Below are 113344 nucleotides of genomic sequence, written 5' to 3'. Positions count from 1 at the left end.
CTCGACGTCGTTCACGGGTCGGCCGTCGACGAGGAGGAGGACGTACTCGGCCTCGCCGCCGCCGTAGAAGCCGCGGACCGTCGCGGCCGGCGGGGTCCCGGCCCCGTCGCCGTTCAGGAAGGCGAAGCCGGGCGTGAGGCGGAGGGCGTCGGCGAGGTTCAGGAGCGGCTGTCGCTCGACCTCCTCGGCGGTGATGACGCTGACGGCGGCCGCAGCGCGGGCGGCCTCGACGGGCACACGCTCGGCCGTGACCGTGACGTCGCCGAGCGTGCGCACGAGCGTGTCGGCCGGTGTGGGCTGAGCCGAAGCCGAGACAGGGAGGAGCAGGGCGAGGAGGAGCGGGACGTAGCGGAAGGGCATGGGGCGGTGGAGAGGCGGTGAGGGTGGGAGGAGAGCCGTCAGCCGGAGTCGTCCTTTCGGTCGAGGCGGCGGAGCCAGACGAGGTAGGCGACGAGGTTGTCGAGCTCCTGGTCGGAGATTGTTTCTTCGCTGAAGGCCGGCATGGCGCCCAGCCCCCAGCGGACCTGCCGGCGGATGACGAAGCCCGGCAGGGGCTTGTTGTTCAGCGCGAGGCCGACGCCGGCGGCCCCGCCGGGGTGGCACCCGTTGCAGAACCGGTCGAACGTCCGCTGCCCCTCGGCGACCTCCGCGTTCGGCGGCTCGTGCGGCCCCGTCAGCGGAGCACCGCGGCGGGCCGAGCCGCACGCGGCCAGCGCCACGACGGCGGCGATGAGCAGGATTGCGAGCGGGTATCTCATGGGTCCGTGCGGGTGATCTTCCAGAGGACGCCCGTGCCGGGGCGCGGGCCGTAGGCCCCGCTTTCGCTCATCGTCATCACGCCGAAGTCCACCACCCAGAGGGCTGCGCCGTCGGGGCTGAACCGGACGGCGATGGGGCGTTCGAGCCCGCCGGTGCCGAGCCACGACGCCGGCCCGTTCGTGCCGCCGCGGTTGACGGCGAAGTCGTGGACCGTGCCTGCCTCGGCGTCCACCCGCACGACCTTGTAGCCGACGGGCGCGAGGGCCTTCCCGACGGCGGGCACGTTGTCGCCGAACTCGGCCACGAACACGTCGCCCTCGAACCCGAACGCCGCGCTCCGGCCCACGTCGAGGCCGCCCGCGGCGGCGTGGACGCCGAACTGAGCGACCGGGCGCGGCGGGGCGCCGGGGTGCTGGAGCAGGACGAAGCCGGGCTCCCTTTCGCCCGGCGCCTCGAACCCGTCTTCGAGCGGGACGCCGGCCCAGTAGTCGGGCCAGCCGAACCACGGCGCGGGCGTGCCCTCGGCCCGCTCCGGCTCGACGCGCCAGAGGAGGTCGCCGGTGCCGAAGACGGGGCGGCTCCCGCGCACGTCGTACTGGTTCTCGGCGACGAAGAGCGCCCCCGTCCCGTCAGGGGTGGCCGCGGCGGCGAGGCCGAAGGGGTTGCGGAAGCCCCACGCCACCACCTCGAGGTCCGACCCGTCGGGGCGGACGCGGAGGACGGCGCCACTGCACTTCGTCCGGCCCTCGACGACTTCACCCCGCTCGGCGGGCTGGCCGAACGGCTTGTACGGGCCGGTGAGCACCTCGTCGTGGTCGTCGGGCGTGAGGGGGTTCTCCGTGCGGAAGTTCGTGCCCTTGAGCACGACGTCGGCGCAGGGGACATCGTGGAAGTCGGGGTAGCGCTCGGGCCAGCCGAGCTTGAAGTTGTCGAGGCCGACGACGGCGGAGTTCGTGGCCGTCCCCTGCCCGAAGTAGACCCACCCGTCCATCACCACGGGCGCGTTCGTGTGGTGGTCGCCGAGGCTCGGGAGCCCATCCACGAGCACGTCCACCTGCCCGTCCGGCTCGATCCGCAGGAGCCTCCCGCCCTCGAAGTGGCCGCCCGTGACGAAGAAGGCGCCGCCGTCCAGGCCGTCGCTGTAGCTCACCCCCGTCCACGGCGGGTCCGTGCCGCGGGCGACCTCCGTAGCGGTCCCGTCGGCTTCGACCCGCAGGAGCCGCGGCGTGCCGCGGTAGTCGCCGTAGGAGTAGCCGGCCTCCGTCACGTAGACGGCGCCGGCCGCGTCGAAGGCGACGCCCGTGGGGAACGTGAGGCCCGTCGCCACGGGCTCGATCCGGTAGCCGTCCGGGAGGGCGACGTCCCCAGCGTCCACCTCGCGCGGCCCCTCGAACTCGGTCAGCCCGCCGCCCTTCGTGGGGAGGAGGCGGAAGCAGCCCCCGAGCAGGAGGGTGAGGAGCAGGAGCACGGGTGGGAACGCGAGCGTATGCGGCACCCGCTGCGGCGCCCCGCGTTCACGGCGTTCCCCTTCCTTCTTCTTTCCGGTCGCCTCCTCATGCCCCACACCCAAACTGATGCTGGCCGAGACGGCCTCGACGCCGAGGAACGGCAGGAGGCCGAGGAGCGCTCGGCGCCCCACGTCGCCGTCGTCCACGAGGCGATCCGGCTGGAGGGGGAGGAGGAGATCAAGCGCTCGCCGCAGGCGCTGGCGTGGTCGGGCCTGGCCGCCGGCCTCGCTATGGGGTTCTCCCTCCTCACGCAGGGGTACCTCCACGCCGCGCTCCCGGACACCGACTGGCGCGTGCTCGTCGTCAAGCTCGGCTACAGCGTCGGCTTCCTCGTGGTCATCCTCGGTCGGCAGCAGCTCTTCACCGAGAACACCCTGACGCCCGTTCTCCCGCTCCTCCACGACGTCCGCGGCAAGATCGGGAAGGTGGCGAAGCTGTGGGGCGTCGTCCTCGTGACGAACCTCCTCGGGGCCGGGCTCTTCGCGTGGGCGCTCTCGGCCGCGCCCAACGTCGACCCCGGCACGGAGGCGGCCTTCCTCGAGATCGCCCGCGACGTCTACCGGGGCGACTTCCTCGCCACGCTCGTCGCGGCGGTCTACGCCGGCTGGCTCATCGCGCTGATGGTGTGGATGCTCCCGTTCGCCGAGAGCGGGCGCGTGACGGTCATCGTGATCGTGACGTACGTGCTCGGGCTCGGCCACCTCGACCACTCGATCGCCGGCTCCGTCGAGGTGCTCTACCTCGTGGCGAAGGGGGAGGTCGGCTTCCTCGCCTACCTCGGCCACTTCCTCGCGCCGGCCGTGCTCGGCAACGTCGTCGGAGGCGTCGTGTTCGTGGCGCTCCTGAACCACGCGCAGGTCGTCCACAACGAGAGCGAGGGGTAGCCTTAGGGGTAGTCGTTTCACACGTCGCTTCATGGCGTGACCTCCTCGACGGACGCCGTCTCCATCGCGCCGTCCCCCGCCTCGCGCCGGACGCGGAGCCGGATGCCGGCCTCGCGCTCGCTCGCGCGGACGGCCTCCACGACCTGCGGCGTGGCCGACGGGTCGAGGAGGGCCACGCGGCCGTCGTCGGCGACGAGGCCGAACCCGCTCTCGATGCAGTGGCCGTCGAGGGCGCAGGCGCGGGTGTGCTCGCGGGCCCGCTCGGCGTACTCCGCGGCCGGGTACTTCCGGAGGCAGATGAGGTCGACGACGTAGCCGTCGAGGGTCTCGGTGTCAGGCATCGTCGGCGTCGAGAGGGGTGGTACGGGAGCGGGTGATGGCGGGGACGACGTCGCCCTCGCGGAGGTGCTCGAACGTGTGCTGGAGGCCGTGGCGGAGGTCGTGCCCGATCCGGCGGAGGAGGGCGCCGGCGCTCGCGTCCTCGACCGGCGGGGCGTGGTCGGGCTCCAGCCCCCCGGCCGGCTCGACGCCGACGCCGTGGGCGTAGACCATCCGCCCGCCGAGGTAGGCCGAGTACATCGTCACGCCGACGGCGGCGAGGCCGAGGGCGAGGTAGCCGGGTCCCGGCCGCTCGCGCCCGGCGCGGTGGAGGGCCATCGCCACGGTCGCCCCGAGCACGCCGATGTTCAGCGTCCGGTGCGTGGCGAGGAGGTCGTGCGAGACCTCGTCGGTCTCGACCTCCTCCTGCGCGATGAGGCCGCTCGCAGCAGCGAGGGCGGCGCTCCCGGCCGTGAGGGCGATGCCGGCGCGGCCGGCGTCGTGCATCCCTGCGGCGTCGGCGGCGAGCGATGCCGGGAGGAGCGCGATGGGAAGGTGGACGAGGGCGGGGTGGAGCTCGTGGAGTTGCATGGCAGCAGAGTTCGGTGGCGGTCAGGCGGCGTTGGAACAGGAGGGCGTTGCGTGTTCCGTCTGAGATTCATCACGGGGGCCGGGGACGTCGAGGCCGAGGGCTTCGGTGATCTCACGGTCGGTGGCACCGCCCCAGAAGGCAGCGTAGACGTCGGGATCATCGGCCCGCCGCTCGGGCACGAGGCCGAGGTGATCGAGCGCGCAGCGGAGCACGTCGTAGGGGCGATAGCCCACGAGGAGGAGCGTCCTGCCCTGTCCGTCGTCAGCGCCGTCGGCGCGGCGGAGTGTGAGGGCGGGCGTCCGGGTGAGGCCGAGGTAGCGGGCCTCGCGGAGGTCGTCGCGGAAGGCCGCCTCGGCCTCCGGCCCGCCGAGGTCGGTCGAGAAGCGGCTGAAGTCGAGGAGGTCGGGGCGGGCGTCGGCTACGCTGCGGGCGAGGGCGCGGAGGACGGCGGGGTCGGAGACGTCCCGCCGCTCCAGAAAAAGCGCCTCGCGGAGGCGCCGGAGTACGGCCTCGGCGGCGGCGTCCGACTGGAGCCCGGCCGCTTTGACGGCGAGGCACGCCGGGTACGACGAGGCCGGCGGTTTCTCCACCCACACCCGGTCGTCGAGCGGCTGCCCCGTCCGGTGGCGGACCTCGACGCAGACCGGCCCCATCTGGAGCGGGCGGCTGACGGCGTTGACGGGGTCGCTGAACCGGTCCCAGCTCGGGATCAGGCCGGTCATCCGCGTCCGCCAGCCGAGCGTGCGGCCGAACTCGTACCGGAGCCGGCGCAGCGGCGGCTCGAAGCCCCAGCTCCACGAGCAGAGCGGATCGGTGTAGTAGACGGCCTCGACGGCGGGGGCGGCCTCGGTTGCGAGGGCCACCCCCACCGGCGGCCGAGTGGAAGGCGCGGGCATGGGCTACTTCTCCTCGGTCTCGATGCCCATCGGGCTGTCCACGTCCTTCTGCGGGTACGAGGACCACTGGTTCGCCCCCTTAGGCGTCTTCGCCTTCGCCTCCTCCTTCCGCTGCTTGCCCAACTCCTTGTTCTTCTGCTGGACCTCCTCCTCAGTCCGGCTCGTCCCGCGCGGCTCGTGGTCCACGACCATCCCCTGCGTCCGGCGGACGTGCTCGATGGGATCCTCGACGTAGACCCAGTCCTCGCCGAGGTCCGGGCTCTGCCCCTCATTCCAGGGGCCGCGCGCGCTGGCGCCGTTCGAGAGGTTGAAGTAGGAGTTCGAGTAGCGGGGGTCGCTCTGGCGGGTGCCCATCGGGAAGTTGGGCTGGATCGTCTCGAGCGCCGCGTGGAACATCTGGTAGTGCGCCACCTCCCGCGTCATGAGGAAGCGGAGGGTGTCGTGGACGTAGGGGTCGTCGGTGAACTGCATGAGGTACTCGTAGACGATCTTCGCGCGCGTCTCGGCGGCCATGTCCGAGCGGAGGTCCACCGTCAGGTCGCCGTTGGCGTTGACGTAGGCGGCCGTCCACGGAACGCCGTTGCTGTTGGTGAGCGTCGGCCCGCCGCCGGAGAGCACCATGAACTGCGGGTTCGTCATCGCCTCGTGGATGAACGCCTCCTTCTTGTCGGTGCCGTCGAGGAGCTGCATGATCTCCGACTCGTTGGCGGCGTCCTTGAGCTCGCCGCCGATGCCGTCGAGGAGCATCTGGATCGTGGCCCCGACGATCTCGAGGTGGCTGAACTCCTCGGTGGCGATGTCCATCAAGAGGTCGTACTTGTCGGGGTGCGGCTGGCGCGCGGCGAAGGCCTGGACGAAGTACTGCATGGCCGCGGCCAGCTCGCCGTTCGCTCCGCCGAACTGCTCCAGGAGTAGGCGGGCGAAGCGGGGGTCGGGCTCGGAGACGCGGGCGTTGAATTGGAGCTCCTTGACGTGATAGAACATGAGATACCTCCAAGAAGAGAAGAGAGGGGAGAGGGGCGAGCCTAGGATAGGGGGCGCCCCGCCGGCTCGCGAACGGGGCGCCCCCTATCCTAGGCTGGGGTCAGCCCTCGCGGGAGACCTTCCAGACGACGCCGGTGCGGGGGTAGGCCGTCATCCCCTGCTCTGTGAACTCGATGGTGCCGAAGTCCACGACGTAGAGGGCGCCGTCGGGGCCGTAGACGACCTGGATCGGCCGCTCGAGCCCGCCCCCGCTTGTAGCCGAGGCCGGCTTCCGGGAGCGGTTGACGAGCCAGTCCGTGACCTCCCCGGTCGAGAGGTCCACCTTCTGGACGCGGAAGCCAGGCCAGCCACCGGGGTCCTTGTAGTACGGAATGATGGAGCCGAACTCGGCCACGAGCGCCTCGTCCGGGTCAAGCCCAAAAGCGCGGCGGCCCATCGCCATGCCCTGCGCGGCGCTGTGGACGGGAAGCTGCGCCACGGGGGACGGCGGTCGGTCGCGGCCCTGGAGCAGGCGCCGGCGCGTGGCCTCGGTGAGCGAGAACTGGTGGTCGAACGGTTTGCCCTTGAAGTCGGGGTCGTTGGGGCGGCGGAACCGGGCGTCGGTGATGGGGACGCTGCTGTAGAAATCGGGCCACCCGTACCACGCGCCCTCCTCGATGCGGTAGACCGTCTCCCAGTCGTCGTAGATCGGGCGCGGCGGCATGATGTTGCCCGAGTTCTGGGTGACGTAGAGCGCGCCGTCCTCGGCGAAGCCGTACCCGTAGTTCGAGCGGAGGCCCCACGCGACGACCTCGGGGTTCGCGCCGTCGGCGTCGGCGCGGTAGAGCGCACCGTGGCACCACGGCTCGCCCTCGATGGTCTGCCCCATCTCCGTGTCCACGCCGTAGGGGACGTAGACCTCGGCGCGGAGGGAGTCGTTCTCGTCGTCCTTCGTGAGCTTGTTCGGGACGAAGAGGTCGAGGCCCGTCACCTCCACGTCCTCGCACGGGGCCTCGTGCGCGTCGTGCTTGTCGAACGCCTCGATCACCTCCAGCCAGTGCGTGTCGATGGGGCCGGCGTTCCCCTGCGTCGAGACGACGAAGTACATCTTCCCGTCCGGCCCGAAGACGGCCTTGTTGTTGTGGAAGAAGCCCCACGAAGGGATCCCGTCGATGACGGTCTCGAAGGTGCCCGTCGCGGGGTCGAACGTGGAGTAGCGGCCCCGGTGGGCGACGTAGATCAGCCCGCTCGGCTCGTGGAACGTGATGCCGAGGATGGGAGGGATGAGCCCCTCGGGCATCTCGGCCGTGCTCGCGTGCCGGCGGATCTCCGCCATCGGGACGACGGCGTCGTAGACGACCTCGGTAGAGCCGTCGGGGCGGACGCGGAGGATGCGGGCGGGCGGGGCGTCCTCGGGGCCGGTGCCGTAGGTGTGGCCGCCCGTCTCGGAGACGTACATCGCGCCATCGGCGTCCCACGTGACGTCGGTGGCGTAGCTGAGGCCGCGGGCGACGGCCTCGATCCGGTACCCTTCGGGGACGACGATGTCGGCAGGCCGGACGGGGCGCTCGGCGGCGGTACCCTGCGAGCCGCGCTGAGGCCACTCGTACCGGAGGTCGGCGCCCGCGTCGGGGCTGGCGGCCTCCTCAGTCGTTCCACATCCAACGGTTAGGAACAGGGCGAGGACAACAGCAGCACTACGCATGGGAGAGAGAGGCTGGAAGGGAGAAGGGAGAGGGGTGGCCCCAGCCCCGCGTGGGGACCGGAGCCGGAGGGCTCACTCGACCACGAACGACTGGACGACGGGGCTGCCGCCCTGCATCAGGGGCTGATCGGGCGTGCCCGCACCGCCGAACTCGAACCGGCCGAGCTCGCCGGTGTCGTCGTGGAGCATGAGGAAAAGGGTGGCGCCGCTCGCCACGCGGGCGTCGAGGGCGACGGGCACGCGCTCCGTCTCGCCGTGCAGCAGGAACGAGCGCCCCAGGATCCGCGAGGCGTCCGGCCCGCCGCCCGGCGCGGCGGGGTGCGCGACGACCCACGCGTCTGACGGGACGGCCACCTTCTCGAGCATCACCACGTCGCCCTGCAGCGGCTCGGCCGCAAGCTCGAAGTGGGGTTGGACGTCTTCGGAGCCGCCCTCCATCGGAGGCACCGACGGCGGGATCTCCTCCCGCCCTTCGTAGTCGGCGTCCTCGAGGTCGGCGATGAGCGCCTCCATCTCGGCGATCTCCTCGCGCTGCGCCAGGATGATGTCGTCGGCGAGGCGGCGGACGCGGGGGTCCGTGATGTTGGCCCGCTCGCTCGTAAGAATCGCGAGGGAGTGGTGCGGGATCATCTGCCGCATGTACGTCACGTCGCCCACGTTCGCCTGCGACCGGAACACCCAGAACACGACGACGAAGAGCAGAGCGCTGCCCACGAAGATGGCGACGTTGGCCTTCTTGTTGTCGTACATCTTCAGCATGAAGGCCAGCATGATGACGGCCATCGTGGCGCCCATGTAGAGCGCCATGTACGTCTTCGTGCTGCTCCAGAAGACGTGGTCCAGCGAGTAGACCGTGGAGTACATGAGGATGAACATCGCCACCGTCGAGGTGACGATCATGGCGAAGAATCGTGTGTAGGACATGGATGGGAGAGCGGCAGGTGATGGAAGAGCGGGTGAGAGAGGGGCCCTCCATTCTACCCCACAGCACCGGACAGGAGCCACCGCCCAACCTTAAATCCCGCTAAGGTTGCTGCCACGTAGGGTTGCCACTATGCGTGGTTCGTGAGGAAGGGGAGCCGGACCTCGAACGTCGCCCCCTGCCCCGGCCCGGCGCTCTCGGCGCGGACGCTCCCGCCGTAGGCCTCGGCGATGGCGCGGGCGACGGCGAGGCCGAGCCCGCTGCCCGTCTCGGCCTGCACGGCCGCGTCGTCGGAGCGGTAGAACCGGTCGAAGAGGTGGTCCGCCTCCTCCGGGGCGAAGCCGATCCCGGTGTCGCGGACGCGCAGCACGGCTTCCCCCGCCGGTGCCGCATCGCCTCGGCTCCCGTCGGCCACCCCATCGGCCGCTCCGTGTGCGAGCTCGACCGTCACGCGCCCACCGGCGGGCGTGTACTTCACGGCGTTCCGGAGGAGGTTGTCGACGATCTCGGCGAGGGGGGCCGCCTCGGCCGTGACGGTGATGCCCGGCGCGACGACGGCGTCGAGCGTGAGCCCTTTGGCCTCGGCCTCCGGGCGGAGGCGGGCGGCGCGCTCCGCCACGAGTGCCCCGAGGTCGATGCGGTCTTCGGGCCGTTTTTCGAGGCGCTCGGCACGGGCGAGCTCGAGGAGGCCGCGGACCGTCGCCGTCATCCGCTCGACGTCGAGGAGGAGGTTCCCCAACGCCTCGCGGTAAGCCCCAGCGTCGCGCTCGCGCCGGAGGGCGACCTCGGCCTCGCTGCGGAGCGTGGCGAGCGGGGTGAGGAGCTCGTGCGCGGCGTTCGCCGTGAACCGCCGCTCGCGCGCGACCGAGGCTTCGAGGCGCGCGAGGAGGCCGTTGAACGTCTCGGCCAGCTCGGTCAGCTCGTCCGGCGGGCCGAAGTCGGCCGGGAGGCGGTCCGCGAACGCCCCGCGCCCCTCGGCCTCGCTCATCCGCCGGGCCGCCTCCGTCATCGCCGCCACGGGGCGGAGCGTCCGCCGGGCCAGCCACCACCCGCCGAGGAGGGCGAAGAGCGTGCTGAAGACGACGCCGATGGTGAGCGTGCGCCGGAGCCGGTGGAGCTCCTGGTGGAGGCTCCACTCGAAGCCGGTCACTTCGAGCCACCCCACGAGCACCTCGCTGCCGGCACGGCCTTCGCCGTCAGCACCCGCTGTGCGGAGGGGGACGTAGCGCGTCCGGGCGGGCAGGCCCTCCCACGCACGGCTGATCGACGTTTCGTCCACGGCGTCCGGCAGGGCGACGGGGAGGGGGGCGTGCTCGTCGAAGTTGGGGCTCCGGTAGCGCACCTCGCCCTCGGGCGTGAGGAGGCGGACGTAGGTGCCGTAGATGCCGTCGGTCCGGTAGGCGACCGAGGTCAGTTCCTCCAGCCCCTCGAACCTCACCTCGCCGTCGACGACCACGAACGGGAGGAGCTCGCGCTGCTCGTGCGTGAGGTGGCGGTCGAAGTCGCGGTGGAGCGCGAGGTGGAAGCCGGTGTAGCAGAAGACGGCGAACGCGCTCAAGAGCAACAGCAGCGTCAGCCCGTAGAAGAGGGCCAGACGGACGGAGATGGGGAGGGGGAAGCGGCGCATCGGGTCCTACTCCTCGTCGATAGATGTCTCACCGGTGGACGCAGCATCGGAGGACGCGCCGTCCGCAGAGGCCCCCTCAGAGAGGCGGTAGCCCACGCCGCGCACGGTCTCGACCTCGGGAGCGCGGGTGCCGGCCTCGCGGCTCGCATCGGCCAGCTTCTGCCGGAGCCCCGAGACGGTCACGTCGAGGGCGTTGTCGGTGACGTAGAGCGCGTCGCCCCACACGCGCTCGGCGATGACCGTGCGGGAGCGGACGGCGCCGGCGCCGCGGAGGAGGAACTCGAGGAGGGCGTGCTCCTTCGGGCGGAGGTTGAAGAGCGCCTCGGCGCGAGGCCCCGCGAGGGTGACGCGGCGGCTCGCCGTGTCCATCGTGAGCGCGCCTGCGCGCAGGGTCCGCTCCTGCTGCTGGAGCGGGGGGCGGCGCAGGAGGGCGCGGAGCCTCGCGACGAGCTCCTCGAAGGCGAACGGCTTGGGGAGGTAGTCGTCGGCCCCGGCTTCGAGCCCGGCCACGCGGTGCGAGACGTCGCCGAGGGCCGTGAGCATGAGGACGGGCTCGCGCCGCCCCTCGGCGCGGAGCGCCTCGACGATGGCCTTGCCGTCGCCGTGCGGGAGCCGCCAGTCCACGACGAAGGCGTCGTAGCCGTTGGCGAGGGCCTTCGCCTCGCCCTCGCGGGCGTCGCGGGCGAGGTCCACGGTGAACCCCTCTTCTTCGAGCCCGCGCTTCACGCTGTCGGCGAGGCGCGCTTCGTCTTCGATGAGGAGGACCCACGTCATAGATCGGACTCGGCTAGGATATAGATCGGACTCGGCTAGGATAGAACGTTGACCGCTATGGATACCCGCTCGGGCACGCAGGGGTCACCACCTTAACGCTTTTTAAGGGCCGCGCAAGGTTCTCCACAGGTAGTACCGCGTAGGATAGCCCCGTACGCCCGCTTCGGGCTCCGTCTTTACCACCCTCGGATCCACCATGTTGACCGCCCTCGTCGCCGCCTGGTTCGGCCTCCTCGTCGGCTCGCTCGTCCTCGTCGGGCGGAGCCTCTCGCCCTACCGCTCCAACGACCCCACACCACGCCGATGAACCTCGTCCCCGAGTGGGCCCCAAACGTCCACCCCCTCGTCGTCCACTTCCCGATCGCGCTCCTCTTCGCCGCCGTCCTCGTCGATACCGCGGCGCTCGTCGTGCGGCGGCGCTTTCCTGGCGTTCGCTACGCGGCCGTGGGGCTCTACGCGCTCGGGGCCGTCGCCGCCGTCGTCACCTTCTTCACGGGCCGCGCAGCCGCCGACGGCCTCGATCTCCCGACGACGGCGATCGCTGCCGTCGGGGAGCACGCCGACTGGGCGCTGTGGACGGTGTGGGCCTTCGGCATCTACGGGCTCGTGCGGCTCGCCGCGGCCTTCTGGGAGAAGGACGGACGGCTCGCCGTCCACCTCCCACTCGTCCTCCTCGGCGCGGCCGGACTCGTGCTCGTCTTCGAGACGGCTGAACACGGCGCGCGGCTCGTCTACGACCTCGGCGTGGGCGTCCGCGCCGTCGAGGCGGCCGAAGCAGACCCCTTCGCCGAGGCCCAGCCGGATGACCCCGGCGGCGACCACGCAGGCATGACGGCGGAGGAGATGGCTGCGATGGACGCCCCCGTGCTCCAGACGACGGGCGAAGGCGCGTGGCGCTGGGAAGCCACGGCGGGCACGCTCCCCGGCGGCCTCCGTTTCCTCGAAGGCGAGCGGGCCGACCTTGCTGCCGAAGCGGCTTCCGCTGAAGCGGGGGACGGCGGCGTCGTACTCCGCCCGCGCCGCACGGTCTTCTTCACCGCCGGCGAGCCGGTCGAGGGCGTCGAGGTGCAGGCCGAGCTCGACCTCTCGGGCTTCACCGGCCGCGCTGCCCTCGTCCACCACGTCCAGGACGCCCGGAACTACGACTTCCTCGCCGTTGAGAAGCGCGCGAGCGGGGGCACCGTCCGGCAGGGCCGCGTCCGCGGCGGCACGGTGGAGACGTTCGACGAGAAGGCCTACGATGCCGGCGCGTTCGAGGGTGGCCCCGTCACCCTGCGCGCCGTCGCCTACGGCACCCACTTCCGGGGCTACCTCGGCGGCGAGCTCGCCGCCCACGGCCACGGCGACGCGGCGACGGCGGGGCGCTCCGGCCTCCTCCTCGACGGCTCCGGCCCGCTCCGGCTCCTCCGCCTCGAAGCCGTCCCCGTCACGGAATGACCCTTCCCAGTGAACGACCCGGAACGAGCCCCCGAGCCTGAAAAAGCCGCTCGAATCGCGTTTGAACCCCAACCTTTGGGGCTTTTAAGGTGCTCTCCGCGCACTCCGCGCGCTCCCACCTGTAGAACACTCTAGCCGACACCTCTGCCCCTACTGCCGCTCTCTGCCCCTGCTGCCACTCTCCGCCATGAACCGCCGCCTCTTCCTCCGCAACGCCTCCGCCTTCGGCCTCCTCGCCGGGGTCAGCGCCGTCACGCCCGCGTGGGCGCGCTCCGCCCTCCCCAGCGACCCGCTTCGCCCCCCCGGCCTCGCCCCGACCCGCCGCGCCGGCAGCCTCGTCGAGTACGACCTCTACATCGACCGGACGAAGCTGTTCTTCGGCGGCGACGAGGGCGAGGCCGTCACGATCAACGGCGGGGTCCCCGGCCCGCTGCTGCGCTTCACCGAGGGCGACGAGGCCATCATCCGCGTCCACAACCGGCTGGACGAGGACACCTCGGTCCACTGGCACGGCCTCATCCTCCCCAACAGCCAGGACGGCGTGCCGAACGTGAACTTCCCCGGCATCCCCGCGCGCTCGACCTTCGAGTACCGCTACCCGATCCGGCAGTTCGGGACGTACTGGTACCACAGCCACTCGGCCTTCCAGGAGCAGCTCGGCCACTACGGCCCGCTCGTGATCGACCCGGCCGGCAGTGAGCCCTACCGGTTCGACCGCGAGCTCGTCGTCGTCCTCTCGGACTGGACGTTCGAGGACCCCCACGCCGTGCTCGACAACCTCAAGGCGCGGCCGAACTACTACAACTTCCAGCGGCAGACGCTCGCCGGCCTGCTCTCGGGCGAGGGGATGCCGCTTGGGGACCGGCTGAGTTGGGACGGGATGCGGATGGACCCCACCGACATCGCCGACATCACGGGGGCGACGTACACCTTCCTCATGAACGGGCAGGCGCCGGAGCCCGGCTGGAGCGCGCTCTTCCGCCCCGGCGAGCGCGTCCGCCTCCGCTTCGTCAACGCGAGTGCGGGGACGTTCTACGACGTCCGCATCCCCGGCCTCCCGCTCACCGTCATGCAGGCGAGCGGGCAGCACGTCGAGCCCGTCACCGTGGACGAGTTCCGCATCGGCATCGCCGAGACCTACGATGTCGTCGTCGAGCCCGGTGACCGCGCCTACACCGTCTTCGCCGAGTCGATGGACCGCTCGGGCTACGCGCGTGGCACGCTCGCCCCGCGTCCCGGCATGACAGCCCCGGTCCCCGAGCAGCGCGAGCGCCCGAGCCTCACGATGATGGACATGGGGATGGCCCACGGCGGCGCCGGGATGGACCACGCCGGGATGGACATGGGCGACGGCGGCATGGATCATGGCGCGATGGAGGGGATGGCCGAGCCTCCTGCGCTCGACCACCCCGAGGCCGCTGCTCCGGTGATGGGTCACGGGGGGATGGACCACGGCATGAACACGGACGAAGTGGCGATGCCGGGCGTCGACCACGCCGGCCTCCGCCCGCCCGGCACGCTCCCCGAGCCGACGCCCCACGGCGCAGACGGCCACGGCCCGGCCAATGCGATGGCCCCGGACGTCACGCGGAGCCGCCTCCACGAGCCCGGCGTCGGGCTGGAAGACGCCCCCCACCGCGTCCTCGTCTACACCGACCTCAAGGCGCTCCACGCGGAGCCGCGCCGCGCGCCCGACCGCGAGATCGAGCTCCACCTCACCGGCAACATGGAGCGCTACATGTGGTCGATCAACGGGAAGACCTACGCCGAGGAGCCGCTCATCCCGCTCGTCTACGGCGAGCGCGTGCGGCTCACGATGGTGAACGACACGATGATGAACCACCCGATGCACCTCCACGGGATGTGGATGGAGCTCGAGAACGGCCACGGCGAGCGCATCCCCCGCGTCCACACCGTCATCGTGAAGCCGGCCGAGCGGCTCTCGCTCCTCGTCGAGGTCGACGCGCTCGGGCCGTGGGCCTTCCACTGCCACGTGCTCTACCACATGGAGCTCGGCATGTTCAGGGTGGCGATGGTCCAGCGCGCCGAGGAGTGGGGTCCCGACCAGATCGCCGCACTCTACCCGTCGCGGGGGTGACCCCGTAGGGTTGGCCCCCGACCGCACTCTCGCTCATCTCCTCGCCTGCTGCTATGCCTCGCTTCCTTCTTCTGTCCCTCATGCTCCTTCTCGCCGCCGCGCCCGCCGTGGCCCAGGACGAGCCGCCCTTCCCCGAGTACCCCGCCTTCCGCCCGGACGAGGGCGTCGCCGGCGACCAGCACCTCTACAGCCTCGCCCTCCTCGACCTCTTCGAGGTGGCCCCTGCGGCCGACGGCGTCCCCGCCGCCCTCGAAGGGTTCTACCGGATCGGCAACGACTACACCCGGTTCTGGCTCAAGGCCGAGGGCGAGGGGCTCGTCGCCGAGGGCGAAGGCGAGGCCGAGGCCCAAGCGCTCTACAGCCGCCTCATCAGCCCCTACTTCGAGGCCCAGGCCGGGCTGAGGCTCGACACCGAGTTCGGCGGGGGCGACGTGCGCGCCCGGCCCCTCCTCGCCGTCGGGCTCGAAGGACTCGCGCCGTACTGGTTCGAGGTCGAGCCCGCGCTCTTCCTCTCGGCCGAGGGCGACCTCTCGGCGCGGTTCGAGGGATCCTACGACCTCCTCCTCACGCAGCGCCTCGTCGTCCAGCCCGAGGCCGAGGTCAACGTCGCGCTCCAGGAGGTCGAGGAGTGGGGCGTCGGGGCCGGGCTGAACGACGTCGAGCTCGGGCTACGGCTCCGCTACGAGATCCGGCGCGAGATCGCTCCGTACGTCGGCGTGAGCTGGCTGAACCGGTTCGGCGGCGCGGCCGACTTCGCCGAGGCCGAGGGCGAGGAGACCAGCGAGGTGCTCTTCGTCGTCGGCGTCCGTCTCTGGCGATAGCGCCTCGTGACCTCGGACGCCTTCCGTACCCCTGATCACACCAAACAATTCCTGCGATGTACGACTTCCCGCACTACATGATCGGCATGCACTGGTTCTGGTGGCTCTTCTGGATCGCCGCGATTGTGGCCGTCTGGTGGACGTTCACCCGCCGCCCGCCCGCCCCTTCGGAACCGACGGCGACGAACCCGCACGAACTCCCGCTCGACCGCCTCCAGCGCCGCTACGCCGACGGCGAGATCGCGACGGAGGAATACGAGGAGCGGAAGGCCGTCCTCCTCCGCGACCGCTGAAGCCACACGCTACCGCCATGACTGCCGCACCCAACCCTACCATCCCGGACAAGATTCCGGACGACGCGCAGACCGCTCACACCCGGCGCGCCTACGACCGCCACGCCCGCTTCTACGATGCCCTGGAGTGGCCCGTCGAGCAGCTCCTCTACCGCCGCTGGCGGAAGGCGCTGTGGCAACGCATCGAAGGGCCGGAGGTGATCGAGGTCGGTGTCGGGACAGGGAAGAACGTGCCGTACTACCCGGAAGGCGTCCAAGTCACCGCCGTGGACCTCTCCGAGGGGATGCTGGAGCGGGCCCGCCGCGTGCTAGCCCGCCACCCGGCGAAGGCCGCCGCCCTCTACCGGATGGACGCCGAGCACCTCGACTTCGCCGACGACACCTTCGACGAGGCCGTCGCCACGTTCGTCTTCTGCTCCGTACCGGACCCGGTAGCAGGACTCCGCGAAGCCCTCCGCGTCACGAAGCCCGGCGGGCGCCTGCACCTCATCGAGCACCAGCGTGCCGACGCCGAGGCGCTAGGCCGCGTGTTGGACCGGCTCGACGGCCCCATCCACCGCCGCACCGGCGTCCACATCGCCCGGCGCACCGTCGGGAACGTCCGCGCCGCCGGCTGGCACCTCGACCACGCCCGGCCCCTCACACCCCTCGGGCTTTTCCGCCGCATCGACGCCCACAAACCCCTCTGACCCGCTGAGACCTCCCATGAACACGAAAACCGGCACCTACTACTACACCCGTACCGTCGACGTCTCCCTCGAAGAAGCCGAGGCCCGCGTCCGCGATGCCCTCGCCGAGGAAGGCTTCGGCGTCCTCACCGAGATCGATGTGCAGGCGACGCTCAAGGAGAAGCTCGACGTCGACTTCCGCCCCTACAAGATCCTCGGGGCCTGCAACCCGCCCGCCGCGCACCGCGCGCTCCAGGCCGAGCCGCTCATCGGGACGATGCTCCCGTGCAACGTGATCCTCCACGACGCCGGCGACGGGCAGACAGAGATCGCTGCCGTGGACCCCGTCGCCTCGGTGTCGGCCGTCGAGAACGACGCGCTCGGCGAGATCGCGACCGAGATCCGCGATCGCCTGCGCCGCGCTGTAGACGCCGCGTAGCTGCGCATGCTGACCTGTCGCTCCTGAATCTACCGAGGCCCTCTCATGGACCGTCGCCACTTCCTCCAACAGACCGCCCTCGCCGGGGCCGCCGTCCTCGTCGGCTGCCGGACAGACACCTCTACCCCCTCCCCGAAGGCGCGCACTGCGCCGGTATCGGTGCCTGGCGCGCCGAGCTACGAGGTCGCCCGAGAGGCCGCTGCCTCGGCGGGCCCGGCCCGTCGGGTCCGCCTCGTGGCAGAGGAGATCGAGGTCGAGGTCGGCCCCGGCGAGGTGTGGCGCACGTGGGGCTACAACGGCGAGTACCCCGGGCCGGAGATCCGATTGCAGGAGGGCCAACGGCTGGAGGCGACGGTCGTGAACCGGCTTCCGGCGGACACCACGATCCACTGGCATGGCATCCCCGTGCCCAACCCGATGGACGGCGTGCCGGGGCTGACGCAGGAGCCGATCCCGCCGGGCGGGGAGTTCGTCTACGCTTTCGCCGCCGAGCCGGCCGGGAGCTACCTCTACCACAGCCACGTCGGCCTCCAGCTCGACCGCGGGCTCATCGCCCCCCTCATCGTCGAGGAGCGCGAGCCGCACGTGGCCTACGATCGCGAGGTCACGCTCGTCCTCGACGACTACCTGCCGGGCACGCCCGAGCCCCTCGCTGACAGTCCTACCGGTGGAGGGCGCGGCGGCATGATGGGCGGGCGTGGCATGATGGGCCAGGGGAGGAGAGGCGGGATGATGGGCGGCCAGGTGCCCCCGTACGCCGGCCTCCTCATCAACGGCAGGCTCCCCAGCGACCCCGTCGCCGTCGAGGTCCGGCGCGGCGAGCGGCTCCGGATGCGGGTCATGAACCCCTCCGGCGCGACGACCTTCCGCTTCGCCGTCGGCGGCCACCGCCTCACCGTCACCCACGCCGACGGCTACCCCGTCCGCCCCGTCACCGTCGACGCCCTCCTCGTCAGCATGGGCGAACGCTACGACGTCGTCCTCGAGGCCGACAACCCCGGCGCGTGGCCGATCGCGGCGGCTACGGTCGAGGGCGACAGCGCCCCGGCCCAGGCCGTCCTGCGCTACCGCGATGCCGCAGCGGCGCGTCCGCCCGCCGGGGCGCTCCCAGACGGTCTGGGCAACGGCCGGCTCCTCCGCCTCGACGACCTCCGCGGCGTCGAGGACGCCCCGCCCCCCGCACGGCCGGACCGCACGTTCGACCTCACGCTCTCGGGCGGGATGATGTCGTCGGCGTGGACCATCGACGGGCAGGCCTACCCCGACGCCGAGCCGCTGGAGATCCGCGAGGGTGAGCGCGTCCGGGTGACCATGTTCAACCGCAGCCCGATGATCCACCCGATGCACCTCCACGGCCACTTCTTCCGCACCGGCGACCTCCGCTCGGGCGGCGTGCGGAAGGACACCGTCCTCGTCCCGGCGCACATGGGCCGCGCGGCCTTCGAGTTCGTCGCCGACAACCCCGGCCGGTGGTTCTTCCACTGCCACAACGTCTACCATCTGGAGGCGGGGATGGCCCGCGAAGTCCGATACGTCTAGCCCTTCGAGCCTCCCGGCTCCTCACGAGAACCCAACTCAACCCCGTACCGCCATGAAACGCACCCTGTGTACCCTCGCCCTCCTGCTCGCGCTCACGCCCGCCGCCTCCGCGCAGGAGCACCAACACCAGCACCCCGACACCATGAAGGCCATGCCGATGGAGCACGGCGGCATGATGGACCACGACGGCATGATGAGCATGGAGGACATGCAAGCCATGATGCCGCAGATGATGCGGATGCACGAGCGCATGATGGCCGACTCCGCCATGCACCGGATGATGATGGCCGCCCCCGAGATGCGTCAGATGATGCACGAGATGATGGAGGGCGACCCCATGATGGGCGGCGACCACGACATGGCCGCGATGCGCGAGCGGATGGCCGCCCTCTCGCCCGACGAGCGCCGGCAGCAGATGCAGCAGATGCACGAGCGGATGATGGAGCGGATGCAGGCGATGTCGCCGGACGAGCGCCAGGCCATGATGCAGCGGATGATGCGGATGCACCAGAAGATGATGGCCGACCCCGCCATGCGCGAGCGGATGATGGCGGACCCGGAGATGCGCCAGATGATGGAAGGCATGAAGGAGCGAATGAAGGAGGGCGGCATGATGCCGGGCGGCATGGACCACGACCAGATGGAAGGCATGGACCACAGCCGGATGGACGGCATGCAGCGCGGGCCGATGTCGGCCGACGACGCCCGTGCCGCGGAGGCCGCCAGCCGCACGGCCGACCGCTTCCACACCGCGCTCGCCGCCGGAGACCGCGCCGTCGTCGCGGCGCTCCTCCGCCGCGACGCCGCGGCCCCGGACGGCTGGCGCATCGCCGCCGTCCACTGGTCCTCCGCCTCGCGCGAGTGAGGGCACCTAGCCCTCCGCATCACCGGCCAGGCCTCTCACCTTAACAGACTTTCAGGTTACGCTAAGGCTTTACAAAGGTGCGCGGAGCGAGGTTTAGAGCAGCGAGCAGGCCGCACCCTCGGGTGCCTCTCACGTGGGGCCAGCCGTGCTCGCCCACGCAGAACTGCCCTCGCCTACCCGCCGAGCCATGCGTACTCCCTTCGCCCGCCGCACCCTCCTCTTCGGCCTCGCCGCCGCGGTCGCCCTCATCTTCATCGGTGTCCTCGCGAGCCGCTCCGACGTACCCCTGCCGGAGGTGGGAAGCGGGGTGTCGCACTTCCAACCTGCCGGGGCCGACGCCCGCGCCGTCCTCATCACCCCCGATGCGGAGCGGCTCCCGCATAAGCCCGGCGTGGTGCCGGTCGAGCTCGTCGGGGGCACCGTCGCCCCGCACGCCGTGCAGGCGCGCGTCCTCACCGACGAGGACTGCGCCCCGGATGCCGCCGGCGTCTCCCACTGCCTCAACCGCCTCGACGTAGCCGGCGTGGAGGTGGCCGTCCGCCACAGCCACCGGATGCACGAGGTGTCGTGCCTGAGCCCCGGCGAGCTCGTGCGGCTGATCGACCGGGACGACTACGACGCGCTGTGACGCCCGCAGCGAGGGCCGTGCAGCGGCAGGAGGGACGGGCCTTGGCCCAACCACCACCCCCTCTCCCGCAGCCGGCCCCGCTGCGGCGCGTCCTCTTCTTCAACCCCTGGCCTTCTTCAACCCCTGACCCCTCCGACGATGACCTACAAGAAGATCAACGCGATCATCCGCGAGTGCTGCCTCGACAAGGTGCGCGAAGCGCTCGTAGCGGCCGGGGCCGCCGGCCTCACCGTCACCCACGTCCGCGGCGCGGGCGAGTACGCCAACACGTTCGGCCGGGACAACCTTTCCCGCCACGCACGCCTCGAGGTGTTCGCCGACGAAGGCAACGTGAAGCCGCTCGTCCAGGCCATCCACGGTGCCGCCCATACGGGGCAGCGGGGCGACGGCGTCATCGCCGTCCTCCCAGTGGAGGCCTTCATCCACATCCGCACCCAGGAGCCCGCCCTCGCTCCCGCACCGGCGTCCGATACCGGGGGCGCGTCGTGCTGTGGGGGCTAACCCCTCGCGGCGGCTCCTGCCCGCACGGCTCCCGCTGAAATCGCCCGCCTCTCCGAGGCCCTCTGTCCCCTGACCCCACCCTCCGATGAACGGACCTTACGAATACGGATACTGGCTGATGGCCGTCGTCATGTCGGCCATCTTCGTCGTCTTCGCCCTCAGCTTCACGCGCCCGAAGAACTGGCGCGACTGGCGGCAGTTCGGCGCCTTCAGCGCCTTCGTCGTGGCACTCTTCGCGGAGATGTACGGGTTCCCACTGACGATCTACCTCCTGTCGGGGTGGCTCGGGAGCCGGTACCCCGGCCTCGACCTCTTCTCGCACGACGCCGGCCACCTCTGGCAGACCCTCCTCGGCATCGGGGAGGGGAGCCCGTGGGCGGCCCACTTCAACGTGCTCCACGTGCTGAGCAACGTGCTCATCGGCGGCGGCGTCCTCGTGATCATGAGCGCCTGGCGCGTGCTCTACGAGGCGCAGCGCGAGGGCCGTCTGGCGACGACGGGGCTCTACGCCCGCGTTCGCCACCCGCAGTACGTCGGCTTCGTGGCCGTCCTGCTCGGCTTCCTCGTGCAGTGGCCGACGATCCTGACGCTGGCGATGTTTCCCGTCCTGGTCTGGATGTACGCCCGACTCGCTCGCATCGAGGAGCGGGAGGTCCGTGCGCGCTTCGGCGCGGCCTACGACGCCTACGCCGCGCAGGTCCCCCGCTTCATCCCGCGCCCCGGCGTCCGCTACGAGGAACCCTCGGAGGAGCCCTCAGACGAGGGTCAGAGACGCGAGCCGATCCCGCACGACCCGGAGGTCACGACGGCCTGACTGTAAGCGCACGCCCGCTCCGGCGTCTGTATCCCGATGAACACCATGACCCTTCACCCACCCCAACCGGCCGAGTCCGAGCCCACGGCCGCGCGCCTCGACGCCCTCCTCGCCGAGAGCCGCCACCTCCTCCTCGCGTTCATCGAGGGGCAGGGGGTCGCGCCCGCCCGCGCCGAGGACGTCCTCCAGCACAGCCTGCTCAAGGCGCTCCGGGCCGCGCCCGACCTCCGCGACGACGAGCGGCTGATCCCGTGGTTCTACCGCATCGTCCGCAACGCCGTCCACGACACCCACCGCCGCCGCGCCCGCGAGCGCCGTGCCATGACGGACTACGCCGCCGAGCACGACCCGGCCGTCTCCCCCCGGGAGGCCGCGCTGTTGTGCTTCTGCTTCCGCGCCCTGCTCCCGACGCTCAAGCCGGAGTACCGCGTGCTCATCGAGGAGATCGAGCTCGAGGGGCGGGACCCCGAGGACGTGGCCCGCCGCCTCGGCATCACCCGGAACAACCTCAACGTCCGCCGCCACCGCGCCCGGCAGCAGCTCCGCGAGCGGCTCGAAGCCCTCTGCACGGCCTGCCCCGACGACGACCACACCGACTGCGCCTGCCCATCCAACCCGGCTCCCTGATGGACCACGCCGTCGCCCTCGTCCGCACGTACCTCCAACTCAACGGCTACCTCACCGTCACCGAGTACCCGGTGCTGGAAGCCGCCCGCCACGGCGGTCACCGCACGCTAACGGACCTCGACGTGCTGGCCTTCCGGTTCCCCGGGGCCGGACGCCTCACCACGGGGACCGTGGGCCACGCCGGAGCACGAGGCGAGACGCCCCCCCGCTTCGAGCCGGACCCCGTGCTGGGCGTGGCGAGCACGGAGGCCGATATGATCGTGGGGGAGGTGAAGGAGGGGCGCGCCCGCCTCAACGAAGGGCTCCTCCGCCCGGACGTCCTCGAGGTGGTCCTGGCCCGGTTCGGCTGCTGCGCGCCCGAGCAGGCCCACGCCCTCGCGCAGGCCTTGATCGACCGTGGGACGACCACGATGCCTGCCGGGCACCGCGTTCGGCTCGTGGTCTTCGCCTCCGTCGTCGAGCCGGTGGCGCAGCCGGGACTCCTCGTCGTTCCCCTCGGCCACGTGGTCGCGTTCCTCCAGCGCACCGTCAGCGACTACTGGGACGTGCTCCACCATGCCCAGCTCAAAGACCCCGTCCTCGGCTTCCTGATGACCCTGCGCAAAGCGCGGCGCCGGGCCTCGAGCCCTACCGAAATCCCTCGCTGATGGCTCGTACTGCCTCCATAAAGTGCATCGCGAAGTGCGTCGCCTGCATGGCCCTTGTGGCCGTGAGCGTCGGGTGGGCCGCTCCCATCCACGCCCAGGATCCGGCGATGCCGCTGCTCTTGATCGAGGGGAACCGGTACGAGCGCCGCACCCTCGACGAGCAAGGCCGGCTCCAGAAGACCCAGGAGCTAGAGGTCGGTAGCATCCGCCAGGCCGACGGCGAGATCGAGGTGGCCGTGACGGTGATCGGTTCCGACGAGGCCGGGGGCTCCACCGACACCGTCCGCACGACGATCCGGTGCCGGGTGGAGAACGCCGACATGGTGATGAGCGTGCTGGCCCTCGTCGGGGCGGAGGGGCGGCGCGTGCGGGTGCGCGTCACCGGCGGCGAGGTCCTCTACCCCTCGTCTCCGGTCGCAGGCTCCCTGCCCCCGGTCAGCCTGGAGGCCACCGTCGAGCAGGGCGTGGTGGGGTTCCTCGGCGGCCGGAGCCGGATCGCCCTGCGCGACCGGACCGTGCAGCCCACGCAGGGGCCGCCGGCCGCCTACACGCTCGCGTCACGGCTCGACCTCAAGTTCTACGTGCTCGGCGTCCGCGTCCGCTCGCAGAGTTACCGCATGGAGGAGATCGTCACCCCGAATCGCGGCCTCGCCCGCCAGGTGCTCACCGCCTCGGACGGAAGCTCCGTCGTGCTAGCCCTCACCGACTGAACCTGCCAGTCCCTCATGAAGCCTGTCTCTCACGTCCACACCTCTAACGGGTCCGCTCGACCTGCGGTCGGCGATGCAGGGGGCACCCGCGTACAGCCTGCAGGGCCGTCCCGGCACTCGTCCTCGGAGGGAGCGTCCCCGGCGAAACGGCCCCCGGAACGCCCTCGTCCACTTCACCACCCCGGTACCTCGCCCGCCCACTGCGTCGTCCTCGAGCTGGCGGACCACGCGGGGCTCGCCATCGACGGCCCGAACCCGTGGGACATCCAGGTCCACGACGAGCGCTTCTACAAGCGGGTCGTTCGCGGCGGCCCGCTCGGCCTCGGCGAGAGCTACGTGGACGGGTGGTGGGACGGCGAGCGCCTCGACGAGACGTTCCACCGCCTCCTCCGTCCAGACGTCCGGGCCGCCGTTCGGCGTGCGATCCGCAGCCCACGGACGCTCCTCCAGGCGCTCACTGCGCGCCTCGGCGACCGGACGCGCCTGTCGAGGGCTTTCGAGGTCGGGCAGCGCCACTACGACCTCGGCAACGACCTCTTCGAGGCCATGCTCGACCGGCGCATGGTCTACACCTGCGCGTACTGGGCCGAGGCCGACACCCTCGACGCGGCGCAGGAGGCCAAGCTCGACCTCGTCTGCCGCAAGCTCGGGCTGAAGCCGGGCGACCGCGTGCTCGACGTCGGCTGCGGGTGGGGGAGCTTCCTCGCCTATGCCGCGGAGCGCTATGGGGCGCAGGGCGTCGGCATCACCGTGTCGGAGGAGCAGGTGGCTTTTGCTCGTGCGAGGCTACAGGGCCTCCCGATCGAGGTCCGCCTCCAGGACTACCGCGCCTTCGAGGAGCCGGAGCCGTTCGACCACGTCGTCTCGCTCGGGATGTTCGAGCACGTCGGCGTGAAACGGTACCGGACGTTCATGGACGTCGTGCGTCGGCACCTCAAGGACGACGGCCTCTTCCTGCTCCACACCATCGGGGGCAACCATTCCACGCGGTCGACCGACCCCTGGATCGAGCGCTACATCTTCCCCAACTCGGTGCTCCCCTCGATCCGGCAGATCGGGCGGGCCACCGAAGGGCGGTTCGTGATGGAGGACTGGCACAACCTCGGTGCCCACTACGACCGGACGCTGATGGCGTGGCACGAGAACGTCGAACGCGCCTGGCCGTCCCTCCGGGGACGCTACGACGAGCGGTTCCGGCGGATGTGGCGCTACTACCTCCTCCAGAGCGCCGGGCTGTTCCGCGCGCGCGGCGCGCAGCTCTGGCAGCTCGTCCTCTCGAAGAACGGCGTCCCCGGGGGCTACACCTCCGTCCGCTGATCACGCCCCGAGCGCCCCCCTGACTCCCGTTCCACCTCGCCCCTCACCCCCTACGATCATGGCTCACGAGCACGACCACAACCGTCCGGCCCCGGCCGGCCACGAACACGACCTCCAGGACCCGGTACCGCCGGGCGAGAAACCCGGCCTCAAGCAGCAGGAGCTCCGCGACGCCGCCGAGGAAGGCCCGCACGGCTCCCACGACGACGCCCGGCGCGGCCCGGTCGAGCACGTCCACCGCGGCCACGGAGGTCACGACGGCCACAAGCCCGGCCACGGCGAGATGGGGCACGACCACCACGCCATGATGGTCGAGGACTTCAAGAAGCGGTTCTGGGTCTCGCTCGCCATCACCGTCCCGATCCTCGCGCTCTCGCCGATGATCCAGCGGTTCCTCGGGCTCGGCGACGCGCTCGCCTTCCCCGGCAGCCTCTTCGTGCTCTGGGCGCTCTCGTCGGTCGTCTTCTTCTATGGCGGCTGGCCGTTCCTCAAGGGGATCTACGAGGAGCTCCGCGGCGGCCGGCCGGGGATGATGACGCTCATCTCGATTGCCATCACGACGGCCTACGTCTACTCCAGCGCCGTCGTCTTTGGGCTGGAGGGGACCATCTTCTTCTGGGAGCTCGCCACGCTCATCGACGTGATGCTCGTCGGGCACTGGATCGAGATGCGCAGCGTGATGGGGGCCTCGAAGGCGCTCGAAGAGCTGGCCCGGCTGATGCCGAGCGAGGCGCACAAGGTGATGCCCGACGGGAGCGTCGTGGACGTACCCGTCGAAGACCTCCGCCACGGCGACCGCATCGTCGTCAAGCCCGGCGAGAAGGTGCCCGCCGACGGGGCCGTCGTCGAGGGGCAAACGTCGATTAACGAGTCGATGCTCACGGGCGAGTCCGTCCCCGTGACGAAGAAGGTCGGGGGCGAGGTCATCGGCGGCTCCATCAACGGCGAGGGGTCGGTCACGGTCGAGGTGCAGAAGACGGGCGAGGAGAGCTTCCTCAGCCAGGTGATCGACCTCGTGCGGCAGGCGCAGGAGTCGAAGTCGAAGACGCAGGACCTCGCCAACCGCGCCGCGCTCTGGCTCACCATCGTCGCCCTCGGCGGCGGCGCGCTCACCCTCTTCGTCTGGACCGCCGTGATGGGGATGGACTTCGCCTTCGCCATCGAGCGGATGGTGACGGTGATGGTCATCGCGTGCCCCCACGCGCTCGGCCTCGCCGTGCCCCTCGTCGTCGCCGTCTCGACGGCGCTCGCGGCCGGCAACGGGCTCCTCATCCGCGACCGGACGGCGTTCGAGGCGGCGCGGAACCTCCAGGCCATCATCTTCGACAAGACCGGGACGCTCACCGAGGGCCGCTTCGGCATCACCGACACGCTCGTCTTCGACGACCGCCTCAACGAGGCCGGGCTGCTCCGTCTCGCCGCCGCCGTCGAGGCGCGGAGCGAGCACCCGATCGCGCAGGGGATCGCCGCCGCCGTCGAGCGCCCGCCGGCCGTCGAGGGCTTCGCCGCGATCCCCGGCAAGGGGGCCGAGGGCACCGTCGAGGGCCGCGACGTCAAGGTCGTCAGCCCCGGCTACGTCCGCGCGCAGGGGATCGCCATCGAGGACCCCCGCTTCGAGCAGCTCTCCGAGCAGGGGAAGACCGTCGTCTTCGTCCTCATCGACGGCCGGCTCGCCGGCGCCTTCGCGCTGGCCGACGTGATCCGGCCCGAGTCGAAGGAGGCCATCGCGGCGCTCAAAGAGATGGGCGTCCGGACCATGATGCTCACGGGCGACAACAAGCGGGTGGCCGACTGGGTGGCGCAGGAGATCGGGCTCGACGAGGTCTTCGCCGAGGTGCTCCCGCAGCAGAAGGCCGACAAAGTCAAGGAGGTTCAGGCCCGTGGCCTCTCCGTCGCCATGACCGGCGACGGCGTCAACGACGCCCCGGCGCTGGCCCAGGCCGACGTCGGCATCGCTGTCGGTGCCGGCACCGACGTCGCCATCGAGACGGCCGACGTCATCCTCGTGCGGAGCAACCCGCTCGACGTGACGGCCGTCGTCAAGCTCTCGCGGGCGACCTATCGGAAGATGATCCAGAATCTGTGGTGGGCCGCCGGCTACAACATCATCGCCATTCCCCTCGCGGCGGGCGTGCTCTTCAGTGCGGGGATTCTTCTTGGCCCGGCCGTCGCCGCCGTGTTTATGTCGGCGAGCACCGTCATCGTCTCGATCAACGCCCGCTTCCTCAAGCTGGAGCGGGGAGGGGAGGCGGCGTGAGCGCACCCGACGTCCACGTCATCGGAGCCGGGCCGGCAGGGCTCGCCGCGGCGCTCACCCTCGCCCGGGCGGGCCTGCGAACCGTCGTCATCGAGCAGGCGGCGGACGTGGGCACGCGGTTCGACGGCGACTTTCAAGGGCTGGAAAACTGGTCCACGGACGAGGACGCGACCGAGGCCGTCGCTGCGCTCGGCATCGAGCCCGACTTCTGCTGCGCGGCCTTCCGCGATGGGGCGGCCATCGGACCTTCGGGGGTGCAGTACCCGATCCGGCCGACGCGACCGCTGTTCTACCTCGTCGAGCGGGGCACCGCACCGGCGTCGCTCGACCAGAGCCTGAAGCGGCAGGCGCTCGCGGCGGGCATCGAGATCCGCTTCGGCGAGCACGTCGAGCACGCGCCCCCGGGACCGGTAATCGTCGCGACGGGGCCGCGCGGGCCGGATGCCATCGCGCGCGGGGTCGTCTTCGAGACCACGCACCCCGACGGATACGTCGCGTTTCTGGACGAGCACCTCGCCCCGCGCGGCTACGCCTACCTCCTAGTCTACGACGGCCGCGCCACCTTCGCCACCTGCCTCTTCGACGACTTCCAGCAAGCCCACCGGTACTTCAGCCTCGCCCTCGACCGCCTGCGCGAGACGATCGGCCTCACGATGCAGCGCCCCCGGCCGTTCGGCGGGTACGTCTCCTTCGGCCCGCGCGCGCCCCTGGTCCGGCAGGGACAGAGGTATCTCGTCGGCGAGCGGGCCGGTTTCCAGGACGCGCTCTGGGGGTTCGGACTCCGCTACGCGATGCACTCCGGCGTCCTCGCCGCCCGCGCCGTCGCCCACGGCGAGGACTACGACGCGCTCTGCCAGAAGCACCTCGTACCTCGACTGGAGGTGTCCCTCGCCAACCGGCTCCTCTTCTCCCAACTGGGCAACCACGGGTATGAATGGGCGCTGCGCCGCCTGGAGGGGAGGGACCTGCTGGGGACCCTGCGCTACCACCACCAACCGACCCACTCAAAAAGGCTTCTCTACGAGATCGCTCGTCGCCGCATCCATCCCCACCTGCGTGAGACGACGTGCGGGGAGGAGGGCTGCGCCTGCCTGTGGTGCACCCACGGCCGCTCCGTCGCTCTGTCTGCGATGGACACGTGTGTGGATGCCTACCAGATGGAGGCCACGCCATGACTCCGAACTCCTTGACCACGATGCCCCCCCATGCTGCCGCCTCTACCAATGCCCCTTCGCTCGGGGTCGAACAGAGGGGCTCCGACGTGAGCGCAGGCGAGGTCCACGTCATCGGGGCCGGCCCGGCCGGGCTGGCCGCTGCGCTCTACCTCGCCCGTGTGGGCTTCGCCCCCGTCGTCTTCGAGCAGGCCGACGACGTCGGGGCGCGGTTCGACGGCGAGTTGCAGAGCCTGGAGAACTGGTCGACGGAGGAGGACGCGGCGGCCCTGCTCGCCGGGTTCGGCATCACGAGCGGTGTTCGCTTCGAGCCCGTCGATTCCGTGACGTTCTACGGGCCGGAGCGCCGGCCTCACGCCCTCTCCGGCACGCGCCCGCTGCTCTACCTCGTCGAGCGGGGCGCTCACGAGGGCGCGCTCGACCGGAGCCTGAAGGATCAGGCGGAGGCGGCCGGGGCCACGTTCCGCTTCGGGGAGCCCGTCACGCACAGCGACGCCCGCCACGTCGTCGTGGCGACCGGCCCGCGCACGGCCGACGCCCGCGTCGAGCGCGTGGCCTTCGAGACCGACCACCCGGATGCCGCCCTCGGCTTATTCGACGCGGCCCTCGCCCCCGGCGGCTACGCCTCGCTGTTCGTCCGCGGCGGACGCGCGACGCTTTCGACCTGGATCTTCGACCCGGCCGCCCAGACGGAGCCGCGCGGCACCTACCTCGACCACACCCTCGAAGCGGTCCGGCAGGTGACCGGGTGCGCCGTGCGTGCGCCCCGGCGGAGCGGGGGGGCGATCAACTTCAGCACGGCGGCCTCGTGGACGCGCAGCGGGCGGTTCTACTTCGTGGGGGAACGGGCGGGGTTCCAGGACGCGCTCTGGGGCCTCGGGCTGCGCCACGCCCTGCTCTCCGGCGTCCTGGCCGCCCGGGCGATCGTCATGGGTGAAAACTACGACGCCCTCTGCCGTCAGCTCCTCGTGCCGGGGCTGGAGGTCGCCCTCGCCAACCGGGTCGTCTTAGGCCAGCTTGCTCCCGCGCGCTACGAGTGGGCGCTCGGCCGCGCAGCGGAAGGAAACGCGGTGGCAGCCCTCCGGCGGCTCTACCAGCCCACCCGCACGACGTCCGTCCTCCACGAGCTCGCCCGGCAGGGGGCCCACCCGCCGCTCGCCGAGCCGGCCTGCCACGGCGAGCGCTGCCGGTGCCTCTGGTGCGAGCACGGCCCCCACGCAGAGGCGGCAGCGCCCCCCGACGCCACGCCCGAATCCCCGGACTGCTGACGCCTCACTCATGCCGCACTCCCACTCTCCCAAGCGCCCGCCCGCCCGCAGCCACGCCCTGCTCATGGTCGTGCTGTGCCTGCTGCCCTTCGTGCTGCTCGCGCTCGTCCTCACGAGCGCCGTGACGATCAGCCCCTGGCTGGTGCTCGGGGCGCTCGCGCTGTGCTTCGCCGTCATGCTGTTCGTCGCGCACGAGCCGGACGAGGCGGCGGCCGAGGACCCGGCGCGGGCGGTGCCGGAGGAGGGGGGAGGCTTAGAACGCGGCGTACCGGAAGACCTCATCCTCCAGACGGTGGACGTCATCTACCCGCTGGCGGAGTATCGGGTGAAAGACCACTACGTCATCGAGGGGCCGCTCCTGATGCCGCCGGACGCGGCCTACGCCGAGCTCCGCCGGCGCTTCGACGCCAGCGACCTCGTGCCGCTCCTGCAGGAGAGCGATGCCGCCCACCCGCGCCTCGTGCTGGCCCCGGCCGGGGCGCTCCCGGCTCCCACCCAGCGCCAGAGCCGGGCGTGGCTCAACCTCGCCCTCCTCCTCGCCACTCTCGCGACGACGACGTGGGCCGGGGCCGCGCACCGGGGCGTCGACCTCCTCGCCGAGCCGGGCCGGTTCGCCGAGGGGCTGCCCTACGCCCTGGCGCTCCTCCTCATCCTGGGCGCGCACGAGCTCGGGCACTACTTCACCGCGCGCCGCCACGGCATCGCCGTCTCGCTCCCGTACTTCATCCCCATCCCGTTCGCACTGGGGACGTTCGGGGCCTTCATCAAGATGAAGTCGCTGGCCGCCGACCGCCGGCAGATGTTCGACGTGGCCGTGGCCGGACCGCTGGCGGGCCTCGTGATCGCCATTCCGGCGCTCCTCCTCGGCCTCCAGTATTCGGAGGTGGTAACGGGGCCTTCTGCGCCAGGAATGATGATGGGCGGGGCCGACGTGGGCTCGTCGGTGCTCTTCGCCTTCCTCGCGAAGGCGGCGCTCGGCGAGGCCATCCTCGAAGGGCACCGCCTCGTGCTCCACCCGGTCGCGTTTGCCGGCTGGCTGGGCCTCCTGGTGACGGCGCTCAACCTCGTCCCCGTCGGCCAACTCGACGGGGGGCACCTCGTCCACGCCCTGCTAGGGCACCGGACGGCCCGCATCGTGGGCGTCACCGCGCTGGGAGCGCTCGTCGTGCTGGGACTGTTCGTGTGGAGCGGGCTGCTCTTCTGGGCGCTCCTCATCTACCTCATCGCCGGCACCTCGGACGTACCCCCGCTCAACGACGTGAGCCGGGTGGGGCGCGGCCGTGTCGCGCTGGGAGCCGCCACCTTCGCGCTCCTCCTGTTAATCCTCCTGCCTGTGCCACACGCGCTCTACGAAGCCTTCGGCATCCACAGCCCCTATCTCTAGACCCGATCGGACCGATGTCCACCGCCGCCCCCCGTCCCACCGCTTCTGCCCACCGGCCCTTCACGCTCGTGCTGGCCGGCGGCGGTGCGCGGGGCTTCGCCCACGTCGGCGTGCTCCGCGCGCTCGAAGCCGACGGCTACCACCCGTCCGCGCTCGTGGGCGTCTCGATGGGCGCGGCCGTCAGCGTGGGCTACGGACTTCGCGAGGACTGGTACCCGGCGCTCCTGGCGATGGATACGGGGGCGTTCCCGGCCCCGATGCCTACGGCCGAGCAGCAGCGGGACTCGCTCCGCCTCAGGCTCCGGGCGCGTCGCCTCGGTGCCCGGTTCGCGTACCGGCTCCTGACGGGGTGGGGCATCGGCGTGCCCGCCCGCGAGGCGGGGCTCCGTGCCCTCCGCACGCTCACCCTCGGCCGAAACCTGGAGGACGCTCGCCTGCCCGTCGCCGTCAGCACCACCGACCTCCGTGGCGGGCGGCGCCACGTGATCCGGACGGGCGACGCGGCCGAGGCCGTCTACGCGAGCGTGGCCCTCGCCGGCGTGCTCCCGCCGCTCGAACGAGACGGCCTCCTGCTGGCCGACGGAGCCTACGCCGACCTCGCCCCCGTGGGCGTCGCCCGGGAGGTGGGCCACCCCGTGGTGATCGCCGTCGACCCGGGGCAGGCCCTCGCGAGCGCCGAGGTCCGCAACGGCCTCCAGGCGCTCCGGCGGGCCGTCGAGGTCTGCAACCTGAGCCACGCCGCCGCCGGCTTCGAGCAGGCCGACCTCGTGCTACGCCCTGCCTTCCGCCGCACCATCGACACGCTCGACTTCGGCGCCCGGCGCGAGTGCGTCGCGGCCGGTGCCCGCGTCGTCCGCGCCCACCGCACCGTCCTCGCGGCCCTCCTCGACCCCGAGGCCCCACCGCTTCCGGCAGACTCGCTCTCCACCCACCACTCCGTACCCCGACATGGACTGGCTCGCTGAAAACTGGTTCTTCGTACTCCTCTTCATCGCCTTCATCGCGATGCACCTGTTCGGCCACGGGCACGGCGGCCATAGCCACGGCGGACACGGCGCACACGACAGCATTCCGCCGCCCTCCGACGAGCCTACCAGGCACCGGCACTGACCCGCCTCTCCGTTCATCCGACCGAAACCGCCATGCTGAACCTCCGCCTCACCACCTGGGCCGCTGCCCTGTTCACCACGCTGAGCTACCTCCTCTGCATCGCCTACGGACTCGTCACGCCCGAGAGCGTCCACATGCACCAGTTCCTCGAGATCGTCCTCCCGGCGTTCGAGTGGATCGGCTTCGGCAGCTTCCTGCTGGGGCTGGTCGAGAGCTTCCTCTGGGGCGTCTACCTCGGGGGCGGGTTCGCCCTCGTCTACAACGCGCTCTACCGCCGTTGGGGGACCCCAGCCACGGGTGGCGCTGCCCGGTCGGCACAAAGCGGCCTCTACGATCTCTCGCGTTGAACACCTACGAGCTATGAACCCCGCGCACCCCTCCTCCGGTGGCTCCGCCGGCCACGGCCCCCCGGCCGTGACGGCCGGGAACGCCCGCGCCCTCAAGATTTCCGGCCTCCTCACCGGGGTCTACTTCGTCGTCGAGCTCGCCATCGGGCTCTGGACCGGGTCTGTGGCCGTCACGTCCGACGCCTTCCACACGTTCTCGGCCGTCGGCGGCGTGCTCGTCGCCCTCGTCGCAGGTCGGTACGCTGAGCGCCCGGCGACGGACCGGGCCTCCTACGGGCTCATCCGCGCCGAGATCGTCGGGGCGCTCTTCAACGGGCTCTTCCTCCTCGGCATGGCCGCGCTCGTGCTCTGGATGGGGGCGATGCGGCTGCGCGACCCGATGGAGGTCGAGACCGGGCCGATGCTGTGGGCGGCGGCGGGTGGCCTCGTGACCGAGGTCATCGCGCTCCGGCTCCTCTACGCCCGGCAGAAGGGGAACCTCAACATGCAGGGGGCCTTCTGGCACGTCATGCAGACGTTCGTGGGGAGCCTCCTCATCATCGTCGCCGCCCTGGTCATCCGGTTCACGGGCTTCCTCGCCATCGATCCGATCCTGGGGATGGGCTTCGGCGTCGTGCTCGTGTGGGCCTCGTGGGGGATCATCAAGGGCTCGCTCAAGATCCTGCTCCAGGCCGTCCCCGACGACCTCGACCTCGGGGCCATAAAGGACGCCGTCGAGGCGCTCCCGGGCGTGCGCGAGGCGCACCACCTCCACGCCTGGGCGCTCACGACCGGCAAGAACGTCGTCTCGCTGCACGCCCTCGTGGACCGAGGCGTCGAACGGCAGGCACTCCAGCGGCGCATCTTCGAGGTACTCCGGGACGACTTCGACGTCTACTTCTCGACGGTCCAACTCGAGACGGAGTGTCTGGAACGGGAAGAGGCGCGCGCCATCGACGCGACGTGGGCGACGGACGAGACTCCGGCCACGATGACGTCGGTGGCCGCCGCGCGCGGCTCCGGTTCGGTGTTGACCGGCCCTGACCGGCCCTCGGCGAATGGCTTCTACGCCCCGTCCCGGTAACCCCCTGATGCCACGTCATCTGCTCCTCCTCTTCCTCGCCCTCTTCCTCGCCATGATCGGATTCGGCCTCACGCTCCCGGTGCTGCCGGCGTTTGTCGAGCGGCTCACCCTCGGCCCGGCGGCGACGCAGGCGCGGGTGGCCCTTCACGTGGGGGCGCTCACGAGTGCATATGCGGTGACGCAGCTGGTGCTGGCCCCGCTGTGGGGATGGTGGTCAGACCGGCACGGCCGAAAGGCGCTCGTGATGCTCGGCCTCGTCGGGGTCGCCCTCTCGCAAGTGGCCTTCGGGCTGGGTACCTCGCTCGGACTCCTCTACGGGGCCCGCCTGGCCGGCGGTGCGTTCGCGGCGGCGCTCGTCGTGGCCGCCGGCGCGGCCATCGCCGACGCTGTCCCGGAGGGGGAGCGGGGCCGGGCGATGGCATGGCTGGGCACGGCCGTCAGCTTCGGCTTCGTCGCCGGACCCGCGCTCGGCGGGCTCCTGGCGCGCGAGGCATGGCACGTGGCCCTCACGTCGGGGCACCTCGTCTTCGACGGGTTCTCGATCCCCTTCTTCGTGGCGGCGGGCCTGACGCTGGCCGCGGTACCGCTGGTGGCCCGCTACCTCCCAGGCCAGTCGCTCCCGGCGCCGAGGCGCGCCGCCGCGCCGGAAGAGGTAGCCCGCGTGCCGGTGCGGTGGGGCCTGTTGGCCCGACGGCTCGGCGGCGTGCTCGCCCTCGTGCTCGTCGCCCAGGCCGCGCTCACGCTCTTCGAGGCCGTCTTCGCGCTCTACGCCGACCGCGTGCTTGGCTTCGGGCTGCGAGAGATCGGCGTCGCCTTCGCGCTGTGCGGGCTGGTGATGGCCGTGTTCCAGGGTGGGGCCGTCGGGTGGCTGAGCGGGCGGGTCCGGGTGCGGGTCCAGGTCGCGCTGGGCTTCGGGATGCTGGGCGTGGGGTTGTTGTTGCTACCCGTCCTCACTCGCGTCCCGGCCGTGCTCGCGGCCGTGAGCCTGCTGGCGCTCGGGGTTGCTTTCGTCACGCCGAACCTCCTCACGCTCGCCGCCGACCGCAGCGGCCCCCAGGCGGGCACGGGGCTCGGGCTGCTGGGCACCGCCGGCGGTCTGGGGCAGATCCTCGGCCCGCTCGTCGGGAGCCTCCTCTTCGCCTGGCAGGTGGACCTGCCCTTCCTGGCCGCCGGTGGGGTCGCCCTGGCCGTCGCCGCTGGGACCGTAGGCCTGCGCCACACTCCGCGCCCCGCACCCGTTCCAGTTCCCCTCCACTCCTCGCGCAACGGCTCATGAGGGCACCCTCCGACACCGCCAGCCCTCCACGAGGCGCTCTCATGCAGACCCCGCCTGCTCGGCCGGCCGATGGCGTGCGCGCCCCGTCGGCAGCCGTCATTGCGCCCAAAGGCGACGCGAGGGTGCCACGTCTCGCTCACAGCGGGGCCACGACCGCACGGAGCGCAGCGACCGATACCGAGCCCCGGTGCGGGAAGCACTCCGGGGTCGAGTGTGTGCCCTGGCCGACGGGCGGCACGAGCGACTACGCGCTCTTTACCGAGGGCGACGACCTATACGACGCCATGGTCGCGTCCATCCGAGGGGCCCGGCGAAGCGTAGACGTGGAGACCTACATCTACGCCGCCGACGAGGTGGGCTGGCGCATCGGCGAGGCCCTCGCCGCTCGAGCCCGCGCTGGCCTCCGCGTGCGCCTGATGGTGGACGCGGCGGGCTCGATGGGTTCGTTCTCGCGCGGCCTCGAGCGCTACCTGCGGCAACAGGGCGTGGTGGTCCGCCGCTTTCGCCGGTGGAGCTGGCGCCAGCCCTCCCGGTTCTACCGGCGCAATCACCGCAAGCTCCTCGTCGTCGACGGCCGCGAGGCGTACGTGGGCGGCTTCAACCTCCACCGCGAGAGCTCGAGGTCGGCGTTCGGGCCGGGGCGCTGGCGGGACACCCACATTCGGTTGCGCGGCGCTCTAGCCACGCGCGCGTCGGAGTTGTCCGAGGCGTTCTGGGCGGGCGAGCGCGGGGGCGCAGCCCCGACGGGCACCCAGGACGGAGACGCGCTCATCCCCAACCATTCCCGCATCTGCCGACATCAGGTCCACTGCCTGTACGACCGGCTCCTGCAGCGCGCCGAGCGGCGTCTCTTCGTCACGACCCCCTACTTCGTGCCGGACCGCCGCACTCAGAACGAGCTCGTGCGGGCCGCCCGGCGCGGCGTGGACGTGCGCCTGTTGCTCCCCGGAAAGAGCGACGTCCCGGTCGCGCGCTGGGCAGCGCGGGCCACCTACGGGACGCTGCTCTCGGCGGGCATTCGGGTCTTCGAATACCAGCCACGTGTGCTCCACGCCAAGACCGCCGTCGTCGACGGGGTGGCGGCGACGGTAGGCACGGCGAACCTGGACTACCGCAGCTTCTTCGTCAACTACGAGCTCAACCTCTTCTCCGCGAACCGGGGGCTATGCACGGCACTCGAAGAACAGTTCCGGAACGACCTGGGCGATGCGGTGGAGCTCACCGCTCCCGGCTGGTCGAGACGCCCATGGGGCGGGATGATCGCTGAGCTGGTCGGCTGGACCGCTCGGCGCTGGCTGTGACGGGCGGACGGACGGGTGATACTGCCATGAATACGCATTCGAATATGAGGACTAACAGCGCGAGATGTACGGTCACCAAGGATCGTTCGCCACCGGGTCATCAGTCCCGTCCAAGGCGGCCCCGCACCCGGTAGGGGAGGGGGCCGCGATCCCCGCCGCCACGCGGTTCACACACAGCCTGAGAAAACCAATGCCTACGATCGAAGAGCAAGCCACCCACGCGACGGGCACGGTCGAGTGGTTCGACGCCGTGCAAGGGGTCGGACTCATCTCCTCCGACGACGGTGCGCCTCCGTGCACGGTGCGCTCCGACACGCTCCGCGCGTGCGGCATCGACGCCCCGGCTGCCGGGGACCGGGTGCGGTTCCGGGTTCGCGACGACGACGGCGAGCGCGCGGCCACGGACCTGACCCTCCTCCGCGCCGTCGAGCGGTGGGAGAACGAGGGCGGAGCCATGCGCCCTACCGACCCTGAAGCGTAAACCCCTCGCCCCCCATTCTCATGCACGACGTCCCTTACGGCCTCACCCTCTGGCTCGGCGGCCTCCTCCTGCTCATCGTCGTCCTGGTCTACGTCGTGCCCTGGTGGAAAGCCCGCCGGAAGCGAGACGCGACGATGCCGACCGACGACCTCGGCACCGACGATCCGGCACGACCCGGCACCTGACCGCCACGTCCCCTGCCGCTCGAACAGCCCACCGGCCTGACTCACCGCACCCTGCATGTACCCCCGCATCAGCGACCTCTTCGACGACCTCCTCGGGGTAGACCTCGCGCTCCCGCTCTACTCGTTCGGGCTGATGGTCGCCCTCGCCCTCCTCACGGCGGCGTGGATGACGCGGCAGGAGCTCGACCGGATGTACCGCATCGGCCTCGTCGGCGCGGTCCGCGTTTCGGGCAAGGACGACAAGGGCCGCGTGCGGACGACGACGCAGAGCCCCTCGGCGCTCGTCTGGACCCTGATGCTGCTCGCGGGCGGCTTCGGCATCCTCGGGGCCAAGCTGTTCCACGTCGTCGACTACTGGGACGAGTTCGTGCAGGACCCGGCCGGGATGGTGTTCTCGACCTCGGGGCTGACGTTCTACGGCGGCCTCGTCGTGGCGACGATCGCCGTCGCGGTCTACGCCTACCGCAAGGGCGTCCGTGTACCCCGCCTCGCCGATGCCGCCGCGCCGGGCCTGCTGCTTGGCTACGGGATCGGCCGCGTCGGGTGCTACCTCGCCGGCGACGGCGACTGGGGCGTCTGCTCGTCGCTCGCCGACAAGCCCTCGTGGATCCCCGGCTTCCTCTGGAGCGAGACGTTCCCCCGCAACGTCGTCGGTCCGGGGCGGACGGCCGTGGACCCCGTCGCCTTCAACGTGCAGGTCCGGGGGGCCGAGTGCGCGCTCTCCGCCCCCGACGGCGTCTACCCGACGATGCTCTACGAGTTCGCGATGGCGGCGGCTCTCGCGGGCGTCCTGTGGCTCCTTCGGAAACACCCGTTCAAGGCCGGCTGGCTCTTCTCGCTCTACGCCGTGTTCGCCGGGGCCGAGCGCTTCCTGATCGAGGAGATCCGCGTCAACCCCGAGGCGGCCTTCGGGCTGCCGCAGTCGCAGATCATCTCGGTCCTGTTCGTCGTCGCCGGACTCGTCGGCCTCGCCGTGACGACGCGCCGAGGACCGGCCCTCGGAGGACCCGCTCCCGGTTCGGGAGGGGAACGCGCCGCCCCACTCAGGGAGGAGGTCGCCGACGCCTGACCCCGGCACTCCTTCCGGCCACGCCGAACGGTACCGAAACAGACTCTCCCCAAGACTCAATCCACCATGACTACCGATGAACAGACGGACACACGCCCCCTCACCGATGAGGAGGTCGGCCGCATCGACGCCTACTGGCGCGCGGCCAACTACCTCTCGGTAGGACAGATCTACCTCCTCGCCAATCCGCTCCTCCGCGAGCCGCTCACGCTGGAGCACGTCAAGCCGCGTCTGCTCGGCCACTGGGGCACCACGCCCGGGCTCAACTTCGTCTACGTCCACCTCAACCGCCTCATCCGCGAGCACGGCCCGAGCGTGCTCTACGTCACCGGGCCGGGGCACGGCGGCCCCGGCCTCGTCGCCAACACGTACCTCGAAGGGAGCTACACCGAGCACTACCCGGACATCACGCAGGACGCCGAGGGGATGCGGAGGCTGTTCCGGCAGTTCTCCTTCCCCGGCGGCATCCCGAGCCACACCTCGCCCGAGACGCCCGGCTCCATCAACGAGGGCGGCGAGCTCGGCTACTCGCTCGCCCACGCCTTCGGCGCCGTCTTCGACAACCCGGACCTCCTCGCCTGCTGCGTCGTCGGCGACGGCGAGGCCGAGACGGGGACGCTCGCCGGGTCCTGGCACTCGAACAAGTTCCTCAACCCGGTCCGCGACGGGGCCGTCCTCCCCGTCCTCCACCTGAACGGCTACAAGATCGCCGGGCCGACCGTGCTGGCGCGGATGCCGCGTGAGGAGCTGGAGGCCCTTTTCGTCGGCTATGGTTACGCGCCCATCTTCGTCGAGGGCGACGAGCCCGAGGCGATGCACCAGCGGATGGCCGCTGCCCTCGACCAAGCCTATGCCGAGATCCAGCGCATCCAGCAGGACGCACGAGAGAACGGCATCACGGAGCGTCCGCGCTGGCCCCTCATCGTGCTCCGCTCGCCGAAGGGGTGGACCGGGCCGGACGAGGTCGACGGCGTCCCCGTCGAGGGCACGTTCCGCTCGCACCAGGTGCCGCTGGCGGGGCTGGCCGAGAACCCGGAGCACCTCGCGATGCTGGAGGCGTGGCTGCGGAGCTACCGGCCCGAGGAGCTCTTCGACGCCGACGGCCGCCTCGTCTCCGAGCTGGCGGCCCTCGCTCCCGAGGGGGACCGACGCATGGGCTCGAACCCCCACGCCAACGGCGGCCTGCTCCTGAAGGACCTCCGGATGCCCGACTGGCGCGACTACGCCGTCGAGGTCCCCGCGCCCGGGGCCGTCATGGGCGAGGCGACGCGCGTGATGGGGCGGCTCCTCCGCGGCGTGATGGCGATGAACCCCGAGACGTTCCGCGTGGTCGGCCCGGACGAGACGGCCTCGAACCGGCTTTCGGCCCTCTTCGAGGTCACCGACCGGGCGTGGATGGGGCCGATCCTCGAGAGCGACGACCACCTCGCCCCCGACGGCCGCGTGATGGAGGTCCTGAGCGAGCAGCTCTGCCAGGGCTGGCTCGAGGGCTACCTCCTGACCGGCCGCCACGGCTTCTTCTCGTGCTACGAGGCCTTCATCCACATCGTCGACTCGATGTTCAACCAGCACGCTAAGTGGCTCGACGTCACGCGCGACATCCCGTGGCGGCGGCCGCTGGCCTCGCTCAACTACCTCCTCACATCGCACGTCTGGCGGCAGGACCACAACGGGTTCAGCCATCAGGACCCCGGCTTCCTCGACGTGGTGGTCAACAAGAAGGCCGAGGTCGTCCGAGTCTACCTCCCGCCCGACGCCAACACGCTCTTGTCAGTCACCGACCACTGCCTCCGGAGCCGCCACTACGTCAACGTCATCGTGGCCGGGAAGCAGCCCGAGCCGCAGTACCTCGACCTCGACGCGGCCATCAAGCACACCGCCGCCGGGATCGGGATCTGGGAGTGGGCGAGCAACGACCGCGACGCCGAGCCGGACGTGGTGATGGCCTGCTGCGGCGACGTCCCGACGCTGGAGACGCTGGCCGCCGTAGACCTCCTCCGCCGGCACCTCCCGGAGCTCCGCGTCCGCGTCGTCAACGTCGTCGACCTCATGCGGCTCCAGCCCGAGCGCGAGCACCCGCACGGGCTCTCCGACCGCGAGTTCGACGGGCTCTTCACGACCGACAAGCCCGTCCTCTTCGCCTTCCACGGCTACCCCTGGCTCATCCACCGGCTCACCTACAGCCGGACGAACCACCAGAACCTCCACGTCCGCGGCTTCAAGGAGGAGGGGAGCACGACGACCCCGTTCGACATGGTCGTCCGCAACGACCTCGACCGCTTCCACCTCGTGATGGACGTCGTGGACCGGGTGCCGGCCGTCGGGCCGCACGGCCCCCACGTGCGGCAGGCCATGCGCGACCGGCTCGTCGAGCACAAAGCCTACATCGCCCGGCACGGGCAGGACCTGCCCGAGGTCCGCGACTGGGTCTGGCCCCACGAGCCCGCCTCGCCGACGGGGATCCAGGGGGCTGAGCCATGACGACGCCCACCGACGCCGACCGGCTGCTCGACGCCCTCCAGGGCGACGCGCTCCGGTACTTCCTCGACGCGGCGCACCCGCACACCGGCCTCGTGGCGGACAGCACGATGCCCGGCACGGCGTGCAGCATCGCGGCCGTGGGCATGGCGCTCGGGGCGTACCCCATCGCCGTGGCACGCGGCCTGCTCGCCCGCGCCGAGGCGGCCGAGCGCACTCTCCGCGTCCTCCGCTCCTTCCGCGACGGTCCGCAGGGCGAGGCCCCCGACGCGACCGGGCACCGGGGCTTCTACTACCACTTCCTCGACATGGAGACCGGTCGCCGGGCGTGGGAGTCCGAGCTTTCGACCATCGACACGGCGCTCTTCCTGGCCGGAGCGCTGACGGCGGCGTCCTACTTCGACGGGGACGACGAGGACGAACGGGAGATCCGCGCGGTCGCCGACGCGCTCTACCGGCGAGTCGACTGGCTATGGGCGCTGAACGGGGGTCTCACGCTGACCCACGGATGGCGGCCGGAGTCGGGGTTCCTCCCGTACCGCTGGCAGGGGTACGACGAGGCCCTGATCCTCTACGTCCTCGCCCTCGGCTCGCCGACGCATCCGATCCAGGCCGAGAGCTATCGAGCGTGGACCCGGACGTACGCGTGGAAGTGCCTCTACGGGCACGAACTGCTCTACGCCGGCCCGCTCTTCATCCACCAGTACTCGCACCTCTGGATCGACTTCCGTGGAATCCAGGATGCGTACATGCGCGAGAAGGGGAGCGACTACTTCGAGAACTCCCGTCGCGCCACGCTCGTGCAGCGGGAGTACGCCGTCCGCAACCCCCTCGGCTTCGAAGGCTACTGCGACTGCTGCTGGGGGTTCACGGCCTGCCACGGCCCCGGTCCCACCACCCTCGTCGTGGACGGCGTCGAGCGGCGCTTCCTCGGGTACAGCGCCCGCGGCGCGCCCTACGGCCCCGACGACGGCACGATTGCGCCGTGGGCCGCCGCCACCTCGCTCCCCTTCGCCCCGGGGGTCGTGCTGCCCACGCTCCGCCGCTTCGAGGCGCTCCACGTCGGCGCGTCGAGCCCCTACGGGTTCGAGTCCGCCTTCAACCCCACGTTCCCCACGCGGGAGGGGGACCCGGCTGCCTGGACCTGCCCCTGGGCTTATGGCATCGACCAGGGCGCCCTCGCGCTGATGTTCGAGAACCACCGCACGGGGCTCGTTTGGGAGCGGGTGGGGCGCTCGCCCTACGTGCGCGAGGGGCTGCGCCGTGCCGGCTTCGACGGCGGGTGGCTGGAATCGGAGCCGGCTCCGCGAGCCCTCAGCCGGACGGCCTCATGAGCGGCCTCCTCACAGCGCCCCCGCCCGTGCGCCCGCCGTCGCGGCAGAAGCGGCTCCGCCAGATCGCGGGGGCGCTGGCCCGCCACGGGCTCGGCTGGCTTGTGCTCGACCTAGGGCTCGGCCGCTTCGCCCCGTTCCACCGCGGGGTGCTCCGCCACGAGGCGCGCGAGGCGCCCTACACCCGGCCCGAGCACCTCCGCCTCGCCCTCGAAGACCTCGGCGTCACGGCCGTCAAGCTGGGGCAGGTGCTGAGCACGCGGCCCGACCTCGTCCCGTCCGAAATCGCGGCGGAGCTGTCCCGTCTCCAGGACCACGCGCCGCCCGTGCCCTTCGAGGCCGTCCGCGCCGTCGTCGAGGCCGAGCTGGGGGAGCCGCTCGACGCCCTCTTCGCCGACTTCGACCCCGAGCCGCTGGCGGCGGCCTCCATCGGGCAGGTCCACGCGGCCACGCTCCCCGACGGCACGGCCGTCGTGGTGAAGGTGCAGCGGCCCGGCGTCGAGGCGCAGGCCGAGGCGGACCTCGTGCTCCTGGGCGACCTCGCGCGCGCGGCGGCCTCGCGTACGAGGTGGGGCCGCGACTACGACGTCCAGGGGTGGGTCCGTGAGTTCGGCTTCACGCTCCGCGCCGAGCTCGACTACGCCGCCGAGGCCCGTCACGCCGAGCAGGTCCGCCGCGACTTCGCCGACGAGCCGATGCTCCACGTCCCGGCCGTCTTCGCCGAGCGCTCCGCCCGGCGCGTGCTCACGATGGAGCGGCTCGACGGGATCAAGGTGGACGACGCCGCGGCCCTCGACGCCGCCGAGGTGGACCGCCGCGAGCTGGCCCGCACGGCCACCCGCGTCATGCTCCAGATGGTGCTCCGCAACGGGTTCTACCACGCCGACCCCCACCCCGGCAACGTCCTCGTCCTGCCCGGCGGCCGGATCGGGCTGCTCGACTTCGGGATGGTCGGCGCGCTCGACGCGGCCACGCGCCAGGCCCTGCTCCGCATCGTCCTCGCCCTGGCGGCTGAGGACACCGACCGCCTCGTCGACGAGCTGACAGCGCTGGGCGTGACGGGCGAGGCCGTCGCGCGCGGTCCGCTCAAGCAGGACCTCGAGCGGCTCCGCCGCCGCTACGCCACGCGCCCACTCAGGGAGATCGCCGCCGCCGAGGCCTTCCAGGAGATCATGGACGTGGCCCGCCGGCACCACCTCCGCCTTCCGGCCGAGCTCGTCCAGCTGGCGAAGGTGACCGCGATGGCCGAGGGCACCGCGCTCCGGCTCGATCCCGACTTCGAGATCCTCGCGTTCTCGCTCCCGTACGTCCGGCGGTTCTGGCTCCGCACGCTCTCACCGCGTGCCCAGGCCCGCCGCCTGAGCGGGTCGCTCGCGGACCTCGCCGACCTCGGCGAGACGCTCCCGCGCCAGCTCCGCCGCCTGAGTCGACGGCTCGAAGACGGCGCGCTGCCGCTCACCGTCACGACGGACCCCTCGCCGGAGACGCTGCAGCGGCTCGACCGGGCAGCCAACCGCGTTGCCGCCAGCGTGCTCGCCGCCGCCTTCGTCGTCGGGGGCAGCCTGCTCGCCCTCGCCTATCACCCGACGGGCGCGCACCCGGCCTTCGTGGCCGTGGCGGTCCTCGCCGTGCTCCTCGTCTTCGGCCTCGCCTGGGCGCTCTGGCGCCGCGGTCGGCTGTGATTTCCGTTCACCCTCATCAACCACCCCAATCACCGAGAGGAATTCCCATGACTGACTCACAGAACGTCCGCGTAGCCGTCAACGGCTACGGCGTCATCGGCAAGCGCGTTGCCGACGCCGTGGCGGCGCAGGACGACATGACCCTCGCCGGCGTCGCCGACGTGGCGACGGACTGGCGCGTCACCGTCGCCCGCGCAAAGGGCTACCCGCTCTACGGGGCCACGCCCGAGCACGTCCGCGCGATGGACGACGCCGGCCTCGACCCCGCCGGCACCCTCGACGATCTCCTCGACGACGCCGATATCGTCGTGGACTGCACGCCGAAGAAAGTGGCCGCGCAGAACGTCGAGCGCTACCGCGATCGCGGGATCAAGTTCATCGTGCAGGGCGGCGAGAAGCACGCCGTCACCGGGCACTCGTTCACCGCCGAGAACAACTACGACACCGCCCTCGGCCGCGACAGCACGCGCGTCGTCTCGTGCAACACGACCTCGACCGTCCGCACGCTCTCGGCGCTCAAGCGGGCCGGCCTCCTGAAGCGGGCGCGGGGGACGCTGCTCCGCCGCGCCACCGACCCGTGGGAGAGCCACCTCGGCGGCATCATGAACACGCTCGTCCCCGAGCCGGAGATTCCGAGCCACCAGGGTCCCGACGCCCAGACCGTCGACCCCGAGCTCGACGTGGTGACGATGGCCGTCAAAGTGCCCGAGACGCTCGCCCACCTCCACTACTGGACGGTCCAGCTCACGCGCGAGGCCTCGAAGGACGAGGTGCTCGACGCCTTCCGCACCTCGTCGCGCATCGCCTTCATCCGCATGGCCGACGGACTGACGGCGCTCAACACCGTCAAGGAGCTCATGGCCGACCTCGGCCGCCCGCACGACAACCTCTACGAAGTGGCGCTCTGGGAGGATATGCTGACGGTGCAGGGCGACGAGGCGTTTTACGCCTACATGGTCGACAACCAGGCCATCGTCATCCCCGAGACCATCGACGCCATCCGGGCCCTCGCGGAAATCGAGGGGGACGGGGCGGCATCCATCCGCAAGACCAACGCAGCCCTCGGCATTACCGCGCGGCTGGTGCCCGAGCCGGTCGCCGCGTGACCCGGCTCGGGCACCGGCCGGGGTGCCGCACATCGTCTGTTCTTCAACCTATTTGCTCTCATGGCCTACGTCGTCGCCGAGCCCTGCGTGGGCTGCACCTTCACCGACTGCGTCGAGGTCTGCCCCGTGGACTGCTTCTACGTCGGGCCGAACTTCATCGCCATCCACCCCGACGAGTGCATCGACTGCAACGCCTGCGTCCCGGCGTGCCCCGTCGAGGCGATCTACCCCGAGGACGAGCTGCCCGAGACGTGGGCGCACTACGCCGAGTGGAACGCCTACCTCGCGCCCCGCTGGCAGGCGCTCGGCCACAACCTCACCGAGAAGCGGCCCGGGTCGCCCCCGGCGTCGGACCTCTCGTGCGCTGATCGCCCCCGCTCCGAGGCCGACATCCTGACGTGGGATGACGACGTGCCGGACGAGCCGGCGTCCTGACCCCACCGAGAAAATCACCCCACGCTGAGATGGCCGCATGGGTTCTTGGATCGAACGCTGCGGTGGAACCCCGGCGTCTCCCGACCCCCCCACCTTTCCCAACCCTCCCATGACACGCTCCCTCCTCATCCCCACCCTCGCCCTCCTCGTCCTCGGCGCAGCGGGCTGGGCCTCCGATTCTTTCACTTTTGACCGCAGCGGCCAGATCTGGGTCGAGGGCACCTCGTCGATCCGCGACTGGGACTGCCAGGTCGGGCAGTTCGCCGGCACGCTCGACGCCGACGTGGAAGGCACCGACCTGACCTCGCTCGGCGGCACGATCGTGACGATCCCGGTGCAGAGCATCGACTGCGGCAACGGCACGATGAACCGCCATCTGCGCGACGCGCTCGGCCAGACGCCGATCCGCTACACGCTCACGAGCGCGACGCTCGGTGCACCGGAGGCCGACGGGTGGACCACGATCCGCACGACCGGCCGGCTCACGATCTCTGGAACCATAGGTCCCGCGCAGATGACCGTCAAGGGCAAGGCACTGGACGACGGCCGCTTCCGCTTCACCGGCCAGCACACCCTCCTGATGACGGATTTCGGCATCGACCCGCCGACCGTCCTCCTCGGCACGCTCAAGACCCGAGACGAGGTCACGGTCTACTTCGACGTCACCGTCAGTCCCCTCGGCTCGAACTAAGCAGGCCTTGCTTCCAGCTTCCGACTCGATCCGTCCTCATCACCCATGACCCTCACCCCCATGACACGCCACTGGACTCTTCTCCTCTCGCTCTTGCTCCTTTCGGGGAGCGCCTTTGCGCAGCCGGCCACGGACCTGCGCTACACCAACGACTTGCAGTACTACCGCCCGCCGGGCCAGGCGGGCCTCAACGTGTTCGAGGTTCCCAAGCAGGCCTACACGTCACGCGGCGGCATCGAGGTCGGCGTGCCGTTTGACGGCCTCAAAGTCCACGTCGGCGGCGACTTCGCCATCCAGTTCCAGGGCCTGAGCCAGTCGAACGATTCGCTAAACCTCGTCGACCTCGCGCCCAACTTCGCGCTGCCGACGGCGAACCTCAACCTCGACGTCCAGATCGCCGATGGGATGCGGATGCACCTCCGCACCTACCTCTCCTCACGCAACCACACCGAGGCCTACGTCAAAGGGGGCTACTTCCAGGTCGACAACCTCGACTTCCTCAAGGAGGACTTCCTCTCGGGCGTGATGGACGTCGCACGGTTCCGCTTCGGCATGGACGAGATCAACTACGGCGATACCCACTTCCGCCGCTCCGACAATGCCGCCGTGATGTACAACCCGTTCGTCGGCAACTACCTCATGGACTCCTTCACCACGGAGCCGTTCGCGGAAGTGACCGTGCTGAAGGACGGATTCATCGGCGTCGCTGGCCTCTCGAACGGTCGCCTCAACCAGAGCCCGGTCTCGGGGGACAACGGCGTCGCGGTATACGGCAAGCTGGGCTACGACAGCCAGGTCAGCGACCTGCTCCGCGCCCGCCTGACAGGGTCCGTGTACCACAGCACGGCGGACGGCACGCGCGATTACCTCTACGGCGGCGACCGCGCCGGCGCCCGGTACTACAACATCCTCCAGCTCGCGGGCGAAGACCCTAACAACTTCCTGCCCCGCTTCAACCCCAGCTTCCCGTACCAGACGGCGTTCCAGATCAACCCGTTCGTGCAGTACGACGTGGCGGACAACGTGGGCGTCGAGTTCTTCGGCGTGTTCGAGCGGAGCATGGGCGGGGGCGAGGTCGAGCTGGCCTCGGGTATGGTCAACCGCGGCGCGTTCACGCAACTCGGCGGCGAGCTGCTCGTCCGGTTCGGCCCGGAGCGCGACTTCTACGTCGGCGGCCGGTACAACACCGTCAACGGTGAGCGGGTCGAAGACGGGCCGAAGCAGGAGATCAGGCGGTTCAACGTGGGCGGCGGCTGGTTCCTCACGAACAACGTCCTCGCGAAGGTCGAGTACGTGAACCAGTCCTACGACGGCGAGGCCTACATCAGCAACGCCCAGTTCGAGGGGGCCGAGTTCAGCGGAGTCGTCGTCGAGGCCGCCATCAGCTTCTGACCCTCCGCACTCGTAGCGCCATCACCTGTCCGCGAAAGCCACCCCATGAGCCTTCGACGCCTGCTCCCTATCGTGCGGACAGCCCTCGCGCAGCTCCGCGCCTACCGCCGCTTCGTCCGGCTGAGCCCGGAGGAGCGGGCCGCACGGCTCGACGTGCCCGAGCGGTTCGTGGCCGCGCTGCTCGACCTGGGACCGACGTTCGTCAAGCTCGGCCAGGTCCTCAGCACCCGGCCCGACGTGCTCCCCGCCGAGTACGTCGTCGCGCTCGAAGTGCTCCAGGAGCGCGTGCCACAGTTCCCCTTCGCCGAGGTCCGCACCGTCGTCGAGCGCGAGCTCGGCCGCAGCGTGGAGACGGCGTTCCGCTCGTTCGATCCCGAACCCGTGGCGTCGGCCTCGCTGGCGCAGGTCCACTTCGCCGTCCTTCCGGGCGGCGAGCGCGTCGCCGTCAAGGTGCAGCGCCCCGGCATCCGCGAGCGGATGCGCACCGACATGACCGTGCTCGGCCGTCTCGTCGGGTGGCTCGCCCGGCTCTCGCCACGCCGCGCGCAGCGGGCGAACCTCGTGGAGTTCTTTTCCGAGTTCCGGCGCTACACGCTCCGCGAACTCGACTTCGCCGAGGAGGGCCGCACGATGGACCGCTTCCGGCGCAACTTCGCCGGGTGGGAGGGGCTCATGATCCCGGAGGTGTTCTGGGACTACACCGCCCCCGGCGTCCTGACGATGGAGCGAGCCGAGGGGCTCCGGCTGAAGGACGCCACCGAGCGCCTCACCCCGTCGGTACGCGAGCGGCTCGTCGAGCGGCTCATCGCCGTGCAGATGCAGATGTTCGTCACCGACGGCCTCTTCCACGCCGACCTCCACCCCGGCAACGTCTTCTTCGGCGAGGACGGCACGATCACGCTCCTCGACTTCGGGATGGTCGGGGCGCTGAGCGAGGCCGAGCGCGACCACTTCGTCCTCTACTGGCTCGCCGTCGTCCAGCGACAGACGCGGCGGGCGTTCTACCACTTCACGCGGCAGACGCGCCCGCTGCCCGGCGCCGACGAGGCCGCCTTCTTCGCCGACTTCGAGCGGCTCGCCGAGCGGTTCTACCGCTCCGTCCTTTCCGAGACGACGATCACGCAGGTCTACCTGGAGATGATCGCCAGCGGCTACCGCCACGGATTCGTCTTCCCGAGCAGCCTCCTCCTCCACGCCAAGGCCATCACGACGGCCGAGGCGCTCACGTTCACCCTCGCGCCGGACCTCCACTTCGACCGGGTTACGCGGCCCGTCATCGGGCGGGCCTTCGCCCGGCGCGCCACCGATGCACGGCGGCTCCGGCACCACGCCGGGCAGCTCCTCCCCGAACTCCTGCTGACGGGCGAGATCCTGCCCCCCGATGCTCGCGACCCGTTCCGCGAAGAGGTCGAGGGCGGTCCGCTGTGGGGCGAAATGCTCGACGGGCTGCTAGCCCGCCTTCGAGAGGTCGAACAGGGGGCCGGCCTCCTCCGCGCCGTCGTGGACCCGAGCGCGCGGACGGTGCTCCGCCGCCGCCACGCAGATGCCGAGGTCGAGGCGCTTCTCGACGCGGGGTGGCGGCGCTATGGCGAGATCGAGCCGGACATCCCTGTGCTAGACCAGATCGGCCCCACGTTCATCCTCCACCTGGCCGGGGCCGTGCGGGCGATGAACCAGGCCCTCGTGGCGGCGGGGCACAGCCCGGAGGAGGCGCGGGAGCTCATCTACGAGATCGGCTGGCTCGTCTACACCCGGATGGGGGAGGGGCCGTTCCTCGTCGCGAGCGCGTTCACGGACGACCCCCGCAAGAAGATGGAGGTCGCCACGCGGCTCTTCCGCGGCTTCCCCTTCGGCCCGCCCGCCTACCAGTGGCGCGACGTAGAGGGGGGAGAGCACCCCGCTGGTGCGGGGCAGGCTGTCGTCGCGTTCGACTGCCTGCGGTGCCCGGTGGCCGAGTACTTCCTGCGGCACGGCGAGGGCGACCTCTGCTACGCCACCTTCTGCCGGCTCGACTTCCCGCTGGCCGAGCAGTGGGGCGGGCGGCTCGAACGCACCGGCACCCTCGCCATCGGCGCTCCGGTGTGCGACTTCCGGTGGGTGCTGGACACGATGCCCCGCCAGTGACGACCTCTTCCGCCCCTTCTTCGCTTCTTGATGCGGGAAACGAGATGCGGGCTCCAACCTTAAGGAGAACTAAGGTAAGGAGCGGGATCGGCTGCCGATACCATTGGTACCTTGGTCTCCGTGATGCCATACACGCCGCTCACATACCGCCTCGTTCCTGCGCTGCTCGCCCTCGCACTCGTGCTGACGAGCGCGGGGCCGCTGCTGAATCACCTCTGCATGGGGGACGCTCAGCACGCGGCGATGATGGAAGCGGCCGTGACGGAGCAGGCGCACCCCTGCTGCGGGGACCACTGCCCCGGTCACCCCGAGTCCCCTTCCGAGGAGTCTCCCGCCGGCGACGCCTGCTGCGTGGTCGCCCCGGCCGTGCCCGCTGAGAGCGCTGCCGTCGTCGCCCCAGCGGCACCCCGTGCAGACGCAGCGCTGGTCGCCGTCGTCGCCACGCTCTGGGCGGAGGTCGTGGAAGCCCCGCCCGCCCGGCCCGCTCTGGCCGACACCGGAGGGCCACCTCTGCCCGTCCGGTCTCACCTCGCGCTCTCGGTCCTGCTGATCTGATCGGCCCCGGTACTCCGGCAGTCGGTGCACACGCGCCGCTGCCGCCCGTCCTGTGGCCTTCTCTTTCAGATCATTAGCATCATGGCTCTACCTCGCGCAGCACGCTCGGCGCTGCTGGCCTGCGCCCTCACCCTCGGCACCGCCTTCTCCGGCGACGCCCGGGCCCAGGCCCCCGACACCACCACGCTCCGCTTGGGCGACCTCCTCGCCGAGGTCGCCGAGGCGAACCCCACGCTCCGCGCCGCCCGGCTCGAAGCCGCCGCCCGCGCCCAGACCGGCGCTCAGGTCGGCGCGCTCCCGGACCCGACCGTTTCGGTGACGGCGTTCCCGTACCCGCTCGTGACCGCGCTCGGCGCGCAGCGGACGCAGTGGCGCGTCGAGCAGATGATGCCGTGGCCCGGCACGCTCCCCCTCCGCGAACGCGCGGCCGACCTCTCCGCCGAGGTCGCGGGGTACGAGGCCGACGCGCTCGCGCTCGACCTCGCGCTCCAGGTCAAGCGCGCCTACTACGCGCTCTACCAGCTCCAGCGCACCGACGCCCTCATCCGCACCTTCCGCGAGCGCCTCGACGCGTTCACCGAGGCCGCCGCCGTCCGCTACGAGGTGGGCCGTGGGCCGCAGGGGGCCGTGCTCCAGGTGGGGCTCGAAGAGGAGCGGCTGGGGGCTCGCCTCCTCGACCTCGACGCCCGGCGCGAGGCCGCGCTCCAGACGCTCGCCCGCCTCACCGACCGCCCCGGCCTCGTTTTCGCCGACGCCGTCGTGCTCGCGCCCCCGCCGCTGCCGAGCGCCGAGACCGCCCTCGCCGACGTCGCCCTCCGGCTCCGCCCCGAGGTCCAGGCCCTCGACGCGGCGGCCGAGCAGGCCGAGGCTGACGTGGCCCTCGCCCGGAAGGCTTTCTACCCCGACCTCGGCGTCGGCGTCACGTACTTCGACGTGACGGAGCGTGCCATGCCGCCGACGGCCGACGGCACCGACGCGCTCGCGGTCATGCTCTCGGCGAAGATCCCCCTCCAGCGGGGGCGCCTGAGGGCCCGGCTCGACCAGGCCCGCCTCCGCGCCGCCCAGGTCGAGGCCCGGCAGGACGCCCTCGAGACGGCCATCACGACCGAGCTCGCCGACGTCGCCTACGCTGCGCGCCGCGAGGCCGAGACGCTCGCGCTCTTCCGCGACCGCCTCCTCCCACAGGCCCAGGCCACCGTCGAGAGCGTGCTCGCCGCCTACACCACCGGCGAGGCCGACTACGTCGCCTTCCTCGACGCCGAGCGCTCCCGCTTCCAGGTCCAGCTCGGGCTCGAAGAAGCCCTCGGCCGCTACCTCGACGCCACGGCCCGGCTGGAGCGCGCCCTCGGTGGGACCGCGCTCCTCGACCTCGCCGAAGGCACCACGAATGCCCCCGCCCTCCCCGAAGACCCCCGACTCCGATGAAGACGCAGACTCCCACGCCGCCCGTGGCTCCGCCCGAGCGCTCTCCTTACGACAAACCCGAATCGCCGCGCTCGCGCCGCAAGGGCCTCATCACCATGGGCGCGCTCGTCGTGCTCCTCATTGCCGTCGGGCTCGCGTGGACCCTCTTCAAGGGCAACGCCAGCGACGCCGTCGGCGAAGCTCCGCCCGCTGCAGCGCCCGGCGACGCGGCCGGCGAAGCGGCGGCCTCGGCGGGCGGCCTCGCGGCCAAAGACCTCGACGGCGACGGGATCGTCTACCAGTCGGGGATGCACCCGTGGATCGTCGAGGACGAGCCGGGGCAGTGCCCCATCTGCGGGATGGACCTCCAGCCCGTCTCGGTCAGCGGGGCGGAGGAGGGCACCGTCCAGATCGACCCCGTGACGATGCAGAACATCGGCGTGCGGACGACGCCCGTCGAGGTCCAGACGATCAGCCGCGACCTCCGCACGACGGGCGTATTCGAAGCGAGCGACCGCGCCCGCGAGGCCGTCAGCCTCAAGATCGGAGGCTGGGTCGAGGAGCTCTACGTCGACGCCGAGGGCGACCGCGTCCGGGCGGGGCAGCCGCTCCTCGCGCTCTACAGCCCCCAGCTCGTCTCGACGCAGGAGGAGTACCTCCTCGCCCTCCGCAGCCGCGAGCTCATGGGCAGCGACGGCGACCGCGTCGTTGAGGCGGCCCGCCGGCGGCTCCTCCTCTTCGACATCAGCCCGGCGCAGATCGAACGGCTCGGATCGACGGGCGAGGTCACGCGGACGCTCACGATCTACGCGCCCGCGAGCGGCACCGTTACGGAGAAGCGCGTCGTAGAGGGGATGCAGGCCATGCCGGGCATGACGCTCATGGAGATCGTCGACCTCAGCGGGCTCTGGCTCCAGGTGGACGTGCCGGAGCAGGACCTCGGCTGGGTCGATGTCGGCACGCGCGCCGTCGTCCGGCTCGAGAGCCAACCCGGCGCCGAGCTGACGGGCCGCGTGGAGTACGTCTACGACACGCTCGACCCGGCGACGCGCACGGGCACGGCTCGCGTGGCGGTCCCGAACCCCGGCCGCCGCATTAAGCCGGGGATGTACGCCACGGCTTCGCTCTTCGGCGCACCGAGTGAAGCGCGCCCGACCGTCCCGAGCGAGGCCGTGGTCCGCACCGGCGAGGAGGCCGTGGTGATCCTCGCCCTCGGCGAGGGCCGGTTCCGTCCGCAGCCGGTCACCCTCGGCGAGGAAGGGGAGGGTGCCGTCCAGATCCTCGCCGGGCTCGACGGCACCGAGCGCGTCGTCACGAGCGCACAGTTCCTCATCGACTCCGAGGCCCGGCTCGCCGCCTCGATCGGCGCGATGGCCGGCGGCACCGCTGACGGCGGCACCGACGCCGGGAGCGCCCCCGACCCGATGGGCGAGGTCGACCACAGCCAGATGAACCACTGACGCGGCTCCCGACGGAACGACGGACCACCATGCGGGGCTTCCCGCACTGCGGCTTCCCGCACGAATAAACGGACTGACCCATGCTCGAACGCATCATCGACTGGAGCGCCCGCAACCGCCTCCTCGTCGGCATCCTCACCCTCCTCGTCGCCTCCCTCGGCGCGTGGGCCACGCTCAATACCCCCGTCGACGCCATCCCCGACCTCTCCGACGTCCAGGTCATCGTCAGGACGGAGTACCCCGGCCAGGGCCCGCAGATCGTCGAGGAGCAGGTGACGTACCCGCTCACGTCGGCGCTCCTTTCCGTCCCATTCGCGAAGACCGTCCGTGGCTACTCCATGTTCGGGACGAGCTTCGTCTACGTCATCTTCGAGGACGGGACGGACATGTACTGGGCGCGGAGCCGCGTGCTGGAGTACCTCTCGCAGATTCAGGACCGGCTGCCGGAGGGCGCGAGCCCGTCGCTCGGCCCGGACGCGACGGGCGTCGGCTGGGTCTACACCTACAGCCTCCGCGACACGACGGGGACGTACGACCTCGCGCAGCTCCGCAGCGTGCAGGACTTCTACCTCAAGTACGAGCTGCAGGCCGTGGGCGGCGTGAGCGAAGTCGCCACCGTCGGCGGATTCCAGAAGCAGTACCAGGTCGTCGTCGACCCGCAGAAGCTCGCAGCGTACGGCGTCCCCATCGGGCGCGTCGGCGAGGCGCTGAAGCGCTCGAACCGCGATGTCGGCGGGCGGCTGCTGGAGCTCGGCGAGCGCGAGTTCATCGTGCGCGGGAAGGGCTACCTCGAAGGCGTCGACGACATCCGCGACGTCGTGGTGAAGGCCGAGGGCGGGACGCCCGTCACCGTCGGCGACGTGGCGACGGTCCAACTCGGGCCGGAGATCCGGCGCGGCATCGCCGATGTGAACGGCGAGGGCGAGGTCGTCGGCGGGATCGTGGTGATGCGCTACGGCGAGAACGCGCAGGCGACGATCGACCGCGTGAAGGCGCGGCTCGCCGAGCTGCAGGGCGGGCTGCCGCCGGGCGTCGAGGTCGTCACCGAGTACGACCGGAGCGCGCTCATCGGCCGCGCCGTCGACACGCTCACGACGCGGATCTGGGAGGAGTTGCTCGTCGTCGCGCTCATCGTGATGGTGTTCCTCCTCCACTTCCGCAGCGCGTTCGTCGCCGTCGTGACGGTGCCCGTCGGCATCCTGATCGCGCTCGGGGTGATGTACCTCCTCGGGATCAACGCCAACATCATGAGCCTCGGCGGGATCGCGATCGCGATCGGGGTGATGGTGGACGCGAGCCTCGTGATGGTCGAGAACGCGCACAAGCACATCGAGCGGGCGCGGGCGGCGAAGGCCGAGGCGCGGGGCGGCAAGGCGCCGCCGGTACCCGCCGTGGACCGCCGGCTCCTCGACGCGGCGGGGGGCGACGGGAGCGGCGCGGTGGCGCCCGGCCTCGGCGCCCGCCTGCGTCGCTTCTTCGACCGCACGCAGCGGCGGCTCGACGGGGTGGGGGAGGAGACGCCCGGCCTCACGAACGCCGAGCGGATGCACGCGGTGATCGAGGCGGCGAAGGAGGTCGGGCCGAGCCTGTTCTTCTCGCTCCTCATCGTCACCGTCAGCTTCCTGCCCGTCTTCACGCTGGAGCAGGTCGAGGGCCGGATGTTCCGCCCGCTCGCGCTCACGAAGACGTTCTCGATGGCGGCGGCGGCCCTCCTCGCCGTGACGCTCGTGCCCGCGCTGATGGCGGTCTTCGTCAAGGGGAAGATCCGCGCCGAGCAGCAGAACCCCATCGCGCGGTTCTTCATCCGCGCGTACCGCCCGCTCATCCGCGGCACGCTCCGCCGGCCCGTCGCCGTGCTCGTCGTCGGGTTCAGCCTCCTCTTCGTGACGGTGTTGCCCGTGCAACGGCTCGTGTTCGGCGACGTGCTCGTCCCGTTCCCGCAGATCGGGAGCGAGTTCATGCCGCCGCTCTGGGAGGGCGACCTCCTCTACATGCCGACGACGCTGCCCGGCGTCAGCCCGCAGGAGGCGAAGGAGATCCTGCAGCGGACCGACCGCATCATCGCGAGCTTCCCCGAGGTCGAGCGCGTCTTCGGCAAGATCGGCCGCGCCGAGACGGCCACCGATCCCGCCCCGCTCTCGATGATCGAGACGACGATCATCCTCAAGCCCGAGGACGAGTGGCGCGAGGGCGTGACGCGGCAGTCGCTGACCGCCGAGATGGACCGGGCGATCAACTTCCCCGGCCTCACGAACGCGTGGACGATGCCGATCAAGACGCGGACGGACATGCTCGCGACGGGGATCAAGACGCCGGTCGGGGTGAAGATCGCCGGGCCGGACCTGGCCGTGCTCGAACGGCTCGGGCGCGAGGTCGAGGCCGCCGTGAAGGACTTGCCCGGCACGCGGAGCGCGTACGCCGAGCGCGTGATGGGCGGGAGCTTTCTCGACATCGACGTAGACCGCCGCGCCGCCGCCCGCTACGGCCTCACGTCGGGCGACGTGCAGGACGTGATCATGGCCGCCGTCGGCGGGATGAACGTGACGACGACGGTGGAGGGGCTGGAGCGCTACCCCGTCAACGTCCGTTACCCCCGCGCCCTCCGCGACGACCTCCCCGCGCTCCGCCAGGTCCTCGTCCCGACGCCGAACGGCGCGAACGTCCCGCTCGGCCAGCTCGCCGACTTCTCGTACGTCGCCGGTCCCCCGATGGTGAAGAGCGAGAACGCCCGTCCGAACGCGTGGGTGTTCGTCGACCTCACCGACGAGGCCGACGTCGGGAGCTACGTGCAGCGGGCGCGCGACGTCGTCGCCGAATCCGTCGCGCTGCCGCCGGGCTACTCGCTGAAGTGGAGCGGGCAGTTCGAGTACATGGAGCGGGCGAACGAGCGGCTCGCCGTCCTCGTCCCGATCACGCTCGCGATCATCTTCCTCCTGCTCTTCCTCCACTTCCGCAGCGCGACCGAGGCCTTGCTGCTGATGATCCCGTTGCCGTTCGCCGTCGTCGGCGCGGTGTGGCTCATGCTCGCGCTCGGGTACAACTTCTCGATCGCCGTCGGCGTCGGGCTGATCGCGGTCGCGGGGCTCGCGGCCGAGACGGGCGTCGTCATGCACGTCTACCTCGACGAAGCCGTGAAGCGCTACCGCCGCGACGGCCGGCTCACGAGCGTACCTCGGCTGAAGGAGGCGCTCGAAGAGGGCGCCGTCGACCGCGTCCGCCCGAAGCTGATGACGGTGTTCACGACGATCATCGGCCTCGTCCCCATCATGATCGGGACGGGCACCGGGGCCGAGGTGATGCAGCGGATCGCCACGCCGATGGTGGGCGGGCTCGTCACGAGCACGGTCCACACGCTCATCATGATCCCCGCGCTCTACGCCGTCGTGCAGGGCCGCCGCCTCCGCCGCGAACTCCGCGAGGCACCCGCAGCCGAGCGGCCCGAGCTCGCTTTCGAACCCCTCGCTCCCGATGCGGCTGCACACGACTCCCGCCACGGCCTGCCCCCCTCCGGCGAGGACGCCCCCTCCAACTCCTGACCCTCGACCCCATGAAGCTCCTTCTTCTGACGCTGGCCCTCACGCTCCCGCTCGCAGCCTGCTCCGGCGACGATGCGAACCCCACACCGGCTGAGACGGCCTCGGCCACTGAGGCGGACCTCCCCCTCGTCACGGTCTATAAGTCGCCGACTTGCGGCTGCTGCGCGAAGTGGGCTGACCACATCGAGGCCGCCGGCTTTCCGGTAAAAACCGTTGACGTCACCGACCTCGGTGCCGTGAAGGCCGAGCACGGCATCCCGGCCCAGTACGGGTCCTGCCACACGGCCGTCGTGGACGGCTACGCCGTCGAGGGCCACGTCCCGGCCGAAGACGTGAAGCGGCTGCTGGCCGAACGTCCCGAGGCCGCCGGCCTCGCCGTGCCGGGGATGCCCATCGGCTCGCCCGGCATGGAGACGCCCGGCCGCCGGGCCGACCGCTACGAAGTGCTCCTCGTACAGGACGGCGACGCCACGGTCTTCACTCGTCACTAAACGCTCCCTCCCCACTACCTACCACCAACCAAGACCTCCTGAACCGATGAACACGCTCAACCTCACACGCCGCCCCCTGACGTCTCGCATCACGCGGCTCCCGCTCCTCGCCCTCTTCCTCGCCCTGCCCTTCGCGCTCGCCGCGTGCGGCGACGCCGATCCCGTCGATGCCGACGCCGGAGCGATGCAGGCCGCCCCGCCCACCGGTGCCGGAACGGCCGAAGACGAGATGCACGAGATGCCCGACGGCACGATGATGTCAGACGACGAGATGGACCACGACGGTATGGACGGCATGACCGACGGTGTCGCCTCCGCTCGCATGGAGGGCGGCGTGCAGGTCGTCGAGATCGAAGCCGGTCGGATGGGCTACGCGCCGAAGCAAATCGCCCTCGAAGCCGGCGTCCCCGCCCGCCTCGTCTTCACGCGCACCGTCGAGTCTGATTGCTCGGCGCGGGTGAAGATCCCTGCCTTCGACGTCCCCGTGACGGACCTCCCCCTCGACGAGCCCGTCGCCGTCGAGTTCACGCCGGATGAGAGCGGCGAGTTCGAGTTCGTCTGCGGGATGGACATGCAGCGCGGGTCCATCATGATCCGGTCCTGACCATGCCCGACTCGGAGCGAAACCCCGAGGGGTGGGCCGAGCGCGTCCGCTGCGTCTACGGCCGCGTCGCCGGTCGGTACGACGGCGCGCTCGCCCTCTTCGGGCTCCTCGGCTACCGCACGGGCGCTTACCGCCGCCGCGCCGTTTGCGCCCTCCGGCTGCGGCCGGGGCAGACCGTCGTGGACCTCGGCTGCGGGACGGGGAAGAACCTCCCGCTCCTCGCCGAGGCCGTCGGCGCTGGGGGCCGCGTCGTCGGCGCGGACTTCTCGCCGGCGATGCTGGAGGAGGCCCGTGCTCGCACCGAGGAGAACGGCCTGGCGAACGTCGAGCTGGTCGAAGCCGACGCCGCCACGTTCGACTTCCCCGAATCGCTCGACCGTGTGCTCGCGACGTTCTCGCTCAGCATGATGCCGGAGCCCGAGCGGGTGATCGCGCGCGCCGCTCGTGCGCTGGAGGCTCGTGCGCTGGAGAAGGACGGACGGCTCGCCGTGCTCGACTTCCGCATCCCGCCGTCGTGGCCGCGGCCGATTCGCCGGGCGGCCTTCGCCCTCGCGGCTCCGCTCGGCGAGACGTGGGCGATGGCCGAGCGGGACCTCCGACCACTCGCACGGCGTCACGTCGCCCTCGACGTCGACGAGTCGCTCTACTTCGGCGCGGCCTACGTCGCGGCCGGCTCACCCCATCCCCCCGCGTGATGCTCCGTGGCTACCCCTCACTCCCGCTGAAACGGATCGCCCTCTGGGGCTTCCTCCTCAACCTGGTGTGGGAGTTCGGGCAGTGCACGCTCCTCTACGACATGTGGGACTGGGGCTTCTGGCGGGCGACGGTGTGGATGTGGGGGGCGATCTTCGGCGACGTACTCATCGTGCTCGGCGTCGTGCTGGGCGCGGTGCTCTTCGTCGGGGCGGACCGGCTCCGTCCTCCGAACGCCGTCGGTTGGGCCGCGCTGCTCGGCGTGGGGTTCGTGGCGAGCGTGGGGCTGGAGTGGGCCGCGCAGGCCCTCGACCTCTGGGGCTACAGCGACCTCATGCCGACGCTGACGGTGCTCGGCCACACCGTCGGCCTCGCGCCCGTCGTGCAGGTAACGACGCTACCCGCGCTCAGCGCCTGGCTCGCCACGCGGAGCGGCCCCATTCCCCGGCACGCCGAACACGGAGCGCATTCCCAAACAGGAGGTGAGCGGTGAAGACGTGGCCGCTCCGCCTCCGCATCTTCGTAGCCGTCATCCTCCTCGCCGTGGGCGCGATGACCGTGCGGCTCGTCCAGCTCCAGCTCCTCGACCGGGACCGCTATGCGGAGGCCGCCCGCGACAACGCCGTCCGAGCCCGGCGCGTGGAGGCCCCGCGCGGCCGGATGTTCGACCGAGACGGCGCCCTCCTCGTAGATAATGCAGGGGCGTTCACCGTGAGCGTGGTGCCCTACGCCCTCGGCGACGGAGCGGCGCCCGAGCTCGCCCGGCTGCTCGGCCTCCCCGACTCGACCGTCGCAGCGCGCGTAGCGGAGGCGCGGCGCTGGAACCCTTACCGCCCGAGCCCGATCGTGCAGAACGTGCCCGTCGAGGTCGCAGCGCGCGTCGAAGAGGCCCTCTTCCGGCTTCCCGGTGTGGACGTGGTGGCGGGGTACCGGCGGCGCTACGGGTCGGTGCGAGGCGCGCACACCTTCGGCTACCTCGCCGAGATCGGCCCGGAGCGGCTCACCCGCCTCGAAGGTCAGGGGTACGCACCGGGCGACGTCGTCGGGCAGAGCGGGATGGAGCTGGCCTACGAAGAGCTCCTTCGAGGTCGGCCTGGCGTCCGGTTTGAACTCGTGGACGTGCGGGGGCGCACCGTCGGGCGCTGGCAGGGCGGCGCCGAGGACGAGCCGCCTACCTCGGGGTTCGACCTCCACCTCGCCCTCGACGCCGACCTCCAGACCCTCGCCGAGTCCCTCTTCGTCGGCAAGCGCGGCGCGGCCGTCGCACTCGACCCTCAGACGGGGGAGGTGCTCGCCGCCGTCTCGGCCCCGGACTACGACCCGGCGCTGCTCGCCCCACCCATCGACGTGGGCGCGTGGCGGGGGCTCAATGCTGACCCCGAGCGCCCGCTCTTCAACCGGTTCATGCTCAGCGGGCAGCCCCTCGGCTCGACGATCAAACCGCTCATGGGCCTGGCGGGGCTGGAGGAGGGCGCGATCACGCCCGCAACGACGTACCCCTGCACGGGGGCGTTCTACTACGGCGGACAGCGGTTTGGTGGGCACGGCAACTACGGCCCCCTCGCTGTGGAGGACGCCATCCGCGTCTCGTGCAACGAGTTCTTCTACTGGCTCGGCCTGGAGCTCGGACTAGAGCGGTTCCACGCGTGGGGCCGCCGGGTGGGCTTCGGCGAGCTGATGCCGACGGACTTCCCGACGCAGAACGCCGGCCTCTGGCCCGACGAGGGCTACTTCGACCGCACCTACGGCGCGGGCCGCTGGACGCGCGGCTACCTCGTCTCGCTCGGGATCGGGCAGGGGAACGCCGCCGTGACCCCGATGCAGCTCGCCCGCTACACCGCCGCCCTCGCCAACGGCGGCACGCTCGTCGCCCCGCACTTCGCCCGCGCCCTCCGCAACCCCGAAACCGACGAAGAAGTCCGGCCCGGGTTGCCCCGTGCTGAGCGGCTCGGTCTCGACTCCGCCTACGTCGCCCTCGTCCGGGAGGGTATGCGGGCCGTCGTGACGAACGGGACGGCCCGCATCGCCCAGATCGAGGGTGTGCCTGTGGCCGGGAAGACAGGGACGGCGCAGAACCCACAGGGCGAGGATCACTCGCTCTTCATCGCGTTCGCACCCTACAGCCCCTCCGGGCGTGAGGCCGAGATCGCCGTGGCCGTCTTCGTCGAGAACGCCGGGTTCGGCTCGGCGGCGGCGGCCCCGATTGCCAGCCTCCTGATCGAGCAGTACCTCACGGGCACCGTCGCCCGTCAGGACCTCGTCCGCCGCCTCGTGGAGGAGGTGCGGAGCGAGCCGGTTCAGTGACGCACTGTGAGGAGGGACGCGCCGAACCGACCTGCCCGTAAGAGAAAGAGGGGACCGGCCATATAGCCAGTCCCCCCCGCGCTGAGGTCTTACGAAATCTCAGGGACTCTTATGCCTGTGCGGGCGTGCCGATGGCCGAGAGGACCTGGCGACAGGCCTCCTCGCAGCGGCGGCAGCTCTCGGCGCAGATCCGGCAGTGCTCGTGCATGCCGGCGTGCTTCTCGCACTCGTCGCCGCACGTCTTGCAGGCGACCCGGCACGCCTCGACCTGGCTGTGGATGAGCGTCCAGTCGGGCTCCGTCCGGCGCGAGAGGATGCGCGCGGTGGCGTCGCAGACGTCGGCGCAGTCGAGGTCCTGGCGGATGCAGTAGCGGAGGTCCTTCACCATGTCCTCGGCCAGACAGGCATCGGCGCACGAGGTACAGGTCTGGGCGCAGTCGAAGGCGGCCTCGACGAGCCCTGCGATGGTGTCGAGGTTCCGGCCGTCGGCGCTGGGGTGGGTGCTGAGCATGCGTTGGGCGTTCATAGCGATTCCTCTGAGAGGGGCTGATGAGAGGGAGAGGGGGGAGAGCGGAGTCGCTCTCTGGAACAGATATAGGGTACGGGGGTACCCCACCCCGTTGTTCCCACTCAACCCCAGATCGTCATGAACGAGCAAAAGACCGACACCCTCCAGATCACCGGGATGAGCTGCGGCCACTGCGTCCGCACCGTCGAGGAGGCCCTCCGGGGCGTCGAGGGCACCGAGGTGCTCGGCGTTGAGGTGGGCGAGGCCCGCGTGCGCTACGACCCCGAGCGCGTGAGCCGCGAGCGCCTCGCCGAGGCCGTCGAGCGCGAGGGCTTCGACGTAGCAGCGTAACCGCGCCGCTACGACCTTAACGCTTCGCCTCCGTCCCCATCAATCCATCCCCCTCACCGGACCCCGCTCGCCATGCACATGCACGAGGAAAAACGGAAAGAGGTGGTGGACCGCCTCAAGCGCATCGAGGGGCAGGTCCGCGGCCTCCAGCGGATGGTCGAGGAGGACCGCTACTGCGGCGACGTGCTCGCGCAGATCGCCTCGGTGCAGCGGGCGCTCCAGGGCGCGGGCAAGCTCATCACGCGGAACCACCTCGAGACGTGCGTCACCGACGCCCTCCGCTCGGGCGACGAGGCGGCGGCGCGGCGGACCTACGACGAGATCATGGACCTGCTCTTCAAGCAGATCCGCTGACCGAACGAATCCGATGGCCACACACCCACCGACCCAGCCGGTAGTCCGTAACGACACGCCTGCCGACGGCGAAGCCGCGCGCGAGGCTGCACGGCCCAAGCAGGAGAGGGTGCCCGAGCGGGCGACGCTCCCCATCTCCGGGATGACGTGCGCGGCCTGCGCCGGCCGCGTCGAGCGCGCCCTCAGCAAGGCTCCCGGCGTGGCCGAGGCGCGCGTCAACCTCGCCACCGAGCGGGCCTCGGTCCGCTACGACCCGGCCGAGACCACCCCGGTCGCCCTCGCCGAGGTCGTTCGGGAGACCGGGTACGACGTGCCGGTCGATGAGACGAGCCTGACCGTCCGGGGGATGACCTGTGCTGCCTGCATGGGCCGCGTCGAGCGGGCGTTGAAGACGGTGGAGGGCGTCCTCGACGCGAGCGTGAACCTGGCGACCGAGCGCGCCGTGGTGCGCCACGTGCCAGGCGCGGTCTCGGCGGCTCAGATCGAGGCCGCCGTCCGCGACGCCGGCTACGACGTGCTGGAGGTCGAGGGCGGGCAGGACCGCGTGGATGCCGAGCGCGAGGCACGTGAGGCCGAACGGCACGCGCTCCGCCGCCGGCTCTTCGTCGCGGCCGGCTTCACGGTCCCCATCCTGCTGCTCTCGATGGGGCCGATGCTCGTCCCCGGCGGGCACGACTGGCTGGCTGGCGTCGTCCCCATGCCGACGCTCTTTCTTATCTTGTTCGCGCTCGCCTCGGTCGTGCAGTTCGGCCCCGGCCTGCAGTTCTACCGCGCTGGGCTGGCCTCGCTCCGCCACGGCTCGCCGGACATGAACACGCTCGTCATGCTCGGCACGACGGCGGCCTACGGCTACTCCGTCGTCGCGACGTTCGCGCCGGGGCTGCTCCCCGAGGGGACGGTCCACGTCTACTACGAGGCCTCGGCGACCATCATCACGCTCATCCTCGTCGGTAAGTACCTCGAGGCCGTCGCGAAGGGACGTACGAGCGAGGCTATCAAGACGCTCCTCGGCCTCCAGCCCCGCACGGCGCGCGTGGTCCGAGACGGTGTAGAGCAGGAGGTGTCCGTCGAGGAGGTCGTCGCCGGCGACGTGGTGGTGGTGCGGCCCGGCGAGAAGATCCCCGTAGACGGCGTCGTCGTCGAGGGGGCCTCCTTCGTGGACGAGTCGATGGTCTCGGGTGAGCCAGTGCCGGTCGAGAAGGGCGAAGGAGCCGAGGTCGTCGCCGGGACGATCAACGGGACAGGCAGCTTCCGCTTCCGCGCCGAGCGCGTCGGGGCCGAGACGGTGCTCGCGCAGATCATCCAGATGGTCGAGGAGGCACAGATGACGCGGCCCCCGATCCAGGCCCTCGCCGACCGCGTGGTCGCCGTCTTCGTCCCCGTCGTGATAGGGATCGCCACGCTCACGGCCGTGGTGTGGCTGCTCGTCGGGCCGGCGCCGGCGCTCCCGATTGCCCTCGTCGCGGCCGTGTCGGTGCTCATCATCGCCTGCCCGTGCGCGATGGGCCTGGCGACACCCACCTCGATCATGGTCGGAACGGGAAAAGCGGCCGAGCTCGGCGTGCTCTTCCGCCGCGGTGATGCGCTGCAGACCCTCCACGAGGCCGACGTCGTCGCGCTCGACAAGACCGGCACGCTCACCGAGGGTCGCCCGCAGCTCACCGACCTCGACATCCGAGACGGCTTCACCGAAGACGAGGTGCTCCGGCTCGTCGCGGCGGTCGAGGCACAGAGCGAGCATCCCATCGGCCGCGCGATCGTCGCGGAGGCGGTGGCGCGCGAGCAGGCGCTCCCCGAAGTTGAGGGCTTCGAGGCCGTACCCGGCTTCGGCGTCGCCGCGACCGTCGCTGGGCGGGTCGTCCAGGCTGGAGCTGACCGCTACATGCGCCGCCTCGGCCTTGACGTGGGGGTGTTCGCCTCGACCGCCGAGCGGCTGGCGGAGGAGGGGAAGACCCCGCTCTACGCCGCCGTGGACGGCCGCCTCGCCGCCGTCCTCGCCGTGGCTGACCCCATCAAGCCCGAGACGCCCGCTGCCATCGAGGCACTCCACGCCCTCGGCCTCCGCGTGGCGATGATCACCGGCGACAACCGCCGCACGGCCGAGGCCATCGCCCGTCAGCTCGGCATCGACGAGGTGCGCGCCGAGGTGCTGCCCGACGGGAAGGCGGAGGCCGTCAAGCAGCTCCAGGCCGAGGGGCTGAGCGTTGCCTTCGTCGGCGACGGGATCAACGACGCCCCGGCACTCGCGCAGGCCGACGTGGGCCTCGCCATCGGGACCGGCACCGACGTCGCGATCGAGTCGGCCGACGTGGTGCTGATGTCGGGCGACCTCCGAGGCATCCCGACGGCGCTGGCGCTCTCGCGGGCCACGCTGCGCAACATCAAGCAGAACCTGTTCTGGGCCTTCGCCTACAACGTCGTCCTGATCCCGGTGGCGGCCGGGGCGCTCTACCCGCTCTGGGGCGTGCTGCTCTCGCCGGTCTTCGCAGCAGCGGCGATGGCGGTCTCCAGCGTGTTCGTGCTCACGAACGCGCTCCGCCTCCGACGCTTCGAGCCGCCGGTGCTTCGCGCCTAGCGGATAGGCCGAGGGCACAGGCTACCGGATGACGTATGTCCAGTTCTTATAGACCTCGGCCTCGCAGGCTGGCTCGATCATGGTCCAGCCCTGAACCGTGCTTGACTCTGATCGCACATCCGGAGAGGAGAGCTGTGGCGAGCGCGTCCGCCGCGTCTACGACCGCGTCGCTGGTCGGTACGACGGCGCGCTCGCCCTCTACTCCCTCGTCGACTTCCCATTCCGGAGTCTTGGCCCCGGCCAATTCGCCGGGCGGCCTTCGCCCTCACGGCTCCCCTCGGCGAGACGTGGACGATGGCCGCGCGACCTCCGCCCCCTGATGCAACAGCATTTCTCCCTCGACACCGACGAGGCGTTCTACCTCGGCGCAGCGTACGTCGCGGCTGGCTCGCCCCATCACCCAGCGTGATGCTCCGTGGTTACTCCTCGCTCCCGCTGAAGCGGATCGCCCTCTGGGGCTTCGTGCTCAACGTACTCTGGGAGTTCGGGCAATGCACGCTCCTCTACGACATGTGGGACTGGGGCTTCTGGCGCGCGACGGCGTGGATGTGGGGGGCCATCCTCGGCGACGTGGTGATCGTGCTCGGCGTCGCGCTGGGAGCCGTACTGCTCGTGGGCGCTCTCCGGGTAGCGCCGCCCGACACACTCGGGTGGGCGACGCTGCTCGGCGTAGGATTCGTGGCGAGCATGGGGCTGGAGTGGGCGGCGCAGGCCCTCGACCTCTGGGGCTACAGCGACCTCATGCCGACGCTCACCGTCTTCGGCCACACCGTCGGCCTCGCGCCCGTCGTACAGGTGACGACGCTGCCGGCACTGAGCACGTGGTTCGCTACGCACCGGGCCTCATCGCTCGATGCCCCGCTTCGCCAGGTCCATCGCCTTCCCTACCACGGCGATCTGATTGGGCGTCAATGCGCGGGCGAGGCTCTCGGCCTGCGCCGGCGCGATGGCCCGTGCGTGCACTCCGATACGCTGGAGGATGTCGGCGGGGCGACCGTGCGCCTGCGTGAGCCCGGCCAGCTCATGGCGGAGGGACCGGACCTCGGCCCCCTTGGCTTCGAGCGCCCCGCGCAGCCGCTCGAAGGGCAGGCCCGCCGCCGAACGGGTGTGGAGGTACTGCTCACCGACGTTGGCGGCCCCACGCGCGGCCTCGTACCCCTTCGACGAGTCCACCTCGCGTGCGAGCCCGAGCCACTTCGTCCGCTCCTCGGTCACGACGGGGCCGAAGCGTTCCGGCTCCCGGCGCATGATGCTGGCGGAGGTCTCCGGGGTTTCGCGCGCAGCGAGCGCCTCGAAGGCGCTGCGGGCGGCCACCGGGTCGCGGTACGCCTCGGCCAGCGCGCGGTCGAACGTGTCGGAGAGCCGTCCCGCTTCGTGCACCTGTCGGCCCGCCGTGCGGAGCTGGCCGTCGAGCTCGCTCCGGGCCTGGACGGCGGCCCCGAGCCGGCTCTCCACGTCCGTCACGCGCTCGTAGGCCCGAACGTCCTCGACGAGCCGCCGCGCCGGATCACTCTGAGGGACGGCGTCGGTGCGGGGCGGGACACGTTCACCGGGCTCCGGCTTCTGCTCCTGGCGCTCCCCTGGCTCCTTGCGCTCGCCCGAGCCCGCAAAGGCGACCCCCGCCCGCAGGGCCACCTCAGTGGCTTTGAACGGCACCTCTCGCTCGTCGCCGTTCCCGTCCATTATCCGCACGGCGGCTACGGCTGCGCGGGCGACCTCCGACGACCGAGCACCGGATCGTTCGCCCTCCAGAGTGGGCGTCTGAGCACGTTCGACGCCGTTCCGCTCCTGGCGCGTCGGCGACAGCGCTGGGGGTCCGAAGACCTGGCCGTAGACCCCACGGGAGGGCTCGGGCGCGGCGGCCACCTTCGGCGCTTCCGGCTTCGGCGCTTCCAGCTGCGCCGCGCGCGGCACGTCCGGGCCGGAGTGCTCGGGGGGAGGGGAGGGGGGAGCGCCCTTCGAGGCCTCCAGCTTCTCCCCAAACCGCTCTTCCAGCCGGGGGCGGCTGAGCCGCTCGTCCACGGCCGAAGCCTTCGTGTACCGTTCGCCGTCTGTGATCGCCATGCCTCTTTGGGTGGGTTTGATTTCGTAGCCGTGGCGGGCGAGCGCCCCGCGCAGCTCGCTCCAGTTCTTCGATCCGTCGAGCGCACGGACCAGGTCGTCGCCCGTCTTCTCGCGGACCTGCTCGGAAAAGGGGAGTTCGCCCGTGCGGCGGGCGCGGCGGACCTCGCCGGTCGAGAGGCCCCGCGTGCGGTCGGGGGCCGGGTCGCCGGCGTCGCGGGCGTGGTGGCCCGGCACCCGCGTCAGGCCCCACTCCTTCTCTAGCTCCCGGAGCACCGACTCGACCCGGCGGTAGTCGAACGAGACCGTCGCCGCCTTTCCCGTCTCGGGGTGGACGCGGTTGGCCATGACGTGGAGGTGGGGGTGGCCCTTGTCCTCGTGCGCGACGAGGAGCGCCTGGTGCTCCGAGAGGCCGAGCGCGCCGAGCACGCGGTCGGCCGCTTGCTGCATCTGCTCGCGCGTCGGGTGGTCGGTCTCGCTGAACGAGATCGAGACGTGGTAGACCGGCTTCTCCAGGCGGGAGTCCGCCACGAGCGTGGCCGCCTCCATCTCGCGGGCGACCTCCTGCGGGTCCGTCCCGATCATCCAGCGCGGCTCGGTCCACGCGACCCGCCCCTCGTCCTTCGTGAGGTACTGCGCCAGCCCGCTGAAGCTGCTCCCCGTCGAGACCTTTCCGACCATCGCCTCGCCTCCGCGTCTACAGCTTCGACCTCAGTTCGACGACCTCGCGGACGAGCGCTTCCAGCTCCTCCGCCTGCTCCTGCTCTGACACGCGCCGGGCGAGCGCCTGGAGGCGGACGCCGATCCGGCTGAGGCGGTGGTAGACCACCTCGCCGGCGCGCCGCTCAATGCGGCCCCCGGAGCCCCCACCGACCCCGACTTCGCGGAGGTACGCCGACGGCGCGAGACCCGTCGCCTCTGCCGCGGACTCGATGGCCTTACGCTCGGCGTCGTTCGCGCTGACGAGGTACTTGTGCCGCCGACGCTCCGACGGGGGCTTCTTCGGTCGTCCGCCCCGCCGGCCGCCACGGGTAGCCCCTTCAGAGGCCGCCTCAGTCGGCGCGCTGGCGGGTGCGATCTCGCTTAGCCCAAACCCCTCTTCGACCTTTTCGCTTAGCGGCGTCATTGCTTGCTGAATCCACTTATCCAGAACCGGAAGCACGATACTGGACCTTGCGCTTCGCGTCCAACGGGTGCCTGACGCGATCCCGCCATCTGTGCCGCCGTCCTGCCGGATTCTGCCCGAGCGACCCGCGGGCAACTTCGCGCTTTAGATCGTTGTGCCACTTGCCGAAACCCGTTGTGCAAATGGCCGTACCATCACCGAACCCAACAGCATTCCGATGGAAGCCTTGACGCTCCCGGACCTCCGCGACGTCCTGCTCGACCGTCTCGACGGCAGACGCCTCCTCGACCTAGACGAGGCCCCGGTCTCGGTCATCCGAGACGGCCTCTCGGCCGAGGCCTTCGACCAGCTCCAGGCGTTCCTGGGCTGCTCCGTCTCGGTCCTCGCCGGCACGCTCGGCATCGCCCCGCGCACGCTCGCCCGTCGCCGCCAGGCCGGTCGCCTCTCGCCGGACGAGTCCGACCGGCTCCTCCGCACGGCGCGCCTGGCCGAACTCGCCTTCGCCGTCTTCGAGGACGCTGAGGCGGCGGCCGAGTGGCTCACGACGCCGAAGCGGCTCCTGGACGGCGAGACGCCCCTGGAGCGCGCCGACACCGCACCGGGCGTGCGGGAGGTCGAGGACATGCTCTTCGCCGTCGAGTTCTCCGCTGCTGCCTGACGAGCCGTGGCGAGAACGTTCTGGAGACTCACGAAGGCGAAGTACGGCCGTCTTGGAAGGGGGGAGGCGCGCGGCCCTTTCTCCGGCTACGGCTCCACCCTCCACGCTGGCCGATGGCACCCGAAGGGGACACCGGTGGTCTACGCCGCTGAGAGCGCCGCGCTCGCCCTCCTCGAAACCCTCGTCCACGTCGAGCGGGCCGACCTCCTCCGGTTCGACTACGTGGCGATCCCCGTGACGGTCCCGGACGCGCTCGGCGATCTCATCGAGTCGCTCGATGTGGGCGACCTCCCGGCGGACTGGCAGGCGTGGCCTTACCCCGCCTCGACGCAGGCGCTCGGGGCGGAATGGTTCGACGCCCGGCGCTCGGTCGCGCTCGTCGTGCCGAGCGCCGTCGTCCCACACGAGCGGAACGCGCTGCTGAACCCGACACACCCGCGCTTCGGGGAGTTGGAGATCGGAGCACCGCAGCCCTTCCCCGTAGATCCGAGGCTCACGACCTGAGCACTCGACGTGCGATCAGCACCCACGCTCCCATTCGTGTTAGTAACAGCGATGGGAGTAACCCCCTCAGCCGTAGATGGAACACCGCTGTGAGAGCGCCGGCGGACTTCTTCTTGCTAAGCGAGAACATTGCTTGCTCTTCAAGCTTAGCCGAAACGCCGAGGCCTCCGCAAGGCTCCGCTCCCTACCCCCTCAGCGCTCCTTACCCCATCAGCCCTCGCTCAGCGAGACTGGTGTAGCTGTCACCCGTGATGATCAGGTGGTCGTGGACCGGAATGCCCATGAGCCGCCCCGTCTCGACGAGCCGCTTCGTGATCTCGACGTCCTCCCGACTCGGCTCGGGGTTGCCCGAGGGGTGGTTGTGGGCGAGGAGGAGGGAGGCGGCGTTGGCGAGGACGGCCGCCTTGAACACCTGCCTAGGCTCGACGATGCTCGCTGCCAGCCCGCCCACGGAGGCAACGTGCAGCCCGACGAGGGTGCTGGCCGTGTCGAGGAGACAGACGACGAACTCCTCGCGGTCGCGGTCGGCAAAGTAGTCCTGGAGCACGGCCGCGGCGGCGGCAGGTGAGCTCACCTGCTCTCGCTCGGGGAAGGTGAACACCCGCTCGCGCACGAGCCGCGTCGTGTAGAGCGGGACACCGGAGAAGAGGGCTTCGCGGTACGTCGCCGGCGACATCGTCCGAGAGCTCGTCGCGTGCCTCGTTCTGCGTGCCGCTGTCGCCTCGGCCACGCCGTCGGTGAAGAGGTCTTGCTGCATGACGGTTCCTCCTCCCATCACCGAAGCCAGATGCAGACAAAGGCGGGGTTGCGGTACTTGCTCGCCCGGTGCGAGGCCCACACCCGCCCCGTCTCGCGGTGGACGCCGATGGACCAGATCCACGCCTCGGTGGCCGCGTTGCAGTAGTCCTTGTCCTCGGCGAAGAGGGTGCCCGAGCGCGCGGCGAGGAGCAGCACCTCGTGATCCGTCGCCGCAGCAGCGAGGTCGCGGGCGTCCACCTCCCCGAGGAGGTAGTCGCCGTGCGCAGAGCGCGCGCAGCCGGAGAGGTCTACAGCCTCGCCGCTCGCCAGCTTCTCCTGCATCCGGCGGTTCTGCATCCCCCGCAGAGGGTGCCCCTCGGGGAACGGGTTCGCCTCGCAGTCGCCGTCCGCGTAATAGAGCGTGACGGGCTGGCGGCCATACCACGGCGTGCACGTCCGGGTCTTCTTCAGGAAGCCGAGCCGGACGAGGCGGTCGGCGTGGTAGCGCTCGCCCGGCCAGAGGTCGTAGGCCGTGAGGGCGGGGTGGCCGCCGATGCGGTCGCGCGCGCAGCCTTCCTGCATCCGCTCTTCGAGACGGGTCAGGACGAGGAGGTTCTTCGGGGTCGCTTTCATGGACCGTGTGGTTAAATGAATAGGGGAGGGCGCTTCGGCCACGACTCCAGCCGAAGCGCCCTCCCCACCCAGTTCCCTCAGTTCATGCTGAGGCCGACCGCCAGCTCAATGGCCGCCCGAAAGGCGCGGACCTTCTCCTGCGACCTCGGGCCGAAGACGACGGAGTGGTCCACGTCGCCGCGGCCCTCGCGCCAGTCGCTCGTCTCCGTCGCCGCGTTGTAGGCGGCCCAGACGGTCCGGGCGAACTGCGGGTGCTCGTCGTTGAACTTCGAGTAGAGCACGCGCGCGCCGTCGCGGATCTGCCGGACGCGGTCGGTCGAGGTCATCCACGACTCCATCGCGGCCTCGGCGTCCATGATCGCCTGGTTGAGACGACGGCTACCCGTCGTGCTGTTCTTCATGACCCCGAGCTGCTGCGGCGTGAGGCTCTGGAAGAGGCGGACCTTCGTCGGCATCGCGGGGTCGGGGAAGGCCTCCTTCAGAATCCGATCCAGCCCCTCCTCGCCCACGGGCGTTTTCGCCATCGCCTCGAAGTAGGCCTGCACCTTTTCCGTCGCTCGCGTCATCTCGGTCACGAGCTGTGCGGCGAAGGCCACGGTCCCCGTCGGGTCGCCCGTGTGCGGGATGCGGAGGTTGATCGTCGCCTGGCGGATGCCGAGCGAGAGGGTGTTCTGGCAGACGACGCGGCGGGGCGTGAAGAGGACGCGGTGGCCTTTCCCCGGCACCTGGCTCAGCACGCAGACGAAGTAGTTCTCGATCTCGTCCACGCTCTGGACTGCGAAGGCGTCGCCGCGGAGCGCGAGGAAGAGGGTCTCGCCGCCCTTGAGCACGCCGCAGGTCTCGACGGGGAACGTCTCGGAGAGCGGGTCGAGCGCCGTCGCGTAGTCGAGGTACTGCGCGACGGTCCAGTTCTCGGACGCGATACCGAACACGCGCGGCTCGGGGTCGTCAGGCGTCGGCTTGCGAATGATGGCGCTCTGGTCGGTTTGATAAGCCTCCCCCTCGTAGACGTACTTCAGCGGCGCGGCGTCGATCTCGATGCCGACGGCGGTCTTGCCCACGGCGTCGACGACGGACACCTCGTCGTCGAGGTCGAACGTCTCGCCGAGGCGATGCCATGCTGCCTTCTGGCGGCTGTAGAAGCGGTTTCCAAAGATGTCGTGCATGGTGTTGCACCTCCATACTGGTGATGATGAGAGCAAAGAGGCCGAAGCCTCAAGGCGAGCCGGGCGACGCGCCTCACTGAGAGGGGCGCGCCACCCGGCGGCCGTGGAGCGGGAGCTCCTGCTACCAGCCTGTCTCGTCAGCCTCCTCGCTCTCGTGACCGTTCAGCTCGTAGGTGCTCGGGCCGAAGTGGTCCGTGCCGTAGAGCAGCCCGTCGAGGTAGGAGGCCCGGTAGGCGTAGGGGCTCGCCTCGGCTACGGCGTGCGCGTCAGCCCACGTGCGCCGGTCGTCGGCCCAGTCGATCCAGGCCCGCGCAGCCTCGTGCGCCTCAGCGATGGCGACCTGGACCCCGGAGGCTTCAGCGTCGAGGCCCGGCCGCGTCAGCCGGACGGTGTTGCCGGTGACGTAGAACCGGAGGACCGGGCCGGTCCCGTAGGCGTCGGTTTCGAGCCGGAGGAGCGGGACCACCCAGAGCGCGTGCGCTGCCGGGAGGCGTCCGACGAAGCTCTTGCGGCCTCGGGAGCTCGTGCGGTCGTGCTCTTCGAGGAAGAGGTGGACCTCGTCCGCCGTGGGATCGTCGGGATCGGTGACGGCGATGCGAGCGACCAGCTCGGGGAAACGTGCGCCCTGCTGCCCCGTCCAGTGCTCCAGCCGTCGGAGCCCACTCTCGGCCTCGGGCGTGAGCTCAAGCGCTGTAGGAACGACCAACCCGCGCGTGCGAAGCCGGAGGCTTTGCGCGAGGGCCTCCTCCTTGAGGAGGTGCGGGTTGAAGGATGGGCATGTGCTCCGCGCTGCCGCGCTTCGGAGCCGCTTCGCGTAGCGGTACCAGGTGCGGGCCTGAGCGTAGTGCGGGCGCTGTGCGCCGCCAGGAGTAGAGCGATACGTGGTGCGGGGGTTGGTCATGGTGGACCTCCGTGCTGGTGATGAGATGAGAGCGACGGCTGCATTCGCAGCCGAGCCGGAGGGCCAGGCATGTTTGCGCTGGCCAGCGGCCACCCCGCTGGCAGGCGTAAGGACGGACAGGACGAGTGGAAGAGGCGAAGCCGACAGAGCGGGCCGCGCAAAGCGACCTGCTCCCGCTCGTCCGGTTGAGTCAAGGTGGAGCGCCCCCGCGCGGAGCGACCGGCACTTAGGCGCTCAGGCGCTTACAGCGCCCGCTTAAGTGGCGCAGCGCGAGCACGGGGCCGAACGACCTTGACGCTGTCCGGCCGTCGCCTAATTTTCCCTTCCCGCTGCCAGCCAGCCCTGTTGGGGGGTGGACCCGAGGGCCGCTCCCCGAGGGTCCCTCCGATGAGGCAGCGGACGGACTTCCCGAGTCCACAGAGCAGCCTCACCGGGCCGACCAGCCGGAAGCGGCCACAGGCTCGCTTCTGTCGATTCTCCCCAGCGCACGGAAATGCGGCGACCCCGATGGCGGGCGGGGCTCTCAACTCCCACCCGTGCGCGAGCACGCACCAAAGCCACCGAGGCCGCCGCTCTCACCGGCCCGGCCGCAGGCGAAGTGCCCGCAGCCAGGCGCACGGAGAGGGATAGAACGCACCGAGGAAGACCGGGGTCGCCCTCGGCGCACTCGAGAGTCGGTCAATCGAGCGCCACCTCCGCCGTCTCCGGGCGTGCTCCTTCTGTGGACGCTGCCTCGTAGAAGCGGTGGTAGCAGAAGGCCGCGATCCGCCTGATCTCGGCCTTGCGATACCGATTCCAGGCCTCCGGCGAGAGCCCGTGCCCGTCGCGGCTGAGTGCGGCACCAGCCAGGAAGTCTCCGAACAGTCGTGCGGCGATGCGGAGGTCTTCGTCCCGCTGGTAGCGCTCGGTCAGGTTGAACCGCATCCAGTCGTGGAGTTCGTCGAGCTGGCAGTCCGTGAGGTGCTGCGCCGCGTCGAGGCAGGCGTGATGCCGCACAACGCGCTGGACGAACTCCAGCATCTCCGCCTTCCTCATCGAGGAGTAGAAGCGTTCCCCGAACTGGCTCCACAGCCCGACTCCGGACCGTTCGTGCACCGCTTCGAGCTGCTTCTTCGTGTAGGTCGGGAGCGCTGACCAGACGCGGTTCAGACGGAGTGGCGGGAGCGTCTCGCCCGACGCGCGTTCGGGTGGGGTCTCTTCACTCGACGGCTCCGCCTCGGGGACGGACTCCGCAGCGGGCGGCTCTTCAGTAGCAGCCTCCTCAGCCCGCACGTCGGCGGCCACCACGACGGCGACCTCCGCAGCCCCAAGAGCACCATCGCCGGCGACGTCCACGGCGGGAGTTGCTCCGTCATACTCTTGCGGTTCGGCACCCTCTGGATCGGGCACTGCTGCCTCCAGCAGCCCCATCGCTGCCACCAGCTGCCGAGCCGCTATCCACTTGAGGCGGTGGTCGATGCCGCGCTTGGCGAGCACACGCTTCTCCCGCTCCCCGAACCCCGACGGTGACGAGTCCGCAGAGGGATCGCAGAGGACGAGGAGGTCGGTCTTCGTCGCGAGACGGAAGAGGAGGGCGGGGCACCAACGCTCCTCGTGGAGCCGGTGAAAGGCGGCGAAGACCCGCCACTCGCGGACGGCACCGGCGAGTGCGCTCAACTCCCACGCCTCGGGAGACTCGTCGCGGCCTCGTAACTGTCCTAGATCGGCCTCGACCCTCGCCCGCTGCGCCTCGACCCACTCGCCGAATCGCCCGACGACGGCCGAGTTGCAGGAGGTGATGCTGGTGGGGAAGGGGTTCTCGGGAAGGAGAGAACGGGCAAGTTCCTCGGCTACGGCTTCGAGTGCGAGGCTCCGTGCTGTTGGTTGGACAGACATGGCGGCAAGGCGTTCGTGGATGGACTACTGGGCGAGCGCTCACCTCATTGAGAGGCCGGGTCGCTCTTCGCTCCGCCAGGAGCGACCCGGCCGTTACCGCCGATCAAGAGTGGCGACGGCTTACTGCACTATCGTGAAGAAACAGTTAACGCGCCCTATGGTTAGCACATATGACGGTCGGAAGCTTGGATGCACCTCGGCACGCTCATGTCCCTCGCATCGCTATGGAAACCGATGGCTACATCCACTTCGCCGGTGACTGGTCCGAAGCGGAGCGGGAGGTTGTGGAGCGCGCTCTCACCGAATTCGAACGGGAAGTCGGCGACGCGGAACCCTCCGACGGGCCTCGACCTCTGGTCTGCTTGAAGGTCCAGGCTGGGGGCGGGCCACCTGCCTTTGCAGCCTATCGTCTCGGCCGCGACGACATGCTCGCTGCCCCGACGGCGAAGGAGCTAGCCGCGAAGATCTACAGGCTCATCGTATTCGGAACCAGCGAGGGGATAAACGAGGAGGAGTGGCGCGGCGGCATCCCTCGCGCCCGGCTGCGTGACGTATTCGACTACGTCCGCGCTCATCTCAGCGAGCCCATCAAAGTGGCCCACATCGCACAGCGAGCTCACCTCAGTGAGGCGCACTTCGCGCGAGAATTCAAGCGGACGCTCGGAGAAACGCCGCTGGAGTACGTCACGCGGTGCCGCGTCGAGCAAGCTCAGCGGCTTCTGAGGCACAGTGAGCTCCATGTGGGCGAGATCGCCCGCCGCGTTGGTCTCCGCAACGCGAGCCACTTCGCCAAGACGTTCCGTGAGCGTGTGGGAATGACCCCAAGCCAATACCGCCGCGGCGTGATAGCTAGCCACGTCACGGATTAGCGCTAGGCGCGGTCACTCTTCGTTTGCTACTTGAGGGGTCATCGTCGCTTTGGATAATTTGTTCTTCGCCCGTGGTCCTCTTCACGCGGAGCCCACACGAGACCCAGTTCACACTGGAACCGGGGGGCGCATTACGTGTTCATAACACGTGTTATGAACACACAACCCCATGAGCACAGCCCTCCAACGCGAGATCCGCCAGTCGAAGCCGTTCGCGAGCCCTGAGGCCGAGGCCGCCCTCAACGTCGCCCGTACGGCGGCCATCCTCGACGCTGAGATCGCCGACGCCCTCAAGCCGCACGGGCTCACGCCGACGCAGTACAACGTCCTCCGCATCCTCCGCGGGGCTGGCGACTCCGGCCTCTGCCGCTACGAGGTGGGCGACCGCCTCGTGACCCCGGTCCCCGACGTGACGCGGCTCCTCGACCGTCTCGAAGCGGGCGGACTCGTCGACCGCGCGCGGGACTCCGAGGACCGGCGGCAGGTGAGGGCGCGGATCACGCCGCAGGGGCTCGACCTCCTCGGCGAGCTCGACGGGGTGCTCGAAGCGCTGCACCGCCGCCAGCTCGGCCACCTCGGTGCAGACCGCCTCCGCGTCCTCATCGACGTCCTCGCTGATGCTCGCCAGAGGGAGTGAGTCTCGAAGCTCACAGCGCATCCCTCTTTGCTCAATTGCGTGTTGTAAACACTATTCGTCACACCACATAAAGACCCCAACCTCCTATGCCTACCACCACCGCCACAGCGACGGCCCCCTCGCGTCTCTCCGCGCTCGCCGTCCCCACGTTCGCTCCCGTCGCCCACGCCGTGCTCCGCATCGGCGCCGGGCTCCTCTTCATGCAGCACGGCGCGCAGAAGCTCTTCGGCTTCCTCGGCGGCGTCGACGGCAACGGCGCCACGGTCGAGCTCCTCTCGCAGTTCGGGCTGGCCGGCGTGCTCGAGTTCTTCGGCGGCGCGCTCGTCGTCCTTGGGCTCTTCACGCGGCCCGTCGCCGCCGTGCTCACGGCGCTGATGGTCGCCGCCTACTCCATCGCCCACGCCTTCCAGGCGGTCTTCCCCGTCCAGAACGGCGGGGAGCTCGCGCTCCTCTACGCGCTCGTCTTCGCCTTCCTCGCCGCCGCCGGCCCCGGTGCGTGGAGCCTCGACGGCCGCCGTCGCACGCGCTGATGCCGTCACCCTACCTCCCCAACCCTGACCACCAACGACCCCACGCGCCATGAAAACCCTCCTCCTCGCCTTCATCGTCGGCCTGCTCCCCCTCGCGCAGACGACCCCGGTTGCCACGACGCCTGAACCGGCCCCGACTGCGGCCGTGACCGCTACAGCCGCAACTGCTACGGCGGCGACCTACCAGATCGACCCGGCCCACACCACGGTCGGCTTCCGCATCCGCCACATGGGCATCGCCTTCGTCGAGGGCGAGTTCGACGAGTTCACCGGGACGATCACCTACGACCCCAACGACGTCGCCGCCACGCGGGCCGACGTGAGCGTGCAGACGAACAGCATCGACACCGACGTCCAGCAGCGCGATGACCACCTCCGCTCGGCCGACTTCTTCGAGGCCGAGACGTACCCGACGATGACGTTCACGACGACGGGCGTACAGCCGACGGGGCAGAACGGCTTCCGGCTCATCGGTGACCTCACGATCAAGGGCACCACGGAGGAGGTCGTCTTCGACGTGGAGGCCGCCGGGCCGATCCCGATCGAGAACGGCCAGCGCGTCGGCTTCCACGCCACGACGACGATCGACCGCCGCGACTTCGGGATCGACTGGGGCAGCGAGCTGCCGGGCGGGATCCCCGCCGTCGGCAACCAAGTCCAGCTCGTCCTCGACGTCGAGGCCGTGACTCAGTCCTGAGGTGATGCGTGGGGCCGGGGGCCTTCCCGCTCCCGGCCCTGTATCCTCGGTTCCCACCGCCTTCCAGCACGTTACCTCAGTACCAGACCCCCACCGCCATGATCGCCATCACCGGAGCCACCGGCCGCCTAGGCCGCCTCGTCATCGACCACCTCATCCGCCGGGGCGCCGAGCCCTCCGGGATCATCGCCGCCGTGCGGAGCCCCGAGAAGGCCGCCGACCTCGCCGCGCGGGGCGTCGTCGTCCGCGAGGCCGACTACACCCGGCCCGAGACGCTCGGCCCCGCCTTCGACGGCGTGGACCGCCTCCTCCTCATCTCCGCCTCCGACGTCGGCAAGCGCACAGCGCAGCACCGGAACGTCATCGAGGCCGCGAAGGGCGCCGGGGTAGGCCTCCTCGTCTACACCAGCGTCGCCCACGCCGACACGAGCCCGTTGATGCTCGCCGCCGAGCACCGCGAGACGGAGGCGGCGATCCGCGCGTCCGGGCTCCCGTTCGCCCTCCTCCGCAACGGGTGGTACACGGAGAACTACACGGGCACGCTCGCGCAGACGCTCCAGCAGGGGGCCATCCTCGGCAGCGCCGGCGAGGGCCGCGTGAGCGCCGCCACCCGGGACGACTACGCGGAGGCCGCCGCCGTCGTACTCACGTCCGACGGCCACGAGGGCGCCGTCTACGAGCTCGGCGGCGACGACGCCTTCACGATGTCCGAAATGGCCGAGGAGATCACGCGCCAGAGCGGCACCGAGGTGGTCTACCGCGACGTGCCCCCCGAGGAGTACGAGCGGGCGCTCGTCGGCTTCGGACTGCCCGACGACGTAGCCGCCCTCCTGCGGGACTTCGACGAGGCCATCGCGCAGGGCGCCCTCCGCGTCGAGAGCGGCGACCTCCGCCGGATCATCGGCCGCCCGACCACCCCGCTCGCCGACGCCGTCGCCGACGACCTCCCGGGCTGAGGCCGACCTCCAGAACCGCCCCCCGAATGCCATGGCCTACCCCGTTTCTGACGCCCGCCCCGACACCGGCATCGCCCCACCCGGTTACCGGCTTCCGGCGGCGACGCGGCCCGGCCGCGTCCGCCTCCAAGTCACCGACCTCGACCGCTCGCTCGCCTTCTACGAGGGCGTGCTCGGCCTTCGTGTGCTCGACCGCTCCGGGGCCACCGCCACCCTCGGCGCCGATCGCCCCCTCATCGAGCTCGTCGAGCGCCCCGGGGCGCGGCCCGTGTCCCGGCGCGGGCGCCTCGGCCTGTTCCACGTCGCCCTCCTCCTCCCCGGTCGGGCCTCCCTCGCCCGCTTCCTGCGGCACCTCGCTAAGGGGGGCGTCCGGCCCGGGATGTCGGACCACCTCGTGAGTGAGGCCGTCTACCTCTCCGACCCCGACGGTCTCGGGATCGAGGTTTACGCCGACCGCCCCCGCAGCGCGTGGGAGCGCTGGGGCCAAGAGATCGCCATGGCGACGGAGCCGCTCGACGTGCAGGATCTCCTTCGGGCCGGCGGCGAAGCGCCGTGGGACGGCGCACCGACCGGCACGGTCGTCGGACACGTCCACCTCCACGTGGGCGACCTCAACCGCGCCGCCGCGTTCTACCACGAGGCGCTCGGCCTCGACCAGGTCGTCTGGGGCTACCCCGGCGCCCTCTTCCTCTCCGCCGGCGGCTACCACCACCATCTGGGCACGAACACGTGGGCCGCAGGCGCGCCGCAGGCCGGGAACGACGACGTGCGGCTGCTCGACTGGACGCTCGTCCTCCCGACCGACGACGACGTCGCGGCGGCCGCCGAGAGCCTCACCGCCGCAGGGCATCCCATCGATCCCGTGGGCCGCGTCGCCGACCCGTGGGGCACCGTGCTCCGCCTCGCCACCACCGACTGACTTCCGACGCCCCTGTTACCATGACCGTAGAGATCTACTCCGACGTCGCCTGCCCCTGGTGCTACGTCGGCGAGCGTCGGTTCGCCCGCGCCCTCGCCGCCTTCCCCCACACTGAAGATGTCGAGGTCGTCTTCCGCTCCTACCAGCTCGACCCGACGCTGCCGGAGACGCCGCGCCCGCTGACGGAGTCGCTGCGGAAGAAGTTCGGCCCCCGCCTCGACGCCACGCTCCGCCAAACGGCGGCGACGGCCCGGGAGGACGGCCTCGATCTCCGCTTCGACGACGCCCTCGCCGTCAACACCCTCACGGCGCACCGGCTGCTCCGCTTCGCGCTGGAGCGGGGCGGGCCGGACGTGCAACGCGCCCTCGCCGACAAGCTCTTCGAGGCGCACTTCACGCGCGGCCTCAACGTCGCCGACCACACCGTGCTGGCCGACCTCGCCGAGGCCGTCGGGCTCGACCGCGACGACGCCCTCGTCTACCTCGGGGTGGGCGACGGCGAAGACGAGGTGCGCGCCGAGATCGCCGAAGCGCAGCGCCTCGGCATCCGCGCCGTCCCTACGTTCGTCTTCGACGGCCGGTTCGCCGTCCAGGGCGCGCAGCCCGCCTCGGCGTTCCTCCAGGTGCTGGAGGAGGCGTGGGCCGAGCGGCGTGAGGGTCCCGTACCGTCCGCTGAAGCGACGGGCGCTGACGGCTGCGCAGACGGCGCGTGTGCCACCTGAGCGACAACGTACGGCGGGCCTACACCGGCCCCGTCGTCCCCCTTCGCAACCCGCTACCCCCATGCTCACCGCCCTCGACTTCGCCGGCACGTTCGTGTTCGCCGCGGCGGGCGCGCTCCGTGGCGTCCAGCACCGGCTCGACCTCCTCGGCGTCCTGGTCCTCGCCGTGGCGACGGGCGTCGGGGGCGGGCTCGTCCGCGACGTGGTGCTCGGGGCCACGCCTCCGGCCGCCCTCGTCGACGAGCGGTACCTCGTGGTTTGCCTCGCCGGCGGCGCGCTCGCCGCGGGGGCTGCGACGGCCCTCACCCGGCTCCGCCCGGCCGTCCAGTTCGCCGACGCCGTCGGCCTCGGCGTGTTCGCGGCCATGGGCGCTTCGAAGGGGGCGGCGTACGGGCTCGGCCCGATCGGCGTCGTCCTCATGGCCGGGCTCACGGCCACGGGCGGGGGCGTGATCCGCGATGTCCTCGTGCGCGAGGTGCCGTCGGTCCTCCGCCACGACCTCTACGCGACGGCGGCCCTCGTCGGGGGCGGGGTGTACGCGGGTGCCGAGGCGCTCGGCGTCGGCGCGGGGATCGGGCTCGCGGCGGCGGCCGCCGTAACGACGGGGCTCCGCCTGCTCGCGATGTGGCGGGGCCTCCGGCTCCCCCGCCCGGTGCCGCCGGAAGGGGACGTCCCGTAGGCCACGTCCGCCGCACCCGCTTGACGCCGGGGCGAGGTTAGGCGGTGGTCCCTCCGAGGCGGATGCTACTCCTGGAGTCGGGTGGCGAAGCGGACGACGCGCTGCGCTTGGTGCCGGATCGACGCCTTGACATCGTCGCTCAACGGTTCGCCCGTGGCCGTCACGCTGACGCCGTAGGGGTTGCCGCCGGAGGCGAAGACGGCCTGGTCGGTGTAACCGGGCGGGACGAGGACGCACCCCCAGTGCATCGCCGTGATGTAGAGCGTCTGCAGCGTGGTCTCCTGCCCGCCGTGGGGGTTCTGCGCGCTCGTCATCGCCGTGAACGCCTTGTTCGCCAGCTTCCCCTCCTGCCAGACCGGCCCGAGCGTGTCGATGAACGAGCGCATCTGGCTGGCGGCTCCGCCGTAGCGCGTCGGGGCGCTGAGGAGGTAGGCGTCGGCCCATACCATGTCGTCGGGCGTGGCGGTGGGGACGTCGGAGGTCGCCTCCTGCTGCGCCTTCCACGCGTCCTGCGCGTCGACGACCTCCTGGGGCGCCGTCTCGCGGACCTTGAGGAGGCGGACCTCGGCGCCGGCCTCGCGGGCGGCCTCGGCGGCCACCTCGGCCATCCGGTGGTTGGTGCCGTAGGTGCTGTAGTAGACGACGGCGAGCTTGACCTGAGCCATGAGGCGTTCCTCTGAGGATGTGTTAGCTGAGACGGGCTTCGGAGAAGGGACCCCTACTCACGTAGAAGCGGTGGGGCTGTTCCTGGCACACGTGGCCGTCCTTGCGAACGTGGCCGGACCCGTTCTGAAGGGGCCTCGGAAGCGGCCCGATGCCGTTGGCGAATTGGCGGACGTAGTCACTAGCGCCAGGATACCCACGGCAAGGAGCCTTTCCGGAGGTTCCCTCAAGATCTTGGGTGGGGGCAGACCGTGTCGCTCAGCACGACGCTGGCCATCCAGCCCCGTCACTCGGTAGGCACGGCGCCCGTCGTCGCCTTCCGCAACTGCTCCACGTCCTGGATCGGCGGGTCCCCGAAGAGCCGCTTGTAGTCCCGGCTGAAGTGGGAGGGGTCGTTGTATCCCACGCGGTACCCCGCCGTCGCCGCGTCGAGGTCGCCTTCGAGGAGGAGCCGCCGCGCCTCCTGGAGCCGGACCTCCTTCTGGAACTGGAGCGGTGTCATGCCGGTGAGGTCCTTGAACCGCTGGTAGAACGTCGAGGCGCTCATCCCGAGCTCCGACGCGAGCTCCTCCATCCGGACCGTCCGGTCGAACTCGGCGTGGAGCCGGCGGATGGCCTCGGTCATCCGGTGGCTCTGACCGCCGAGCACGGCGATGTGGCGGAGCCGGTCGCCCTGGTCCCCCACGAGGAGGCGGTAGACGATCTCGCGGACGACGAGCGGGGCGAGGACGGCCGCCTCACGCGGGGACCCGGCGGCGCGGACGAGGCGGAGCACGGCGTCGAGGAGATCGGCGTCGAGCGGGCTGACGTCGAGCGCCCGCCGCTCCGCGCCGCCGGACGGGCGCACGCCGCCGGCCTCCACCATCACCTGGCTCACGACGGCAGGGTCGAGGTCGAGCCGGAGGCCGAGGTACGGCTCCTCCTCCGACGCCTCGACGACGCGGCCCACGATGGGGAGCTCGGCCGAGACGAGGAGGTAGTGAAACGGGTCGTAGTAGTACCGCCCCTCGCCGAGCTGGAGCGCCTTGCCTCCCTGGGCGATCACGCAGAAGCACGGCCGGAAGACCCCGTAGAACGGGGCCGACGGCCGGGACGCCCGGACGACGAAGAGGCCGGGGACCGGCTCGGCTCGACCGTCCTCGGGGAGCATCCGCACGATCCGCTCCGCCAGCTCGGCGCGGTCGGCGCGGGCACGGGTGGTGTCGCGGCTAGGCGCGTCCCGATCGGTAGTAGGGCGGCCCGAGGCGGGAGATCGGTCCGAGGCAGGGGGGCGGATGACGTCCATGGGAGGGAGGAGACCAACGTCTGGGAATGGGATGGGTGTCGGGGAGCGGAGGATACGTGATGGGTGTCGCTAGATACGCCCCTTCGGAGGATCGTTCAATGATATCGGAGGATCGTGCTACAGTATAGCTGAACGTGTTCCCTAGACTGGGGTTCGAACGGTGAGGGATCCCCTCGTCCTCGACGGGCCCGGAGTTTCATCCGATGAGCGAAGGCGCCTCGTACTCCGTCGCCCCCTCGTCTCAACCGCAGCCACCCCGCACGCCTACCCCATGAGCGACCACATCGAAGGGAAAGTCATCGTCATCACCGGCGCGAGCAGCGGGCTCGGCGAGGCCGCCGCCCGCCACCTCGCGGCCCGGGGCGCCCGCCTCGTGCTCGGCGCCCGTCGCACCGACCGGATCGAAGCCCTCGCGAACGAGCTGACCGAGTCCGGCGCCGAGGCCCTCGCCGTCACCACCGACGTCACCGACCGCGACCAGGTGCAGGCCCTCGTCGACGCCGCCGTCGACCGGTTCGGACGCATCGACGTCCTGATCAACAACGCCGGCATTATGCCGCTCTCCCCGCTCGAAATGCTCCGCGTCGACGAGTGGGACCGCGCCATCGACGTCAACGTCAAGGGCGTGCTCTACGGCATCGCCGCCGCGCTCCCCCACATGAAGGAGCAGAAGAGCGGCCACGTCATCAACGTCTCCTCCGTCGCCGGCCATACGATCGGCCCCGGCGGCGCGGTCTACTCTGCCACGAAGTACGCCGTCCGCGTGATCTCGGAAGCGTTCCGGCAGGAGGTGAAGGACTACGGGCTCCGCTCGACGATCATCTCGCCCGGCGCCGTCGACACCGAGCTCCCGTCGTCGGTGAAGGCGGAGGGCGTGGCCGAGGGGATCGCCGCCTACTACGAGGCGCACGCGATCCCGGCCGAGAGCTTCGCCCGCTGCGTGGCCTTCGCCATCAGTCAGCCGGAGGAGGTCGACGTCAACGAGATCCTCTTCCGCCCCACCCGCCAGCGGCTCTAACTCCCCGGCGTACCGGCCGCCAACGCCGTCCGCCCACATCCCTCCTCCAACCCCCGTTTCCATGCCTACCCCCAACCCCACCCCCACCCTCAACAACGGCGTCGAGATGCCGGCCCTCGGCCTCGGCGTCTTCCAGAGCAGCCCGGAGGACACCGACGGCGCCGTCCAAGCCGCCCTCGCGAGCGGCTACCGCCTCATCGACACCGCCGCCGCCTACGGCAACGAGCGGGAGGTCGGCGAGGGCATCCGCCGCTCCGGCGTCGCCCGCGACGAGGTGTTCATCGAGACGAAGGTCTGGATCTCCGACTACGGCTACGACGAGACGCTCCACGCCTTCGACAAGAGCGCCGGCAAGCTGGGCGTCGACCGGCTCGACTTGCTGATCCTCCACCAGCCGCTGCCCTCGGCTTTCGACCGGACCCTCGACGCCTACCGGGCGCTCGAGTCGCTCCTTGCAGGCGGCCAGGTCCGGGCCATCGGCGTGAGCAACTTCATGCCCGAGCACCTCGACCGCCTGCTGGCCGAGGCGTCGGTCGTCCCCGCCGTGAACCAGATCGAGGTCCACCCCTACTTCCAGCAGACCGAGCTCCAAGCGCTGCACGCCGAGCACGGCATCCTCACGCAGGCGTGGTCGCCCATCGGCGGGATCACCTCCTACGGCGACGCCGAGCGGAGCACGTTCGAGGACCCGACGCTGAACGAGATCGGCGAGCGGTACGGGAAGTCGGCCGCGCAGGTGATGATCCGGTGGCACCTCCAGCAGGGCCGCTCCGCGATCCCGAAGTCGACCAAGCCCACCCGCATCGCCGAGAACTTCGACGTCTTCGACTTCGACCTCTCCAGCGAGGAGCTCGCCGCGATCGACGCGCTCGGCACCGGGGAACGCGGCGGCCCAGAGCCCGACAGCGTCACCCTCGAGGCCTACGGCAGACCGATCCCCGAGGCGTGAGTCCGGCTCGAGCGGCTTGCCTCTCCCTTCCCTTTAGCCCAACAACCGTCATGGATAACGACCGTACTCCGACCGGCCTCCCCCGCCGCGCATTCCTCACCCGGCTCGGCGCCGCCGCCCCGATCCTGGCACTCGGCGCCGGCGCGCCCGCGCTGGCCCAGACGGCGACCGCCCATGCGGAGGCCACCCCACCGCCCCGCGCGGGCTCCGACCCAGATCGGCGGCGACTCGGCCCGTTCGAGGTCTTCCCCATCGGTCTCGGCGTTCAGTGGCATCCGGGCAGCAGCCCTGAAAGGGTGAACGACTTGTACGCCAGCAGCACCGACCGAAGCGCCGGCATCGCGCTCATCCGGCGCGCTGTGGACCTCGGCGTCACGCTGATCGACACCGCCGAGGCCTACGGCCCGTTCATGTCGGAGGAACTCGTCGGCGAAGCGCTGCAAGGGATCCGCGACCAGGTCGTCCTCTGCACCAAGTTCGGCTTCGACATCGACCCCGAGACGGGCGAGCGGCGCGGCGGAACGAACAGTCGGCCCGAACACATCCGGCAGGTGGTCGAGGGGATGCTCCGCCGGCTCCAGACCGACCGGATCGATCTCCTCTACCAGCACCGCGTCGACCCCGAGGTACCCATCGAAGACGTGGCCGGGACGGTGAAAGACCTGGTAGCGCAAGGGAAGGTCCGTCATTACGGCTTGTCAGAGCCCGGTCTGCAGACGGTTCGCCGCGCTCATGCCGAGCATCCGGTGGCCGTGATCCAGAACGAGTACTCGATGCTGTGGCGCGGTCCTGAAGCGCAGGTCCTCCCGCTTTGCGAGGAGCTCGGCATCGGCTTCGTCCCGTGGAGCCCGTTGGGGATGGGCTTCCTCACTGACGCCATCAGCGCGAGGACGTGCTTCAGCGAGGACGACTTCCGCTCTAACGTGCCGCGCTTCGCCCCCGAAGCGCTACCCGCCAACATGGAGCTCGTCAGGCTGGTCCAGACCTGGGCGCGCCGCAAGGGCGTGACACCGGCGCAGCTGGCACTGGCGTGGTTGACGGCTCAGAAGCCGTGGATCGTACCCATTCCCGGTACGACCAACATGGCCCATCTGGAGGGCAACGTCGCCGCCGCGGCGGTCTCCTTCAGCGCCGCCGAGTTGCAGCAGCTCAACGCCGACCTCTCGGCGATCACCATCCGAGGTGAGCGCCTCCCGCCTGCCGTGCTGGCAGCAACGGGCGTCGAGGCGCCGCCGAAGGACTAAGTGCCGTCGGCGAGGCTGTCCCCGTCCGCTCCGGGTTAGATCAACAACCTGATCCCCGGCGCCGGTACGCTGCCCGTCGATCATTCCGAACGAATTTCCGCTCATCGCAGCCGGACCTATGAACCTCCCCATGAGAGCATCATCGGTCGGACTCTGCGTGCTGATGGCGACCGCGCTGTGGTCGTGCACCCCGCAGCGCGAGCTAGCGACGCCCGCGGCTGACGACGCGTACGACGAGCAGGAGCTCCTCGACCTCTCCCGGCAGAAGTGGCTGTGGATGGCCGACCGCGACGTGGACGCCCTGGCCGACCTGTTCCACGACGAAGCCGTGTTCGTCCACATGGGCGGGGCGTGGGGGACGGAGCGGGAGCTCGAGGTCATCCGGAGCGGCGGGATCCACTACAAGCACGCCGAGATCCAGGAGGCGTCGGTCCGGTTCGCGGGCGAGACGGCCATCGTCCTCAACACGATCCGCCTCGACGCCGTCGTCGGCGACAACGAGGTCACCAACCCGTTCGAGGTGACGGAGGTGTACGTGCGGGAGAACGGCGGCTGGAAGCTCGCTTCGCTCTCGTTCACCCGACTCTTGCAGTAGCCGTCCGTTTCAAGAGGGCAGACGCTGCTCCTCGACGGGCACCCCCACAGCACAAGACGACCATGACGAACAAGAAGATGAAGATCGCCCGCCTCCTCGTGCTAATCGCATCCGCGGCCCTGTCCCCGGGCTGCGCGACAACGGCAGTCGACGGCGGGGAGTCCGAGCCCATCGTCCTCCAGGAGCAGGGGAGCTTCGCCGTCGGCGGCACGGTCGTCACCGCGCCCGGCACGTTCGACCCGATCGAACAGGGCGCCTACGACCCCAGCGGCGTCGATCCTGCGGGGCAGACGCTCCACGGCGACCACGCCTACGTGTTCTACCAGGTCCCGGCCGATGCCAGAGAGCTGCCGCTCGTGTTCTGGCACGGCTACGGGCAATCCGCGAAGACGTGGCAGACCACGCCCGACGGGCGCGAGGGCTTCCAGACGATCTTCCTGCGCCGCGGCTTCCCGGTCTACCTCATCGACCAGCCGCGCCGCGGCCGGGCGGGGCGCAGCACGGAACCGGCGACCATCGAGGCCACGCCCGACGAGCAGCTCTGGTACGGCATCTTCCGCCTCGGCATCTGGCCGGACTTCTTCCCCAACGTGCAGTTCTCGCGCGACCCGGAAGCGCTCGAGCAGTTCTTCCGGCAGATGACGCCCAACACGGGCCCGTACGACGCCGAGGTCTACACGGACGCCGTGTCGGCCCTGTTCGAGAGGGTCGGGCCGGGCGTCCTCGTCACGCACTCGCAGAGCGGCGGGCTGGGGTGGCGCGTGGCGATGGAGGACGAGGACGTCCGCGCCATCGCGTCCTTCGAGCCGGCCAGCGGCTTCGTCTTTCCGGAGGGCGAGGCGCCCGATCCCATCCCGCACGTAGGCGGCGCGGCTACGCCCACGACCGTGCCGCTCGCGGAGTTCGAGCGGCTCACGGAGATCCCGATCGTCGTCTACTACGGCGGCAACATCCCGGAGGAGCCGGTCGCGTATCCGGGGCAGGACCAGTGGCGCGCGTACCTCGCCCTGGCGCGGCTCTGGCAGGACGCGGTGAACCGCCACGGCGGCGACGTCACCCTCGTCGAGCTCCCGTCGATCGGGATCCGGGGCAACACGCACTTCCCGATGTCGGACCTCAACAACCGCGACGTCGCGGACCACCTGGCCGGGTGGCTCCAGAGCAAGGGGCTGGACTGACGACCCCCGCTACGACTCGGAGCCACGACGACCCACGAACCGACATGCACACGCGCACCCTCGGCCCCGACTCCACCTTCTCCGCCTTCCACGGCGACGGGGAACGCATGAGCACCGGAAGACTCCCGATTCGCCCGTGTCGAACGGGTCCTTCGCTGTTCCTCTGGTTAGCCGCGTTCCTCGCGCTCGCCGGCTGCTCCGACCGGGAGGAGGTGTCGCGAGCCTCCACCGTCGCAGCGCCCGTCGCGGATTCGATCACCGCTGCGGACGAGGAGCGGATCGTCATCGTCTACCTCACACGCACGCGGAACACCGAGGCCGTTGCCCGGCTCATCCAGAGTCGCGTCGGCGGCGAGCTCGTGTCGCTGGAGCTGGAGACGCCGTACCCGGAGGACTACGAGGAGATCGTTCGGCAGGTTGAGGAGGAGAACGAATCGGGGTTCTTGCCTCCGCTGACGACCCGGATAGACCTCGACTCGTTCGACGTGGTCTTCCTGGGCTTCCCGACGTGGGGCATGCAGCTCCCGCCCCCCATGAAGAGCTTCCTCCACGCGCACGACCTGAGCGGGAAGACCGTCGTCCCGTTCAACACGAACGCCGGATACGGCGTGGGCAGCGGCTTCCGGACGGTGCGCGAGTTGGCCCCCGACAGCCGGGTCCTCGACGGCCTCTCGATCACCGGCGGCATCGAGCGGGACGGCGTCCTGTTCGTGATGGAGGGGGAGCGGAGGCGGGAGGCCGACGAGCAGGTCCAGCGCTGGCTCCGGGATATCGGCTTCCTGCGGTGACGCGTTCTCGCCAATCCCCCACGCACCCCACCTCCCTCTGAAAGCGCGCCACTCTCGCCCTTCTAACTCTCACGATCACCGGTCTCATGGATACCCGCACATTAGGACAAGACCTCACCGTCTCCGCCCTCGGCTACGGCGCGATGGGCCTCAGCTTCGGCTACGGCACCACGACCGACCGTGCCGAGGCCGTCGCCGTCATCCGCCACGCCGTCGACCTCGGCGTCACCCTCTTCGACACGGCCGAGGTCTACGGCCCCTTCCTCAATGAGGAGGTCGTCGGCGAGGCCCTCGCGCCCCACCGCGACGACGTCGTCCTCGCCACGAAGTTCGGGTTCGACATCGACCCCGAGACGGGCGAGAATCGCGGCGGCCTCGACAGCCGGCCCGAGCACATCCGAACGGCCGTCGAGGGGATGCTCGGCCGCCTGCGGACCGATCGGATCGACCTGCTGTACCAGCACCGCGTCGACCCCGAGGTGCCCATCGAGGACGTGGCGGGGACGGTCCGGGACCTCATCGATGAGGGTAAGGTGCTCCACTTCGGTCTCTCCGAGGCCGGTGTCGACACGATCCGCCGGGCTCACGCCGTCCAGCCCGTGACCGCGCTCCAGAGCGAGTACTCCCTGTGGTGGCGCGAGCCGGAGGACGAGATCCTCCCGACGCTCGAAGAACTGGGCATCGGGTTCGTCCCGTTCAGCCCGCTCGGCAAGGGGTTCCTCACCGGGAAGATCGACGAGGACACCGAGTTCGAGGAGGGCGACTTCCGAGGCACGGTCCCCCGCCTATCGAAGGAGAACCGCGAGGCGAACCGCGCCTTCGTCGACCTCCTGGAGCGGATGGCCAACGAGAAGGGCGCGACGGCGGCCCAGATCGCCCTCGCGTGGCTGCTGGCGCAGAAGACGTGGATCGTCCCGATCCCTGGCACGACGAAGACGCACCGGCTCGACGAGAACGTCGCCGCGGCCGACGTCGAGCTGTCGGCCGAGGACCTCCGCCGGATCGAGGAGGGCGCGGCGCGGATCGAGGCCCACGGGGCGCGCTATTCCGAGAGCTCGCAGAAGATGATCGATCGCTGACAGACCCCGCGTCGCCCGCGGCATCCCGATGCACCGCTGGCATCGCCTACAGAGCGCCTCTAGAACCGACACGCCCACGCCAACCCCCGCGACACCATGACACGAATAGCCGCCACAGCCCTGTTCCTCGCCCTCGTCGCCCCAGGGCTCGCCCATGCCCAGGACGGCCTGACCGTCGTCCGGGGGGCGTCGCCGTCCCAACCGGCGCCGGCCGAGAACTTCACCGGCGCCGTCCAAGTGAGCGGGAGGTTCGAGTCGGAGGCGCCTGCCAGGACCTACGGCGCGACGGTCGCCTTCGAGCCCGGCGCCCGGACCCACTGGCACGCGCACCCCCTCGGCCAGACCCTCGTCGTCACCGCCGGCACCGGGCGCGTGCAGCACTGGGGCGGCCCGGTTCAGGAAATCCACCCCGGCGATGTCGTCGTGATCCCGCCCGGCGTGAAGCACTGGCATGGGGCCTCATCGGACGCCCCCATGACCCACGTCGCCACGGTGGAGCGCCCCGATGAGGGGCCGTCCACCGAGTGGATGGAGCCGGTCACGGACGAGCAGTACGCCGCGGGGTCGCCCCCGCCGCCTGAGTCCGGCGAGGACGGGCCGTCGCGTGCGCAGCAGCTCATGGGCGACATCGCCCCTCAGTTGGCTGGCCTTACGGACGACGTCCTCTACGGGCAGGTGTGGGCGAGCCCCGAACTCTCCCAGCGCGACCGGAGCCTGGTAACCGTCAGCGCGCTCGTCGCGATGAACCGCCCGCCTCAGCTCCGGTCCCACCTCGGCCTGGCGCTGCAGAACGGGGTGACGGAGAACGAGCTGATAGGGGCGATCACGCACCTCGCTTTCTACTCCGGCTGGCCCAACGCCGTCACCGCTATCGGCGTGGCCAGGGAGGTCTTCCAGGAGAACTGAGGCCGGAGTCAAGGCCCCGTAGCCTCCATCACCAACGCAGGCGTCCCATGGAAGACGTGATCGCCGTATCCGTGCTCACATCCGTGCTCCTCGTCGGATGCGATCCGCAACCCGAACCGGCCAGCTGGTGATCCCGATGAACCCGAAACACGGGCTCGCATACGCGCCGCTCGAGTAGTCGGCGGCTGCAGGCTGCGGCCTCATCATCGCACTTAAAGGATCGCCTCACCCTCGGCGCCTCGGCGCACATTGAACCCGACCTCCCGTGTCCGAAGCTCGCCTGACCCACTGGGCCGTCCTCAAGTTCGGCGGCACCAGCGTCGCCACAGCAGACGGCTGGCGCACCATCGCCGCTGCCGCCCGCGCCACGGCCGCCGACGGCCGACGGCCGCTCCTCGTCTGCTCCGCCCTCGCCGGCGTCTCCGATACGCTCGACCGCCTGCTGAACGAGGCCGCGCGCGGCGCCTTCACCGACGACCCGGAGGCCGTCGCCCACGCGGTCGACGACCTCCGCGAGCGGCACCACGCGCTCGCCCGCGACCTCGGCATGACCGCGGAGTCCCGGCTCGCGCCGCACTTCGAGGTGCTCGGCCGCGACCTCTACGGCGCCGCGCTGCTCGGCGCGGAGCGGCTGGAGATCTGGAGCGACGTGCCCGGCCTCTTCACGGCCGACCCCCGGATGGTGCCGTCGGCGCGGTTGCTCCGGCACGTCGGCTACGCCGAGGCGCAGGAGTTGGCCTCGACCGGCGCGAAGGTGCTCCACCCGCGGACCATCGAATCCGCCCGCCGCGCCGGCATCCCCATCCACCTCCGCTCCACGCTCCGCCCCGAGGCCGAGGGCACCGTCATCTCTGATGCCGCGCCCGACGCCGGGGCCGGCGTCCTCGCCCTCTCCATAAAGCGGGACGTCACGCTCGTCGCGATGGAGTCCTCCGGGATGTGGCAGCAGGTCGGCTTCCTCGCCGACGTGTTCGCTGCATTCAAGCGGCACGGGCTCTCGGTCGACCTCGTCTCAACCTCCGAGACCAACGTCAGCGTCACGCTCGACCCCGTCGCTAACGCGCTCGACGCGCGCGTGGTGGAGTCGCTGCTGGCCGACCTCCGTGCCTACTGCGACGCCCGCGCCGCCGGGCCCTACGCTGCCGTCAGCCTCGTCGGCCCCGGCCTTCGCGCCGTGCTGCCTGAACTGGCCCCGACGCTGGAGGTGCTCGAAGGCCACCCCGTCCACCTCGTCAGCCAAGCCGCGAGCGACCTCAACCTCACCTTCGTCGTGGACCCCGAGCAGGCCGACCGGATCGCGCGCGAGGTGCACGCCCGCCAGTTCGGCGCTGTCGCCGACGGACCCGTGTTCGGGCCGACGCTCGACGTGGTGATGGGCCGACGGCACGGGCCGTCGGCGCGGCCTGTCTGGTGGCGCGACCGCCGTGCTGACCTGCTGGCGCTGGCCGAGGAGGCGACGCCGCGCTACGTCTACGACGCCACCACCCTCCGCCGGGCGGCGCGGACCCTGCTCGGGGTGGAGCCGGTCGACCGCGTGCTCTACGCGCTCAAGGCGAACCCGCACCCCGACGTCCTCCGCGTCCTCCACGACGAGGGCGTCGGGTTCGAGTGCGTTTCGCTGGCCGAGGTCGAGCGCGTGTTCGACCTCTTCCCAGACCTCGACTCCGATCGGGTGCTGTTCACGCCCAACTTCGCGCCGCGAGCGGAGTACGAGCGGGCGTTTGCGCGCGGCGTGCATGTCACCGTGGACAACCTCTTCGTGCTGGAGGCGTGGCCCGACGTGTTCGCCGGGCGAGAGGCGTTCGTCCGCGTCGATCCGGGGCAGGGGCGCGGGCACCACGCCCACGTCCGCACGGCCGGCGCCCGCTCGAAGTTCGGCGTCGCGCCCGACGCGCTGGAGGAGGTTGCGGCGCGGGCGGACGAGGTCGGCCTCCGCGTGGTGGGGCTCCACGCCCACCTCGGAAGCGGGATCACCGACCCCTCGGCGTGGGCCGAGACGGCGGCGGCGCTCGCCGCACTCGCTGCGCGGTTCCCCGACGTCCGCGTGCTCGATCTCGGCGGCGGCCTCGGCGTGCCGGACTCGCCGAGCGCGCCGGGCTTCGACGTCGCGGCCGCGACCGCGCCGCTCGCGCAGTTCAAGGCGGCGAACCCCGGTCTCGTGCTGTGGCTGGAGCCCGGCCGTTACCTCGTAGCCGAGGCCGGCGTGCTCCTCACTCGCGTGACGCAGCTCAAGGAGAAGGGCGACGTCCGGTTCGTCGGCCTCGACGCGGGGATGAACGCACTCCTTCGCCCCGCACTCTACGGGGCCTACCACGAGATCGTCAACCTCACGCGGCTCGACGAGCCTCCCGTGTGGACCGCCGAGGTCGTCGGTCCGATCTGCGAGAGCGGCGACGTGCTCGGCCACGCCCGCCGGCTGCCCGAGACGGCCGAGGATGACGTCATGCTCGTTGCGACGGTCGGGGCCTACGGTCGCGTTATGGCCTCAGCGTACAACCTCCGCCCCCCTCCCGTTGAGGAGTTGTTGGCAGAGTGACAGGTGCAGGCAACAACGACATGCTGCTACGATGAATGCTGCGAGACTCACGCCGTTGAGAAGGCGACTTCCCGAAAACGGCCGGATACCGTTGGCCTTCTTCAATTGGCGGGGCGCTTCACCAGCGCCTGGATACCCGTGACATGGAGCCTTGCCGGAGGCCCCTACGATGCTCCTGCGTCAAGCAGAGGCGGCGTCAACGGCCGGGGGTGGCACCGTCCATGAGTAATGTGGTGAGGAAGGCCGCCGCTTCGCCGGCCGCCGTAGCGGGGTCCTCCGGCCAGCCGACGACCTCCTGCGCTGCGATGTGGTTAGCGACACTGGCTAGGATGATGTGAGCGAACGATCGAGCCGGCAACGGCCGGATCGCCCCGGCCGCGATGGCGCGCCCGACGACCTCGCTCAGCGCCGCCACACTCCGCTCGACCTGGGCATGGAAGTAGTCCCGGCTCTCCTCCACCACCGAAAGCTGGAGCCGCCACGCCTCCCGCATCATGAGGTGGAAGAGGGCCCGGTTCCGGTAGAAGTACCGCGCGCTGCGTGCGAGGTAGGCGTGGAGCGCCTCACGGAGGGCCGCGGTGTCTGTCACCTGCGCATCGAGCAGCGGCTCCATGAGCTCTTCGAGTTCGTCGAAGAGCTCGTCGAGCACCGACCGCAACAGCTCGTCCTTTCCGCCGGGGAAGTAATTGTAGAGCGTGCCCTTCCCGAACTCGGCCCGCTCGGCCACCTCGTCGAGCGTAGCGTGGACGTAGCCCCGCTCGGCGAAGACATCACGGGCAGCGGCAAGCATCGCCTGCCGGCGGAGCAGGCGCTCGCGCTCGCGCCGGGACAGCGCGGCGGGGTCGGGTCGGAGTCGCGGCATGATCGTGTGAAGCTACGTGGGAGATGACAGGAGCGGTGACTGAGGAGTCCGATCGATGGAACCGTGATTCATTAACTTTGTTCAGTCCGCACTGAATGAATTAAACATGACCACCATGGACGCCTCCTCCCAGACCTTCATCGAGCAGATGGGGCTCACCTCCGAGCGCCACGGGATGCCCCGCATCGCCGGTCGCCTCCTCGGCTTCCTCCTCCTCGACGGCGGCGCCCACTCGCTCGACGACCTCGCCGAGCGGCTCCAGGTGAGCAAGGCCTCGGTCAGCACGAACGCTCGCGTCCTCGAGAACCTCCAGCTCATCGAGCGCCAAACCGTCCCCGGCGACCGCCGCGACTTCTACCGGATCGGCGACAACCCCGGCGAGCACATGTTCGAGCTCGCCCGGCAGCGCCTGGAGGAAACGCGCCGTCTCTTCGACACGACACGCCACACGCTCCCGGAGGAGATGGAGGAGGCGCGAGCCCGCGTCACCGCCTGGTCCTCCTTCTACGCCTTCCTCCTCGACGACCTCGACCGCAAGGTGGAACGCTGGCGCGACCAGCAGCGCGACCAGCCCTCTGCCTGACCCCGAACTCCGTGACCCTCCCCCGCATGAGCAGGACTCCCCACATGAGCAGGACCGCGCTGGCCCTCGCCGCACTCCTCGGGCTGGCGATGCTCCGCCCGCTCGCCGCGCAGCCCGCCGTCGCCCCTGGCGACACCCTCGCCCTCAGCCTCTCCGACGCCCTCACCCGCGCGCTCTCGACGAGCGAGGAGATCGGGCTCGCCGAGTCGCAGATCGACCTCGCCGACGCACAGGTGCGTGAGGCCTACTCCTCGCTCTACCCGCAGATCGACGCGAGCGCCGGCTACACCCGCACCCTCCAGTCGTCGTTCGACACGGGCGGTGGCGCGGCTGTCCCGGACTCGCTCATGTTCAACCCGGACCCGACCCTCCCGCTGGAGGACCGCGTCGAGTACCTCGAACAGAACGCGCCGAACGCGGCGCTCGGCGCGCTCGGTGGTCTCTTCAGCGACCTCCCGTTCGGGCAGGAGAACACGTACTCCTTCGCGCTCAGCGGCTCGCAGGTGCTCTTCGCGCCGCAGGCCGGGGCCGGCATCCAGATCGCCCGGCACTTCCGCGACGCCGCCCGCTACAACTTCACCGAGGAGCAGGCCGATGTCCGGCTCCAGGTGGAGGAGGCCTACATCCAGGCCCTCCTCGCCGGCGAACTCGTGACGATCTCGAACGTCGCGCTCGAACAGGCGCAGGCGTTCCTCGATGAGGAGGAACTCCGCCTCCGCGCCGGCCGCGCCTCCGAACTGGAGGTGCTCCGCGCCGAGGTCGAGTTGGAGAACCTCCGCCCGCAGCTCGTCCAGGCGCAGAACGCGCTCGAGGTGTCCGTGCTCAACCTGAAGCGCCTCGCGAACATCCCGTACGACCAGCCCCTCGCGCTGACGACGCCGCTGACGCTGCCGCCCGCCGACGCGCTCGCCGACCCCGCGCTCGACCCCGAGGCCATCACGTCGGCGCGCGCGTCGGTGCTGGCGGCCCAGGAACAGGTCGAGATCCGCGAGGCACAGGTGCGGCTGGAGCGGGCGGCCTACCTCCCGCGTGTCGCCGCGAGCGCCAGCTACGCCCGCCAGCTTTTTGCCGACGGCATCTTCGACTTCGGCGGCGAGTGGCGGCCCGACTTCACCGTCGGCGTAGGCATCCAGATCCCCATCTTCAACGGGTTCCAGCGCTCGGCACGGGTGCAGCAGGCGCGTGTGCAACTGAGCCAGGCGGAGTACCAGCTGAGCCAGCTCCGCGAGGCCGTGCAGCTCCAGCTCGAACAGGCGCGCGGAGAGAAAGAGCGCGCCCGCTCGCTCATCGCCGCGCGGCAGCGGACGGTGGACCAGGCCGAGCGCGTCTACAACCTCACCACGCTCCAGTACGACGAGGGTGTCACGACGCAGCTCGACGTCTCGAACGCCCGCCTCGCCCTCCTCCAGGCCCGGAGCAACCTCGTCCAAGCCCTCGCCGACTTCTACCTCGCCGACTCCAACCTCGTCCGCGCCCAGGTCGCGCCCGGGCTGGGGAACGCGCAGCCCACGCTCCCCGAGAACGCCACGCCGGCGCCCGTCGAGCCTCCCGCGCCCGAGCCCTCCGACATCACCCCCGCCGACGACCTCGGCGACCAGTAGTCCCCACCCTCTCGCCCTCGAGTCCGACCGAGTATCTCCGATGAACGCTTTCCCTTTCCGCCTCCAGCGCCGCGCCGCGCTCGCCCTCGCGGCCATCGCCTTCGCGGTGGTCCCGTTCACCGGCTGCGGCGGCTCCGACGAGCCCGCCGAGATGGCGGCTGAATCCCGCGAGCTCGTGCTAGTCTCGTCCGACGTCGCCGCTGTCGAGCGCGGCGCCATCAGCGCCGGCGTTTCGCTTACCGGCAGCCTCGACCCCTACCGCGTCGTGGAGGTGAAGGCGCAGGTGTCCGGCACCATCGGCTCCGTCCGCGCGCAGGAAGGGGACCGTGTGGGGGACGGGGCCGTGCTGGCGACGATCACGGCGGAGGGCATCCGCAGCCAGGCGGCCAGCGCCCGCGCGGGCGTCGCCGCGGCCGAGGCCCAAGTCGCCCTCGCGCGCCGACAGTACGAGTCGGCGCAGACGCTCTACGAGGCCGGGGCGATGTCGCAGATCGAGTTCCAGAGCAACGAGACCCAGCTCGAAGCGGCGCAGGCCCAGCTCGAAGCGGCGCAGGCCCAGGCGACGGGGGCGGGCGAGCAGGCCTCCCGCACCGTCGTCAACTCGCCGATCTCTGGCGCTGTCAGCGATAAGGTGGTCGAGCTCGGCGAGGCCGTGACCCCTGGCCAGACGCTCTTCACCGTCGTCAACACGAGCGCGCTCGAACTCGAAGGGCAAGTCGGCGTGGACCAGGCCGCGCAGATCTCGGTGGGCGACCCCGTCGAGTTCCGCATCGACGCCTACCCCGGCCAGACCTTCCGCGGCACCGTCTCGCGCATCCAACCGACGGCCGACCCGGCCACGCGCCAGGTCGGCGTGTTCCTCCGGCTCGACAACCCCGGCAACCTCGTCGGCGGCCTCTTCGCCACGGGCACCGTCGTGTCGGAGACGCTGGAGGAGGAACTGCTTGTTCCTGCCACCGCCCTCCGCGAGGCCGACGGCGTGTCCTACGTGCTCACCGTCGAAGGCGGCGTGATCCGGCGCCGCCAGGTCGCCGTCGTCGCGAGGGACCCCGCCCGCGGCGTCGTCGCCGTCAGCGGCGACCTCGCCGCCGGCGAGACCGTGATCGTAGCCCCGACGACCGACACCGTGGCCGGCGCGCGCGTCCGCACCTCCGGCACGGCAAGCCCCGCTCGCTCCACCACCGACTCCGAATAACCGAGCCCGCCCCTCCTATGAAGGACCCGAATACGCACCCCAACGCCGGGCGGCCGCCCTCCGAGAACCCCGGCTACCACGAAGCCGAGATCCCCGATCCGGCCGTGGAGTCCGAGGACCCGTCCCGTTTCACCGGGCTGAGCGGTGTTGCCATCCGGCGGCCCGTCTTTACGGCGATGGTCATGATCGGCCTCGTAGTGCTCGGGCTGTTCTCGCTGCGGAACCTCCCGATCGACCAGTTCCCCGACATCGAGATCCCCATCGTCTCCGTCACGACGGTCTACCCCGGCGCGAGCCCGGAGACCATCGAGCGCGAGGTGTCCGAGCGGCTGGAGCAGGCGTTCAACCCCGTCCAGGGCGTCGACGGCATCACCTCGATCTCGCTGGAGGGCGTCTCCCAGATCATCGTCGAGTTCGACCTCGACCGCGACGTGGACGACGCCGCCAACGACATCCGCGCCAAGATCGAGACCGTCCGCCGCGAGCTCCCGCTCGACATCGAGCAGCCGCTCGTGCAGACGTTCGACCCGGCGGCGCAGCCCATCGTCTCGCTCGCCGTCTCGTCCGACGAGACCCCCATCCAGGACCTGACGGCGCTGGCCGACGAAGAGATCCGGCGGACGCTCGAAGCCGTCCCCGGCGTGGGCGAGGTCCAGGTCGCCGGCGGGCTCGCCCGCGAGATCCGCGTCAACGTCGACCCGGCGCGGCTGCAGGCGCGGGGGGTGAGCGTGAACGAGGTCATCGGGGCGCTCCAGACGCAGAACCTCGAAGTCCCGGCCGGCCGCGTCGAGCGCGGCACGGGCGAGCAGCTCGTCCGCGTCGTCGGTCGCATCGTCGACCCGGAGCAGTTCAACGACCTCGTCGTCGCCAACCGGGGCGGCACGCCCATCCGGCTCGGCGACGTGGCGAGCGTCGAGGACGCCACGGAGGAGGAGCGGTCCGTCGCGCTCGTGAACGGCCGCCGTGCCGTCGCGCTCGACATCCTCAAGGTGAGCGGGGCCAACACGGTCGACGTGGCCGAAGGGGTGATCGAGACCGTCGCAGAGCTACAAGCCGCGCTGCCGGCGGGGGCCGAGCTGCAGGTCATCCGCGACAACTCCGTCTCGATCCGCCACTCCGTCGAGGACACGCTCTTCGAGTTGATCCTCGGGGCCATCCTCACGGTCGTCATCGTGATGCTCTTCCTCAACGACGCGAAGGCCACGGTCATCACGTCGCTCGCGCTGCCGATCTCGGTCATCGCCTCGTTCATCCTGATGGGCGCGCTCGGGTTCACGCTCAACGTGATCTCGCTCCTCGCGCTCTCGCTCTCGATCGGGATCCTGATCGACGACGCCATCGTGGTCATCGAGAACATCGTGCGCCACCGCGAGCTGGGGCGGGGCTACTTCGCCGCCGCCGGCGACGGCACGCGGGAGATCTTCCTCGCCGTCATGGCGACGACGCTCTCGATCGTGGCCGTGTTCGTGCCGGTCGCGTTCATGGGAGGCATCATCGGGCGGTTCTTCTTCCAGTTCGGGATGACGGTCGCCTTCGCCGTGCTCGTCTCACTCTTCGTCGCGTTCACGCTCACGCCGATGATGGCGGCGCACTGGGGCGTGGACCCCCACGTCGAGGGCACGCATGGGCGCTCGAAGAACCCGCTCAAGCGCGGCATCTCGGCCTTCAACCGGTGGTTCGACCGGACGGCCCAGAAGTACAGCGGGATCATCGAGTGGGCGCTCCGGCACCGCAAGACGACCATCGCCGGCACGGTCGCCGTCTTCGTCGGGACCCTGATGCTGTTCCCGCTCATCGGCGGCGGCTTCCTCCCGCCGCAGGACCAGAGCCAGTTCGCCGTCACGTTCGAGACGCCGGACGGCTCCAGCCTCGCCTACACCCGCGAGAAGGCCGAGCAGGTCGGGGCCATCATCGCCGAGCTCCCCGGCGTGGAGTACACCTACACGACCGTCGGCGCCGGGCAGACGGGGACGGTCACTTCGGGCCAGGTGTTCGTCGCCCTCGTCAGCCCCAGCGAACGTGACGCCTCGCAGCAGGCGCTGATGGCGGAGACCCGCGAGCGGATCGCGCCGGTCTTCGGCGTGCAGACGTCCGTGCTCGACGCCGGCGGCCTCGGCGGGGCGCAGGCGCCGCTGGCCGTCGAGGTGCGTGGGCCGGACGTGGAGGGGCTCCAGGCCCTCGCCCAGCAGGTCGAAGCTGAGGTCGCCGCGCTGCCCGAGATCGTGGACGTGCAGAACTCGCTCGGCCAGCCCCGGCCCGAATACCGGATCGACGTCAACCGCGACGTGGCCAACGAGCTCGGCCTCACGGTCGGGCAGGTGGCCGGGACGGTCCGGCCCGTGCTCGCGGGGCAGGACGTGACGACGTGGCAGGACCCGACGGGCGAGGAGCGCGACGTCGTCGTGCAGGTGGCGCCGGCGCTGCGGCAGTCCGTCGAGGACATCGCGCAGATCCCGATCGCCACGCCGACGGGCGGCTCCGTGCCGCTCTCCCAGATCGCGCGGATCGAGGAGGGCACGGCGCCCTCGCAGATCGACCGGAGCGACCTCCAGCGGACGGCGACGATCTCCGGCAGCCCGGCCCCCGGCCTCTCCGTCTCCGAGGCGACGGCCGCCATCCAGGCCCGCGTCGACGGGATGGACATCCCGCCGGGCTACACCGTCGGCTTCGGCGGCGAGACGGAGCAGCTGGCCGAGACGGCCGGCTACGTGCTCCAGGCGATCCTGCTGGCCATCATCCTCATCTTCCTCATCCTCGCCTCGCAGTTCGAGTCGGTCACGCAGCCGTTCGCGATCATGCTCTCGCTGCCGCTCTCGCTCATCGGCGTGCTCCTCGGGCTGCTCGTCGCCGGCGACACGCTCAACATGATGTCGATGATCGGGGTGATCCTCCTCTTCGGGCTCGTGGTGAAGAACGCGATCCTCCTCGTGGACAACGCCAACGAGCGAAGGCGCGCGGGCACCGAGCGCTTCCGGGCGCTCGTCGAGGCCGGGCAGGTCCGCCTCCGCCCCATCATCATGACGACGCTGGCGATGATCGCGGGGATGCTCCCGAGCTCGCTCGCGCTCGGCGAGGGCGGCGCCTTCCGCGCGCCGATGTCGCGCGCGGTGATCGGCGGCCTCATCACGTCGACGATCCTGACGCTCATCGTCGTGCCCGTCGCGTACACGTACTTCGACGACCTTGGTAGCTGGGTCCGCCGGAAGTTCGGTGGACGCCAGAAAGGGCATACAGTGAGGCCGGAGGCGACCGAACGCCCCTCGCCCGCCCTCGAACCCGTGCCCGCCGTGAGCGAGCAGGGCTGATCCCCTGTACAGCCATGGATCTCAATGCTGAGCCGCTCGAGGCCATCCTGGAGGAGGCTATGCGCTCCTCCGTTGCCGACACAATGCTGCACGACTTGGCCCGCGAGTGCCCGACCGTAGCCCTCCATCTTGATGGTGTGCAGTGTCATAAACGGCCCCCATGGCACGGTCTGCACGGCGCTCTCCTGGGCGGTCAATACGGCTCACATGTGAAGATGCCGTCATCCCAGAACCCGTTCCGGTATCTGTGTCTCGTTACCCCCACCGCTACAGCTTTCGAGACGCGGCAGGAGCGTCTTCACCCCCGGCGCTCCGAGTGTGAGTCTGGCTTCCGATAATTGAAACTTATCGGAAACTGATGAGCCTCAGAGCCCTGTCTTGGGGTAACCGCTTCCACCTACTGCTCTACTTCTTCGCCTCGTGAGTTCGCTCGTTTTATCCACAACGGGGGCGAGCCTGTTACAGGAGGATTAGAGGATGGGTATTACAGGATGGTGGGGCTCGTATTCGCCGGCCGGAGCGGGGGTTGGGACTCTATAGTTATAAGGTGATGGGGTCCGTATTCAGCGCAGCGGCGGACCCCATACATACAGGCTGATGGGGTCCGTATTCGATGATGGGGCTGCTATTCGGGACGTGATGGGGTTCGTATTCGTGGATAACACAGGGTAGATCGTCTCGACGGTGATCCGTGGCATGCGCCGTCGCTCGGCCCTGGGCGGTCTCCTTCACAGGGAATACGACCGATGCCACGCCGATACACGTGCGTTGCTCCTTGCCCCTGACCCTTAGCCGGCTGCGCGCCCCAGTGGGACGGGGTCCAACGGGTTTCCCGGAAGCCGAGGCGGCCGGGGTTACCGGGACGTAGATAGCGGGACGGGTTCTGGTACGACCATGCCAGCGCAGATGACCCGGATGACGCGATTGAGACGGAGTCCCCGTGGGTGTGCCACGGGGGCCGTTTATGACACGCCCTGCATAGGGAGAGCGGCCAACCTCCTTCTCATCGACGTCTCGCTCCCAGGCATGAGCGAGATCGACCTCGTGGGCGAGATAGCAGCGCGGTGGCCGACGCTTCGGTGCATCATCAGGGATATCTATATAGATGGTAGTAGGACGACATCGGTCGACTCCACGTGGGTTGGCCCGGCCTCCGGCTCGGGCCGTGTGCGGATGAAAGGGCTAACGGACCGGCCAGTGGCCGGTCCATCAGTATGGATGAGTCGGGACACTAAACCCTTTGAGGTCCCCGCTATCACAGGGGGATCAAGGTAGCTGGCCACCCCGGCTCGCCCCTCAGTCGGATCGTGTGGGACGACGACATGAAAGGCATTGACAGGAAGACTACGTGTCACCCACTTAACCCGCTGCCTGGTGGCGGGTCTAGGATGGTAAAAGGGGCACAGCCTCGGTACGCCCTGGCTTCCCCTCTGCACCAGGCGCATCGTACTACATTCACCTAAACCCAACAGTATACCATTATGCCAACCGCACATGAAGTCCGGCCCAAGAACTGGGTTGTGGGAAAAGTCCTGTACGACGATGGCGATTCCTCTGTGGTATTCGGTTCCGCTTACGGGATCGCGACTCCCCTTATTCCTATCCCGACCTCGGAATCCGCTGGAACGGAGCTTTTGGCCATCCCGGCCAGCCCAACCACGCAGGCCGGCCCACATGGCACGCCGTTCCGGAGTTCCTCCATGAGGACGTCATCCAAGCAGTCAGGAGACAGCTCCTCTACCTCCGAGAGGCAGTAGGCGTTGACATCACGGAGAAACTGGGAGCCTGTGATATGGCCTACCGCCACCTCATCGACAAGCCGAGAGACCAGAAGATCTCCGACGCAGTGCTGGGTAGGCTTTAGCGACAGCTGGTTCCGCCGCTGAGGAACGCTGTCGCAAGCAACATGCAATAGCAGACCTAGTACGAACTGTGAACAACGGGTGGGTCGAACACGGCTCGTGATGAACCAGCCCGGCGGGTGACTGAAACCGCCTCTTCAATACGACCGCGGCACCCCGCCCCACCTCGTGCAGACGAGCGCCGTGCAGACGAGCGCGCTATCGGATCGACGGTAGCTCCTGAGGGCTACTCGGAGAGCTCGAGCGGTACCGACGTATAGAAGACGCGGTAGGGGATGCCGCCCTCGGTCCGGCCCATGCGGTAGGGATGACTGACCCCGGCGCTGTCCGTGCGATGTCGACCGTCGCCCCCATTTCGGTCCACGCGCTCCTTACCGCTCCAGAACACGTGCCACCGCCCCTGCGCCTGGACGGCGCCGATGCTCCCGCGGGTGTACGAGAGGTGGGGCGTGAGCACGCGCTCTTCCGCGCTCCCCTCCTCGCCCAGGCGGGCCACGATCAGGTCGTTGTTCGCCCACCTCGGGTTGCCGCCCTTGAAGAGCGTCAAGGCGAAGGAGTACCCCCACCACTCCACCTCCTGATGCCGCTGGTCCACCCAGAGCGCGAGGGGTGCCTCGGGAGCGTCCGCCGGTTCCGGCCGGCCGTGTGAGAGGGGGCTGGGGGGCGGTCGATGTGCAGGGGCCGGACTGGGAGCGCCCGGAGCGGAGAGGAAGTCGAAGGCGAGCGGCGTCGAACCGGTGAGGGTGAAAGCGGGGGACCAGGCCTGACCCGGCACCGAGGCCCCACCGAGCGCCCGCTCAACTCCCCGTGCTTCCAGGCACTGGAGGCCGCGCCCGCCGTAGCATAGGTAGAGGTCGTGGCCGCTCCGCACCAAGCGGGGGGCTGTTACCAGGACCGCGCTTCGCTGCTGCTCGGCGAGGACGTAGGCGTCCGTGTTGAGCGTGATCGGCTCCGACCACGTGGCCCCCCCGTCGAGGCTCGTCGCGACCCGGAGCAGGTCGCCCCGTCGGTAGCGCTCGCTCCAGCACAGGACGAGCGCGCCGTGGAAGTCCACGACCGAGGGGGCGGACCCGAGCCTCCCCTCGGTGTCGGCCACGGCGACCGGGGGCGTCCACCGCTCCCCCAGGTCGTCGCTGTGGGAGAAGTAGATCCGGTGCGGCGGCTCCACGAGGGTGCTCCCCCCGTCGGTCACGTACGACTCTTGGTGGAGGTACACGAGGTACACGTCGCCCCCGCTGCCCCTGTGGAGGGTGGACCGGTCCCCGAGGTAGATGTAGGGTACGCCCTGCGAGGGCCTCCCGCTCACCCGGACCTCCCCGGGGTAGCTCGCGGCGGTGTCGCGGCTCACGACGTCGCGGCTTCCGGGATCGCGGCTTACGGTGGCGCGGCCGAAGGCATCGCGGCCGAAGGCGTAGGCGGGCTCGGACCACGTCGCGCCGCCGTCCTCGCTGACCCGGCGTTCGAGCCCTTCGCCCCGGACGAAGAGGACGACCCGGTCCCCGTCGGCGAAGAGCGTGGGGACGCCATCGCCCTGTAGCGTCTGGGGAGCGGACCAGTCCGCCCCCTCCCTCGCCCGACGGGTGAAGCGGAGTCCCTCGTCCTGGTCCCACGCGAGGTAGAGAGCTCCCTCGTCCGAGGCCGCGACGGTGAACGATAGGGGCTCTGAGCTCGACGGACCGGGAACCGTAGCGACGTCGTAGGCCGGTCCCGGGTGGGATGGGCGGAGCGCCAAGTGGATCCCAGGGAATCCGAGTACGAGAACCAGCACGGCAAGGCCGCCGGCCGCGACCGCTAAGGTGAGGAGACGTCCGCCGCTACTCATCGCACACCGGGGCTTGGGTTGTGGTCGAACGGGCCTGCTAAGGCCGAGGGGCATCAGGTGGTGTCACCGATCCGCCCGGCCAGAAACGTTACGCATCCTACCGCCCCCTACGTTGCGACCGAGCGGTCGATCTGAAGGAACTCGATGGGCGCCCCGCCCTCTTCGATGAACGCGACGAAGACGCCGGGAGACGGGCTGTTCGGCTCGATGATGACGCGCTTGCCTGCGAGCGCCGCGTCCAGGTCGTCGACCTCGAACGCCACGTGGGGGACCCTCTTGACGAGGTCCGGGAAGTCCGCGTCGTCGTCGAAGCGGATCCACTCGATCCCGTACTCGCTCGCCTCGAACCCGGAGGCGTACATCTTCAGGTGCGGGATGTAGACCTCGCCCGGACGGGGCGTGTCGGTTGGGATGCCGAGGTGGTGGTATCGCCTCATACGCTGGATCGCGGTACATTTGGCAGTTCAGCCGCACCGGGCATGCGGCCGTTTGGCGAGCAAAACCTTGCAGCCCGGCGTCGGCTGCGACTGCGGGTTGGGCGGCTCGCTACGTGGGACGCGCTTGTCGCGTGGATCTCCTAAGCCCCTCCAAAGAGCGCGTAGACCCCAGCGCCTATGAAGATGGTGCCGAATACCTTTGGCATGATGCGGTTCCACCGCTCAGGGAGACGGCGCGAGAGAGAGGGGCGCAGTCGGAACGGGTTCCGCTCGTAAGGGCGGAGCCACCCAGAGAGGCCGAGGCCTGAGGCAAGCAGGAAGATGAGCAACCCCCGGCCTGTAGATTCCGCCTCCGAGGGCCCAGCCAGCCTAGCCGCGCGCTCTTCCGGGATGGCATCCGGGGGAGGCGCGCCGAGGGGTACCTCCCAGAATAGAGCGGCACCGACCATGACCACACCGAAGGCGATGAGCAGGGCGCCTATCCCCTTCGGGATGGCGCGGTTGACACGCTCAGAGAATAGCTTGGCGACCCCGGCCTTAAGGCGGAAGAGGTTCCAGCGGTAGGGGAGGAACCAAGCGAGGAGGCCGAGCGCGATCGCACCGAGGCCGACGATGATCGAAGCGAGGAGTTCGTCCGACATGATCACTGGGGCGGGGGAGGAGTAACCTCGTGAGAGGATCGCCGGAGCGAGGTGCCTTCTTAAGCCGCCCAACAGAGTTGCCCTTCACCCGCCGCACCACGCGACGAGCGGGCAAGGGAAGGTAGATGGCGGCGGTGAGGGACGCAAACGGGTGAAGGTGCGGTCGACGTGCGAGGGCGGGTTAGACTTCCCCACCGTCCAGCGCCTCCAAGAGCTCCCGCGCTCGTTCGCGCACGGTGGCGTAAGGGTCGTACCCGTCGTCGAAGACGGGTAGTTCCGCGAGGAGGGTGAGCAGCCCTTCGTCGGCGACGACGGCTTCGTTCTCCAGCAGGGCCCACCCGAGGCCGGAGTGGATGTAGTCGTAGAGCCCCCGGGCGACGCGCGAGAGCACGTCGCGGGGGACGTCAGGATCGCGGGCCAGCACCGGGAGGAACGCGTAGCGGTACGCCCACGCATCCACCGCTTCGAAGCGCGCGAAGAGCTCGGCGGTGTAGAGAGCGGCGTCGGCCTCCCCGAAGTCGTACGCGACGAACGGACTCCGTCCCGGGAGGTCCGGCACCAGCCATCCCACCGCCTCCCCTCGTCGGAGACCGTGAGCCGTCGCGTAGAAACACCCGCTTGGGCAATCCATCGGGGGGCCGTAGGAGACGGTGAAGAGGTCGATGTCTTCGCCGTCACCGGCGGCCAGATCGAAGACGCGGACCGGCTGGGGATCGGGGAGGTCGTGTCCGGCGACGAACGCGGCGATCACAGCTGGGACTTCCGCATCGCTGTCGAAGTAGTCACACCCGAGCAACACGGCCGAGAGGAGGATCGGGAGGATGAACTTGGACACGGTGGGCATATGGAAGTCTAACATGAGGCCGCTCACCCGCGCCGGGCGGCAGAGCGTTTGGAAGGGGCAACGTAGGCGCTACCGATGGAAAGTGGCAAGGCGGTGGAGCCCGGCATCGGTTGCGAGCGCGGGTTGGGTAGAAACCGGCGGGGCCTTACCTCGGAACCTCGCCCACGAACCTCACCGCTGCGGCCTTCTCGAACGTGACCACGTGTACCGGAGAGATGAGCATGTCGCAGGTCACCCCTCCCTCCACTTCCAGTCGCCCCACTCGCACCACGGCGGTATCGTCGTCGAGCGAAACAGAGCGTACGAGGCGGGCGAGGTTCGAACACCCGCTCATGCCACCGCCGAGGAATGCGGCCGCGGCGGTCTTGTCGGCGAAGTCGATCTCGGGAGGTGGGATGGGGTTGCCTTCGCTATCGGACGCGCTAGTGTGGTCGTACCAGAAAGCCTCCCAGGACGCGGCATCGTTGAACACGGCCGTGCCTGCTTCCGGAAGCCGCAGCCACTCCGCTTGCGGGACGTTCGTGAAGGGCACCTCGTCGTCCAAGCCGAGGAGACTACAGGCCGGGAGCGTGAGGAGCAGGGAGAGGGCGGCGAGGGTTCTCATTTCGGTTCACGTCCGTCGTAGTAGGGCGCACAAATAGCTGAAGGGAGACGGTGGTTCGCAAGGCAGGAGTTTCTGCCCAACGGAGTTGCCCTTCACCCGCCGCACCACGCGACGGGCAGGCAGGGCAAAGTAGGTGGTCACGCTAGGGGAGGCAAGCGGGTGAAGGTGCGGTCGGCGTGCGAGGGCGGGTTGGGCCGCCGTGGAGACCCCGTCCGCCTCATCACTCGACCACCACGCCGACGAACGTAGCCGAGCGCGATTCGGCTCCCCCGCAGTCGCCGAACCTGGCCACGCCGTAGACGCCGAGGCTCACGAGACGGCCGTCCGTGGGAAGGGGGCTGCTGAGGGTGTCGATCACGACCGTCCGCTCCAGGGTGTAGCGACCGGTCTCCGTCGTGAGGCGTCGACTGAAGAGGGTGTCCAAGTCGGGACGGCCGAGCGAGTCCCGGGCGGAGGTGAGGAGGAGCGCGCCGATCTCCGTCACGTTCGAGTCGGCGTCGATCTCCGCTCGGAACGCGAACGGCTGACCGAGGCGGAGGGTGTCGCCGTAGCTAGGGGCGACGACCCGCCCACGGAAGCGGCCTTCGTCGGTAGCGTCGATGAGGCAGATGCCGGAGTCGCCCGGGCTCGCATCGCAGGCTGCGAGAGTGAGAGCGAGCGCTGCGATGACAAGGAGGCGCGCAGGCATAGCGAGATGTGTAGAGGCGGCCCAACCACTGATTAGGTGCCCTTCGGGCGTGTTGTATCGCGCCCTCTGGCCGCATAAGCAACACGAGGAGGTTACGGGGAGCGGTGGCCTGTGTCTAATGAGGAGCAGCCCGGAGGGCCTCCTGCGCCGCGACAGGGCCGCCTTGCGCCGACAAGATAAGCGCCCGGACCCGGATCGCAACCCGCCCGCGCCCTGCGCAATTGCGCCCACCGGCGGCATAAGCGACACACCTGAGTGGGCGCCCGATTCGGAGCCGGATTCGGAGCCCGATCGGGACGGGAGGAGTCGTCTTTGTCTGCGGAGTCGGCCGCGACCGGCTAACGTACAGATCTGCGCGGATCGGCCCGCGGCCCTTCTCGGTGTTTGGCCGGCGAAGAGCGATGCCCTCCACCCTGGTATGGAGCGGGGGAGAGGCGAGGCTAAATAGACGCCGATGCGTACGAGCCTTGCAGCGTGGGGTCGGACTGCACCACTGGGTTGTGCCGCCCGGATCACTCCCGTACGAACTGGTACCAGGAGAAGAACCGCTCGTACTCATCGCCGTCCCCGTCCGCGTCCTGCACATCAGCGGCGCCGCCGTCCCAGAGCACGACCCCGCGCTCTTCAATCTGGACGTGTCCCACGGTCGCCGGAAGCTCCTCGACCACCTCGTAGTTGAGGTGCATCCGATCTCCCACGGGGTAGAACCCCGACGAGGACTCCTCCACGCGGAGCTCCACGAAGGACCCGCCCGCGTCGAATCCCGCCACGTAGTTCCCGGAGGCTCGGCCGCTCCCGGACGTGTCGCCGGTTCGGATTTCGAACTCGTCGGGGTCGGTGAAGCGCAGCGTGTGCCCCTCGAACCGACTGGAGTACGCCGGGTCGAAGAGGCTGTCTCCGAGCGTCCGCCACGAGGCCGCGGCGCGGTAGTCCCCCTCAGCGATAGCCCCACGCTCCTCTTCGAAGAGCGCACAGCCGCTCATGGCGAACAGCGTGGCGGTAGCGATGAGGGAAAGAGAGCGGGCGTTCATAGGATGGGAACGGTGGGCGCGCAGGTCACCGGTAGAGACGCGTGGAGCGCGCTCGGAGTAACGGGCCATGCCGCCGGGCACCGCGGTCCGGCATCCCGTCGCAATAAAGAGGATCGCGACGGGCAGCGCGAGGAGGGACTGGGGTATGGCGCAACGAGCGGGAGCTAAGCGCACGGGTAGAGAGGGCTACGGCGACAGCGCTGCCGTCGAGCCTGCGACGACGCCCGATGCCGTACCGCGTCGTCACGATGGCCGAGTCTACGCCCGGCGCTTGCGCTTCCCCCCGGCGATGATGCGAGTCGGCCGAGATCGCGTTGCGAGTCCGCACGCTCCGTGAAACGAGTCGCCAGCGAACGCGACGATGAGCGCAGCTCCTTCCGGAGGCGCTCGCGGTCGGAGGCCCGGCGCATCGCGCCGAGGATGTCGTCGTGGTCCCCCGGGGCGAGCCCGGGAAGGCGAGCCCGGAGAGGGCGGGGCCGACGCGGGGGCGACGTGAGGAGCCCGCTGGAGTGGGCTCGATTCGGCGGGGTCTTGGGGTTCGAGGGCGTCCTGGAGAGCGGTCCGATCGGGGTCATTATAATGTATGAGAATGAACCTTCTCAGCAGTTGTACCTTCACCTCACCCGATGTCGCCGCAGACCGAGTCTCCCGTGTGTCATCGATGTGAAGAGGACGAACGTTATGCAATAACGGAATGAACGAACTCACCCCTGCCAACTCCGCCGCCCTCACTATCGAGGTCGAGCGCCGCCGCGGCCCTGACCCCGCCACGGTCTACCTCGCCCGCCTCGCGCCGGGGAGCCGCCGCACCATGCGCGGCGCGCTCCGAACCATCGCCTCGGTCTGCGTGCCCGACGCCGATCCGCCCCCGGAGCCCGAGGCGTTCCCGTGGGAGCGGCTCCGGGCCGAGCACGCGAAGGCCATCCGCGCCGCGCTCGCCGAGCGCTACAAGTACTCCACCGTGAACAAGATGCTCTCGGCGCTCCGCGGCGTGCTCCGCGAGGCGTGGGAGCTCGGGCTCATGGAGACCGACCATTACCACCGCGCCGCGGCCGTACGCGCGGTGAAGGGCCAGCGGGCGAGCCAGGCGACGGGGCGCTCCCTCGCGCGGGCCGAGCTCCGCGCCCTCATCGAGGCGTGCCTCCGTCCTACCCCGCCGAGGAAGGGTGCGCCGGCGGTCGTGACAGCGAAGGGGCGGCGGGACGCCGCCCTCGTCGCGCTCGGGTACGGGTGCGGGCTCCGGCGGGAGGAGCTCGCCGGACTCGCCGTCGGCGACCTCGACCTCGCACAGCGGCGCGTGCTCGTGCGCGGGAAGGGGAACAAGGAGCGCGTCGTGCCGATCCCGCCGGGGGCGTTCCACGCGCTCCGGGACTACCTGGACGTACGGCTGCAGAGCGCCGGGGGCGACGCGACGACGGACGACGAGGGGGTAGCGACGGCCGCTGCGGGAGGCACCCCTCCCCCCTCGCCTATATATAAGGTGTCGGGGGCTGCGGATTCCCCCCACGGCGACCTCCCCCTGTTCGTGCGCGCCAGGCGGGGGGGCGCGCTCGACCGAGCGGCCGACGCCCTCACGGGGCAGGCGGTCTACCACGTGCTCCGGACGCGGGCGGCCGAGGCCGGCGTCGCCGCCTTCAGCCCCCACGACCTCCGGCGGAGCTACGTCGGCGACCTCCTCGACGAGGGGGCCGACCTCTCCGTGGCGCAACAGCTCGCCGGCCACGCGAGCCCGACGACGACGGCGGGGTACGACCGGCGCGGGGAGCGGGCGAAGGAGCAGGCGGCCTCCCGCCTCGACGTGCCGTACGATTAAAACCTTGAAGGGCGCATCCCTTTGATAGAAAGGGCTCTAGTACCGGGTATAAACTGAACGCCAGGAAGAACCTCGTAGGACGTCGATCGACCAAGCGATGTGCTTTGAGCACCATCTACCCCTCGTGCAACGGACCCCAGCTATGTCCGGCGAGCAGGACGGCGGCGGGATCTTGTAGCGGCCCGGAGTAGGTTGCAGATCGCACCCCGCCGCTGCTCCGTGTAAATTGTACACGGTTCGCTCCCCCCTGTAGCCCCCGAGTAAGTCTGCTCCGTGCGGTAGGATCAGGGACGAGCCGGTAAGGCGGAGCCGGTAAGGCGGAGCCGGTCGAGCGACTTCGTGGGCCCTCCCTTTGGCTCGGCCTCCGACGGCGCACGGCTCTCGAGGCTCTTCGACGACGTCTCGGACGGGATCTCCGACGATGGCGGCGGCCGGCTCCATGGGTCCAGGGCGAGGTTGTTGGCGGTTGAGATCGGGCGCGCGCTCGATCACGCGATCGAGCGTGTCGCTTATGCGGCCGGCGGGCGCATTTGCGCAGGGCGCGGGCGGGTTGCGATCCGGGCCCGGGCGCTTATCTTGTCGGCGCAAGGCGGCCCTATAGCGGCGTAGGTGGCCCTCCGGGGCGTACCTCGTAAGACACGGACCGCCGCTCCCCGTAGCCTCCCCGTGTTGCTTATGCGGCCAGAGGGCGCGTTACAACACGCCCACAGGGCACCTAAGCAGGGGTTATGATGCACTCCCAATGCGCCACATGAAGAGCATCTTCTGCGTCATCGGCTTGTTGCTTTCAGCCACTGTCCTCTCCTCGTGCTCTGTTTTCGGCGACGAACCCTACCCAAGGGCCGAGCAAAACTTCTTCTTCTCGGCCCGCCCCAGCTTCATATGTGATCCCGAGTGCGGGTGGGAAATGGAAGCCGAAGTCGTCGCCAAGGCCGACTCCTCCTATGGATTCGGCGAGGGACTCACCCGGTTCGTTGCCCTTGACCTCCCCGACCACGCCCTCCACCTCGTCAACGTCGGCGTGAGCGCGGCGGAACTTCCCCTCGATGTCGGCCAGCGCTACCGGTTTGAGGCCGACGCCATCTTCTACGGCCTCGTCTTCCCCAATCCTACCGCCCTCCGGGTGAGCGACGACGAAGGCCTCGCCTTCTACGGCGTGAGCGTCGCCGCCCTCCCCGGCACCGACGATTCCGGAACCGGGCTCGACGAGGTTCTGCTTCTCCCCGACGGATGGGGGCTCCGCTTCGAAGATACAGGGCGTGAGGCCGAGGTGGGGTGCGGTACCGCAACGGCATACCGCGCTATCGTTGAGCACGACGGCTCGCGCATCCGCCTCTTACAGGGGGAGCGGGGCACGCTCGGGGGCTACGACGTGGAGGTCCGAGTCTCCAGCCGCATGGTGTACGACGGCTCATGCATCGACGGGTACTCGCACGAGTTCAGCATGGTGATCGCCCGCCGGGCATCATAACCCGCCGCAGCACGCCGACACCGGGCTCCACGGTTTTGCTCGTCTGAACGTCGGCGTCTACTTTGCCACTGTCAACGGTCGCGCTGCCCGGCGCGGGTGAGCGGCCTCATGTTCTGCCGCCTTCGCAGTCACGCCTTTCTGCCTTGCCCTCATATGAGCAGTTCCAGAGCTTACTGGCCGACTCCAAACCTTCCTGCTCCGTCTATGATGCGCCTCCTGTTGACCCTCGCTCTACTCCTCCCCCTCGCCGCGTGCGACACCTTCTCCGCTGGGGACGCCGACCCCGCCCGCATCCGGACCGACGCCGAAGCGTACACCGCCCGCGTCGCTGACCGCATCGTGGAGCTCTCGCTCGCCTTTACCTACGTCAACGTATCCGGCCGCACGGCGTACCTCCACGGGTGTGGGGGCCCTGCGCCGCCTTCCATCGAGAAGCGGGTCGGGGAGGAGTGGGTCAACGTCTACAACCCCGTCGTAGCCCTGTGCCAATCGCCACTGACGCCGGTCGCCCCAGGCGATACGTACCGCTACGAGTTCACTCCACGCGCCGGACTCCCGGGCAGCAACGTCGTTCCGGAGTGGGACGCGGATGGCGTAGAGGGAACGTACCGTCTGGTCTGGAGCGTGGAGGAGCGAGGCGACCGTCGGCGAGCGATCTCGAACGAGTTCGAGTTGTCGGTGGAGGACGGCAACTGAGTTGGCTCCGGCGGCAGAACCCGCCGTCGCAGGCCGACCTGCCGCTCGACGGTCTTGCCTTCCTCACCGTCACTCTCTAAGTTGCTCGCTCACCCGTTTGCGCCGCGTCGGCGGCTGAACGGCCAAATTGTTCTACGGCGCTGCTACCGCTATGCCATCCTTCGGCTACGTCGTTGAACTACTCCGGGCCGCGCAGCGAGACCCCAGGCGACTCGGACCTGCGCTGGCTGCGGCCGAGGAACTCGAGTTCAACGACGAGGCCGAGTATCAGAGCCTCGCTGAGCCAGTGCAAGCAGCCCTTGACGACTTGACTTTGGACCTCGACTACTACGAGCCAGACCCGACCGTGCGGAGCCAGCACTCGGTCTACTTTGGTCCGGACGAGCTCATAGCGAGGGTCGAGCGGTTCCTATCCCGAATCGACGAGGCGACGCCGTAGAACCCGCCACTGCAGGCCGACCTTTGTCGCGAGCGTTCTCAGCTCCGGTGTGAGGCCCGCGCTATCATCGCTCGTCACATCCCCCGTGCCGCCAGCCAAAGGCGGCTGAACGGCAACTCTGTTAGCCAGCACCCTCTCATGCGCACCGCCTTCCTCGGCGCGGCCCTTCTCGCGGCCCTCCTGCCGACCGCAGCGGCCCAAGCCCCGGCTAGCTTCTTCGTCGAGCCGAGCGCCGGCGTAGCGTGGGTGCTCGGCGAGCCCACGCCCACGGTCGGGGTCCGCGCCGGGCGCGCCAGCGCTGCGGGCTTCGGGTACGACTTCGGCGTGGACGCCGCCCTTCGGTCAGTCGAGACGCACACGCCCAGCGGCCACCTCGACGCCTCCGTCGACCGCCTCGTCCGAGGTTCGGCCGCCCTCCGCTACGGCGGTGCGCTGCTCCCGCGCGTGCGCTACGACCTCGGCGCTGCGGTGGCGGCCGGCACGACGGACGCGTTGGACTGCGACGGCGGGGACGCCTGCGTCGGCACGGGCCTGTTCCTTGGCGTGGGGCCGGAGGTGGGGCTGACGGCCGTGCTGACGGGCCGGCTCGGGCTCCGGCTAGCGGCGACTTACGCCCACAGCGTCTCGCCGGGAGGCCCGGACGGGCTCAGCGGGCTCGCCCTCGGCGTCGGGCTCCGCACGTCGCTCCGGTGAGAGCGCGGGGCGGGGGGGGGCCGCGCTGGGGTGTCGGCTAACCCGCCCTCCCACGCCGACCGCACCTCGACCCGTTTGCGTCCCTCACCATCACCGCCTACTTTGCCCTGCCTGCCCGTCCCGTGTTGCGGCGGGTGAAGCGCCACACTGTTAGGCAGAAGCGCCAAGCGGAGTGCCTTGACTAGATACTCCCACTTCGCCGGTCCTGCCTTCCGATAGCTACCCCAAGCCATGCGTACGCTCATCTCACTCTTTCCGCTTGCGTTTGTGCTCCTCAGCGCGGGGTGTGACGCGATCCAGTCCGGCAACTGTACGGCTGAAGCGGAGCCTGCCATAGAGGTCGAAGTGATCGACGCCGCTACGGGCGAGCCCGCTGCCGAAGGGGCGACCGGCGTCGTGACCGAAGGCGCTTACTCCGATTCCCTCATCGTCATTGGCATCAACGCCGACAACCAAGAGTTCCTGTTAGGGGGTGCTTACGAGCGGACCGGCACCTACGATGTGAGAGTGGAGAAGGAGGGTTATCAGACGTGGACACGCGAAGGCGTCCGAGTCCGTGGCGACGACTGCGGTCCTCGGACCGTTCGTTTGACAGCTCAGCTTGAGCAAGATTAAGGCCTCTGCCACCCGCTTCTGCCTAACCCCGCGTCCCAGGCCGACACCGGGCTCCACGGCTTTGCCTGTCTCGACGTCGGCGCCTACTTTACCCCCGTTCAGGTTCTACCGCCCGGTGCGGCTGAACGCTATCCTGTTCTGCCGCCTCGAACCTTGCCGTTCCTGCTGGCCTCATGTTACGTGCTGCGCTCCTAATCACTTTCGCTTTCGGCCTTGCCTGCCAGGCAAGGCCGCCTGAAACCCCTCCGGCAACCCGCTCCTCCGGGGAGCCGTCGAGGCAGGAGGCCCCCACTCCCGACACGGCAGACCTCGCACTGCCCACTCCGCGAGAGACCTCGCTCGCCACCGACGAGAGCGCTTACGCCCCCGGTGATTCCCTCGCGCTCCTCCTGTTCGCAGCCGAGCCCTTGGAGTACAACCTGTGCGGGGCCCGGCTGGAGCGGCTGGAAGGGCCGGCGTGGGTGCCGGTGCGGGAGGAGTACGTCTACCTCAGCGAGGAGGATCGGCGTGTGGGAGCGATCCCCTTCTGCCCCGACATCGCATACCGGGTGGAGGCGAGCAACACCGCGCGGTACGCGGTACGGCTGAGCGATGCGCTCCCACCCGGGACGTACCGGCTGTCCGACGTGGTGCGCCCGGTGGAAGTGGCCGGAAGCGGGCGTCCGGAGCGAGCGGCGTCTGGGCAAGCGAGGCGGGACACGCTGTTCACGCCACCCTTCCAGATCCGGCCGTAGTACCGGAGCTCCGGCGGCAGAACCCCCATAACAAGGTGGTTTGTCAAGAGGCACGGTTCGATTTCACAAAGGCGTACGGGGTCCGGCGTCGTACGAAGGCACGACGCGGCTCCAAGAGCGCAGCGCCACCTTCCTAGATCTCTCAGGTCTCCGCCAG

The 113344-nt window shown here is 70.4% G+C and carries 109 protein-coding genes (1 of these 109 cut by a window edge); 80 read left to right on the top strand and 29 right to left on the bottom strand.

Going from position 1 to position 113344, the window contains the following annotated elements:
- The 3 genes in view from ABJF88_12060 to ABJF88_12050 are tightly spaced (at most 38 nt apart) and all read right to left on the bottom strand, a layout consistent with a single transcriptional unit that may run on beyond the window.
- Window positions 1-360, bottom strand: partial view of a TonB-dependent receptor gene (locus ABJF88_12060; GenBank protein MEP0547660.1) — the 5' portion only. 1785 nt of this gene lie to the left of the window's left edge; the window shows 360 of its 2145 coding nt (coding positions 1-360); the start codon lies at window positions 358-360; its stop codon lies beyond the left edge, outside the window.
- 38 nt (window positions 361-398) lie between these two features.
- The gene (locus ABJF88_12055) at window positions 399-758 is read right to left on the bottom strand and encodes a cytochrome c (GenBank protein MEP0547659.1); all 360 of its coding nucleotides are present in this window, start codon (window positions 756-758) and stop codon (window positions 399-401) included.
- Window positions 755-2227 (bottom strand): glucose dehydrogenase, encoded by a 1473-nt coding sequence (locus ABJF88_12050; protein MEP0547658.1) that lies wholly within the window; start codon window positions 2225-2227, stop codon window positions 755-757. The genes ABJF88_12055 and ABJF88_12050 overlap by 4 nt, the downstream gene beginning before the upstream one ends.
- A gap of 87 nt (window positions 2228-2314) precedes the next feature.
- Between ABJF88_12050 and ABJF88_12045 the strand changes: the two genes are divergently transcribed.
- A complete protein-coding gene (locus tag ABJF88_12045; protein ID MEP0547657.1) occupies window positions 2315-3151 on the top strand; it encodes a formate/nitrite transporter family protein in 837 nt (278 codons plus the stop codon).
- A 29-nt stretch (window positions 3152-3180) separates the two neighbouring features.
- On the opposite strand, the gene ABJF88_12040 is transcribed toward ABJF88_12045, so the two are convergent.
- The 8 genes from ABJF88_12040 to ABJF88_12005 all read right to left on the bottom strand — a co-directional run bounded on the left by ABJF88_12040 (window position 3181) and on the right by ABJF88_12005 (window position 10948).
- On the bottom strand, window positions 3181-3492 hold the full coding sequence (locus ABJF88_12040; protein MEP0547656.1) for a hypothetical protein: 312 nt from the start codon (window positions 3490-3492) through the stop codon (window positions 3181-3183).
- Complete coding sequence (locus ABJF88_12035) at window positions 3485-4060, bottom strand: DUF2231 domain-containing protein (GenBank protein MEP0547655.1); 576 nt, start codon at window positions 4058-4060, stop codon at window positions 3485-3487. Before ABJF88_12035 ends, ABJF88_12040 begins: the two co-directional genes overlap by 8 nt.
- 21 nt (window positions 4061-4081) lie before the next feature.
- Complete coding sequence (locus ABJF88_12030) at window positions 4082-4924, bottom strand: DsbA family protein (protein ID MEP0547654.1); 843 nt, start codon at window positions 4922-4924, stop codon at window positions 4082-4084.
- A 36-nt stretch (window positions 4925-4960) separates the two neighbouring features.
- Window positions 4961-5941: a manganese catalase family protein gene (locus tag ABJF88_12025; GenBank protein MEP0547653.1), complete on the bottom strand. Its 981-nt coding sequence runs from the start codon at window positions 5939-5941 to the stop codon at window positions 4961-4963.
- 100 nt (window positions 5942-6041) lie between these two features.
- Window positions 6042-7625 (bottom strand): hypothetical protein, encoded by a 1584-nt coding sequence (locus ABJF88_12020; protein ID MEP0547652.1) that lies wholly within the window; start codon window positions 7623-7625, stop codon window positions 6042-6044.
- A gap of 72 nt (window positions 7626-7697) precedes the next feature.
- Window positions 7698-8549 carry a DUF305 domain-containing protein gene (locus tag ABJF88_12015; GenBank protein MEP0547651.1) on the bottom strand — a complete coding sequence of 284 codons (852 nt, stop codon included), beginning with the start codon at window positions 8547-8549 and terminating at the stop codon, window positions 7698-7700.
- A 128-nt stretch (window positions 8550-8677) separates the two neighbouring features.
- Window positions 8678-10174 carry an ATP-binding protein gene (locus ABJF88_12010; protein MEP0547650.1) on the bottom strand — a complete coding sequence of 499 codons (1497 nt, stop codon included), beginning with the start codon at window positions 10172-10174 and terminating at the stop codon, window positions 8678-8680.
- 6 nt (window positions 10175-10180) lie between these two features.
- On the bottom strand, window positions 10181-10948 hold the full coding sequence (locus ABJF88_12005) for a response regulator transcription factor (protein MEP0547649.1): 768 nt from the start codon (window positions 10946-10948) through the stop codon (window positions 10181-10183).
- A gap of 303 nt (window positions 10949-11251) precedes the next feature.
- Here ABJF88_12005 and ABJF88_12000 point away from each other — a divergent pair, with 303 nt between their 5' ends.
- The 45 genes from ABJF88_12000 (at window position 11252) to mrdA (ending at window position 59551) form a co-directional block, all read left to right on the top strand.
- Window positions 11252-12385 carry a DUF2231 domain-containing protein gene (locus ABJF88_12000; protein ID MEP0547648.1) on the top strand — a complete coding sequence of 378 codons (1134 nt, stop codon included), beginning with the start codon at window positions 11252-11254 and terminating at the stop codon, window positions 12383-12385.
- Window positions 12386-12572: 187 nt separating this feature from the next.
- Window positions 12573-14483 carry a copper resistance system multicopper oxidase gene (locus ABJF88_11995; GenBank protein MEP0547647.1) on the top strand — a complete coding sequence of 637 codons (1911 nt, stop codon included), beginning with the start codon at window positions 12573-12575 and terminating at the stop codon, window positions 14481-14483.
- Window positions 14484-14563: 80 nt separating this feature from the next.
- Window positions 14564-15304: a copper resistance protein B gene (locus ABJF88_11990; protein MEP0547646.1), complete on the top strand. Its 741-nt coding sequence runs from the start codon at window positions 14564-14566 to the stop codon at window positions 15302-15304.
- A 56-nt stretch (window positions 15305-15360) separates the two neighbouring features.
- Window positions 15361-15597, top strand: coding sequence for an SHOCT domain-containing protein (locus tag ABJF88_11985; GenBank protein MEP0547645.1), 237 nt, complete (start codon window positions 15361-15363; stop codon window positions 15595-15597).
- A gap of 17 nt (window positions 15598-15614) precedes the next feature.
- Window positions 15615-16286, top strand: coding sequence for a class I SAM-dependent methyltransferase (locus tag ABJF88_11980; GenBank protein MEP0547644.1), 672 nt, complete (start codon window positions 15615-15617; stop codon window positions 16284-16286).
- Window positions 16287-16302: 16 nt separating this feature from the next.
- Complete coding sequence (locus tag ABJF88_11975) at window positions 16303-16704, top strand: DUF302 domain-containing protein (GenBank protein MEP0547643.1); 402 nt, start codon at window positions 16303-16305, stop codon at window positions 16702-16704.
- 45 nt (window positions 16705-16749) lie between these two features.
- Window positions 16750-18243, top strand: coding sequence for a multicopper oxidase family protein (locus tag ABJF88_11970; GenBank protein ID MEP0547642.1), 1494 nt, complete (start codon window positions 16750-16752; stop codon window positions 18241-18243).
- 52 nt (window positions 18244-18295) lie between these two features.
- Window positions 18296-19108: a hypothetical protein gene (locus ABJF88_11965; protein MEP0547641.1), complete on the top strand. Its 813-nt coding sequence runs from the start codon at window positions 18296-18298 to the stop codon at window positions 19106-19108.
- Between the two features lie 187 nt (window positions 19109-19295).
- The gene (locus ABJF88_11960; protein ID MEP0547640.1) at window positions 19296-19736 is read left to right on the top strand and encodes a hypothetical protein; all 441 of its coding nucleotides are present in this window, start codon (window positions 19296-19298) and stop codon (window positions 19734-19736) included.
- A gap of 138 nt (window positions 19737-19874) precedes the next feature.
- A complete protein-coding gene (locus ABJF88_11955) occupies window positions 19875-20237 on the top strand; it encodes a P-II family nitrogen regulator (GenBank protein MEP0547639.1) in 363 nt (120 codons plus the stop codon).
- An 85-nt stretch (window positions 20238-20322) separates the two neighbouring features.
- Window positions 20323-21051 carry an isoprenylcysteine carboxylmethyltransferase family protein gene (locus ABJF88_11950; GenBank protein ID MEP0547638.1) on the top strand — a complete coding sequence of 243 codons (729 nt, stop codon included), beginning with the start codon at window positions 20323-20325 and terminating at the stop codon, window positions 21049-21051.
- A gap of 45 nt (window positions 21052-21096) precedes the next feature.
- Window positions 21097-21678, top strand: coding sequence for a sigma-70 family RNA polymerase sigma factor (locus ABJF88_11945; protein ID MEP0547637.1), 582 nt, complete (start codon window positions 21097-21099; stop codon window positions 21676-21678).
- Window positions 21678-22325 carry a hypothetical protein gene (locus tag ABJF88_11940; protein ID MEP0547636.1) on the top strand — a complete coding sequence of 216 codons (648 nt, stop codon included), beginning with the start codon at window positions 21678-21680 and terminating at the stop codon, window positions 22323-22325. Before ABJF88_11945 ends, ABJF88_11940 begins: the two co-directional genes overlap by 1 nt.
- Entirely contained in the window at window positions 22325-23035 is a 711-nt protein-coding gene (locus ABJF88_11935) for a hypothetical protein (GenBank protein ID MEP0547635.1), read from the top strand. Before ABJF88_11940 ends, ABJF88_11935 begins: the two co-directional genes overlap by 1 nt.
- Before the next feature lie 15 nt (window positions 23036-23050).
- Complete coding sequence (gene cfa / locus ABJF88_11930; protein ID MEP0547634.1) at window positions 23051-24352, top strand: cyclopropane fatty acyl phospholipid synthase; 1302 nt, start codon at window positions 23051-23053, stop codon at window positions 24350-24352.
- A gap of 283 nt (window positions 24353-24635) precedes the next feature.
- Complete coding sequence (locus tag ABJF88_11925) at window positions 24636-26609, top strand: copper-translocating P-type ATPase (GenBank protein MEP0547633.1); 1974 nt, start codon at window positions 24636-24638, stop codon at window positions 26607-26609.
- Window positions 26606-27784, top strand: a complete 1179-nt coding sequence (locus tag ABJF88_11920; GenBank protein MEP0547632.1) for an FAD-binding protein — start codon at window positions 26606-26608, stop codon at window positions 27782-27784. The genes ABJF88_11925 and ABJF88_11920 overlap by 4 nt, the downstream gene beginning before the upstream one ends.
- 86 nt (window positions 27785-27870) lie before the next feature.
- A complete protein-coding gene (locus ABJF88_11915; protein MEP0547631.1) occupies window positions 27871-29049 on the top strand; it encodes an NAD(P)-binding protein in 1179 nt (392 codons plus the stop codon).
- 10 nt (window positions 29050-29059) lie between these two features.
- Window positions 29060-30433 carry a site-2 protease family protein gene (locus ABJF88_11910; GenBank protein ID MEP0547630.1) on the top strand — a complete coding sequence of 458 codons (1374 nt, stop codon included), beginning with the start codon at window positions 29060-29062 and terminating at the stop codon, window positions 30431-30433.
- A gap of 14 nt (window positions 30434-30447) precedes the next feature.
- Complete coding sequence (locus tag ABJF88_11905) at window positions 30448-31398, top strand: patatin-like phospholipase family protein (protein ID MEP0547629.1); 951 nt, start codon at window positions 30448-30450, stop codon at window positions 31396-31398.
- A complete protein-coding gene (locus tag ABJF88_11900; protein ID MEP0547628.1) occupies window positions 31382-31543 on the top strand; it encodes a DUF2933 domain-containing protein in 162 nt (53 codons plus the stop codon). The genes ABJF88_11905 and ABJF88_11900 overlap by 17 nt, the downstream gene beginning before the upstream one ends.
- 32 nt (window positions 31544-31575) lie before the next feature.
- Window positions 31576-31890 carry a DUF5676 family membrane protein gene (locus ABJF88_11895; GenBank protein MEP0547627.1) on the top strand — a complete coding sequence of 105 codons (315 nt, stop codon included), beginning with the start codon at window positions 31576-31578 and terminating at the stop codon, window positions 31888-31890.
- Between the two features lie 13 nt (window positions 31891-31903).
- Window positions 31904-32953: a cation diffusion facilitator family transporter gene (locus ABJF88_11890; GenBank protein ID MEP0547626.1), complete on the top strand. Its 1050-nt coding sequence runs from the start codon at window positions 31904-31906 to the stop codon at window positions 32951-32953.
- Window positions 32954-32960: 7 nt separating this feature from the next.
- Window positions 32961-34229, top strand: coding sequence for an MFS transporter (locus ABJF88_11885; protein ID MEP0547625.1), 1269 nt, complete (start codon window positions 32961-32963; stop codon window positions 34227-34229).
- Between the two features lie 215 nt (window positions 34230-34444).
- Entirely contained in the window at window positions 34445-35530 is a 1086-nt protein-coding gene (locus ABJF88_11880; GenBank protein MEP0547624.1) for a phospholipase D-like domain-containing protein, read from the top strand.
- 190 nt (window positions 35531-35720) lie between these two features.
- The gene (locus ABJF88_11875) at window positions 35721-36011 is read left to right on the top strand and encodes a cold shock domain-containing protein (GenBank protein MEP0547623.1); all 291 of its coding nucleotides are present in this window, start codon (window positions 35721-35723) and stop codon (window positions 36009-36011) included.
- Window positions 36012-36031: 20 nt separating this feature from the next.
- The gene (locus tag ABJF88_11870; GenBank protein ID MEP0547622.1) at window positions 36032-36196 is read left to right on the top strand and encodes a hypothetical protein; all 165 of its coding nucleotides are present in this window, start codon (window positions 36032-36034) and stop codon (window positions 36194-36196) included.
- 55 nt (window positions 36197-36251) lie between these two features.
- On the top strand, window positions 36252-37265 hold the full coding sequence (locus ABJF88_11865; protein MEP0547621.1) for a prolipoprotein diacylglyceryl transferase family protein: 1014 nt from the start codon (window positions 36252-36254) through the stop codon (window positions 37263-37265).
- A 66-nt stretch (window positions 37266-37331) separates the two neighbouring features.
- Complete coding sequence (locus tag ABJF88_11860) at window positions 37332-39746, top strand: phosphoketolase family protein (GenBank protein MEP0547620.1); 2415 nt, start codon at window positions 37332-37334, stop codon at window positions 39744-39746.
- Window positions 39743-41077: a glucoamylase family protein gene (locus tag ABJF88_11855; protein MEP0547619.1), complete on the top strand. Its 1335-nt coding sequence runs from the start codon at window positions 39743-39745 to the stop codon at window positions 41075-41077. Before ABJF88_11860 ends, ABJF88_11855 begins: the two co-directional genes overlap by 4 nt.
- Window positions 41074-42756 carry an AarF/ABC1/UbiB kinase family protein gene (locus ABJF88_11850; protein ID MEP0547618.1) on the top strand — a complete coding sequence of 561 codons (1683 nt, stop codon included), beginning with the start codon at window positions 41074-41076 and terminating at the stop codon, window positions 42754-42756. The genes ABJF88_11855 and ABJF88_11850 overlap by 4 nt, the downstream gene beginning before the upstream one ends.
- A gap of 47 nt (window positions 42757-42803) precedes the next feature.
- Entirely contained in the window at window positions 42804-43862 is a 1059-nt protein-coding gene (locus ABJF88_11845; protein MEP0547617.1) for a type II glyceraldehyde-3-phosphate dehydrogenase, read from the top strand.
- 60 nt (window positions 43863-43922) lie between these two features.
- Window positions 43923-44297 (top strand): ferredoxin family protein, encoded by a 375-nt coding sequence (locus ABJF88_11840; protein MEP0547616.1) that lies wholly within the window; start codon window positions 43923-43925, stop codon window positions 44295-44297.
- 109 nt (window positions 44298-44406) lie between these two features.
- Window positions 44407-44988, top strand: coding sequence for a YceI family protein (locus ABJF88_11835; protein ID MEP0547615.1), 582 nt, complete (start codon window positions 44407-44409; stop codon window positions 44986-44988).
- 45 nt (window positions 44989-45033) lie between these two features.
- A complete protein-coding gene (locus ABJF88_11830) occupies window positions 45034-46380 on the top strand; it encodes a hypothetical protein (protein ID MEP0547614.1) in 1347 nt (448 codons plus the stop codon).
- Between the two features lie 45 nt (window positions 46381-46425).
- Complete coding sequence (locus ABJF88_11825; GenBank protein MEP0547613.1) at window positions 46426-48504, top strand: AarF/UbiB family protein; 2079 nt, start codon at window positions 46426-46428, stop codon at window positions 48502-48504.
- A 123-nt stretch (window positions 48505-48627) separates the two neighbouring features.
- On the top strand, window positions 48628-49059 hold the full coding sequence (locus ABJF88_11820; protein MEP0547612.1) for a hypothetical protein: 432 nt from the start codon (window positions 48628-48630) through the stop codon (window positions 49057-49059).
- An 81-nt stretch (window positions 49060-49140) separates the two neighbouring features.
- The gene (locus ABJF88_11815; protein MEP0547611.1) at window positions 49141-50484 is read left to right on the top strand and encodes a TolC family protein; all 1344 of its coding nucleotides are present in this window, start codon (window positions 49141-49143) and stop codon (window positions 50482-50484) included.
- Window positions 50481-51923, top strand: coding sequence for an efflux RND transporter periplasmic adaptor subunit (locus ABJF88_11810; protein ID MEP0547610.1), 1443 nt, complete (start codon window positions 50481-50483; stop codon window positions 51921-51923). The genes ABJF88_11815 and ABJF88_11810 overlap by 4 nt, the downstream gene beginning before the upstream one ends.
- Window positions 51924-52003: 80 nt before the next feature.
- Window positions 52004-55459, top strand: a complete 3456-nt coding sequence (locus ABJF88_11805) for an efflux RND transporter permease subunit (protein ID MEP0547609.1) — start codon at window positions 52004-52006, stop codon at window positions 55457-55459.
- Window positions 55460-55470: 11 nt separating this feature from the next.
- Window positions 55471-55950 (top strand): DUF411 domain-containing protein, encoded by a 480-nt coding sequence (locus ABJF88_11800; GenBank protein ID MEP0547608.1) that lies wholly within the window; start codon window positions 55471-55473, stop codon window positions 55948-55950.
- 46 nt (window positions 55951-55996) lie between these two features.
- Window positions 55997-56554 (top strand): cupredoxin domain-containing protein, encoded by a 558-nt coding sequence (locus ABJF88_11795; GenBank protein MEP0547607.1) that lies wholly within the window; start codon window positions 55997-55999, stop codon window positions 56552-56554.
- Window positions 56555-56556: 2 nt separating this feature from the next.
- Window positions 56557-57249, top strand: a complete 693-nt coding sequence (locus ABJF88_11790) for a methyltransferase domain-containing protein (protein MEP0547606.1) — start codon at window positions 56557-56559, stop codon at window positions 57247-57249.
- The gene (locus ABJF88_11785) at window positions 57249-57740 is read left to right on the top strand and encodes a hypothetical protein (protein ID MEP0547605.1); all 492 of its coding nucleotides are present in this window, start codon (window positions 57249-57251) and stop codon (window positions 57738-57740) included. The genes ABJF88_11790 and ABJF88_11785 overlap by 1 nt, the downstream gene beginning before the upstream one ends.
- Window positions 57737-59551 (top strand): penicillin-binding protein 2, encoded by a 1815-nt coding sequence (mrdA, locus tag ABJF88_11780; GenBank protein ID MEP0547604.1) that lies wholly within the window; start codon window positions 57737-57739, stop codon window positions 59549-59551. The genes ABJF88_11785 and mrdA overlap by 4 nt, the downstream gene beginning before the upstream one ends.
- A 109-nt stretch (window positions 59552-59660) precedes the next feature.
- Here mrdA and ABJF88_11775 read toward each other — a convergent pair whose 3' ends face one another.
- Window positions 59661-60077, bottom strand: coding sequence for a four-helix bundle copper-binding protein (locus ABJF88_11775; protein ID MEP0547603.1), 417 nt, complete (start codon window positions 60075-60077; stop codon window positions 59661-59663).
- Between the two features lie 120 nt (window positions 60078-60197).
- Between ABJF88_11775 and ABJF88_11770 the strand changes: the two genes are divergently transcribed.
- From ABJF88_11770 to ABJF88_11755, 4 genes are all read left to right on the top strand, one after another.
- Entirely contained in the window at window positions 60198-60410 is a 213-nt protein-coding gene (locus tag ABJF88_11770; protein ID MEP0547602.1) for a cation transporter, read from the top strand.
- Window positions 60411-60488: 78 nt separating this feature from the next.
- Window positions 60489-60764, top strand: coding sequence for a metal-sensitive transcriptional regulator (locus ABJF88_11765; protein ID MEP0547601.1), 276 nt, complete (start codon window positions 60489-60491; stop codon window positions 60762-60764).
- A 13-nt stretch (window positions 60765-60777) separates the two neighbouring features.
- Window positions 60778-63339: a heavy metal translocating P-type ATPase gene (locus ABJF88_11760; GenBank protein MEP0547600.1), complete on the top strand. Its 2562-nt coding sequence runs from the start codon at window positions 60778-60780 to the stop codon at window positions 63337-63339.
- Between the two features lie 97 nt (window positions 63340-63436).
- Window positions 63437-63748, top strand: coding sequence for a hypothetical protein (locus tag ABJF88_11755; protein MEP0547599.1), 312 nt, complete (start codon window positions 63437-63439; stop codon window positions 63746-63748).
- A 434-nt stretch (window positions 63749-64182) separates the two neighbouring features.
- On the opposite strand, the gene ABJF88_11750 is transcribed toward ABJF88_11755, so the two are convergent.
- Together ABJF88_11750 and ABJF88_11745 are read right to left on the bottom strand one after the other, a co-directional pair.
- Window positions 64183-66081, bottom strand: a complete 1899-nt coding sequence (locus ABJF88_11750; protein ID MEP0547598.1) for a relaxase/mobilization nuclease domain-containing protein — start codon at window positions 66079-66081, stop codon at window positions 64183-64185.
- Between the two features lie 16 nt (window positions 66082-66097).
- Entirely contained in the window at window positions 66098-66526 is a 429-nt protein-coding gene (locus ABJF88_11745; protein ID MEP0547597.1) for a hypothetical protein, read from the bottom strand.
- Between the two features lie 217 nt (window positions 66527-66743).
- On the opposite strand from ABJF88_11745, the gene ABJF88_11740 reads away from it, so the two are divergent.
- Window positions 66744-67184 carry an antitoxin Xre-like helix-turn-helix domain-containing protein gene (locus ABJF88_11740; protein MEP0547596.1) on the top strand — a complete coding sequence of 147 codons (441 nt, stop codon included), beginning with the start codon at window positions 66744-66746 and terminating at the stop codon, window positions 67182-67184.
- A gap of 6 nt (window positions 67185-67190) precedes the next feature.
- Entirely contained in the window at window positions 67191-67688 is a 498-nt protein-coding gene (locus ABJF88_11735) for an RES domain-containing protein (protein MEP0547595.1), read from the top strand.
- 202 nt (window positions 67689-67890) lie between these two features.
- Here the strand turns inward: ABJF88_11735 and ABJF88_11730 are convergent, their stop codons facing one another.
- From ABJF88_11730 to ABJF88_11710, 5 genes are all read right to left on the bottom strand, one after another.
- Window positions 67891-68445 carry a JAB domain-containing protein gene (locus tag ABJF88_11730; protein MEP0547594.1) on the bottom strand — a complete coding sequence of 185 codons (555 nt, stop codon included), beginning with the start codon at window positions 68443-68445 and terminating at the stop codon, window positions 67891-67893.
- A gap of 17 nt (window positions 68446-68462) precedes the next feature.
- Complete coding sequence (locus tag ABJF88_11725) at window positions 68463-69059, bottom strand: hypothetical protein (GenBank protein ID MEP0547593.1); 597 nt, start codon at window positions 69057-69059, stop codon at window positions 68463-68465.
- A gap of 77 nt (window positions 69060-69136) precedes the next feature.
- Window positions 69137-70225: a DUF932 domain-containing protein gene (locus ABJF88_11720; protein ID MEP0547592.1), complete on the bottom strand. Its 1089-nt coding sequence runs from the start codon at window positions 70223-70225 to the stop codon at window positions 69137-69139.
- A 121-nt stretch (window positions 70226-70346) separates the two neighbouring features.
- Window positions 70347-71126, bottom strand: coding sequence for a hypothetical protein (locus ABJF88_11715; GenBank protein ID MEP0547591.1), 780 nt, complete (start codon window positions 71124-71126; stop codon window positions 70347-70349).
- Between the two features lie 678 nt (window positions 71127-71804).
- The gene (locus ABJF88_11710; protein MEP0547590.1) at window positions 71805-73001 is read right to left on the bottom strand and encodes a hypothetical protein; all 1197 of its coding nucleotides are present in this window, start codon (window positions 72999-73001) and stop codon (window positions 71805-71807) included.
- 224 nt (window positions 73002-73225) lie between these two features.
- Between ABJF88_11710 and ABJF88_11705 the strand changes: the two genes are divergently transcribed.
- The 8 genes from ABJF88_11705 (at window position 73226) to ABJF88_11670 (ending at window position 79010) form a co-directional block, all read left to right on the top strand.
- Window positions 73226-73870, top strand: a complete 645-nt coding sequence (locus ABJF88_11705; protein ID MEP0547589.1) for a helix-turn-helix transcriptional regulator — start codon at window positions 73226-73228, stop codon at window positions 73868-73870.
- A 169-nt stretch (window positions 73871-74039) separates the two neighbouring features.
- Window positions 74040-74507, top strand: coding sequence for a MarR family transcriptional regulator (locus ABJF88_11700; GenBank protein ID MEP0547588.1), 468 nt, complete (start codon window positions 74040-74042; stop codon window positions 74505-74507).
- An 86-nt stretch (window positions 74508-74593) separates the two neighbouring features.
- Window positions 74594-75037 carry a DoxX family protein gene (locus ABJF88_11695; protein MEP0547587.1) on the top strand — a complete coding sequence of 148 codons (444 nt, stop codon included), beginning with the start codon at window positions 74594-74596 and terminating at the stop codon, window positions 75035-75037.
- A gap of 49 nt (window positions 75038-75086) precedes the next feature.
- The gene (locus ABJF88_11690) at window positions 75087-75734 is read left to right on the top strand and encodes a YceI family protein (protein MEP0547586.1); all 648 of its coding nucleotides are present in this window, start codon (window positions 75087-75089) and stop codon (window positions 75732-75734) included.
- A 98-nt stretch (window positions 75735-75832) separates the two neighbouring features.
- Entirely contained in the window at window positions 75833-76690 is an 858-nt protein-coding gene (locus ABJF88_11685; protein ID MEP0547585.1) for an SDR family oxidoreductase, read from the top strand.
- 31 nt (window positions 76691-76721) lie between these two features.
- Window positions 76722-77609, top strand: a complete 888-nt coding sequence (locus ABJF88_11680) for a VOC family protein (protein ID MEP0547584.1) — start codon at window positions 76722-76724, stop codon at window positions 77607-77609.
- A gap of 20 nt (window positions 77610-77629) precedes the next feature.
- On the top strand, window positions 77630-78331 hold the full coding sequence (locus tag ABJF88_11675; protein ID MEP0547583.1) for a DsbA family oxidoreductase: 702 nt from the start codon (window positions 77630-77632) through the stop codon (window positions 78329-78331).
- A gap of 61 nt (window positions 78332-78392) precedes the next feature.
- On the top strand, window positions 78393-79010 hold the full coding sequence (locus tag ABJF88_11670) for a trimeric intracellular cation channel family protein (protein MEP0547582.1): 618 nt from the start codon (window positions 78393-78395) through the stop codon (window positions 79008-79010).
- A gap of 65 nt (window positions 79011-79075) precedes the next feature.
- Here ABJF88_11670 and wrbA read toward each other — a convergent pair whose 3' ends face one another.
- Window positions 79076-79675 carry an NAD(P)H:quinone oxidoreductase gene (wrbA, locus tag ABJF88_11665; GenBank protein ID MEP0547581.1) on the bottom strand — a complete coding sequence of 200 codons (600 nt, stop codon included), beginning with the start codon at window positions 79673-79675 and terminating at the stop codon, window positions 79076-79078.
- 284 nt (window positions 79676-79959) lie between these two features.
- The gene (locus ABJF88_11660; GenBank protein ID MEP0547580.1) at window positions 79960-80958 is read right to left on the bottom strand and encodes an AraC family transcriptional regulator; all 999 of its coding nucleotides are present in this window, start codon (window positions 80956-80958) and stop codon (window positions 79960-79962) included.
- Between the two features lie 271 nt (window positions 80959-81229).
- Here ABJF88_11660 and ABJF88_11655 point away from each other — a divergent pair, with 271 nt between their 5' ends.
- The 9 genes from ABJF88_11655 to ABJF88_11615 all read left to right on the top strand — a co-directional run bounded on the left by ABJF88_11655 (window position 81230) and on the right by ABJF88_11615 (window position 91251).
- The gene (locus ABJF88_11655; GenBank protein MEP0547579.1) at window positions 81230-81976 is read left to right on the top strand and encodes an SDR family oxidoreductase; all 747 of its coding nucleotides are present in this window, start codon (window positions 81230-81232) and stop codon (window positions 81974-81976) included.
- A gap of 61 nt (window positions 81977-82037) precedes the next feature.
- The gene (locus tag ABJF88_11650) at window positions 82038-82925 is read left to right on the top strand and encodes an aldo/keto reductase (GenBank protein MEP0547578.1); all 888 of its coding nucleotides are present in this window, start codon (window positions 82038-82040) and stop codon (window positions 82923-82925) included.
- A gap of 50 nt (window positions 82926-82975) precedes the next feature.
- The gene (locus tag ABJF88_11645; protein MEP0547577.1) at window positions 82976-84169 is read left to right on the top strand and encodes an aldo/keto reductase; all 1194 of its coding nucleotides are present in this window, start codon (window positions 82976-82978) and stop codon (window positions 84167-84169) included.
- Window positions 84170-84287: 118 nt separating this feature from the next.
- A complete protein-coding gene (locus ABJF88_11640; protein MEP0547576.1) occupies window positions 84288-84764 on the top strand; it encodes a nuclear transport factor 2 family protein in 477 nt (158 codons plus the stop codon).
- A gap of 62 nt (window positions 84765-84826) precedes the next feature.
- Window positions 84827-85942 (top strand): alpha/beta fold hydrolase, encoded by a 1116-nt coding sequence (locus ABJF88_11635; GenBank protein MEP0547575.1) that lies wholly within the window; start codon window positions 84827-84829, stop codon window positions 85940-85942.
- Between the two features lie 44 nt (window positions 85943-85986).
- Complete coding sequence (locus tag ABJF88_11630; protein ID MEP0547574.1) at window positions 85987-86730, top strand: flavodoxin; 744 nt, start codon at window positions 85987-85989, stop codon at window positions 86728-86730.
- Between the two features lie 86 nt (window positions 86731-86816).
- A complete protein-coding gene (locus tag ABJF88_11625; protein ID MEP0547573.1) occupies window positions 86817-87809 on the top strand; it encodes an aldo/keto reductase in 993 nt (330 codons plus the stop codon).
- A 96-nt stretch (window positions 87810-87905) separates the two neighbouring features.
- Window positions 87906-88715: a carboxymuconolactone decarboxylase family protein gene (locus tag ABJF88_11620; protein MEP0547572.1), complete on the top strand. Its 810-nt coding sequence runs from the start codon at window positions 87906-87908 to the stop codon at window positions 88713-88715.
- Between the two features lie 265 nt (window positions 88716-88980).
- A complete protein-coding gene (locus ABJF88_11615) occupies window positions 88981-91251 on the top strand; it encodes a bifunctional aspartate kinase/diaminopimelate decarboxylase (protein ID MEP0547571.1) in 2271 nt (756 codons plus the stop codon).
- A gap of 196 nt (window positions 91252-91447) precedes the next feature.
- Here the strand turns inward: ABJF88_11615 and ABJF88_11610 are convergent, their stop codons facing one another.
- Entirely contained in the window at window positions 91448-92113 is a 666-nt protein-coding gene (locus tag ABJF88_11610) for a TetR/AcrR family transcriptional regulator (protein ID MEP0547570.1), read from the bottom strand.
- A 115-nt stretch (window positions 92114-92228) separates the two neighbouring features.
- Here ABJF88_11610 and ABJF88_11605 point away from each other — a divergent pair, with 115 nt between their 5' ends.
- From ABJF88_11605 to ABJF88_11590, 4 genes are read left to right on the top strand one after another with little or no spacing between them, the layout of a single operon-like run.
- Entirely contained in the window at window positions 92229-92696 is a 468-nt protein-coding gene (locus ABJF88_11605) for a MarR family transcriptional regulator (GenBank protein ID MEP0547569.1), read from the top strand.
- Window positions 92697-92722: 26 nt separating this feature from the next.
- A complete protein-coding gene (locus ABJF88_11600) occupies window positions 92723-94297 on the top strand; it encodes a TolC family protein (protein ID MEP0547568.1) in 1575 nt (524 codons plus the stop codon).
- Window positions 94298-94337: 40 nt separating this feature from the next.
- Complete coding sequence (locus ABJF88_11595; protein MEP0547567.1) at window positions 94338-95492, top strand: efflux RND transporter periplasmic adaptor subunit; 1155 nt, start codon at window positions 94338-94340, stop codon at window positions 95490-95492.
- Window positions 95493-95509: 17 nt separating this feature from the next.
- Window positions 95510-98797 (top strand): efflux RND transporter permease subunit, encoded by a 3288-nt coding sequence (locus ABJF88_11590; protein MEP0547566.1) that lies wholly within the window; start codon window positions 95510-95512, stop codon window positions 98795-98797.
- A gap of 2088 nt (window positions 98798-100885) precedes the next feature.
- Here the strand turns inward: ABJF88_11590 and ABJF88_11585 are convergent.
- From ABJF88_11585 to ABJF88_11555, 7 genes are all read right to left on the bottom strand, one after another.
- Complete coding sequence (locus ABJF88_11585) at window positions 100886-102391, bottom strand: sialidase family protein (protein MEP0547565.1); 1506 nt, start codon at window positions 102389-102391, stop codon at window positions 100886-100888.
- 197 nt (window positions 102392-102588) lie between these two features.
- Window positions 102589-102918: a hypothetical protein gene (locus ABJF88_11580; protein MEP0547564.1), complete on the bottom strand. Its 330-nt coding sequence runs from the start codon at window positions 102916-102918 to the stop codon at window positions 102589-102591.
- A gap of 140 nt (window positions 102919-103058) precedes the next feature.
- Complete coding sequence (locus ABJF88_11575) at window positions 103059-103559, bottom strand: hypothetical protein (GenBank protein MEP0547563.1); 501 nt, start codon at window positions 103557-103559, stop codon at window positions 103059-103061.
- 181 nt (window positions 103560-103740) lie between these two features.
- Window positions 103741-104403, bottom strand: a complete 663-nt coding sequence (locus ABJF88_11570; protein ID MEP0547562.1) for a hypothetical protein — start codon at window positions 104401-104403, stop codon at window positions 103741-103743.
- A 145-nt stretch (window positions 104404-104548) separates the two neighbouring features.
- A complete protein-coding gene (locus ABJF88_11565; GenBank protein MEP0547561.1) occupies window positions 104549-105007 on the bottom strand; it encodes a hypothetical protein in 459 nt (152 codons plus the stop codon).
- A 220-nt stretch (window positions 105008-105227) separates the two neighbouring features.
- Window positions 105228-105695, bottom strand: coding sequence for a hypothetical protein (locus tag ABJF88_11560; protein MEP0547560.1), 468 nt, complete (start codon window positions 105693-105695; stop codon window positions 105228-105230).
- Between the two features lie 512 nt (window positions 105696-106207).
- A complete protein-coding gene (locus ABJF88_11555; protein MEP0547559.1) occupies window positions 106208-106726 on the bottom strand; it encodes a hypothetical protein in 519 nt (172 codons plus the stop codon).
- Between the two features lie 694 nt (window positions 106727-107420).
- Here ABJF88_11555 and ABJF88_11550 point away from each other — a divergent pair.
- From ABJF88_11550 to ABJF88_11520, 7 genes are all read left to right on the top strand, one after another.
- Window positions 107421-108539, top strand: a complete 1119-nt coding sequence (locus tag ABJF88_11550; GenBank protein MEP0547558.1) for a tyrosine-type recombinase/integrase — start codon at window positions 107421-107423, stop codon at window positions 108537-108539.
- Window positions 108540-109290: 751 nt separating this feature from the next.
- Window positions 109291-110010: a hypothetical protein gene (locus ABJF88_11545; GenBank protein ID MEP0547557.1), complete on the top strand. Its 720-nt coding sequence runs from the start codon at window positions 109291-109293 to the stop codon at window positions 110008-110010.
- A gap of 204 nt (window positions 110011-110214) precedes the next feature.
- Window positions 110215-110706 carry a hypothetical protein gene (locus ABJF88_11540; protein ID MEP0547556.1) on the top strand — a complete coding sequence of 164 codons (492 nt, stop codon included), beginning with the start codon at window positions 110215-110217 and terminating at the stop codon, window positions 110704-110706.
- A gap of 151 nt (window positions 110707-110857) precedes the next feature.
- Window positions 110858-111145, top strand: coding sequence for a hypothetical protein (locus ABJF88_11535; protein ID MEP0547555.1), 288 nt, complete (start codon window positions 110858-110860; stop codon window positions 111143-111145).
- Window positions 111146-111283: 138 nt separating this feature from the next.
- Complete coding sequence (locus ABJF88_11530) at window positions 111284-111838, top strand: hypothetical protein (GenBank protein ID MEP0547554.1); 555 nt, start codon at window positions 111284-111286, stop codon at window positions 111836-111838.
- Between the two features lie 231 nt (window positions 111839-112069).
- Window positions 112070-112453, top strand: a complete 384-nt coding sequence (locus ABJF88_11525) for a hypothetical protein (GenBank protein MEP0547553.1) — start codon at window positions 112070-112072, stop codon at window positions 112451-112453.
- Window positions 112454-112626: 173 nt separating this feature from the next.
- Entirely contained in the window at window positions 112627-113187 is a 561-nt protein-coding gene (locus ABJF88_11520) for a hypothetical protein (GenBank protein ID MEP0547552.1), read from the top strand.
- Window positions 113188-113344 lie beyond the last annotated feature (157 nt).

The organism is Rhodothermales bacterium, assembly GCA_039944855.1.
Classification (GTDB): Bacteria; Bacteroidota; Rhodothermia; order Rhodothermales; family JANQRZ01; genus JBBSMX01.
This window is presented reverse-complemented; position numbering and strand designations above follow the sequence as displayed.

Excerpts from the sequence above, each read along its gene's own strand:
- ABJF88_12055 (MEP0547659.1), bottom strand. The coding sequence starts at position 758 with ATGAGATACCCGCTCGCAATCCTGCTCATCGCCGCCGTCGTGGCGCTG.
- ABJF88_12045 (MEP0547657.1), top strand. The coding sequence starts at position 2,315 with ATGCCCCACACCCAAACTGATGCTGGCCGAGACGGCCTCGACGCCGAG.
- ABJF88_12040 (MEP0547656.1), bottom strand. The coding sequence starts at position 3,492 with ATGCCTGACACCGAGACCCTCGACGGCTACGTCGTCGACCTCATCTGC.
- ABJF88_12035 (MEP0547655.1), bottom strand. The coding sequence starts at position 4,060 with ATGCAACTCCACGAGCTCCACCCCGCCCTCGTCCACCTTCCCATCGCG.
- ABJF88_12025 (MEP0547653.1), bottom strand. The coding sequence starts at position 5,941 with ATGTTCTATCACGTCAAGGAGCTCCAATTCAACGCCCGCGTCTCCGAG.
- ABJF88_12020 (MEP0547652.1), bottom strand. The coding sequence starts at position 7,625 with ATGCGTAGTGCTGCTGTTGTCCTCGCCCTGTTCCTAACCGTTGGATGT.
- ABJF88_12015 (MEP0547651.1), bottom strand. The coding sequence starts at position 8,549 with ATGTCCTACACACGATTCTTCGCCATGATCGTCACCTCGACGGTGGCG.
- ABJF88_12010 (MEP0547650.1), bottom strand. The coding sequence starts at position 10,174 with ATGCGCCGCTTCCCCCTCCCCATCTCCGTCCGTCTGGCCCTCTTCTAC.
- ABJF88_12005 (MEP0547649.1), bottom strand. The coding sequence starts at position 10,948 with ATGACGTGGGTCCTCCTCATCGAAGACGAAGCGCGCCTCGCCGACAGC.
- ABJF88_12000 (MEP0547648.1), top strand. The coding sequence starts at position 11,252 with ATGAACCTCGTCCCCGAGTGGGCCCCAAACGTCCACCCCCTCGTCGTC.
- ABJF88_11995 (MEP0547647.1), top strand. The coding sequence starts at position 12,573 with ATGAACCGCCGCCTCTTCCTCCGCAACGCCTCCGCCTTCGGCCTCCTC.
- ABJF88_11990 (MEP0547646.1), top strand. The coding sequence starts at position 14,564 with ATGCTCCTTCTCGCCGCCGCGCCCGCCGTGGCCCAGGACGAGCCGCCC.
- ABJF88_11985 (MEP0547645.1), top strand. The coding sequence starts at position 15,361 with ATGTACGACTTCCCGCACTACATGATCGGCATGCACTGGTTCTGGTGG.
- ABJF88_11980 (MEP0547644.1), top strand. The coding sequence starts at position 15,615 with ATGACTGCCGCACCCAACCCTACCATCCCGGACAAGATTCCGGACGAC.
- ABJF88_11975 (MEP0547643.1), top strand. The coding sequence starts at position 16,303 with ATGAACACGAAAACCGGCACCTACTACTACACCCGTACCGTCGACGTC.
- ABJF88_11970 (MEP0547642.1), top strand. The coding sequence starts at position 16,750 with ATGGACCGTCGCCACTTCCTCCAACAGACCGCCCTCGCCGGGGCCGCC.
- ABJF88_11965 (MEP0547641.1), top strand. The coding sequence starts at position 18,296 with ATGAAACGCACCCTGTGTACCCTCGCCCTCCTGCTCGCGCTCACGCCC.
- ABJF88_11960 (MEP0547640.1), top strand. The coding sequence starts at position 19,296 with ATGCGTACTCCCTTCGCCCGCCGCACCCTCCTCTTCGGCCTCGCCGCC.
- ABJF88_11955 (MEP0547639.1), top strand. The coding sequence starts at position 19,875 with ATGACCTACAAGAAGATCAACGCGATCATCCGCGAGTGCTGCCTCGAC.
- ABJF88_11950 (MEP0547638.1), top strand. The coding sequence starts at position 20,323 with ATGAACGGACCTTACGAATACGGATACTGGCTGATGGCCGTCGTCATG.
- ABJF88_11945 (MEP0547637.1), top strand. The coding sequence starts at position 21,097 with ATGACCCTTCACCCACCCCAACCGGCCGAGTCCGAGCCCACGGCCGCG.
- ABJF88_11940 (MEP0547636.1), top strand. The coding sequence starts at position 21,678 with ATGGACCACGCCGTCGCCCTCGTCCGCACGTACCTCCAACTCAACGGC.
- ABJF88_11935 (MEP0547635.1), top strand. The coding sequence starts at position 22,325 with ATGGCTCGTACTGCCTCCATAAAGTGCATCGCGAAGTGCGTCGCCTGC.
- cfa (MEP0547634.1), top strand. The coding sequence starts at position 23,051 with ATGAAGCCTGTCTCTCACGTCCACACCTCTAACGGGTCCGCTCGACCT.
- ABJF88_11925 (MEP0547633.1), top strand. The coding sequence starts at position 24,636 with ATGGGGCACGACCACCACGCCATGATGGTCGAGGACTTCAAGAAGCGG.
- ABJF88_11910 (MEP0547630.1), top strand. The coding sequence starts at position 29,060 with ATGCCGCACTCCCACTCTCCCAAGCGCCCGCCCGCCCGCAGCCACGCC.
- ABJF88_11905 (MEP0547629.1), top strand. The coding sequence starts at position 30,448 with ATGTCCACCGCCGCCCCCCGTCCCACCGCTTCTGCCCACCGGCCCTTC.
- ABJF88_11900 (MEP0547628.1), top strand. The coding sequence starts at position 31,382 with ATGGACTGGCTCGCTGAAAACTGGTTCTTCGTACTCCTCTTCATCGCC.
- ABJF88_11895 (MEP0547627.1), top strand. The coding sequence starts at position 31,576 with ATGCTGAACCTCCGCCTCACCACCTGGGCCGCTGCCCTGTTCACCACG.
- ABJF88_11890 (MEP0547626.1), top strand. The coding sequence starts at position 31,904 with ATGAACCCCGCGCACCCCTCCTCCGGTGGCTCCGCCGGCCACGGCCCC.
- ABJF88_11885 (MEP0547625.1), top strand. The coding sequence starts at position 32,961 with ATGCCACGTCATCTGCTCCTCCTCTTCCTCGCCCTCTTCCTCGCCATG.
- ABJF88_11875 (MEP0547623.1), top strand. The coding sequence starts at position 35,721 with ATGCCTACGATCGAAGAGCAAGCCACCCACGCGACGGGCACGGTCGAG.
- ABJF88_11870 (MEP0547622.1), top strand. The coding sequence starts at position 36,032 with ATGCACGACGTCCCTTACGGCCTCACCCTCTGGCTCGGCGGCCTCCTC.
- ABJF88_11865 (MEP0547621.1), top strand. The coding sequence starts at position 36,252 with ATGTACCCCCGCATCAGCGACCTCTTCGACGACCTCCTCGGGGTAGAC.
- ABJF88_11860 (MEP0547620.1), top strand. The coding sequence starts at position 37,332 with ATGACTACCGATGAACAGACGGACACACGCCCCCTCACCGATGAGGAG.
- ABJF88_11855 (MEP0547619.1), top strand. The coding sequence starts at position 39,743 with ATGACGACGCCCACCGACGCCGACCGGCTGCTCGACGCCCTCCAGGGC.
- ABJF88_11850 (MEP0547618.1), top strand. The coding sequence starts at position 41,074 with ATGAGCGGCCTCCTCACAGCGCCCCCGCCCGTGCGCCCGCCGTCGCGG.
- ABJF88_11845 (MEP0547617.1), top strand. The coding sequence starts at position 42,804 with ATGACTGACTCACAGAACGTCCGCGTAGCCGTCAACGGCTACGGCGTC.
- ABJF88_11840 (MEP0547616.1), top strand. The coding sequence starts at position 43,923 with ATGGCCTACGTCGTCGCCGAGCCCTGCGTGGGCTGCACCTTCACCGAC.
- ABJF88_11835 (MEP0547615.1), top strand. The coding sequence starts at position 44,407 with ATGACACGCTCCCTCCTCATCCCCACCCTCGCCCTCCTCGTCCTCGGC.
- ABJF88_11830 (MEP0547614.1), top strand. The coding sequence starts at position 45,034 with ATGACCCTCACCCCCATGACACGCCACTGGACTCTTCTCCTCTCGCTC.
- ABJF88_11825 (MEP0547613.1), top strand. The coding sequence starts at position 46,426 with ATGAGCCTTCGACGCCTGCTCCCTATCGTGCGGACAGCCCTCGCGCAG.
- ABJF88_11820 (MEP0547612.1), top strand. The coding sequence starts at position 48,628 with ATGCCATACACGCCGCTCACATACCGCCTCGTTCCTGCGCTGCTCGCC.
- ABJF88_11815 (MEP0547611.1), top strand. The coding sequence starts at position 49,141 with ATGGCTCTACCTCGCGCAGCACGCTCGGCGCTGCTGGCCTGCGCCCTC.
- ABJF88_11810 (MEP0547610.1), top strand. The coding sequence starts at position 50,481 with ATGAAGACGCAGACTCCCACGCCGCCCGTGGCTCCGCCCGAGCGCTCT.
- ABJF88_11805 (MEP0547609.1), top strand. The coding sequence starts at position 52,004 with ATGCTCGAACGCATCATCGACTGGAGCGCCCGCAACCGCCTCCTCGTC.
- ABJF88_11800 (MEP0547608.1), top strand. The coding sequence starts at position 55,471 with ATGAAGCTCCTTCTTCTGACGCTGGCCCTCACGCTCCCGCTCGCAGCC.
- ABJF88_11795 (MEP0547607.1), top strand. The coding sequence starts at position 55,997 with ATGAACACGCTCAACCTCACACGCCGCCCCCTGACGTCTCGCATCACG.
- ABJF88_11790 (MEP0547606.1), top strand. The coding sequence starts at position 56,557 with ATGCCCGACTCGGAGCGAAACCCCGAGGGGTGGGCCGAGCGCGTCCGC.
- ABJF88_11785 (MEP0547605.1), top strand. The coding sequence starts at position 57,249 with ATGCTCCGTGGCTACCCCTCACTCCCGCTGAAACGGATCGCCCTCTGG.
- ABJF88_11775 (MEP0547603.1), bottom strand. The coding sequence starts at position 60,077 with ATGAACGCCCAACGCATGCTCAGCACCCACCCCAGCGCCGACGGCCGG.
- ABJF88_11770 (MEP0547602.1), top strand. The coding sequence starts at position 60,198 with ATGAACGAGCAAAAGACCGACACCCTCCAGATCACCGGGATGAGCTGC.
- ABJF88_11765 (MEP0547601.1), top strand. The coding sequence starts at position 60,489 with ATGCACGAGGAAAAACGGAAAGAGGTGGTGGACCGCCTCAAGCGCATC.
- ABJF88_11760 (MEP0547600.1), top strand. The coding sequence starts at position 60,778 with ATGGCCACACACCCACCGACCCAGCCGGTAGTCCGTAACGACACGCCT.
- ABJF88_11750 (MEP0547598.1), bottom strand. The coding sequence starts at position 66,081 with ATGGTCGGAAAGGTCTCGACGGGGAGCAGCTTCAGCGGGCTGGCGCAG.
- ABJF88_11745 (MEP0547597.1), bottom strand. The coding sequence starts at position 66,526 with ATGACGCCGCTAAGCGAAAAGGTCGAAGAGGGGTTTGGGCTAAGCGAG.
- ABJF88_11740 (MEP0547596.1), top strand. The coding sequence starts at position 66,744 with ATGGAAGCCTTGACGCTCCCGGACCTCCGCGACGTCCTGCTCGACCGT.
- ABJF88_11730 (MEP0547594.1), bottom strand. The coding sequence starts at position 68,445 with ATGCAGCAAGACCTCTTCACCGACGGCGTGGCCGAGGCGACAGCGGCA.
- ABJF88_11725 (MEP0547593.1), bottom strand. The coding sequence starts at position 69,059 with ATGAAAGCGACCCCGAAGAACCTCCTCGTCCTGACCCGTCTCGAAGAG.
- ABJF88_11720 (MEP0547592.1), bottom strand. The coding sequence starts at position 70,225 with ATGCACGACATCTTTGGAAACCGCTTCTACAGCCGCCAGAAGGCAGCA.
- ABJF88_11715 (MEP0547591.1), bottom strand. The coding sequence starts at position 71,126 with ATGACCAACCCCCGCACCACGTATCGCTCTACTCCTGGCGGCGCACAG.
- ABJF88_11710 (MEP0547590.1), bottom strand. The coding sequence starts at position 73,001 with ATGTCTGTCCAACCAACAGCACGGAGCCTCGCACTCGAAGCCGTAGCC.
- ABJF88_11705 (MEP0547589.1), top strand. The coding sequence starts at position 73,226 with ATGGAAACCGATGGCTACATCCACTTCGCCGGTGACTGGTCCGAAGCG.
- ABJF88_11700 (MEP0547588.1), top strand. The coding sequence starts at position 74,040 with ATGAGCACAGCCCTCCAACGCGAGATCCGCCAGTCGAAGCCGTTCGCG.
- ABJF88_11695 (MEP0547587.1), top strand. The coding sequence starts at position 74,594 with ATGCCTACCACCACCGCCACAGCGACGGCCCCCTCGCGTCTCTCCGCG.
- ABJF88_11690 (MEP0547586.1), top strand. The coding sequence starts at position 75,087 with ATGAAAACCCTCCTCCTCGCCTTCATCGTCGGCCTGCTCCCCCTCGCG.
- ABJF88_11685 (MEP0547585.1), top strand. The coding sequence starts at position 75,833 with ATGATCGCCATCACCGGAGCCACCGGCCGCCTAGGCCGCCTCGTCATC.
- ABJF88_11680 (MEP0547584.1), top strand. The coding sequence starts at position 76,722 with ATGGCCTACCCCGTTTCTGACGCCCGCCCCGACACCGGCATCGCCCCA.
- ABJF88_11675 (MEP0547583.1), top strand. The coding sequence starts at position 77,630 with ATGACCGTAGAGATCTACTCCGACGTCGCCTGCCCCTGGTGCTACGTC.
- ABJF88_11670 (MEP0547582.1), top strand. The coding sequence starts at position 78,393 with ATGCTCACCGCCCTCGACTTCGCCGGCACGTTCGTGTTCGCCGCGGCG.
- wrbA (MEP0547581.1), bottom strand. The coding sequence starts at position 79,675 with ATGGCTCAGGTCAAGCTCGCCGTCGTCTACTACAGCACCTACGGCACC.
- ABJF88_11660 (MEP0547580.1), bottom strand. The coding sequence starts at position 80,958 with ATGGACGTCATCCGCCCCCCTGCCTCGGACCGATCTCCCGCCTCGGGC.
- ABJF88_11655 (MEP0547579.1), top strand. The coding sequence starts at position 81,230 with ATGAGCGACCACATCGAAGGGAAAGTCATCGTCATCACCGGCGCGAGC.
- ABJF88_11650 (MEP0547578.1), top strand. The coding sequence starts at position 82,038 with ATGCCTACCCCCAACCCCACCCCCACCCTCAACAACGGCGTCGAGATG.
- ABJF88_11645 (MEP0547577.1), top strand. The coding sequence starts at position 82,976 with ATGGATAACGACCGTACTCCGACCGGCCTCCCCCGCCGCGCATTCCTC.
- ABJF88_11640 (MEP0547576.1), top strand. The coding sequence starts at position 84,288 with ATGAACCTCCCCATGAGAGCATCATCGGTCGGACTCTGCGTGCTGATG.
- ABJF88_11635 (MEP0547575.1), top strand. The coding sequence starts at position 84,827 with ATGACGAACAAGAAGATGAAGATCGCCCGCCTCCTCGTGCTAATCGCA.
- ABJF88_11630 (MEP0547574.1), top strand. The coding sequence starts at position 85,987 with ATGCACACGCGCACCCTCGGCCCCGACTCCACCTTCTCCGCCTTCCAC.
- ABJF88_11625 (MEP0547573.1), top strand. The coding sequence starts at position 86,817 with ATGGATACCCGCACATTAGGACAAGACCTCACCGTCTCCGCCCTCGGC.
- ABJF88_11620 (MEP0547572.1), top strand. The coding sequence starts at position 87,906 with ATGACACGAATAGCCGCCACAGCCCTGTTCCTCGCCCTCGTCGCCCCA.
- ABJF88_11610 (MEP0547570.1), bottom strand. The coding sequence starts at position 92,113 with ATGCCGCGACTCCGACCCGACCCCGCCGCGCTGTCCCGGCGCGAGCGC.
- ABJF88_11605 (MEP0547569.1), top strand. The coding sequence starts at position 92,229 with ATGGACGCCTCCTCCCAGACCTTCATCGAGCAGATGGGGCTCACCTCC.
- ABJF88_11600 (MEP0547568.1), top strand. The coding sequence starts at position 92,723 with ATGAGCAGGACTCCCCACATGAGCAGGACCGCGCTGGCCCTCGCCGCA.
- ABJF88_11595 (MEP0547567.1), top strand. The coding sequence starts at position 94,338 with ATGAACGCTTTCCCTTTCCGCCTCCAGCGCCGCGCCGCGCTCGCCCTC.
- ABJF88_11590 (MEP0547566.1), top strand. The coding sequence starts at position 95,510 with ATGAAGGACCCGAATACGCACCCCAACGCCGGGCGGCCGCCCTCCGAG.
- ABJF88_11580 (MEP0547564.1), bottom strand. The coding sequence starts at position 102,918 with ATGAGGCGATACCACCACCTCGGCATCCCAACCGACACGCCCCGTCCG.
- ABJF88_11575 (MEP0547563.1), bottom strand. The coding sequence starts at position 103,559 with ATGTCGGACGAACTCCTCGCTTCGATCATCGTCGGCCTCGGTGCGATC.
- ABJF88_11570 (MEP0547562.1), bottom strand. The coding sequence starts at position 104,403 with ATGCCCACCGTGTCCAAGTTCATCCTCCCGATCCTCCTCTCGGCCGTG.
- ABJF88_11565 (MEP0547561.1), bottom strand. The coding sequence starts at position 105,007 with ATGAGAACCCTCGCCGCCCTCTCCCTGCTCCTCACGCTCCCGGCCTGT.
- ABJF88_11560 (MEP0547560.1), bottom strand. The coding sequence starts at position 105,695 with ATGCCTGCGCGCCTCCTTGTCATCGCAGCGCTCGCTCTCACTCTCGCA.
- ABJF88_11555 (MEP0547559.1), bottom strand. The coding sequence starts at position 106,726 with ATGAACGCCCGCTCTCTTTCCCTCATCGCTACCGCCACGCTGTTCGCC.
- ABJF88_11550 (MEP0547558.1), top strand. The coding sequence starts at position 107,421 with ATGAACGAACTCACCCCTGCCAACTCCGCCGCCCTCACTATCGAGGTC.
- ABJF88_11545 (MEP0547557.1), top strand. The coding sequence starts at position 109,291 with ATGAAGAGCATCTTCTGCGTCATCGGCTTGTTGCTTTCAGCCACTGTC.
- ABJF88_11540 (MEP0547556.1), top strand. The coding sequence starts at position 110,215 with ATGATGCGCCTCCTGTTGACCCTCGCTCTACTCCTCCCCCTCGCCGCG.
- ABJF88_11535 (MEP0547555.1), top strand. The coding sequence starts at position 110,858 with ATGCCATCCTTCGGCTACGTCGTTGAACTACTCCGGGCCGCGCAGCGA.
- ABJF88_11530 (MEP0547554.1), top strand. The coding sequence starts at position 111,284 with ATGCGCACCGCCTTCCTCGGCGCGGCCCTTCTCGCGGCCCTCCTGCCG.
- ABJF88_11525 (MEP0547553.1), top strand. The coding sequence starts at position 112,070 with ATGCGTACGCTCATCTCACTCTTTCCGCTTGCGTTTGTGCTCCTCAGC.
- ABJF88_11520 (MEP0547552.1), top strand. The coding sequence starts at position 112,627 with ATGTTACGTGCTGCGCTCCTAATCACTTTCGCTTTCGGCCTTGCCTGC.